Consider the following 113643-nt stretch of genomic DNA (forward strand, 5'->3'; position numbering starts at 1 on the left):
AATTTCGTCTCGCTGTACCAAAACATCTTCCTTAATCTTGAGAACAATGCCCTTTAGCAGGTCTGTTGTGCTGGAGATATTGGTCGTGGTTTTTAGTACGTCAATGTCTGTCGCGACATGTCTGCCTTTAAGCGAAAGACGTTTCTCGGATTTTCCTCTTGCCAAATCACTTTGCAGAAAACGCGGAATGTCTTTTGCTGCTGTGTGGTCAGCCGCCAGCGTATGCAGATAATATTTCATCAGCGTGGGAATAAAATCCGGTTCCCCACCCAATTCGCAACTTGCCAGATTCAGAATGTCTATCATGTGCGCGGGAACCCTGCTTTCCAGCGCTTTACGCTGCACATCCAGTGCTTTCTTAATCATGGGCGTAGACTGATGGGGGATGATGGCAACATTTCCGCAGCGTTCGCAAACGCCAACCAAAACTTGTCTCACCACGCCGCTGTTATCACTGAATGGGACGTCTTTAAGCTGAAACGTCGCAGTTTCAAGTGACTGGCATGTGTTACAGAGAGCGGACTGGGTATCGCCGACTTTAAAAATTTTCATGTCATCGCCTCAATGGTGGACGCTAATAAAGACACAATCCGGCTCGGTAAAATACCATTTGATATACCACGGTATTCCCCGCTGGCGGCAGCGGATGATATGAACACCAATATGCGCTGCAAAATGGTGGGGTGAAGAGGAATAAAACGACCCCGAAGATTGATAAATAATATCAATGAGTTCTGTTATTGATATTTGTCCGGTTGCCAGCAAATTCTTCGTGCTGATATTCCCTCTGGCCTCATGCAGTACATTACCTGACTGCAAACAGACAATAAGCTGCTTTTTGGCATTCTTAAATCCCATCCCTCACCTATATTGTACGAATTTATTCGTACGTTATCCATGTGATTTTACTTTCCTGAACGAAGGGAAGAGATATAACGCAAGGATGGTGGGATCGGGATGTGTTTTGTATGAAAGAGGGAAACGCCTCGCATTTTCCTCTTTGCAAAACCTACTTTTTTTCCTCGCTATGATTCTGTCGATAGCCCTGATATGTCAGGGCGACGTTTTTGAAGTATTCCGTCATGTAGTTAATGCAGACCTGTACTTTTAGCGGCAGGTTGTCTTTGCGGGTGTAGAGCGCGTAGACCGGGCGCGGGTCGGAGTGGTAGCGGTTGAACAGGATCTCAATTTCGCCGCGATTGATTTCGTCCACGATCCACATGAGCGGCACGTACGCGATGCCTGCACCGGCCTTGAGCCAGCGCACCAGCGTTTGCGGGTCGTTAGTGACAAAGCGTCCTTGTGGTGTGACGCGGGTCGAAATGCCTTCTGGGGCGATCAGCTCGAATTCGCTGTCGGGACGTACGCTGTATTCCAGCCAGGAAAAATTCACCATATCTGCCGGTTTATCCGGCGTGCCGTGCTGTGCCAGATAGCTTTTTGCGGCACAGACCACCATCGGCATCGAGCCTAATCGTTTCGAGAACAGGCTGGAATCCTGTAGCGCGCCGACGCGGATAACGATATCCAGCCCGTCGGCAATCAGGTCGGGCGCGGGAATCCCGGTGACCAGATTGACGGATAAACCGGGATATTCCTTCAGCATAGCGGCAGTCATGGTGGACAACACATTCTGCGCCATCGTGGAAGAACTGCCGATGCGCAGCGTGCCGATCGGCGTGTTGTTGAAGGCGTAAAGCTGCTCATGGACCTCATGCGCCTCGTGCAGCATGCGGCGACAGCCGTGGTAGTAAATTTTCCCCGCTTCCGTCAAACCAATGCTGCGCGTACTGCGATTAAGCAGCTTAATCTGTAGCTCATCTTCAAGCTTGGTGACGGTCTGGCTGACGGCGGATACGCTCATCTGCAACTGACGGGCAGCGGCGGTAAAAGAACCAAATTCCACCACGCGGGCAAACACCGACATACTCTTTAGTCTTTCCATTATTCACTCTGGCTTAAAAGTGATTTAGATCACACTATGTAGATAAGGTGATAATAAGCATCCATAATATAGCCTATCCGGTGGTTCTGGGCAGAACAGAGCCATTCAATGATTGTGTTTATTTACCTAATTAGAGTAATACGCTGATTTCCCATCGTTAGTCAGCCCTTGCTGGCATCGCTATTCATCAGTTTAACGTTATCCCATCCGTTGGTTGCCCGCCTGCGGGATGAGGCTCTGTTGTCGGTGCTGAAAGGCCGCGCCAGACGACATAATTTACCACTCGGTAGCACACTTGCTCGCTACCGTTACCTAATAGAAAAAGGAAAAGAGGATGAGTTCACTCCCAGTTATGGTGCTGTTCGGGCTGTCATTTCCCCCCGTATTTTTTGTCTTGCTGGTATCGCTGACTCTGTTTTTTGTCGTGAACCGCCTGCTGCAACCAACGGGGATCTATGACTTCGTCTGGCATCCGGCGCTGTTTAACAGCGCGCTGTTCTGCTGTCTGTTTTATTTACTGTTCCGTTACGGTCTGTGAGGTGTCTGTGAAAGCGTTCTTTTTACCCTTGTTTAGACAGCAGGCCGTGCTGATCAAAAAACTGAGCCGCGTGGTCATCACGCTGGTGATTGTGCTGTGTGCCATTGTGGCAATCTTCCGTGTCTGGGCGTTCTATACCGAATCACCCTGGACGCGTGATGCCAAATTTACCGCAGATGTGGTGGCGATCGCACCAGATGTCAGCGGGTTATTGACCGATGTTCGCGTCACGGACAATCAACTGGTGAACAAAGGTGACGTGCTGTTTGTCATCGATCAGCCGCGCTACCATCAGGCCGTGGCGCAGGCGGAAGCCGATGTTGCCTACTATCAGGCGCTGGTAACGGAAAAACGTCGGGAATCAGGACGTCGGGCGCGACTGGGCATCAGTGCGATGTCACAGGAAAATATCGATCAGTCCAGTAATGCATTGGAAACCGCCACGCATCAGCTTGCTAAAGCACAGGCGGTATTATCGCTGGCGCAACTGGAGCTGGAGCGCACCGTGGTTCGTGCCCCTGCCGACGGCTGGGTCACCAACCTTCATGTGCAAAGTGGGGAATTTATCGAACGCGGTAATACGGCGGTGGCACTGGTGAAAAAGAATTCGTTTTACCTTCTGGCGTACATGGAAGAGACCAAACTTGAAGGCGTGCGTCGTGGCTATCGTGCGGAAATCACCCCGTTGGGTAGCGAAAAGATATTTTACGGCACGGTGGATAGCGTGGCGGCTGGGGTCAATAACAGCAGCAACAGTGCGAACACGAAAGGCCTGGCTAACGTGGATTCCAATCTGGAGTGGGTGCGTTTGGCGCAGCGTGTGCCGGTAAAAATCCGTCTCGATCGACAAATGGGCGATCTCTATCCGGCTGGCACGACGGCGACCGTGGTGATTACCGGCGAGCAGGTTAACAACGACAAAAAACCGTCGCCGCTCATTCGCCTGCTTTATCGCCTGCGTGAGTTTGGCTAAGAGGCGATGATGAAAACCCCGTCGTTGGCAGTATCCAGATTCTATACCACACCAAAGTTTGCGCGTTCTCGCTTTGCCTTCAAGCTGAGCTTTGCGATTGTGCTATCCCTGTTTCTAGGTTTTCACCTCCAGTTGGAAACGCCGCGCTGGTCGGTGCTGACGGCAGCAATTGTCGCCGCTGGCCCGGCGTTCGCTGCGGGTGGTGAACCGTTTTCTGGTGCGATCCGCCATCGTGGTATTCTGCGCATCATCGGCACGTTTATTGGCTGTATCGGTGCACTTATTATCATTATCGCCACCGTTCGTGCACCGGTTGTGATGTTAATGCTGTGCTGTATTTGGGCAGGCCTTTGCACCTGGGTTTCCTCGCTGGTTAAAGTCGAAAACGCCTATATCTTCGGGCTGGCAGGTTATACCGCGCTGATTATTATTGTATCAACACAGGGAACGCCGCTGCTGACACCGCAGTTTGCCGTGGAGCGATGTAGCGAGATTGTACTGGGCATCGTCTGCGCCATTCTGGCGGATTTACTGTTCTCACCGCGCTCGATCAAGCAGGATGTTGACCGCAGTATCGGTGAACTGCTGGTGGATCAGTATCGGCTACTGCAACTCAGCATGAGCGGGGCGGAGAGAGAAGTGATAGATACGGCATGGCATACGCTGGTGCGTAAAACGACCGCGTTAAATGGCATGCGCAGTAGCCTGATGCTGGAGTCTTCACGCTGGCAGAACAGCAATCGCCGCTTAACATCGCTGCATACGCAATCGCTCACGATGATCACACAGGCGTGTGAAACCTATCTGATGTTGCAGGATGTCCCTATCCCTGTAAAAAGCAGCCTGAAATTGGTGTTGGATCAGCCTGTTGAATCGCTCCGCGATGTGCATTGCCGTGTGAAAGCATTACGTCACTTGATTGCGGCTGATAGCCGCGATGTGCCGCCTACGTTGGTCAGTTGGGTTGGAGCGGCAACGCGCTATCTGCTGCTGGCGAAGGGCGTGCAGACCAATGGACGCATTAGTACGATAGAAGCTGACGTGCTGAACAGCGAGGTGGAAATCAAAGCGCCTTCGGCTGAAACCCATCATGCCATGATCAACGGTTTACGCACCGGAGTGGCGACGGCGCTGGGCTGCCTGTTCTGGCTAAGTACCGGCTGGACTTCCGGCAGCGTGTGTATGGTGATGATTGCGGTGGTGACGTCGCTTGCCATGCGTTTGCCGAATCCACAGATGATGGCGAGGGATTTTCTTTTTGGGACGATCTACGCGCTGCCGCTGGGCGCATTGATGTTCATGTTTATTATGCCGTCAACGCAGCAAAGCATGCTGCTGCTGTGCCTGAGTCTGGGGGCGATGGCTTTCTTCCTCGGGCTTGAGGTACAAAAGCGTCGGTTGGGCTCGCTGGGCGCATTAGCCAGTACGATCAATATCCTAGTACTGGATAACCCGATGACGTTCAACATTAGCCAGTTTCTGGACAGCGCGATCGGCCAGATCATCGGCTGTTTTCTGGCGTTGATGGTGATCTTGCTGATCCGAGATAACACCAAGGCACATACGGGGAGAACGCTGTTGAACCGCTTTGTGTATGGTGCAGTCTCGGCACTGACGACCAACACCGTGCGGCGAAAAGAAAATCACCTGCCAGCGCTGTATCAACAGCTGTTCCTGCTGCTGAGCCGCTTCCCTGACGATATTGCCAAGTATCGCCTTGCGCTGTGGCTGATCATCATGCACCAACGTTTGAGAACGCTGAATATTCCGCAAAATGCGGCGCTATCTGCCTTTCATCGTCAGATTCGTGCAACCGCAGAGCAGGTGATTTCAGCTCGGCGCGATACTACGCGCAGCCGCTATTTCACGCAGTTGTTGGACGAGCTTGAACGTTATCAGCAGATGCTGACAGAACAGCAGCTTCCCCCGAGCGTGACGGCACCTGTAGGGCGACTAAGCGGGATTCTGCGTGATTATCAGCATGCGTTAAGCCGCTAATTTTGGTGGACGGTGCGGAGCCGAGCAGGAGATTGTTTACGTGGTGCATGGCTAACCGCTTCAGCAAGGCAAATGTTTCTTGCTGTTTTTCATATTCAGTGATGTCCATAACCACCATTTTGGCTTCACTATCTTGGGTGATAATACACGGGATGAGTGAGATAGACTCCTCACCCCGCTTTTGCCATTAGTCTGTGGTCTCAGCCAGTTCGCGCAGATACTGGAAGATCTGGCGGGCGGATTTCGGCGGCTTATTCGTCGCTTTCTCTTTCTGCGCATTACGCACCAGAGAACGCAACTGCTGACGGTCAGCATGAGGATATAGCGCCAGAATATCGGGGACCACATCGTCACCTTCTTCAATCAGACGGTCACGCAGCTGTTCCAGTTTGTGGAATAACGCCACCTGCTGATTATGGCGGTTGTTCAGCTTATCCAGCGCGGTTTGGATCGGCTCTGGATCGCGGGCGCGCAGCATTTTACCAATCAGCTGTAGCTGACGACGACGGCCTTCTTTCTTGATCCGCTGTGCCAGTTCCACCGCTGCACGCAGATCGTCGTCCAACGGGATCTTTTCCAGAGCGTTCTTGCCCAGATCGACCAGTTCCGCGCCGAGATCTTTCAGCGCTTCGGCATCGCGCTTTATTTCACTTTTGCTGACCCAGATAATTTCATCATCTTCGTCGTCTTCTTGGTTATCGGGGACGTCATTCAGCCAGTCTTCGTACTTTTGCTTCATGGTTGGCTCCTAAAAAGTGTCCAGGAGCAATTCGTAACGCTACGTGTAGCGGCTCCGGGATGGTGAACAGCGCGCCCACCAGAAAAAGAGGCTGATACTAACAGGTTTGGGCTTTGTGCGAAATTGTCCGTAGATCCTGTTAGACTAGAAAGCATTATGCTACACCTTTTTATGCTCGTCATACTTCACGTTGCATGTGCGTTGGCTGCGCGAAGTCTGTAGAGTATACGCCCCTTTTGTGCTCGTTGCGGGGATGATGATGGTGAGCTTTCTTCCACTCATTATGGCAGAACAATGACGATAACTACTCAGGTTGCAGAGCAGCGTAAAGCGCTGGAGCTCGCGGTTGCTCAGGCGCTGGAACTGGCGCGTGCCGGTTCTGATGCAGCAGAAGTCGCGGTGTCAAAAACGACGGGCATTAGCGTCAGTACCCGTTATGGCGAGGTTGAAAATGTTGAATTCAACAGCGATGGCGCGTTAGGCATCACGGTTTATCACCAACAGCGTAAAGGTAGCGCATCGTCTACCGATCTCAGCCCTGATGCGATAGCCCGTACCGTACAGGCCGCGCTAGATATTGCGCGTTATACCTCTGTCGATCCTTTTGCTGGCCCAGCAGATCGAGATCTTCTGGCGTTCGACGCGCCGGATCTGGATCTATTCCATCCAACCGAGCTGGATGCGGATCGCGGTATTGAATTAGCCGCTCGTGCAGAGCAGGCAGCGTTACAGGCTGACAAGCGCATCACTAACACCGAAGGCGGCAGCTTTAACAGCCACTATGGCGTGAAGGTGTTCGGCAATAGCCACGGCCTGCTGAAAAGTTACTGCTCTAGCCGTCATTCCATGTCCAGCTGTGTGATTGCTGAAGTGAATGGCGATATGGAGCGAGATTATGCCTACACCGTTGGCCGTGCGCTGGATGACTTGCGCAGCCCGGAATGGGTGGGCGAAGAGTGCGCGCGCCGCACATTATCCCGCTTGTCACCGCGTAAACTGCCCACCATGCAGGCTCCGGTGATGTTTTCTGCGGAAGTGGCGACGGGTCTGTTTGGCCATTTGGTTGGCGCCATCAGTGGCGGCAGCGTTTATCGTAAATCCACTTTTCTGCTGGATAAGCTGGGTCAGCAGATTCTGCCGGAGTGGCTGACGATTGAGGAACAGCCGCATCTGCTGAGAGGGCTGGCCTCTACGCCGTTCGACAGCGAAGGCGTGCGGACGCAGGCGCGTGACATTGTGAAGGCGGGCGTGTTGCAGACCTGGCTTATGACAAGCTACTCCGCGCGTAAGCTGGGCATGCAGAGCACCGGCCATGCGGGTGGTATTCATAACTGGCGGATTGCCGGACAGGGTCTGGATTTCAACGGTATGTTGAAACAGATGGGCAAAGGCCTGCTGGTGACCGAACTGATGGGGCAAGGCGTGAGCGGTGTGACGGGGGACTATTCCCGTGGCGCATCCGGCTTCTGGGTCGAAAATGGCGAAATTCAATATCCGGTTAGCGAGATTACGATCGCGGGTAACCTGAAAGACATGCTGCGTAATATTGTGACGGTGGGGAATGATATCGAAACCCGAAGCAATATCCAGTGTGGTTCCGTTCTGCTGCCATCAATGAAGATCGCAGGGGAATAAACCTGCTCTGCGTGAGTCACCGTCGCCGTCGGCAGTGTCCGACGGCTGTTACTCTATCCCTGGCTTAGCGGTGGTACTCGCCCGCGGCTTCTGGCTGATAGAGTAGTTCTAGTACTTCAATTCGCGTTTCTTCACCGTTTGGCAATTGCCAGGTGATAGAATTTCCCACATGCATTCCCAATAGTGCCGCACCCAGCGGAGCCATCACCGACAGCGGTTCTTTGCTGTCCTTCACTGCGGCTGGATAAACCAGCGTGCGGATGTGCTCTTCGTTGGTATTCAGATCGCGGAAACGCACCCGACTATTCATGGTGACGACATGTGAGGGAATCGATGCCGAAGGCAGAATGTCCGCCCGATCCAGCTCCTCATTCAACGCCTGTGCGATATCGCTGTCCGCAAAGGCGGGCTGCTCCAATAACATATCCAGACGTTCTGCATCCAATTCACTGATTGTCAGGTTAGGTTTCGTCATACTCCTCTCCAGTTGGTATTTTTCAGATGATATAAAAATAACCCCCGCGCCCAAAGGAGCAGGGGTATAAGAAAATATTATGATTTATAGAGGTAGATAGTAGGAGGTTCGGAAGGGAAAGTGAAGCACTAAGGCTAGCAGATAGCCTGCTAAGGAAATGCTAGTCCTCGTCGAACCCCGCTTCAAACAGCCCGATGACGGCGGCAAGCGCCTGTTCTTCATCTGGGCCTGTCGCTTCTACTTCGATGAGTCGCCCTTTGGCCGAGTCCAGCATTAGCATGGCAATCACGCTGCTGGCTTCGGCTTCGGTGCCGCTGTCATTACGCAGTATCACTTCGGCACCAAAGCTCTGCACCAGCTCGAACAGCTTCATGGCTGGGCGAGCGTGCATGCCTAGCTTGTTTTTGATTTCAACCGTTTGCCGGACTGTCATAGGTTACCTAGTTGTACTGGTTTGCTGACTATTATGAGGGTTTACGTTTTTCCAGCGTACGGTGGCGCGACTGCACGTTCTTACCGCGTGAGCGGAAGTAATCTGCCAGTTGTTCGGCGACATAGACGGAACGGTGTTTACCGCCGGTACAGCCAATCGCGACAGTCAGGTAGCTGCGGTTATTGGTTTCCAGCATTGGCAGCCACAGTTCCAAATAGCTGCGGGTCTGGTAGATGAAGTTGTGAACTTCGGTATGCCTGTCGAGGAAAGACGCAACGGGCTTATCCAGACCGGTCATCGGGCGCAGTTTCGGATCCCAGTGCGGGTTCGGCAGGAAGCGCACGTCAAAGACGTAATCCGCATCGATAGGGATACCGTGCTTGAAGCCGAACGATTCGAACACCATCGTGAGCTCGCGTTCTCGCTTGCCGAGCAGCCGGGTACGCAGCATTTCGGCCAGTTCATGTACCGACATCTCTGAGGTATCGATAATCAGATCGGCACGTGAACGCAGCGGTTCCAGGAGGTCGCTTTCTTCATCAATGGCGCTTTCCAGTGACAGATTTTTGCTGGAGAGCGGGTGAAGGCGGCGGGTATCGCTATAGCGGCGAATCAGCGTATTGCGATCGGCATCCAGAAACAGCAGTTGAGGCGAGAAGCTGGGTGGCAGTTGCTCCATGGCATGCTCGAAGATCTCTGGGGATTCCGGCATATTGCGCACGTCAATGCTGACTGCTGCGGAAATGTTACGTGCCGCAAGCGTATTAGCCAGTTCTGGCAGTAGAACCACTGGTAGGTTATCTACGCAGTAGAACCCCATATCTTCCAGTGCGCGCAGGGCGACAGATTTCCCTGAACCTGAGCGACCACTGACAATCATCAGCACCATCTGACGACTCCCCTCTGGCAACGTGATGGCGAATTTTCATTGCCACTGTTTTTATAAAGTGATGTATAGCTAAAAAAATGACGGCTTAGCGCATGGATTGCAAGCATTCTCTGAATCCATGGCAAATCGCCCGTCATCGTGAACATGACAACCATCCGGCTTAACCAGCTTCCGTCATAATCTGGTACAGCTCTTCATCGCTTTGCGCCGCACGCAGGCGCCGGCAAACCGTTTTATCCGCCAGCCGCTTGGCAACAAGCGACAGGGTATGCAAATGGGTTTTACATTGTTCCGCTGGAACCAGCAAGGCAAAAAGCAGATCAACGGCCTGATTATCAATGGCATCGAAAGCGATCGGTTGCTCTAACTGGATGAAAACACCGATGGCGCCCAGCGCATTATCGTCTTCCAACTTACCGTGAGGAATGGCAATGCCGCCGCCGATTCCCGTGCTGCCCATCCGCTCCCGGGTCAGGATGGCATCAAAGATAATCTGCGAAGGAATGTTAAGCTGCTTGGCAGCGAGCTCACTGATAATTTCCAATGCCCGTTTCTTACTCTGGCAGTGGACGGTGCTTCGGGTGCACTCAGGACGTAATACGGTGCTGAGCTGCAATACGGGATCGTGGTTCATTTTATTTTCACTTAACGACGCTTTCACTTCTGGTGATCCCGACCCACCCGATGGATGGGCCGAGTTTGTTCCTTTGCCAAACGGCAAAGGAGAAAATTAGTGTTGCTTGAGTTTATCTTTATGCTTATTGAGCTGTCTCGCCAGCTTATCAATCAATAAATCTATCGCGGCGTACATATCTGCCGCCTCTGAGGTCGCATGCAGCTCGCCGCCATTAACGTGGAGCGTGGCCTCGGCAATTTGCTGAACTTTTTCCACTCTCAATACCACATTGACCTGATTAATCCGGTCAAAATACTGCTCTAATTTGGCAAACTTGCCATTCACAAAATCACGCAGTGGTTCAGTGATCTCGATGTGGTGGCCGGTAATGTTGAGCTGCATAGTGTCTTCCTTCTCTGTTGAAATCAAATCAGTTGTTTACGCTGATTCGATGGTGGGATAGATAAAGACTCTCGGTATTTTGCAACGGTTCGACGCGCCACGATGATGCCCTGCTCGGAAAGCAGCGCCGTCAGCTTGCTATCGCTCAGTGGCTTCACGGGGTTTTCCGCCGCAATAAGCTTCTTCACCAACGCGCGGATTGCCGTTGATGACGCTTCTCCGCCACTATCCGTATTAACGTGGCTGGAGAAGAAATATTTTAGCTCAAAAATGCCGCGTGGGCTGTGCAGGAACTTCTGTGTCGTCACGCGTGAGATGGTGGATTCATGCATATCCACCGCTTGCGCGATGTCTGCCAGCACCATGGGCTTCATGAATTCTTCACCCTGATCGAAGAAATCCTGCTGCTGTTCGACGATGCAGCGGGTGACCTTCAGCAGCGTGTCATTGCGGCTTTCCAGGCTTTTGATGAGCCAGCGCGCTTCTTGCAGATTGCTGCGGATAAACTGCCCGTCGCTATCGTTGCGCGCGCTGTTACCCAGCGCAGCGTATTGCTGGTTAATTTGCAACCGGGGAACGCTGTCGGTGTTTAGTTCGACGGTCCAGATCCCCTGAACTTTACGTACCAGCACGTCAGGAATCACGTATTCGGATTCACCGGTGTTGATCGATTGTCCTGGACGGGGATCGAGTGATTGGATCAGCGCCAGTGCTTCTTTCAGTACCTCTTCTTTCAGGCGCGTGATGCGGATTAAACTGCGGAAATCATGGTTGGCTAACAGATCGAGATGATCGCTGACGATCAGGCGCGCTTCGGTCAGGCGTGGCGTGTCGTCGGCAAATTGGGAAAGCTGCACCAGCAGGCAATCACGCAGATCGCGAGCGGCAACGCCAACGGGATCGAAGCGCTGCACGCGTTTGAGTACGGCTTCAACTTCTTCCAGCGTCACGTCGTCGTCACCGATGCTCTCAAGAATGTCCTGCAGCGGTACTGTCAGGTAACCGGTGTTGTCCACCGCATCGACGATAGAGGTCGCGATAGCCGCATCGGTGTCGGAAAACGGCGTCAGCTCAACTTGCCACATCAGGTAATCCTGAAGCGTTTGCGTGGTTTCACCTTGATAAATCGGCAGTTCTTCATCGCGATAGTCGGTGCCAGTGCCTGACGGTGTGCCTGCGGAGTAAATTTCATCCCAGGTGGCATCGAGCGGCAATTCTTCTGGCATGTCCCTTTGTTCAAGGGCTTCACCGGTATCCAGTGAATCGCTGTCTGCCTTTTCAAATGACTCGATTTCGTCGTGCTGATCCGTTTGTTCGAGCAACGGATTACTTTCTAACGCCAGTTGAATCTCCTGTTGCAATTCAAGCGTGGACAGTTGCAACAGGCGGATCGCCTGTTGGAGCTGTGGAGTCATGGCCAGTTGCTGGCTAAGCCTGAGTTGCAAACCTTGCTTCATAAATCGCGCTAACGTCCCATAAGTACTGCAAAGAGAAGATATTACCCTATCAGAGTCGGAAGCCTTCGCCCAGATAGACGCGTTTCACTTGTTCATCGGCCAGAATATCGGTCGGTGAACCGTGGGCGATCAGGTTACCCTGACTCACGATGTAGGCTCGTTCACAAACATCAAGCGTTTCGCGGACGTTATGATCGGTAATCAACACGCCAAGCCCGCTGTCACGCAGATGCTCAATGATTTTTTTAATATCCAGTACGGAGATCGGGTCTACGCCTGCAAACGGTTCATCCAGCAGGATGAACTTCGGATTCGCTGCCAGCGCACGCGCAATCTCTACGCGGCGTCTTTCTCCACCGGACAGCGATTGTCCCAGACTATCGCGCAAATGAATAATATGGAATTCTTCCATTAGCTCATTGGCACGATCTTCCTGCTGTTCGGTCGTCAGATCTTTACGGATCTGTAATACCGCCATCAGGTTGTCATAGACGCTTAAGCGCCGAAAAATAGAGGCTTCCTGCGGCAGATAGCCGATGCCGCGCAGGGCGCGTTCGTGCAGGGGAAGCAGGCTGATGTCATTGTCGTCAATGACGATGCGGCCTTCATCACGCGGGACGATGCCTACGACCATGTAGAACGTTGTCGTTTTGCCGGCCCCATTCGGTCCGAGCAGGCCGACGATTTCACCAGAATTAACAGTGAGGCTGACGTTTTCCACGACTTTACGGCCTTTGTACGCCTTGGCTAGATTTTCTGCGGTTAGTGTTGCCATAACTTATTCAGTGACCCGTGGTTGCGATTGCTGAGAACGAGAAGGCTGGTTCTTGTTCTCTTTCTCCTGAAGCTGAGAAGGGACCAACACCGTCGTCACGCGTTTTCCTTTGTCGCTGGTCGCTTCCATCTGCTGCTGTTTCACCAGATAAGTGATGCGATCGCCTTTGACATTGCTGTCCTGCTGTTCCAGATAGGCATTGCCTGTCAGCACCAGAAAGTCGGTGGCCAGCTCGTAGCGGATTTTCTGCGCACGCCCTTTTACCGGTTTGCCGTTGTCCTGCATCTGGTAGAACGTCACGGGGTTGCCGTAACCTTCGACCACTTCGCTGCCTTGCGTGCCCTGTGGACGCGTCACGACGACTTTGTCGGCTTTCACTTCAATCGTCCCTTGCTTCACGACAACATTGCCAGTGAACGTCACCGTGTTGCCCTGCATGTCCAGAGATTGCTGCGCTGAATCAATGTGAATAGGCTGATTGCTATCGCCCGTTACAGCAAAGGTGGAAACGCTGACGGCGAACAGCGAGCTGGCGATCAGGGTGTTACGCATCAGATTATTGGTTTTGGATTTCATAAGAGGTTTTTACCTTTTCGATCAACTCGGCCGTTTTGTTACGCAGATTTCCGCGCATTTTCATTCCGCTTGAGGTAAAGCTGGCACCGTACAGGGTCACTTCATCATCGGAAGCGATGTCCTGCGTGACCAGATTCACCTGGGCATTATTCGTTGTGATGCGCTGAAGCTGTGCGTCTTTCGCCAGGCTATTCACCTCGACGTTGCCGTACAGATAGAGCATCTTGTCTTTTGTCAGCTTGGCGCGATCGGCGCGGACTGACCAAGTTGCCGTGCCTTGCTCATTGAACAGCGTAGCAACAGGCGTGGTAAACCAGCTCAACTGCTCGTCGTTGAAATACTCCGCTTTTTCCGAAACCAGTCTGTAGCTCAGCTTACCCGCAGGGCTGTATACCTGCGTGTTGGTCTTTTCGCTGGTATAAACCGGCACGGCGGGGTCGTTTGCATCCGGTGCTGCTACCGTGTCGTCATCTGCAATATTCCAGCCGATGAGGATAAGCACCAATAGGGCCAGAAAAGCGGTGAGCCAACGCTTGGTTTTGCTCATATTGACAGCCCTCTGGCATGCTCCAGTTTGTCCTGCGAGAACAGAATCAAATCACACAGCTCACGCACTGCGCCACGACCTCCCGCAATGCGGGTGACATAATCTGCGCGTGGTAACAGCAGCGGATGGGCGTCTGCCACGGCAACACTCAGCCCGACCTGCGCCATCACTGGCCAGTCGATCATATCGTCGCCGATATATGCCACCTGATTTGCTGTTACTGACAGTTTATCCAAGAGATCGTTGAAGGCCAAAACCTTATCCGATTGCCCTTGATAAAGATGGTTAATGCCCAGTGTCTTACACCGATCTTCCAGCAGTTTTGCTGAACGACCGGTAATGATGGCAACCTCAATATCGGACGTCAGCAAACAGCGAATACCATAACCGTCGCGGACGTTAAAGGCTTTCAGCTCCTCGCCGTGGTTGCCCATATAAATCAGACCATCGGACATCACGCCGTCAACGTCGCAAATTAACAGGCGAACCTCACGGGCTTTATCCAGTACCTGTTGATCGACAGGCCCATAGCAGGTATCGGTTTGCGCCCTGACTTCACTCATTCACTATTATCCTTTCTTTTTAAACCACGCCAGCCCGCAGCATATCGTGCATATGGACGATCCCGACCAGACGATCGTTTTCTGCCACCAGCACTGAGGTGATGTGGCGCGACTGCATCAGGTTAAGCGCATCCACCGCCAGCGTTTGCGGTGCGACCCGGATGCCGCCCGCGGTCATCACATCAGCAATGCGCGCGCTGTTCAAGTCAATATTCATGTCGAAGATGCGGCGCAGGTCACCATCGGTAAAGATGCCCTGAATTTTCATATCCGCTTCGCAGATTACCGTCATACCCAGATTTTTGCGCGTAATTTCCACCAGCGCATCACGTAATGAGGCATCGTGTGGGACATGGGGAATCTCGTCGCCCGAATGCATGATATCGCTGACGCGCAGTAAAAGTTTGCGGCCGAGTGCGCCACCGGGGTGAGAAAGGGCGAAATCTTCGGCAGTAAAGCCGCGCGCCTGTAACAAGGCTACTGCCAGCGCATCTCCCATGACCAGCGTCGCAGTCGTGCTGGTGGTGGGGGCCAGACCGAGCGGGCAGGCTTCCTGCGGGACGTGAACGCACAGGTGAATATCCGCCGCTTTACCCATCGTACTTTCCGGTGCGCTGGTCATGCAAATCAGGAACACGTTTTGGCGTTTCAGAACGGGAATCAACGACAGAATTTCATGGGACTCGCCCGAGTTGGAAATCGCGATCACGATATCGTGCGGCGTCACCATGCCGAGATCACCGTGGCTGGCTTCGCCCGGATGAACAAAAAAGGCAGGCGTACCGGTGCTGGCGAAGGTCGCAGCAATCTTGCAGCCGATGTGGCCGGATTTGCCCATTCCCATCACCACCACTTTGCCCTGGCAATCGAATATCTTCTTGCAGGCGAGGGTAAAATTGTCATCAATGTACTGGTCTAATTGCGCAAGCCCATCGCGTTCGATACTCAGTACCTGCTTGCCCGCCTGCTGGAAATCGAAATCTGCTGGTAGTTCATGAGCCTTTTGTTGTCGCGTGTGATCGGCTTGTGGTGCATGATCGGATAGTGCACGGTCAGACTGCTGTTTTAGATGAGCATCTTGTTCAAACTGTGACATACCAATAGTCCTGATTATGATGGAAAACAAAACTTCTTATGAAAAGCAAAACTGCTTATGAAAAGCAAAATAGGGCCGCCAGATAGGCGATAAACGCACCGCATAATAATGCGCCTGCGCCCTGTCCTATACGGCGTTTTTTGCTGAGGCACAGCGCGGTTAACAGTACGCTTGCCGCCAGCATGACCCAATAGTCGCGCTGAAAAGCCTGAGGATTCAGTGCGCCCGGCGAGAGCAAAGCAGGTACGCCCATAACAATCGCGATATTAAAAATGTTCGAGCCAATCAGGTTGCCCAGCGCGATATCATCTTCTTTCTTCAACGTCCCGACGATAGCGGTAGCAAGCTCAGGCAGGCTGGTGCCAATCGCCAATATGGTCAGCCCGATGGTCAGTTCGCTGACATCGAAGTAGCGTGCAATGACGGTAGCGTTATCCACCACCATGCGGGCAGCCATGGGTAAAATAATCATGCCGAGAATCAGCCACAGCACGGCGGCCATCTGGCTGCTGTCATCCTGCGGGAGTTCTGCTAGCTGTTCACGTGTCAGGCTATCGCCGCCTTCCCGCTGCGCCTGTTGTGCCATGCGGAGTATCAGCACCAGACACAGAATGGCGGCTACAAGCAACATTGTGCCGTCGGTGCGGCTCAGGTAGCTATCATGCAGTAAAACGCCACACAATAAAGTGACGGACAACATGAGCGGCAATTCCCAGCGTAGGATGGTTGAATGTACCGTTAGCGGGCGAATGAGCGCCGCGCTGCCGAGAATGAGTAAAATATTGGTGATATTGGAACCCAGAACATTACCGACGGCCATGTCGCTCTGATCGTTCAAAGCCGCAGTAACCGAAACGATGAGCTCGGGTAGCGAGGTGCCAAAGCCGACAATGGTGATGCCAATGACGAAAGGCGGTAAGCCAAGAGAACGCGCAAGCACGGCGGCACCATAGACAAGACGATCGGCACCGTAAACCAGTAAGAGCAAACCAACGAACAAGAGTAGTGTTGCAAAAAGCATGCAGCGTCCTTTAATAGGATATATACCCGTCATACTTCAAGCTGCATGTGCGTTGGCTATACTCGCTCACCTCAGTCACTTACTGGTGTAAGCTCCTGAGGATTCACTGCGCCGCCGCCTTCCTGCAACTCGAATTATTTAGTGTATAATCACCGGCCTGTTGTCGAATAAGTCAGTATTTCTGGGCGACTTTCGCACAAAAAGCATTTTCTGTGATGAGTGCTAATTCTGACGGTGCTTGGCGAAAAAGTAAAACCTGTCGCGATAAGTAAAACCCAGTAACGGTTTGTGCCGCCATTTTGGACAAGAACTTACGGTAAGTTTTTGTAAAACTCGCACCTTGATGAAAGCCAGCCGTTAGGCTGGAGTGAAAAGACCTCTTTATGAGCGTACTGATGGGTAAGGAATGGAAATAATGAACCATGAGGCAACTAATCTGGTCGAGATCCGTGGTCTTAGCTTTCGGCGCGGAGAGCGAGAGATTTTTACGGACATCACGCTGAATGTGCCTAAAGGCAAGGTCACCGCGATTATGGGGCCTTCCGGTATCGGTAAAACCACGCTGTTGCGCCTGATTGGCGGACAGCTACCGCCAGACAGCGGCGAAATCTGGTTTGATGGCGAGAATATCCCGACGCTGTCGCGCAGCGAGCTGTACAACGCACGCAAGAAAATGAGCATGTTGTTTCAGTCCGGTGCGTTATTCACCGATTTGAACGTGTTTGATAATGTCGCCTGGCCGCTACGTGAACATACCAAACTGCCGGAAGAACTGTTGCGTAGCATCGTCATGATGAAATTGGAGGCTGTGGGACTACGCGGCGCGGCGAAACTGATGCCAGCGGAGCTTTCCGGCGGCATGGCGCGGCGTGCGGCGTTGGCGAGAGCCATCGCGCTCGACCCACAGCTGATTATGTTTGATGAGCCTTTTGTCGGGCAAGACCCGATTACGCTCGGGACACTGGTGAAGCTTATCGACGAGTTGAATCATGCATTGGGCGTGACCTGCATTGTGGTTTCTCACGATGTACCAGAGGTGATGAGCATTGCCGATTACGCGTATATCGTGGCCGATAAGCGGGTGATCGGAGAAGGGACTGCAGATCAACTGAGGGCAAATAATGACCCGCAGGTTCGTCAGTTCCTGGATGGTATCGCCGACGGGCCAGTGCCTTTCCGTTTTCCGGCTGGTGACTATAAAACGTCGCTGCTAGGTTCAGGGGGTTAACGTAGTCATGTTATTACGGACGTTGGCGTCGTTGGGGCGTCAGGGAATCTCCACCAGCGCCTCGTTTGGGCGTGCCGGGCTGATGCTGTTTAATGCCTTGGTGGGTAAACCCGAATTCAGAAAACAGTGGCCGCTGTTGGTGAAACAGCTTTACAGCGTTGGCGTGCAGTCGCTGCTGATCATCATGGTTTCCGGTCTGTTCATCGGCATGGTGCTGGGGTTACAGGGCTATCTCATCCTGACGACTTACAGCGCTGAGGCCAGCCTAGGCATGATGGTGGCGCTGTCGCTGCTGCGTGAACTTGGTCCGGTGGTGACGGCACTGCTGTTCGCCGGGCGTGCGGGTTCCGCGCTGACGGCGGAAATTGGCCTGATGAAGGCGACAGAACAGCTCTCCAGCATGGAGATGATGGCGGTTGACCCGCTGCGCCGCGTTGTCGCACCGCGCTTCTGGGCGGGGTTAATCAGCATGCCGCTGCTGGCGGTAATTTTTGTCGCGGTGGGCATTTGGGGCGGCGCGCTGGTCGGTGTGGACTGGAAAGGCATCGACAGTGGGTTCTTCTGGTCTGCCATGCAGGGCGCGGTTGACTGGCGTCAGGATGTCTTGAACTGCGTGATTAAAAGTATCGTATTTGCGATTACCGTGACCTGGATTGCACTGTTTAACGGCTATGACGCGATCCCGACCTCTGAAGGGATCAGCCGTGCAACGACCCGAACCGTCGTGCACTCGTCGTTAGCGGTACTGGGATTGGATTTTGTGCTGACAGCACTGATGTTTGGGAACTGAGTCGATGCAAACAAAGAAAACTGAAGTCTGGGTTGGTGTGTTTATGTTGATCGCGCTGGCTGCCATCCTCTTTTTATGCCTGAAAGTCGCCGATCTCAAATCGATCGGTAGCGAGCCGACGTACCGCTTGTATGCGACGTTTGACAACATTGGCGGGTTAAAATCGCGTTCTCCGATCAGAATTGGCGGCGTGGTGGTTGGCCGCGTAGCGGATATTTCGCTGGACGAGAAAACGTACCTGCCACGCGTGGCGATGGATATTCAGCAGCGCTACGATCATATTCCTGATACCAGCTCTCTGGCCATTCGTACCTCCGGCTTGCTGGGCGAACAGTATCTGGCGCTGAACATTGGGTTTGAAGATGAGGAAATGGGCACCGCGATTCTGAAAGACGGAGGTGTGATTCAGGACACCAAGTCTGCAATGGTGCTTGAAGACCTCATCGGCCAATTCCTATATAAGAGCGGTAGCAATAGCGAAGATAATGCCAGTCAATCGGGTACGGAACCGGGTGGCAATCCTGCGGCAACCCCTGAACACAACAACGAACCTGTTCCTTCACATCCATAAGAGGATATCTGCATGTTTAAACGTTTACTGATGGTGGCTTTACTGGTGGTCGCGCCATTAGCCAACGCGGCGGATCAAACGAATCCCTACAGTTTAATGAATGAAGCGGCGGAAAAAACGTTTAACCGCTTGAAGAACGAACAGCCAAAGATCAAACAAAATCCTGACTATCTGCGTACTATCGTACGTGAAGAGCTGCTGCCGTATGTTCAGGTGAGATACGCTGGTGCGCTGGTGTTGGGGCGTTACTACAAAGACTCGACACCGGCACAGCGTGATGCCTATTTCAAAGCGTTTGAAGCCTATTTGGAACAGGCCTACGGGCAGGCTTTGGCGATGTATAACGGGCAAACCTATCAGATTGTGTCGGGACAGCCGCTGGGCAATACTGATATCGTTTCCATTCGGGTGAACATTGTTGATAACAGCGGCCGCCCTCCGGTACGTCTGGATTTCCAATGGCGTAAGAACAGCCAAACTGGCCACTGGCAGGCGTTCGACATGATTGCCGAGGGTGTCAGTATGATCACCACTAAACAGAACGAGTGGGCGGCAGTACTGCGTCAGAACGGCGTGGATGGCCTGACTAAACAGCTGGAATCCTCGGCGAAGCAGACCATCACGTTGGATCAGAAAAAGTAATTTGGGTACGAACATGGCGAACGCATTGAACTGGCAGGCACAGGACTCCACGCTGGCGTTAACGGGCGATCTGGATCGAGAAACGCTGTTACCGTTCTGGCAGCAGCGTGAATCGTTGCTGGCGGGTAAAACGACGCTGGATGTGTCTGGATTAAACCGCGTTGATTCTGCCGGGTTAGCATTGCTGATGCACGTTTATCAGCAGCCGCCTTCAGGCGGAGAGATAACGATTGTCGGTGCCAGCGATCGGCTAAAAACGCTCATTGCGCTCTATAACCTGAATGAAATCATTCCTGTGTCTTAAACGGTAACGCGGGTTACCGGATTCGCCCCTTTAGGCATCGTCTGAAGGGGCGTATTCTTTGTTTAAGATAGCGTCATATTCATCTAAGATACCTCCCTGTAAATCATCTCCCCCTGACATAGAAATCGAGAGCGATGGAAAATAACGAAATTAAAGACGTGCTGATGAACGCATTGGCACTGGAAGAAGCCCATGTTTCTGGTGATGGCAGCCATTTTCAGGTCATCGTAGTGGGCGGACTTTTTGCTGGAATGAGCCGAGTCAAAAAACAGCAGGCTGTTTATGCGCCGCTGATGGAGTACATCGCGGATAACCGTATTCATGCGCTGTCGATCAAGGCTTATACGCCTGAAGAGTGGCAACGCGACCGTAAACTGAACGGCTTCTAAGTATTGTTCCCCGTGCGAGTGGGAATAAACTGCCAGTATCAGTGTGACGACACATTGAATTAAGACATCGAGATACAAAGACTATGGATAAATTTCGTGTTCAGGGCCCAACCCGTTTAGCGGGGGAAGTGACCATTTCCGGCGCCAAGAATGCTGCGTTGCCCATCCTGTTCGCTGCGTTACTCGCAGAAGAGCCGGTAGAAATTCAGAACGTACCGAAACTACGCGATATTGATACCACCATGAAGTTGCTGGGTCAGTTGGGTGCGCGCGTTGAGCGTAACGGTTCCGTCCATGTGGATGCCAGCGAGGTAAACGTGTTCTGCGCGCCGTACGATCTGGTGAAAACCATGCGCGCCTCTATTTGGGCTTTAGGGCCGCTGGTGGCGCGTTTTGGTCAAGGTCAGGTCTCACTGCCCGGCGGCTGTGCGATTGGCGCGCGTCCGGTAGATTTGCACATTTACGGCCTTGAGCAGCTCGGTGCGCAGATCGTACTGGAAGAAGGCTATGTCAAAGCAACGGTTGATGGCCGCCTGAAAGGTGCGCACATCGTGATGGACAAAGTGAGCGTGGGTGCCACGGTCACCATCATGAGTGCGGCGACGCTGGCGGAAGGCACTACGATTATTGAGAACGCCGCGCGTGAACCAGAGATTGTCGATACGGCAAACTTCCTGAATACGCTGGGTGCGAAAATCAGCGGCGCAGGCACGGATAAAATCACCATTGAAGGTGTTGCGCGTCTGGGCGGCGGTGTCTACCGCGTGGTGCCTGACCGTATTGAAACCGGGACATTCCTGGTCGCGGCTGCGGTATCTCGCGGTCAGATTATGTGTCGTAATACCCGTCCTGATACGCTTGATGCGGTATTGGCGAAGCTGCGCGAAGCGGGCGCGGAGATCGAAATTGGCGAAGACTGGATCAGCCTGGATATGCACGGTAAGCGTCCAAAAGCGGTTACCGTTCGTACTTCACCGCATCCGGGGTTCCCGACCGATATGCAGGCGCAGTTCAGCCTGCTGAATCTGGTCGCGGAAGGGACCGGTGTGATTACCGAGACCATCTTCGAAAACCGCTTCATGCATGTACCTGAGCTTATCCGTATGGGCGCGCAGGCGGAAATTGAGAGCAATACGGTGATTTGCCACGGCGTGGATAAGCTGTCTGGTGCGCAGGTGATGGCGACCGACTTACGTGCGTCAGCCAGTCTGGTGTTAGCCGGTTGTATCGCAGAAGGTGTGACGATAGTGGATCGTATTTATCACATCGATCGTGGCTATGACCGCATCGAAGATAAGCTGCGTGCGTTAGGTGCGAATATCGAGCGCGTTAAAGAGCACGAGTAAGTGTTTCAGCTGCTTCATCTTCACAATTAGGTTTGCCAGCCGGGTGGGTTCCCACCCGGTTTCTTGTTTACCTGCTGATGTGACTCTATCGACCGACCTGACATGCCGTTATTGGGTAGGAAATTCCTGAATCGTCATTTGCAGCGTGACTTGATTTTTATCACGCACAATCGTGACTGGAATGACAGTGCCGGGACGTATTTCCGAAACCTGTTCCATCGTTTCAATAATCGAGCGCGCAGGCTTATTGTTCACGCTAACGATGACGTCTTCGACACGAATACCTGCTTTATCCGCCGGTCCACCGGGGTCGATAGTCTGAACGAGAATCCCGCTTAACCGATCCTGCGCATCACGATTGTTGGTCAGCGTGCTGTTCTCAATATTTTCGATCTGTACGCCGTTGACGCCAATATAGCCACGCACCACGCGACCATCGCGGATGAGCTTGCTCATTACCTTGGTCGCCAGCGCGACGGGAATGGCGAAGCTAATGCCTTCCGGCGTTTCGCCATTGCTGCTTTTATCAAACGAAAGAGTATTAATCCCGACCAGCTCACCAAGCGTATTGACCAGCGCACCACCGGAATTCCCGTGGTTAATTGAGGCATCGGTTTGCAGCAAATTTTGGCGTCCTACCTGGCTTCTTTGCTGACCATAGGTGCTAAGGCTGACGCGGCCAGTGGCGCTGATGACGCCCTGTGTGACGGTTTGCCCCAGATTATAAGGGTTGCCGATTGCCATCACGATATCGCCGACGTGCGGTATGCGGTCTGGATTTATCGGAATAACGGGCAGATTGATGCCGTCAATTTGCAACACGGCCAGATCAGTCAGGCTATCGGAACCGATCACGCGGGCTTCGTACAGCCTGCCGTCTGATAGCTCTATCTGGATTTGTTGCACGTTATTAATCACATGCTTATTGGTTAAAATGTACCCTTTTTCATTCATGATGACGCCGGATCCGAGAGGATGAATGGCGACTTCGTTGGGCTTACCCTCTTTGGCAACCCGGTTATAAACGTTCACCACAGCAGGCGCCGCATGGCTGACGCCCTGATGGTAGCTTATGGGTGAACCATCAGTATTTTTGTCATTGCCTTTCAGAAACGACGTGCCGGACCCGATAAAGGGCAGTACGGCCAGAATAATACCGGCGACGAGGGCACCAAAGAGCGCTGAACGTAATAACTTAGCAAGCATGACCGTGATTTACTGTGGAAAAGGGAGGTAAGGGGAGGATATCACGAGAAGTTCGGACACCGCATGACTCGGTGTCCGATTTTTTATGGCGTGCCATCCCTGGCCGCCACCCTTACGAGCCGTTGCTGATGCAACGTTAAAAATTTCTCTCGGAAATTTTTTAACATCGGCGATGTTCTGGCCAGTTAAGCTGCCGAAAAAGACGGCAAGTGATTAACGTAGCAGCAGATAAATTGTTTCTTCGCCCCGGACGATATTCAAAGCCAGAACGGAAGGTTTCGCTTCCAGCAGTTTGCGCAGTTGCGTGATGTTTTCAATGCGCTCGCGGTTTACACCGATGATGATATCGCCTTTTTGCAGACCAACCTGCGCGGCAGGTGTGTCCTTAGCGACGTTATCAATCTGCACGCCTTTGCTGCCGTCTTTCAATTGGCCATTGGTCAGAGAAGCCCCCTGCAATGACGGTGAAAGCGTTTCAGCGCTGGTTGATGCCGATGAGCTGTTATCCAACACGACGGAAACTTCCTGCGGTTTGCCATCACGCAGCAGACCGATTTTCACGGTCTTGCCCGGTGCGGTGGTGCCGACTTTGGCCCGTAGTTCTGCAAAGCTGCTGATCGGTTTACCATCCAGCGTCGTCAATACGTCGCCAGCCTTGATACCGGCTTTGGCTGCGGCCGATTTCGGTAAGACTTCGCTGACGAAGGCGCCGCGCTGTGCGTCGACGTTGAAGGCTTTCGCCATCTCAGACGTCATCTCGCTGCCTTTAATACCCAGCAGCCCACGTTTCACTTCGCCAAATTCAACCAACTGCTGCGCCAGATTCTGGGCCATATTGCTAGGGATAGCGAAACCGATACCGATGTTTCCGCCGCCCGGCGCCAGAATCGCCGTATTGATACCGATCAGCTCACCATTGAGGTTAACCAGCGCACCGCCGGAGTTACCGCGGTTGATGGACGCATCGGTCTGGATGAAGTTTTCCAACCCTTCAAGATTCAGGCCGCTACGTCCCAGGGCGGAGATAATACCGGAGGTCGCGGTCTGGCCAAGGCCGAACGGGTTACCCACGGCAACGGCGAAATCACCGACGCGCAGTTGATCGGAATCCGCCATTTTTACAGAGACCAGATTCTTGGCGTCATTCAGCTGTAGCAGGGCGATATCGGTTTGCTCATCACGACCAATCAATTTCGCCTCATATTCACGTCCATCATTAAGCTGAACGCGGATCTTGTCGGCGTTATTGATCACGTGGTTGTTGGTGAGCACGTAACCTTTTGCAGCATCAATAATGACGCCAGAGCCCAGCCCTTCGAACGGACGAGAATTTTGTTTGTCCGTCGGGAAGTTAGGACCAAAGAAGAATTTGAATTCTTCCGGTACGCGCTGACGCTGTATCTGTGTACCTTCAACGTGCACGCTGACGACGGCTGGCAAGACTTTCTCCAGCATCGGGGCCAGACTCGGCGTCTGTTGACCTTGAACCACGGCAGGCAGCGCAGCATTTGCAGCGGGAAGCGTGGACAGGGCCAAACCTATACTCATTGCCAGTGCACTAAATAGTAATGATGTTTTTTTCATTGTTATTAACTCTCTCACGGCCTGCGGATGAATAAAACGATGATATATAAACTTAAAGACACGGTGAAGAGTCAGACTGGCGATCAATGTGTAAAGTTCACTGCTGTTTCGTCAGCAGATTGTAACTATCGCTATTTTAGTGCGTGATCGGGCGATGACAGCCTGCGGTACGCATCTTAAACGTACAAGCGTTTTAAGCGTAGAACAAGAGAGGGGAAAGCGTGAGACAGAAAGCCCCACGCTTAAGGTAATTGAATGAATTATTTGCGAATCGGGCGTTCGCCCCGCAGCAGGCCTGAGGCACCGTCTGAATAATCGCGCGGCGGCATGTTCACCGGAGCCTGATCGTTATCCGCTTCTGATTTGGTCAGACGATATTTAAACGGATTATCCTGACCGGGAACGTGAGGTAACAGGTTATTGGAGCTTTTCGCCATGTGCTGATAAAGCTGACGATAATCATCCGCCATGTTATCCAACAGCTCTGCACTGCGGGCGAAGTGACCCACCAATTCCTGACGATAATCTTCCAGTTCGGTTTTGCTTTTCTCCAGCTCATTTTGCAATACCTGCTGTTGCCGCAGCTTACGGTTACCAAAGCGCATAGCGACAGCTCCAATAATAATACCGACAACTAAACCTATCAGCGCATACTCCCAAGTCATAATAGCTCCTATTTTGACGTCGTTGTCCCGTAGGGTTTTTCACTTAATAATAGTCACTATAACCGTTAACCTTGCCTGAGTGGAATCCTGATACTCGATGACAGAAAGGAATGTTGACCTACCGCAGACATCAAGGTTGTTAACTGCGACGATTACGGCTTAAATCGACGACAACACACAGCAAAATACGACTAACTTTTTTCTCAGGGATTGCGATGGCTATGGTTATTCCACAGACAACACAGCAGCAAACAACACCCTTAGCGCTTTACCAGCAGGCGCTTTCCGCTGGTGAATATCAGCCGGACGAGGTGCAGCGGCAAACCGTTGTGCATCTGGAAGCGATACATCAGGCGTTATGTGAACGTGCTGCTGATGGCGATGCGGGCGCATCCGAGCGCGTGGGGAAATGGCGTAGCTGGCTGGGGCGGCGTAATAAACGGGAATCTGCGCCGGTTCAAGGGCTGTACATGTGGGGTGGCGTCGGGCGCGGTAAAACCTGGCTGATGGATATGTTTTTCCACAGCTTGCCTGCTGAGCGAAAAATGCGCCTACATTTTCATCGTTTTATGCTGCGCGTGCATGAAGAACTGAATCAGTTTCAGGGTCAGGAAAATCCGCTGGAGAAAGTGGCCGACGGTTTTAAAGCGGAAACGGATGTGCTGTGCTTCGATGAGTTTTTCGTCTCTGATATTACCGATGCGATGCTGCTGGCTGAACTGTTGCGTGCGCTGTTTGCTCGCGGCATTACGCTGGTGGCGACGTCGAATATTCCGCCAGACGATCTCTACCGTAATGGGCTGCAACGCGCGCGTTTTCTGCCTGCGATTGAGCTGATTAAGCAGTATTGTGAAGTGCGTAATGTCGATGCGGGTATCGATTATCGTCTGCGCACGCTGACGCAGGCACACCTTTATCTCTCGCCGCTGAATGAAGAGACGGATGCGGCGATGCAGCAGATGTTTACCCGTCTGACTGGGAAACTGTGGCAGACACCAGGGCCGGTGCTGGAGATCAATCATCGTCCGTTATCGACACTTGGCGTGAGCGACGGCGTATTGGCGGTCGATTTCCACACGCTGTGTACAGAAGCGCGTAGCCAGAATGATTACATCGCACTGTCGCGCCTCTACCACACAATGCTGTTGCACAATGTGACGGTGATGGAAACGAAGGAAGAGAACACCGCCCGCCGTTTTCTGGCGCTGGTGGACGAGTGCTACGATCGCCGTATCAAATTGATTATTTCTGCGCAGGCATCGATGTTTGAAATCTATCAGGGAGAACACCTGAAATTTGAATATCAGCGTTGTTTATCCCGTTTGCAGGAAATGCAAAGCGAAGAGTACTTGCGTCAACCCCATTTGGCGTAACGCAGGCTGCGGTTTTTTAGTCATTTGCGTGTGAAAAAAGGTCGATCTTTGAGAATGACTTCTCTATAATCTTGCGACCCCACGTTACAACAAAGTTTTTTTCCCAAAAACTTTATAGTGCCGGCAATGGCTATTCGAAGGGGTAGGTTTGCTGGACTTGATGGTCGTGTGAGCCTCAACTGTTTTCGAGCGTTCGGGTGTTCACCAACGTGTAACTAATTATTGGGTAAGCTTTTAATGAAAACTTTTACAGCTAAACCAGAGACCGTAAAACGTGACTGGTACGTTGTTGATGCGAACGGTAAAACTTTAGGCCGTCTCGCTACTGAACTGGCTCGTCGTCTGCGCGGCAAGCATAAAGCGGAATACACTCCGCACGTTGATACGGGTGATTACATCATCGTTCTGAACGCTGACAAAGTTGCTGTAACTGGCAACAAGCGTACTGACAAGATTTATTATCATCACACCGGTCACATCGGTGGTATTAAACAAGCGACCTTTGAAGAGATGATTGCCCGCCGTCCTGAGCGTGTGATTGAAATCGCGGTTAAAGGCATGCTGCCGAAGGGCCCGTTGGGTCGTGCTATGTTCCGTAAACTGAAAGTTTACGCGGGCACCGAGCACAATCACGCGGCACAGCAACCGCAAGTTCTGGACATTTAATCGGGATTATAGGCAATGGCTGAAAATCAATACTACGGCACTGGTCGCCGCAAAAGCTCCGCCGCTCGCGTGTTCATCAAACCGGGCAACGGTAACATCGTTATCAACCAGCGTAGTCTGGAACAGTACTTCGGTCGCGAAACTGCCCGCATGGTAGTTCGTCAGCCGCTTGAACTGGTCGACATGGTTGGTAAATTTGATCTGTACATCACTGTTAAAGGTGGTGGTATCTCTGGTCAGGCTGGTGCGATCCGTCACGGTATCACCCGCGCTCTGATGGAGTATGATGAGTCTCTGCGTAGCGAACTGCGTAAAGCTGGTTTCGTTACTCGTGATGCTCGTCAGGTTGAACGTAAGAAAGTCGGTCTGCGTAAAGCACGTCGTCGTCCTCAGTTCTCCAAGCGTTAATTTCTGGCTGCTTTGCAGCGAAATCAATGCAAAAAACCCGGTGCTGGTCACCGGGTTTTTTATGCTTAAAAATAAATTTCCTCGAAATATACGCTTTACTTTCAGTGTGTTATCGATGAAGTTGCGCTTATATCCCCACAAAACGAACAAAATCTGATAAGCTATCTGCCGATTTTATGCCTGTGTGTAAGCTATCGTGTAGCGGTTTAAACCAGCTGGGTTTTATCCGGTGACGTTTACACACATTGGCGAGCAGCATTTCGAATAGCGGTTTGCAGGTTACGGACTGCGCGGTTATTCGCCATATTTTCTCAATAAACTTGGAGGTTTTCATGGCTGTCGCTGCCAACAAACGTTCGGTAATGACGCTGTTTTCTGGTCCATCCGACATTTTTAGCCATCAGGTCCGCATCGTATTGGCGGAAAAGGGTGTGAGTGTCGAGATTGAGCAGGTAGACATGGATAATCTGCCTCAGGATCTTATTGACCTCAATCCTTACGGTTCCGTGCCAACGCTGGTCGATCGTGAACTGACGCTCTATGAATCACGTATTATCATGGAGTATCTGGATGAACGTTTTCCTCATCCGCCGTTAATGCCTGTCTATCCGGTTGCGCGCGGTAACAGCCGCCTGATGATGCACCGCATTGAGAGCGACTGGTATTCTTTGCTGAAGAAAATTACGCACGGCAGCGCTCAGGAAGCGGATGCCGCGCGTAAGCAATTGCGTGAAGAACTGCTGGCCATTGCCCCCGTGTTCAATGAAGCGCCTTATTTCATGAGTGAAGAGTTCAGCCTGGTAGATTGCTATCTGGCTCCGCTGCTGTGGCGTCTGCCGCAGTTAGGCATTGAACTGAGTGGTTCGGGCGCGAAAGAGCTGAAAGGCTACATGACTCGCGTCTTTGAACGTGATGCGTTCCTGGCTTCCCTGACGGAAGTGGAACGTGAAATGCGTTTGCAAACCCGAGGTTAAACCGTATGGCGTTGTCTCAACTGTCTCCGCGTCGTCCGTATTTATTACGGGCTTTTTATGATTGGTTACTGGATAACCAATTAACGCCTCATCTGGTGGTCGATGTGACTCTGCCTGGTGTTATGGTGCCGATGGAGTTCGCCCGTGACGGCCAGATTGTGCTGAATATCGCACCGCGCGCTGTTGGTGGCCTTGAGTTAGCTGATGACAGCGTTCGTTTCAATGCCCGTTTTGGTGGTGTGCCGCGCCAGGTTTATGTGCCGATGGCAGCCGTCATGGCGATCTATGCACGTGAGAATGGGGCTGGAACGATGTTTGAGTCCGAACCTGCTTACGAATCCGCAGGTGAATACGACGACTTTCAGGAAGGTGCACCCGCTTCAGGGACGGTCATGTCGATTGTCGATAACTCACCTGATTCTGAAGCGCCTGACGATGGCTCTGGTTCGGATGATGAACCACCACAGCCGCCTAAAGGTAGCCGACCGTCGCTACGGGTCGTGAAGTAATTTGTTTCTAAGGGCACTTTAACAGTGCCCTTTCTTATCCCAGTTGTTCGCTGAATATATGGTTAACTGAACACCATTCCGCCATCAATCAATAGCGATTGTCCCGTCATATAGTCGGAATCGTGGCTGGCCAGATAGGACACGCAGGCAGCGACATCTTCCGGTTCGGAAAGGCGGCCCAGCGTGATGCGTTTGGCGAATTCTTCCGTCGCATAGCCACGCGGTTTTCCTGCGGATTCAGAGATCTTCCGATCGATTTCATCCCACATTGGCGTTTTTACGATACCCGGACAGTAACCATTGACCGTGATGCCCAGCGGTGCTAAGTCGCGCGCGGCAGTTTGCGTTAAGCCACGAACTGCGAATTTACTTGAGCTGTAGACGGCGAGTTCAGGGTTGCCCACATGCCCAGCCTGAGAACAGGCATTGATGATTTTGCCGCCGTGACCCAGAGATTTGAAGGCATCTAGCGCAGCCTGAATGCCCCAGATAACGCCTTTGACGTTAATGTTATAAACGCGATCGACGATTTCTGGCGTGATGTCTTCAATCAGGGTTGATGGAGCAATGCCAGCGTTATTAACGATGACGTTAAAGTCACCAAAGCGCTCTTTGGTTGCGGCGACAGCAGCAAAAACCGCCTCACGATCTGCGACGTCCGCCTGTAGTGCGATGGCCTGTCCGCCGGATTTTTCGATTTCCTGCGCCACGTTGTGTGCGGTTTCTTGGTTATAGTCCACGATAGCGACGGCAAAACCGTCTGCCGCCAGTCTGAGAGCAATAGCGCGGCCAATACCTTGGCCGGCCCCTGTTACAAGAGCCACTTCGACTGCCATACTTTCCTCCTTAATGAAATCCCATCTCAATAAAGACAAATCAATGTAGTAGGTAAGTGTAGGTCTTTAACGTGATATTGCAGGATTTATTACGAAAGGTTCTTTATAACCCAGTGGAAAGATGAAGTTTTTATTAGTCAATCTGGTGTGATATTCCGCAGAGGGAAATATAGAGCTGATTACTATCGGAACTGCAATTTCAGATCACGACGAAAAAAAGGGCAGCTAGCGCTGCCCTCAAGAGACGAAATGTGTTTCTACACTTCCAGATAGTTCATGATGCCGTCAGCGGCCTTACGACCTTCAGCGATAGCCGTAACTACCAGATCGGAACCGCGAACTGCATCGCCACCCGCAAAAATTTTCGGGTTGCTGGTCTGGAAGGCGTTATCGCAACTTTCTGGTGCGACAATACGACCTTGGTCGTCCAGCTTGACGTCATGTTCTGCCAGCCACGCCATTTTGTGCGGACGGAAACCGAACGCCATGATGACCGCATCGGCTTCCAGAACGTGCTCGGAGCCCTCTACGATTTCAGGACGACGACGGCCGTTTGCATCTGGTGCGCCCAGCGCAGTACGCGCCATTTTCACGCCGCACACTTTGCCCGCGCCATTGATCTCGACGCTTAACGGTTGCAGGTTGAATTTGAACTCGACGCCTTCTTCACGCGCATTTTTCACTTCGCGTTTAGAACCCGGCATGTTCTCTTCATCACGACGATAGGCACAGGTAACGTGCGTTGCGCCTTGACGAATCGAGGTACGCACGCAGTCCATCGCGGTGTCACCACCGCCCAGTACCACAACGCGTTTACCTTGCATGCTGACGTAAGGTTCGTCAACGGCGGCTTCAAAGCCCATCAACTGCTTAGTGTTGGCAATCAGGAACGGCAGAGCGTCGTAGACGCCCTGAGCATCTTCATTGTCCAATCCGCCACGCATAGACTGATAGGTACCGACGCCGAGGAATACCGCATCGTACTCGTCCAGCAGCGCTTTCATCTGCACGTCTTTGCCGACTTCGGTATTCAGACGGAATTCGATGCCCATCTCAGTGAAGATCTCACGACGTTTCACCATCACTTCTTTTTCCAGCTTGAAAGAAGGGATACCGAAGGTCAGCAGGCCACCGATCTCAGGATGACGATCGAAGACGACAGCTTGTACGCCACTGCGTGCCAGCACGTCGGCACACGCTAGTCCTGCTGGGCCCGCGCCAATGATGGCGACGCGTTTGCCGGTCGGTTTGACGTTGGCAACGCTTGGCTTCCAGCCCATCTCTATCGCTTTATCATTGATATAGCGTTCGATGTTGCCGATGGTGACCGCGCCGAATTCATCATTCAGCGTACAAGATCCTTCACACAGACGATCCTGCGGACATACGCGACCGCAGACTTCCGGCAGGCTGTTGGTCTGGTGCGATAACTCAGCCGCTTCGATAATGCGGCCTTCGTTCGCCAGCTTCAGCCAGTTCGGGATGTAGTTATGTACCGGACATTTCCACTCACAGTAAGGGTTGCCGCATGCCAGGCAGCGGTCTGCCTGCGCTTTGGACTGGCTTTCTGAGAACGGCTCGTAGATCTCAACAAATTCAATTTTACGAATCTTCAGCGGTTTCTTGGGCGGATCAACGCGCTGTAAGTCGATAAACTGGTAAACATTCTGACTCATGATGACCTCTTACTGCGCCTGAACCCGCAGCTCGGCTGCGGAACGACTACGGTGACCCAACAATGCCTTCACATCACTTGACTTCGGTTTCACCAGAGCAAATTTCGGTGCCCAGGTCGGCCAGTTAGCGAGGATCTCTTCTCCGCGGTGTGAACCGGTATTTTGTACATGCTCGGTGATCAGGCCACGCAGATGCTCTTCATGAATAGCCAGCTCTTCCACATCCAGCACTTCCACCAGTTCCGGGTTAACGCGTTTGCGGAATTCACCGTCTTCATCCAGCACGTAGGCGAATCCACCGGTCATCCCTGCGCCAAAGTTCACGCCAGTGCGACCCAGCACGCAGACGATACCGCCCGTCATGTATTCACAGCCGTTATCGCCGATGCCTTCTACCACGGTGATACAGCCGGAGTTACGTACGGCGAAACGCTCACCAGCACGGCCTGCGGCAAACAGCTTACCGCCGGTAGCGCCGTAGAGGCAGGTGTTACCGATGATGCTGGCCTCGTGGCTGCGGAAGGCTGAACCCACCGGAGGACGTACGGAGATGCTGCCGCCTGCCATGCCTTTGCCCACGTAGTCGTTGGCATCGCCGATTAATTTCAGTTCTAGGCCGCCTGCGTTCCAGACGCCAAAGCTCTGCCCTGCGGTACCAGAGAAGTGCACTTTAATTGGATCGCCAGCCAGACCTTGATCGCCATGTTTCTCGGCAATTGCGCCAGACAGCGTCGCGCCGACGGAGCGATCGGTGTTGCGGATATCGAAGTAGAGCGCTTTGCCCTGTTTCGCATCAAGGTGCGGCTGTGCCTGTGCCAGAAGCTCTTTGTTCAATAAGCCTTTATCGAACGACAGATTGCTTTCCGTGCAGTACAGCGCTTTGCCCGGCTGAGGCTGTGCGGCGTACAGCAGCGGCGACAGATCCAGCTTGTTCTGTTTCGCAGTGAAACCGTCCAGCTCGACCAGCAAGTCGGTACGGCCAATCAGGTCCACCAGACGGCTGACGCCCAATTCTGCCATCAGCACGCGAGTTTCATGCGCGATGAAGTGGAAGTAGTTAGCTACACGTTCAGGCAGGCCGTGGTAATGATCGCGGCGCAGCTTCTCATCCTGCGTTGCAACGCCTGTTGCACAGTTATTCAGGTGACAAATACGCAGGTATTTACAGCCCAGCGCAACCATCGGTCCGGTGCCGAAACCGAAGCTTTCTGCGCCCAGAATCGCCGCTTTGACTATATCCAGACCGGTTTTCAAGCCACCGTCCACCTGAAGGCGGATTTTGTGGCGTAGGCCGTTGGAGACCAAAGCCTGTTGCGTTTCAACCAGACCCAACTCCCACGGGCAACCCGCGTATTTCACGGAGGACAGCGGGCTAGCGCCAGTACCACCGTCGTAACCGGCGATGGTGATCAGGTCGGCATACGCCTTGGCAACGCCCGTCGCGATAGTGCCAACGCCCGGCTCGGACACCAGTTTTACCGAAATCATCGCTTTCGGGTTGACTTGTTTCAGATCGAAAATCAGCTGTGCCAGATCTTCGATAGAGTAAATATCGTGGTGCGGCGGTGGTGAAATCAGCGTCACGCCAGGGACGGAATAACGCAGACGAGCAATGTACGGCGTGACTTTATCACCCGGTAACTGACCCCCTTCGCCCGGCTTCGCGCCCTGCGCCACTTTAATCTGAATCACATCGGCGTTAACCAGATAGGCTGGTGTCACACCAAAGCGACCAGAAGCAACCTGCTTGATACGGGACACTTTATTGGTACCGTAACGTGCGGGATCTTCGCCGCCTTCACCGGAGTTGGAGAAACCGCCCAGTCCGTTCATCGCCTCAGCCAGCGATTCATGGGCCTCGGGGCTGAGTGCACCGATGGACATGGCTGCGGTATCGAAGCGTTTGAACATTTCAGAGGCCGGTTCAACGCTGTCGATCGCGATAGCCGCGCCCTCTTGTGGTTTCAGTGCCAGCAGGTCGCGTAAGGTTGCTGCTGGGCGCTCGTTAACCAGTTTGGCGTATTGCTCATAATCGCTGTACTCCCCAGTTTTCACTGCGGTTTGCAGCGTAGTGACCACATCTGGGTTGTAGGCATGGTATTCGCCGCCGTGAACAAATTTCAGCAGGCCGCCTTGTTCCAGCGTTTTACGTTTCAGCCAGGCACGCTTGGACAGGTTCAACAGATCCTGTTCGAAGTCGCTGTAGTTTGCCCCGCCGATGCGGCTGACAACGCCTAGGAAGCATTGCGTCGACACATCTTTATGCAGACCCACGGCTTCAAACAGTTTGGAACAACGATAAGACGCAATCGTCGAGATGCCCATTTTGGACATAATCTTGTACAGGCCTTTATTGATGCCGTTACGGTAGTTCAGCATCACGGCACGATAAGGTTTGTCGATGGTGTGGTTATCGACCATCCGTGCCAGCGTTTCGTAGGCAAGGTAAGGGTAGATAGCCGTCGCACCAAAGCCTAACAGTACGGCAAAGTGGTGCGGGTCGCGTGCACTGGCGGTTTCAACAATGATGTTGGCATCACAGCGCAAGCTCTTTTCGACCAGACGGCGCTGAACGGCACCCACGGCCATCGGCGCAGGGACGGGCAAGCGTGACTCGCTAATGCCACGGTCGGACAGCACCAGCAGAACGGCACCGTCTCTGACTTTACTTTCTGCTTCGTCACACAGCTTTTCGATCGTCTGTTGCAGCGTTTGCTGTGACGGATCAAACGTCAGATCCAGCGTGACGGCACGATAGTGCAGCTCATCTTGTGAGGTCAACTGGGTGAAGTCGGAGTAAAGTAGGATCGGTGACTTAAAGCTCAGGCGGTGAGCCTGACCTTCTGCTTCGCAGAAGACGTTCATCTCACGGCCAATGCTGGTCGCCAGCGACATCACATGGGCTTCACGCAGCGGGTCGATCGGCGGGTTGGTTACCTGCGCGAACTGCTGACGGAAGTAGTCATAAATGATGCGTGGACGGCTGGACAGCACGGCGAACGGCGTGTCATCGCCCATCGACCCCGTGGCTTCCTGACCGTTCTCGCCCAGCACGCGGATGACCTGATCCAGCTCTTCGCTGCTGTAACCGTACTGTTTCTGGAAGGTCTCCAGCAGCTCATCGTTGAATTCACGGCTGCCGACCTGATCGTCTGGCAGCTCTTCAAACGGCACCAGACGCTTAACGTTTTTCTCCATCCACTCTTTGTAAGGGTGGCGGCTTTTCAAATCGTCATCGGTTTCGGCTGAGTGCAGGATGCGGCCGCTGCGGGTGTCGATCACCATCAGTTCGCCCGGACCGACGCGGCCTTTTTCAACCACTTCGTCCGGCTGGTAATCCCAGATACCGACTTCAGAAGCACAGGTGATCAGCTTGTCTTTGGTGATGACGTAGCGCGCAGGGCGCAGGCCGTTACGATCCAGGTTACAGGCGGCATAGCGCCCATCGGACATCACGATACCGGCTGGGCCATCCCACGGCTCCATGTGCATGGAGTTAAAGTCGAAGAAGGCGCGCAGTTCAGGATCCATATCTGGGTTGTTCTGCCAAGCTGGCGGAACGAGCAGACGCATAGCACGGATGATATCCATCCCGCCGCTCAGGAACAGTTCCAGCATGTTATCCAGTGAGCTGGAGTCAGAGCCGGTTTCGTTGACGAATGGCGCGGCATCCTGCAAATCTGGGATCAGCGGCGTTTTGAACTTGTAAGCACGCGCGCGAGCCCACTGGCGGTTACCCGCGATGGTGTTGATCTCGCCATTGTGCGCCAGATAGCGGAACGGCTGCGCCAACGGCCAGCGTGGAACGGTGTTGGTTGAGAAGCGCTGGTGGAACAGGCAAATTGCCGACTCCAGACGCAGATCGGCCAGATCGAGGTAGAAGCGCGGCAGATCCGCCGGCATGCACAGACCTTTGTAGATCGTGACCAGATTAGAGAAACTACAAACGTAGAACTCTTTATCTTCAATGCGCTTTTCGATACGGCGACGCGCCATGAACAGGCGACGTTCCATATCACGTTGACGCCAGCCAGCCGGGGCGTTAACGAAAATTTGCTCAATACGCGGCATGGACGACAGGGCAATTTCCCCCAGTACATCCGGGTTGGTTGGAACTTCACGCCAGCCCAGTACGGACAGCGTTTCATTCTGCAACTCTTCTTCTACAATCCGACGCGTGGCGCGAGCCAGCTCTTCGTCTTGATTGAGAAACATCATGCCAACGGCGTAGTTTTTGGCTAAACGCCAGCCGTGCTCTTCCGCCACGAGACGAAAGAAGCGATCGGGCTTCTGAAGTAATAAACCGCAGCCGTCGCCAGTCTTGCCGTCAGCAAGGATTGCGCCACGGTGCTGCATGCGTGCGAGTGCGTGAATGGCAGTACGCACTACTTTATGGCTCGGTTCACCTTCTATATGGGCGATTAATCCGAAACCACAGTTATCTCTCTCTTGGGATGCATCGTACAACATGTTAGTGAACCTCCCCAGGCTCTGTGTGACTCTCACAACCTACTGCGAGAAAGCACCGTGGCGTTGAGCGACTAATATTACGCTCTCTTCTTCGGCCTCTCGTGACGGTCTCACAAGTGGTAAATGACTTGTTTTTAGAGGGAGTCTTCATTTACTGCATAAATATGACGAGTCGTGTGCCCGTCAGGAAAGCTTCCAGCGGATCCCCAAATTAGCGAGAAAGCCTGTTCAGGTCAAATACCAGTGTAAAATGTGCTGATAAGCGATAGTTTTTAATTATACCTATGAAAGATAATGATTTTTTTAGAAAAACTATCTCGATAAATGAATATGGAGTTTAATTGAAGTGTGAGCTGTATCACTATACAAAAGCGTGAGAACCCTTCTCCATGCTATGTTCTTTCTACGTTGCAGCATATTATGCCAAATATGGTCACTTTTAGATTTTATGAAACTATTTTTAAGTGTTGCTTCATCTTTTCATTAAACGAGCATGCGTGATAAGAAAAATTAATTAGCACCGACATGAGTTTATTTTCACTAAAAGCGAATAAAAATTCATTTCATTGGGATGTGTGTGATTGATCGCGGTCATCGCGAAGGGGGCGAGAGAAAGGTAGTCTGCTGTCCCTCAAGGGAGCAGGTTAGAATATGCAATTGCAAAAATTAATCAATATGTTTGGCGGAAATCTTCAACGTCGCTATGGCGAGAAGATCCACAAGCTGACGCTGCACGGCGGGTTTAACTGCCCAAACCGTGATGGCACGCTGGGGCGGGGCGGCTGCACGTTTTGTCATGTGGCCTCGTTTGCCGATGAGCAGATGCAGCAACGCAGCATCGCGCAGCAGTTGGAAGTGCAGGCGGGAAAGGTAAACCGAGCTAAACGTTATCTGGCCTATTTTCAGGCGTATACCAGCACCTATGCCGAGGTTCAGGTTCTGGAAAGCATGTATCAGGAAGCGTTGAAGCAGGCCGAAATGGTGGGGATTTGCGTGGGTACTCGCCCCGATTGCGTGCCCGATGCGGTGCTGGATTTGCTGTCCCGCTATCATGAACAGGGTTACGAGGTCTGGCTGGAACTGGGGCTGCAAAGCGCATGTGACAAAACGCTGCACCGAATTAATCGCGGCCATGATTTCGCCTGCTATCAGGAAACCACCCGCCGTGCGCGTGATCGCGGTCTGAAGGTGTGCAGCCATCTGATTGTGGGTTTACCGGGAGAAGACGCACAGCGCTGTTTATCGACGCTGGAGCAGGTTATCGAGACCGGCGTGGAAGGTATTAAGCTTCATCCTCTCCATATCGTGGAAGGTAGCACGATGGCGAAGGCCTGGCGAGCGGGAAGGCTGCCCGAGCTGGCGCTGGATCGCTACGTGGAGATAGCGGGAGAGATGATTCGCCATACGCCACCGGAGGTGATTTATCACCGCATTTCTGCCAGTGCTCGCCGCCCGACCCTATTGGCACCGCTCTGGTGTGAAAACCGCTGGACGGGCATGGTGGAGCTGGATCGCTATCTGCAAACGCAGGGTGTACAGGGTTCCGCGCTAGGTTCGCCTTACCGTTACGATGGGGCTTGATGTGTCAGAAGACAGGGGCGGTAGACGCCGATATTTCATGCCGTGAATCTGCGTGGCGGCACCGTATACGTCGCCATTTTACGTTATGATGCGCGGGTGGGTGACTAAGGGAAATCGCTATGAAGCAAATTCGTCTGTTGGCGCAGTACTATGTTGATTTAATGGTAAAACTGGGGCTTGTCCGTTTTTCACTGCTGCTGGCCTCGGTATTGGTGCTGCTAGCGATGGTGGTGCAAATGGCCGTCACCCTGTTGCTCAGCGGGGAAGTCGAAAATATCGACGTCGTCCGCTCCATTTTCTTCGGGCTGTTGATTACGCCCTGGGCCGTTTATTTTCTCTCCGTGGTGGTGGAACAGCTTGAAGAGTCGCGTCAGCGGCTGGCGAAGCTGGTGGCGAAGCTGGAAGAAATGCGCCATCGGGATCTGGAGCTGAATGCGCAGCTTCAGGAAAACATCGCGCAGCTCAATCAGGAAATCGCTGACCGTATCAAAGCGGAAGAGGCGCGCGTGCTGGTGATGAGCCGACTCAAAGAAGAGATGTCCCACCGTGAACAGGCGCAGATTGAACTGGAGCAGCAATCTGCGCTGCTGCGTTCGTTCCTCGATGCCTCGCCGGATTTAGTTTACTACCGTAACGAAGAGAAAGAATTCTCCGGCTGTAACCGCGCAATGGAACTGCTGGTGGGTAAAAGCCAGAAGCAGCTTATTGGCTTGACGCCGCAGGATGTTTACGCCCCCGATATTGCCGAGAAAGTGATGGAGACGGACGAAAAAGTGTTCCGCCACAACGTTTCTCTGACCTATGAACAATGGCTGGTGTATCCCGATGGCCGTAAAGCCTGTTTTGAGCTGCGCAAGGTGCCGTTTTATGACCGGATGGGCAAGCGTCACGGGCTGATGGGTTTTGGACGCGATATCACGGAGCGTAAGCGTTACCAGGACGCGTTAGAGAACGCCAGTAGGGAGAAGACCACTTTTATCTCAACAATCAGCCACGAGCTTCGTACGCCGCTTAATGGCATTGTCGGGTTAAGTCGCATCCTGCTGGATACGCAACTCGACCCTGAACAGCAAAAATACCTGAAAACCATCCACGTCAGCGCGATCACGCTGGGCAATATCTTTAACGACGTGATTGAGATGGACAAACAGGAGCGCCGCAAGGTGCAACTGGATAACCAACCGATCGATTTCACCGGTTTTCTGGTGGATCTGGAGAACCTCGGTGGCCTGCTGGCAGAACCGAAAGGCCTGAAGCTGATTATGGACCAACACCAGCCTCTGCCGCAGAAAGTCATGACTGACGGAACGCGCCTGCGGCAGATTCTGTGGAACCTCCTCAGTAACGCGGTGAAATTCACGCCGAAGGGTGAGAACGGTAAAAAAGGCGAAATTGTGGTACGCGTCTGGCATGAAAAGGACGATCGTCTGCGCTTTGAGGTGGAAGATTCCGGAATGGGCATTCCGGCGGATGAGCTGGAAAAAATCTTCGCCATGTATTATCAGGTCAAAGACCAGCACGGCGGGAAGCCCGCAACGGGCACGGGAATTGGTCTGGCGGTGTCGAAGCGTCTGGCACAGAACATGGGGGGCGATATCCAGGTTTCCAGCACGCAAGGCCAGGGTTCCTGCTTCACCCTAACGGTGATTGCACCGAGCGTCGATGAAGTGGGAAGCGGTCTGGAAGACGACGATGATTTGCCGCTACCGGCACTGCATGTCCTGCTGGTGGAGGATATCGAACTGAACGTGGTGGTCGCGCGTTCGGTACTGGAAAAACTGGGGAACAGTGTGGATGTCGCGATGACTGGGCAGGAAGCACTGGACATGTTCGATCCCGATGAATTCGATCTGGTGCTGCTCGATATCCAACTGCCGGATATGACCGGGCTGGATGTCGCGCGTCAGCTGCGTTCACGCTATGGCAAACGTAGCATGCCGCCGCTGGTGGCGCTGACGGCGAACGTACTGAAAGATAAACGCGAATATCTGGATGCGGGTATGGATGACGTGCTCAGCAAGCCGCTGTCGGTGCCAGCGCTGACTGCTGTCATTCAACAATTCTGGGATACGCACTCGGTGTGGACGGAAGAACCGGTGGTTGAGGAGGAGGATGAAATGGCAAACGCAGAAGACGATCTGCTGGATATCCCGATGCTGGAACAGTATCTGGATTTGGTGGGGCCGAAATTGATTCACCAGAGTCTGGAGATGTTTGAACAGATGATGCCAGGCTATCTGGCGATTCTGGATTCCAACATGACGGCGCGCGATGAGAAAGGTATTACGGAAGAAGGGCACAAAATCAAAGGGGCGGCGGGTTCCGTCGGGCTACGACATTTGCAGCAAGTTGCCCAGCAGATTCAGACTTCATCGCTACCGGCATGGTGGGATAACGTGCAGGAATGGGTTGATGAGCTTAAGCACGACTGGCGCCATGACGTTCAGGTACTGCGTGATTGGGTAGCAAAAGCAGAAAAAGAATCCTGATACGGTCTATTGCGGCCACAGGGACGTGGCGAGCAAAACGGTTAGACAATTTTTTTCGTCTTACGCGGTATCATGAAAAAAATGCAAAACGGCGTGAGATTAAGTGGTGTTTACGATTGAATAAGGGTCGGGGATGCGAGGGATTTGCACGTTTTCATTCGGTAGAAAAAAATGACCCCAGCCGAAGCCGGGGTGCGCGAATTATGCGCCAACACCAGGGAAAACATGCACCTGCATTTAGATCTCAGGGTTTGTAAACTCGCAAGTGCGGATATTCGTGTCTTAACTATGTTCTTACTACCAACGTTTTTACTACCAACGTTCTTACTAGTACAACTTACAACAGCGACTACAACCTCGTTACTGTAAATCTTCGTCAAGCAACAAAATAGCAAATGTAGAAATCTTTGTTACAAGAATCATTAAAATGTGTGATGTAGATTAGTGTTTGTCAATTAAAAAATCAATTAGTTGATGTAATGAAATGAAGGAAAAGATGATGAAACGAGTCGGCATTGTCCTTAGTGGCTGTGGTGTTTATGACGGTTCCGAGATTCATGAAGCCGTGTTGACGTTACTTGCGCTGGATCGCGCGGGCGCGCAAGCCGTTTGCTTTGCGCCAGATAAACCACAATTACAGGTGGTTAATCACCTGACGGGTGACATAACTGGTGAGAATCGCAATGTTTTAGCAGAATCAGCACGGATCGCCAGAGGAAAAATCCAGCCGCTTTCTGCAGCAGATGCGCAAGACTTAGATGCGCTGATTGTGCCAGGTGGTTTTGGCGCGGCGAAAAATTTAAGTGACTTCGCAACGCAGGGAACGGCGTGTCAGATTGATGAAACGCTGCAATTGCTCACACAGGAAATTTATAAGCAAAATAAACCAATTGGTTTTATTTGCATCTCACCTGCGCTGCTACCGACGATTTTGGGTATTCCTGTTCGCGTAACCATTGGTAACGATATTGATACCGCTGAAGCCGTCGAAGAGATGGGCGGTATCCACGTGGTTTGTCCGGTCGATGATATCGTGGTCGATGCGGAACATAAAATCGTGACCACACCGGCCTATATGCTGGCTAATTCCATCAGCGAAGCGGCACAAGGCATTGATAAGCTCGTTGCTCGCGTCTTGGATCTCACCGAATGAGGGGGAACCGAGGGCATGGAGGCTTATTCACGTGGCTGAAGCGCCTGATTGTTCGGAGTGTTTTGGTTGTCATCGGAGCGTGGTTGGCTGGCATCATGCTGTTTTCCTTCCTGCCCGTGCCGTTCTCTGCGGTGATGGTCGACAGGCAGATCAGCGCATGGCTGAAAGGCGAATTTTCCTACGTTGCCCATTCTGACTGGGTGGCTATGGAGGCGATTGTCCCTGAAATGGCGCTAGCGGTGATGGCGGCGGAAGATCAAAAATTCCCTCAGCACTGGGGCTTCGATCTTGATGCGATTGGTCAGGCATTGAAGCACAACGAGCGCAACACGCAGCGGATTCGCGGTGCCTCTACGCTGTCACAGCAGATGGTGAAGAACCTGTTCCTGTGGGATGGGCGTAGCTGGGTGCGCAAGGGGCTTGAGGCGGGTATTACCACCGGTGTTGAACTGGTCTGGACGAAACGGCGGATTCTGACCGTGTATCTGAATATCGCCGAATTTGGCCCCGGCATCTTTGGCGTGGAAGCCGCTGCCAGACGTTATTTCAATAAATCGGCCAGCAGGCTGACGGAAAGCGAATCCGCTTTGCTCGCGGCAGTGCTACCGAACCCCATTCGCTTTCGTGCGAATGCGCCCTCCGGCTATGTTATTCAACGCCAGCAGTGGATTTTGCGCCAGATGAGGCAGATGGGCGGCGACGCATTTTTGCGAGATAACGATCTGTTGTGAGGTAACAATCTGAATTAAGTCGCCTTGTTCGTTTACTATACCGAGAAATTTTCGCGTTAACGGTCGTGTTTTCGACATCAGGAGAAAGTATGCGGTTACGTTATTGGTCAGGTTTACTGGTTGCATTGTGTTGTGTGGCTTCCGTTGCCCGTGCGGACGCGGAGCCTAAAGCGTCATCCCCCGATAATCCCTACGCCTTCTTGCAGCAGCCTCAGCTATCCTCGGTGAAACAGCAGCTACAGCAGAAAACGGAAAAGCCGCAGACGCGAATGGCGTACGAGCAGCTTATTTCGCAAGCCGATCGCGCGCTGAAAATAAATAATCCCAGCGTGACGGAAAAGAAATCTACGCCACCCAGTGGTTCAAAGCATGATTATTTGAGCCTCAGCGCCTACTGGTGGCCCGATCCCGACAAAGCTGATGGTTTACCTTGGATTCGTCGTGATGGGCAGGTAAACCCTGCCAGTAAGGATGAGGAGACCGATGGGGTAAGACTGGCAAAATTCACTGCCCAAACGCAGGCGTTGACGCTAGCGTGGTACTTCTCTGGCAAACAGGCTTATGCCGACAAGGCCATGTCGATGATCCGTACCTGGTTTATCGACCCCGCTACGCGCATGAACCCTAACCTCGACTTCGCGCAGGGCGTGCCGGGCATCGCGCCGGGCAGAAGCTCGGGCGTGCTGGACGGGCGTTATTTTTCCACCTGCATCGTCGATTCACTGATTATGCTGCGTCACGCTCCGGGCTGGACGGCGCAGGATGAACAGCAGATGCAGACATGGATGAGCGATTATCTGCACTGGTTACAAACCAGCAAGCTGGGGAAAAAAGAGGCTGCAGCCCAGAACAACCACGGTAGCTGGTATGCCGTACAGGTTGCTGGGATCGCCTGGTATCTGGGAAAAATCGACGTGGTGAAATCCATGGCGCAATTGCAGCGGGAGAAATTAGATCACCAACTGCAACCAGATGGTGCCCAGCCTGAAGAGCTGGCGCGTACCCGCTCTTTCCATTACAGCTACTTCAACCTTCAGGCGATAACGGATATGGCGATGCTAGCTTCCCGCGTCGGCGAAAATATCTGGCAGTACCACACGCCGAAGGGAAGCAGTGTGATAAAGGCGCTGGATTTTATGGCACCGTATCTGGATGAAAACAAGGCGTGGCCGCGCAAAACGATGGACAGGCAAAGCAGCCGCTTGATTCCGCTGCTATTGCAGGCAGAACGTGGTTTGAAAACGCCGCGTTACCAGATGCAAATCAGGCAGGCGGGCTTTGCGGACTTGCTCACCGGGGAGGCGAGTGTGCGCGATAAAGAACCGAGTCATATCAGCGTTGAAACTCGTCGTGAGCTCTGGCTGCTTAATCCAGCTACGTCTTGATCTCAGCGGGTAAGATATGTGTCCCTGAACTGGGATAAAAAGTGCACAGATAAAAAAACCGCTGATGAAGGCATCAGCGGTTTTTTAAAAAGACAAAATATTAAAGAGATAACAGCGTTATTGCAGGTAGGTGAAGGCCGTCGTGACGTGCTTCACGCTGCCAACTTTACTGGCGATTTCTGCGGCGGAGGTGCCTTCACGCTGTGTCACCAGACCTAACAGGAAAACTTCACCGTTTTCCGTTGTGACTTTGACGTTAGAGGATTTAACCGTGTCGCTTGCCAGGATCTGCGAGCGAACTTTAGTGGTGATCCAGGTATCCATGGAGGCGGTTCCCATTGAAACTGGCGTACCTTGGCGTATTTCGTTGTAGACTTCGGCTGCGCCGTCCACGCCGAGGGCGATTTGCTTAGCTCGGCTTGCCATTTCTGTGCTCGGCGCTTGCCCTGTTAACAACACTTTCCCCTGATAAGCCGTTGCAACGATACGGGCATCCTTTTTCAACTGCTCGTCTTTGCTAATGGCATTCATCACTCGGACTTCCAGTGTGCCATCGTCAACCTGCGTGCCTACAGTACGCGGATCAGTGGCCGTTTTGGTTGCCACAGCACTGCCAACAGCAACAACCCCAACACAGCCTTGTAGCAACAGGGCGACAGACAGCACGGCAAATGCAGAACTTATCCTCATGTAGTGCTCCTTCAATCGTTCTGGTGTGGAAAAAGTGTGTTATCAATTAAATCGCACAGGCAATTTACTGTCAGCATGTGCATTTCCTGAATACGAGCGCTGCGGTGTGATGGGATGCGAATCTCCACATCCTGCGGCCCGAGCAGCCCAGCCAGTTCTCCGCCATCGTAGCCTGTCAGGGCGACAATCGTCATGTCGCGGGTAACGGCAGACTCTACAGCTTTAACAATATCGCGGCTGTTGCCACGGGTTGAAATCGCCAGTAGTACGTCGCCAGCCTGACCTAATGCTCTGACTTGTTTGGCATAGACCTCTTCATGCAAACGGTCATTCGCTATCGCAGTTAAGACCACATTATCCGCATTAAGTGCGATAGCCGGTAAGCTGGGGCGCTCTGCTTCAAAGCGGTTAATCATGCTGGCGGCAAAATGCTGCGAATTGGCTGCTGATGTTCCGTTACCGCAGCACAGAATTTTGTTGCCGTTTAGCAGAGACTGAACCATCGCAATCGCGCCACGGGAAATGGCGTCTGGCAAGGCTTCTGCCGCTGCAATCTGCGTTTGAATACTCTCGGTAAAACAAACTTTTATTCTATCCAGCACGTTGAGTTAACCTACGTAAATTGAAATTCATCAAGGATATATTATCCCTGTGCGGCAAAGGCATTGGGGATCCAGTCGAACCGATCGCCCGTAATGGCCAGCACGTCAAAACGGCAATCCACCGTGTCAAAGCTGGCACCTCGCTGTGCCAACCACACGGCGGCGGCGTGCAACAACCGCTGCTGTTTGCGTCGGGTGACGCTGGCTGCGGCATCACCAAAATGGGCGTTGCGTCGATAGCGAACCTCGACAAATACCCAAATATGGCGATCGCGCATGATCAAATCCAGTTCACCGCCGCGTAGCGTAACATTCGCCGCAGTGAAGGTCAGGCCCGCGCGTTCAAGATAACGCCGGGCCTGTTGTTCGTAAACTGCGCCAGCCGCTCGCTGATTCAGAGAACGGGGACCAGTTGGCCCTGACGATATTGCTGCCAGGTTAGCTGCCGATTGATGGTGCAATCCGGCCCTGCGCTTAACATCCCCGTAGCGCCAGGAATCTGGTGGCCCGGAATCTGGCGCATTTCACCAAAGTGGCTGGCGAGCGTCCAGGCATCCATCCCCATCGCATACAGGCGGACTAACGAGTAATCGTTTTTAAACTGGCTGCTGACCTGCTGCATCAGCGCTGGGTTAGCGCCGGCTAACAGTGGGATATCGCTGAACTGCAACCCTTCCATTTCGAGGCGGAAGTCTGGCCCTAATCCAGCCTGGAAGCTACGTGAGCTGGCGTAGAGCGCTGGACGTGCGTGTGACGTGGTGCGCATATCGATCATCGGCTTAATCAGCGCCAACTCATCTGGCGTTGCGATGATATAGACCGCATCAATGTTGCCACTTACGGACGAAGTGGACGTCGGTTGAACCTGAGAAGGAATGGTTAAGCCACCGATGGTGGTGCCCGATGGTGCCTGCTGCTGCGACACGCTAACAGGCTGGCCGCTCAGGCTTAAGCCCGCGCCGCTATTGATGGCCTGTTTTAACTCTGCCGTGTTGCCAAAGCGCTGTTGCAGAGCGCTGGTGCCGCTTTGCTGGTTCCAGGCCTGAGCGAATGCGTTAATGATACGGTCGCCCAGCGCCCCGCGAGGGGCTAAGACCAGCGGCTGCTGTTTACCCTGCTGATGGATAAATTTTGCCGCGTCTCGGGCTTCATCTTCTGGAGAGAGGGCGAAATAGCAGATGTTAGGGCTATTTTCGACGTGTTCCGGCTGGTTCAATGCCAAAATATTCAGCGGTGACTGGCTGTTCGTTAACTGATCCACTTCATTTTTCAGCAGCGGACCGATGACCAGCGAGGCGCCATCCTGCTGAGCCTGATTGAGAATATTCGCCAGCGGCTGTGAAGACGTATCATACACTTTAACTGGGAGCGAACTGGACAGCCCCGCGCTGGTCGCCGGTGCTTGTGGTGCAGGCGTCGGGGAGGCTACCGCCTGATCGCTGTACGGCGCGGGCGATTGGGTACTCTGCCCCCCTGACGGAGGGGTAACCTGTTCGGTTTGTGTGGCATCCGATGGTGGTGCGACAGAGGCAGAGACGGCTGCGATGGCTATCTGACCGTTCTTTGCTGCGTTAAAACCTTGCTGGATGGCATTAGCGAAAACCTGCGCCTGACCATTGAGTGGCAACAGCAAGGCGATGCTGTTCACCGATGACTGCTGGTAGTTAATGACCTGATTCAACTGCGTAGGCAGCGTTTTTGTAGCCGGATGGTGCGGATAGCGGGTTTGCCAATCCTGAATCGCGCTCTTTAACTGATCGGGAGAAGTCCGGTTATCCTGATAGTTATTAAGCAGATCGACCCAGCCTTGCAGCACATTTTCATTCGCATTAATCAGCAGCGAGTTCGACTCCTGTGGCGACATTTGCGTCAATGCCAGCCAGGTTTGATCGAGGTTCATCTGATGCTCGTCGCCTTTCAGCAGCGGCTCTTGGGCGATATAGGCCCGCAGCAGCTCAATGGAAGGGCGCCCTTGTGCTGTTTTGATTTGCGTCTGGTAGTAACGCTGCTTTTGCTGATCGGAAAGCGCGCCCACATCAAGCTGGCTCAGCGCTGCCTTGGCCGCATCCATATTGTTTTGGGTGACGGACAGTTCCGCACTGAGTAACTGCCGTTCTTGCTTTTGCGTCGCACTCAATTTTTCTGGCAGCGTGTTGAACTGCTGGCTTGCCTGAGGGGCTTTCCCTTCCTGTAGCAGGGAACGAATAGCAAGTAATTGCCAGTCAGCCTTGTTATTATCGCTACTTTGCTGCATCTGCTGCAGATAATAATCGGATGATGCGTCAGCTTTGCCCTGAACCTCGGGTGGCGGGCTCTGCGGTGCATGGCTTGGACAGCCTGCGAGAAACAGTGCCGCTAACAAAACAGGGATAACACGCCCTGCCTGGGTACGGACGAAATGAAAGGGAAGCATACTGTATCCAGTGATTTTTTTTAAAGATGCTCAATATTAAATCGGCAACCCGGATGAAACAATGAATCAAGACCAACAAGCAGACATTTCTGCATCTACCCTCTACATTGTCCCCACGCCAATCGGCAATCTGGGCGACATCACGCAGCGTGCGCTGGCGGTATTGGCGAGCGTTGATCTGATCGCCGCAGAGGATACCCGCCATACCGGTCTGCTGTTACAACATTTTGCGATTAATGCGCGACTGTTCGCATTACACGATCATAACGAACAACAAAAAGCGGATGTGTTACTGGCTAAATTACAGTCAGGACAAAGCATCGCGCTGGTTTCCGATGCGGGCACGCCGCTGATTAACGACCCCGGCTACCATTTGGTTCGACGCTGCCGCGAAGCGGGCGTTCGCGTGGTGCCGTTACCGGGGGCTTGCGCAGCGATCACGGCGCTCTCCGCGTCCGGTTTGCCGTCTGACCGTTTTTGCTATGAGGGTTTTCTGCCTGCCAAAACCAAAGGACGCAAAGATAAGCTGCGTGAGCTAGGGGAAGAAACCCGCACCCTGATTTTCTATGAATCCACACATCGTCTTTTGGACAGCCTGCAGGATATCAGCGAAGTGCTGGGAGCCGAGCGCTACGTGGTGTTAGCGCGTGAAATCACCAAAACCTGGGAATCTATCCACGGCGCGCCCGTGGGCGAACTGCTGGCTTGGGTGAAAGAAGATGAGAACCGCCGTAAAGGGGAAATGGTGCTGATTGTGGAAGGGCATCAGGTTGATGACAGCGCGCTGTCGGCGGAAGCGCTGCGCACGCTGACGCTATTGCGTGCTGAGCTGCCGCTGAAGAAAGCGGCTGCGCTGGCGGCTGAAATTCACGGCGTGAAGAAAAACGCGCTTTACCGCTACGGGCTGGAGCAAGAAGGCGATAGCAGTGAATCGGGGGATGACAAGTAGGGTAATTTACCCTATTATCCGCGCCGGAGTTGACCAGACAGTCGCCGCTTCGCTGCCGTCCCTTTCGGGGGAGACAGGTGGAGGGGAGGAAAGTCCGGGCTCCATAGGGCAGGGTGCCAGGTAACGCCTGGGAGGCGCAAGCCTACGACTAGTGCAACAGAGAGCAAACCGCCGATGGCCCACGCAAGTGGGATCAGGTAAGGGTGAAAGGGTGCGGTAAGAGCGCACCGCGCGACTGGCAACAGTTCGTGGCACGGTAAACTCCACCCGGAGCAAGGCCAAATAGGGGTTCACATGGTACGGCCCGTACTGAACCCGGGTAGGCTGCTTGAGCCAGTGAGTGATTGCTGGCCTAGATGAATGACTGTCCACGACAGAACCCGGCTTAACGGTCAACTCCCTTCATCATAAAACCCCGCTTCGGCGGGGTTTTGTTTTTTATGAAAGAAAGCGGCTTAACGGTCAGTGTAAAACGATGCTTAGGAAATACTATAATGAGTGCTTTTAAAAGTGCTATTATTAGTGTGTTTAAGTCACCTTTGACTAACCGAATTGAGTGAATGAAATTATGGCTTTCAACATCCTGACTAACACAGCCGCCAGTATTACTGAGTTGAAACGTGACCCGATGGGGACGGTACGGGCTGCTGAAGGTGAAACTATCGCTATACTGAACCGGAATGAGCCAGCGTTCTACTGTGTGCCTCCTGCCGTATTCGCTTATTTAATGGAACTGGCTGAAGATGCCGAACTGGGGCGTACCGTTGATGACCGGATGTCAGAACTAGCTGACGCGGAAGAGATTTCGCCCGATGACCTATAAGTTAAAATTTGTGCCTTCTGCATTGAAGGAATGGAAAAAATTAGGGCACCCTGTCCGGGAGCAGTTCAAGAAAAAGCTGGTTGAGCGTTTGGAAAATCCTCGTGTTCCTTCAGCCCAACTTCATGGCCGTAAAGACCAGTATAAAATTAAACTGAAGTCCGCTGGCTACAGGCTGGTGTATTTGGTCCAGGATGAGACCATTACTGTGATGGTTATGGGCGTTGGAAAGCGCGAAGGTAGCCAGATTTATTCTGATACTAAAGGTCGCTCTGCTTAATCTGGTCTTTTGCGAGTCCTATCCCTGTCGGTGGTTTTTCTTGCCGCATTATACCTTTCAAATTAATTGATGTTCTCCATCACATAACTCTGACTTTTTCTGTGTCATAAAGCGCGTAAAGTAAGGCCATCGCGTGCGGCTGCACGCTCGCTGACATCTTTCAGAGGATATGACTATGAACAACACTTCCCGGATGCCTGCACTGTTCCTCGGCCACGGTAGCCCGATGAACGTGTTGGAAAACAATGTGTATACGCAGGCATGGCAACGGCTTGGTGAGACGCTGCCGCGTCCGAAGGCGGTTATCGCGGTTTCCGCCCACTGGTATACCCGTGGTACGGCTGTGACGGCGATGGAAAACCCGCGCACCATCCATGATTTTGGCGGTTTCCCGCAGGCGCTGTTCGATACCCAGTATCCGGCACCCGGCTCGCCTGAATTGGCGGCGAGAATTCAGCAGGTGTTGGCGCCGTATCCCGTTACCGCTGATAAAAGCCAATGGGGTTTGGATCACGGCTCTTGGGGCGTACTGATCAAGATGTATCCCGATGCGGATATTCCCGTTGTGCAACTGAGTGTGGACGGTACGCAGCCTGCCGCATATCACTACGAATTAGGGCGCAAGCTGGCGGCACTGCGTGATGAAGGCTTCATGATTGTGGCCAGTGGTAACGTCGTGCATAACCTGCGGATGGTGAAATGGGATGGTGATGCAGAGCCGTATCCGTGGGCTATCTCATTCAATCAATTTGTGCGTGATAACCTGGCTTATCAGGGCGACGACCATCCGCTGGTTAATTTTATGCAGCATGACGGTGCCGCATTATCCAACCCGACGCCCGATCACTATTTCCCGCTGCTCTATGTGCTGGGAGGCTGGGACGGCAAAGAGGCAATCAGTATTCCGGTCGATGGGCTTGAAATGGGATCGCTGAGTATGCTGTCGGTGCAGGTGGGGTAATCCGCTTTTTTGCGGTGGAAATGAGTAAGGCACGGTTCTCACCGTGCCTTATATACTCGTCATACTTCAAGCTGCATGCATGTTGGCTGCGCTTAAATACTCGGCCCGTCGTGGGCCTCGCCCTAAAGGGCCGCTGCTGGCAGCGTTCAAATCTGCTCTCGGCAGATTTGTCACCCGAATCACTTACCTGAGTAAGCTCATCGGGATGTCTTCTCTTGCCGCCGCCATGCAACTCGAATTATTTAGAGTATATTCTGATGCTTAATCCAGAATGGTGTGCGGATAGAAGCGCGAGAGATCCTGTGTGATCAGGGCGCGATCTTCACGTACGCCGATACCACAAGGTTGATCGTTCACCAGCCAGCTACCAATCAGCGTGTAGCTGTCGCCGAATTTTGGCAGTTGATGGTACTGCTGGACGATCATCCCTTCTTCGCCGTAAGGGCCGTCGGCTGACGCAATCTCTTTGCCATTTTCGACGATCTTGATGTTCGCCCCTTCACGTGAAAACAGCGGCTTAATGACGTAGCTGTCTAGTTCTGGGTGTTCATCTTCCGCGAAATAGGCAGGAAGCAGGTTGGGGTGGTTTGGGAACATTTCCCACAGCATTGGCAGCAATGCTTTATTGGAAATGATGCTTTTCCAGGCCGGTTCCAACCAGCGCACGCCGGCATCTTCCAGCTTGGTGGAAAACATCTCGCGCAGCATGAACTCCCACGGATACAGCTTGAACAGATTACCAATTACCTGATTTTCAGGGTCGGTAAACTGGCCTTTCTCACCGAGGCCAATTTCCTCGATGTACAGAAACTCGCTCGGCAGACCGGCTTCCAGCGCGCAATCCTGAAGGTATTGTACCGTACCGCGATCTTCTTCCGTATCCTGACAGCAGGCGAAGTGCAGCAAGCCGAAGCCGTGATTGAGCTTTAGCTCCTCAAAGCGTTCGATCAGCTTTTCCTGAATGCTGTTGTACTGGTCTGAATTCTGCGGCAGGTTTCCGGCGTTGATTTGATCTTCCAGCCAGAGCCATTGGAAAAAGGCCGCTTCGTACAGCGACGTCGGCGTATCCGCATTGTTCTCCAGCAGCTTGGCTGGAGATTTGCCGTCATACGCCAGATCGAGGCGTGAATACAGCGAAGGCTGATTGGTGCGCCATGAATGTCTGACGAATTCCCAAGTGTGTTTGGGAATACGGAATTTGGCGAGTAGCGCGTCGCTGTTGACGACTTTTTCCACCACCTGTAGACACATCTGGTGCAGCTCGGCGGTGGCTTCTTCCAGTTCTTCGATCTGAGCAAGCGTGAACTGGTAGTAAGCCTCTTCGCTCCAGTAGGGCTCGCCATACATAGTGTGGAAACGAAAACCAAACTCGGTGGCTTTTTCCTGCCAGTCAGGGCGCGCTGTAATATTTATCCGCTTCATTCGATACGCCTCAGCCGCCCATGCTACGGGAAGCGCTGGAACTTGAACTGGTGCTGCTGCGTTGCATGCTGTTTTGCTTCGCGACGGTTTCACCAAAGCCACCACGCGTGATGGTTGAGGTGGTTGCAGGCTTTGGCGCCAATGCGGTTTTTGGCACGGTCATTGAGCGGCCTGTGGTGGCGTTGCCGTAGTTTTTACCCGCGGCATCAACGAACTGACCATTGGCCGGGCTGGTTGGCGTTTTTGGACTGAACAGTGGCTGTTGTGCGAAACCAGCACCGCCACCCATCATTCGACCCATCATGTAACCCGCCATCAAGGGCATCCAGGACATACCGCCGCCCTGCTGAGATTCTGCTGCCATACCGGCCTGCGCCGGTGCAGGTGTTTGAGTACACTGCGCTTCACCAAATTCTGCTACACAGTCTTCTTTCGTGGCGTATTTCGGTGCCGTTTTTTCTGCTTCTTTTAACGCATTATTGTATGCAGTGGTGCACTGGGCAGCCATTGACGGGTTAGCGGAAGAACAGTCATCCGCATTCTGGTAGAGGGAGACGGTTTCATCAGTTTGCTCGCAGCCCGCGAGGAAAAATACGGCGCTGACGGCCAAAGCAACAGGTGCCAGACGGTGCGTCCGCCATTCCTTGCGGAACGTTTCCTGATTAATATTTTTTGTACGTTTCATCGTGTTTATCCCAGAGCAAAGCATCACGGCCAATAACCAATAAGTGTGCCTAAGAATAGGGGAACGCTGCTTGAATTTAAAGCGGCAATAGGTGTAACGGGAGGTGCATTTACGTTGCTATACATTCTGTCGTGCAACGTTTCGCTTTATAAAGAAAGAAGACGGTTCCTGTGTTCTGGTGCTGTCGCGTTATTTTGTGGGGAAAGCGCGGGTATAAAAAGGGGGAACCGTGGTTCCCCTCTATTTTATACTTGTAAACGTAGCTACCGATTAACGTTGTGCCGAGGCGGTAGTGGCCTGCGGAGCGCTGTTGTCGGTTACGGCCGGTGTGGTTGACACCGGTTGACCCAGCGACGCATTCAGTGCCTGCAGATCATTTTCATTCAGCGTGCCTTGCGCGGACTTAATGTTTAACTGATTGATCAGGTAATCATAACGTGCGCTGGAGAGCTGTTGTTTGGCGTTATACAGCGTGGTGGTGGCATCCAGCACGTCAACGATGGTGCGCGTTCCTACCTGATAACCGGCTTCCATCGCATCCAGAGAGCTTTGTGCAGACACTTCAGCCTGTTTGTAAGCGTTGATGCTGCTGATGGACGCAGAAATGTTGTTAAACGATGAACGTACTATCTGGATAACAGAACGGTGTGCGCTTTCCAGCAGTTCACTGGAACTGACGTAGCTGTGCTGCGCCTGTTTCACCTGAGAGTTAGTTGCGCCACCGCTGTAAAGTGGCAGAGTGAAGTTGATCCCCACTTTGTGTTGCCCTGCGTCTGAATCGTTAAACGAGTTGCTGTTATTCGTCCGAGAACCGGAATAGCGAGTATCACTCACGCCCGTTGAGGCGGTTAGATCCAACGTTGGCATATAGCCTGTTTCGGCGGAGCGAATCTGCTCGCGCGCCAAATCCTGACTCAAACGTGCGGACAACAGGTTCAGGTTGCGGTTTTCGGCTTCTTTCAGCAGGTTATTAACCGCTTCAGGTTTCTGGGTAGAGAAACGCTCGATGTTGAGCCCAGCCAACTGCGGGTAGAAGTTGCCAGTAATCTGACGCAGTGATTCCAACGCGTTATCCAGCGTATTGCGCGTTAACACTTCATTGGCCAGCACGCTGTCATACTGTGCACGGGCGTTCTGGACATCGGTAATTGCCACCAGACCCACGTTGAAGCGCTGTGTTGTTTGATCTAACTGGCGATAAATCGCCTGTTTCTGTGCACTGATGTAGGACAGGGAGTCAATGGCGCGCAGCACGTTGAAATAGGCTGTTGCCGTGTTCAGCATCAGATTTTGCTGGGCGGTTTGATAGGTGACGTCTTCAATACCCGCTTGTTTTTCCTGCAACGTTAGCGCACGCCATTTGGACATGTCGAACAGCGTCTGGGTTAGCTGCAATGCTGCGCTTTTCTCATTGCTGTTGACGCCATTACTGTCGCGGTAACCTTTGTTGTAGGTATAACCTGCGTTGATTCCCAACTGCGGCAGTAACGGGCTGCGCGCTTGATTAATTTTTTCAAACGCGGCGTCGCGGGTTGCCGCAGAGCTGCGTAAATCAGGGTTGGTGCTTTTTGCCTGCTGGTAGACCTGTAACAGGTTTTCCGCCTGACTCATGGCGCTAAAACCGCCCAGGCTCAGACCAATAAGAAGAGGGAGCAATTTCTTCATTTGCATTCCTTGTTGTGCAGCAATCTCGCTATGGTAGCGCTGTCTGTAGACGAATAATTGTCGATTCTATCAGAATCTGCCAATAGGATAAGGTAGCTGAACGTGCCATCTTTCAGCGGAATATGCCCACAGGGTCAGGTAAATTGACCTGTTGGATGATTCAGTGCGGCGCTTTGCTGTTTAGTAAGGCACCGCAAAGTGATGCGATGGGTGAGAATTCCCCTCACTTGGCTGACGTCACGCCTAATAAACGTTCAAAAACAATGATGAGTATAATGACAGCGGATTCCGCCATACAATACCGGATTCTATTAATACTTGTTACAGGAGTACAGCCATGTCGTCTTCCGCATCCAGTTCGGTTACTTTCACTAAAGATGATGTAGAAATTATTGCACGCGAAACGCTGTACGACGGTTTTTTTTCGCTGGAGCGTTACCGTTTCCGTCATCGCCTGTTTAATGGTGGTATGAGCGGTGAAGTCAGCCGTGAGATTTTAGAGCGCGGTCACGCTGTGGTGCTGTTGCCTTACGATCCGGTGCGTGATGAAGTGGTATTAATAGAACAGATTCGTATCGCTGCCTACGACACCAGCGCGTCTCCCTGGCTGTTTGAGCTGGTGGCTGGCATGATTGAGCCAGGAGAAAGCCACGAAGAGGTGGCGCGGCGCGAAGCAGAGGAAGAAGCGGGGTTAAGGGTTGGCCGTTGCCGACCGATAATCAACTATCTTGCTAGCCCCGGCGGCACCAGTGAGCGTTTGGCGGTGATGGTGGGCGAAGTGGATACGCGTACGGCGAAAGGGATTCACGGCCTGGCGGAAGAAAATGAAGATATCCGCGTACATGTGGTGAGCCGTAAACAAAGTTATCAATGGGTTGAAGAAGGCATCGTTGATAATGCGGCGTCTGTCATTGCCTTGCAATGGTTGGCATTGCACCATGAAGAACTGAAACGTGAGTGGGTGGATTGAATTTATGAAACGTTATACTCCGGATTTCCCAGCCATGATGAGGCTATGTGAAACCAACTTCATGCAATTGCGGCGTTTGCTGCCAAAAAATGATGAAGTCGGCGAAATCGCGGTTTATCACGTCAATAATGCGGTCTATCAACTGACGATTCTTGAGTCTACTCGCTATACCTCATTGGTGGAAATTAAGCAGACAGCGCCCACTGTCAGCTATTGGAGCCTGCCAATGATGAGCGTTAGGTTGTATCATGATGCGTTGGTTGCGGAAGTGTGTGCCAGCCAGCAGATCTTTCGCTTCAAAGCACGTTATGATTATCCGAATAAGAAGTTACATCAACGTGACGAAAAGCACCAAATTAATCAGTTTCTTGCTGATTGGCTAAAGTATTGTTTGGCGTATGGTTCGATGTCGATACCGGTTTTTGATACCCAATAGATTTCAACACGCAGGAAAGTGGCTGGCGAGCCACCAAGGGAAACCAACGTATTCTGCAATTTGAAAGATGACGGGTAGAGACAGATTTACGTAACCAAGGACACCATTTGGAAAGCCTGTTGACACTGCCTGTGGCGAGTGGCGCCAGAGTCAGGATTTTACAAATAACAGATACCCATCTTTTTGCGGGCGAGCATGAAACCTTGCTGGGTATCAACACCTATCGTAGCTATCACGCTGTGCTGAATGCCATCAAGGCTCGGCAGGATGCGTTTGATTTGATCGTCGCGACGGGCGATTTGGCACAGGATCACACGCTGCAAGCCTATCACCATTTCTCACGCGGGATTGCGCATATCCCTGCACCTTGCGTATGGCTTCCGGGTAACCACGATTTCCAACCGGCGATGGTCGATGCGCTGGCTGACGCCGGCATTGCACCGTCCAAGCATGTGCTGCTGGGCGACAAGTGGCAGATCATACTATTGGACAGTCAGGTGTTCGGCGTGCCGCACGGTGAGCTGAGCGAATACCAGCTTGAATGGTTAGAGCGCAGCCTGAAAAGTCAGCCTGACCGCTTTACGCTGCTGTTGCTGCACCATCATCCGCATCCTTCCGGCTGTACCTGGCTCGATCAGCATAGCTTGCGTAACGCGCATAATCTTTCTGCGGTACTGGATCGCTATCCACAGGTGAACACCGTGCTGTGTGGGCATATTCATCAGGAAATGGATTTTGACTGGCATGGTCGCCGCTTACTGGCCACGCCGTCGACCTGCGTACAGTTCAAACCGCACTGCACTAACTTCACGATTGATGATGTGGCGCCGGGCTGGCGCTATCTGGACCTGCTGCCGGATGGCCGTCTGGAAACCGAGGTCTATCGTCTCTCAGGCAGCGAATTTCTGCCTGACATGGATTCGGACGGTTACTAATGCCAACGCTTCTTTATCTGCACGGCTTCAACAGTGCGCCACAGTCGGCGAAAGCGACGGCCCTGAAAACGTGGCTGGCAGAGCGGCACCCTGAAATTGACATGGTGATTCCCCAGCTTCCACCGTATCCGTCGGAAGCAGCTGAGATGATGGAGTCGCTGATTATGGAGCGGGCCGGTCGTCCGGTGGGCATTGTTGGCTCTTCCCTCGGTGGTTATTATGCCACCTGGCTATCCCAATGTTTTATGCTGCCTGCCGTGGTAGTGAATCCTGCGGTGAAGCCGTTTGAACTGTTGCTGGACCATCTCGGCGACTATCAGAACCCCTACACCGGTGAACAATATGTGCTAGAGTCTCGGCACGTTTACGATCTGAAGGTCATGCAGGTTGACCGACTGGAATCGCCGGATTTGCTCTGGCTGCTGTTGCAGACAGGGGATGAGGTTCTGGACTATCGTCAGGCAGTCGCGTATTACACGGCCTGCCGTCAAACTGTGGAGTCAGGGGGCAATCATGCCTTTGTCGGATTTGAGCACTTTTTCACACCGATTGTGAATTTTTTAGGGCTCACGACAGACTGAATCACCACACATAGGCATTGAAAAACGAAGCGCCGAAAGCGGTTCGTTAAACACCATTCACTGAACTCAAAGAATTAACGCAAACTATGGCTCAATCAAGTTATAACGCTGATGCGATTGAAGTACTCAGCGGACTGGAACCGGTGCGCCGTCGTCCGGGAATGTACACCGATACCACGCGTCCTAACCATCTGGGACAAGAGGTCATAGATAACAGCGTTGATGAAGCGCTGGCGGGCCATGCACGCCGTATTGATGTGATTCTGCACGCCGATCAGTCGCTGGAAGTCATTGATGACGGCCGTGGGATGCCGGTGGATATCCACCCGGAAGAAGGCGTACCTGCCGTTGAGCTGATCCTGTGTCGCCTGCACGCGGGCGGCAAATTTTCCGGTAAAAACTACCAGTTCTCGGGCGGTTTGCACGGCGTAGGGATTTCCGTGGTGAACGCCCTGTCTACCCGTGTTGAAGTCACTGTTAAGCGCGACGGTCAGGTTCATGACATCGCGTTTGAAAACGGTGACAAAGTGCAAGAGCTCACCGTCACTGGCACCTGTGGACGTCGCAATACCGGTACGCGCGTGCATTTCTGGCCTGATGAGAAGTTCTTCGACAGCCCCCGTTTTTCCGTATCCCGTTTGACGCACCTGCTGAAGGCCAAAGCGGTCTTATGCCCCGGTGTGGAAATCATCTTCAAAGATAAAGTTAACAACACCGAACAGCGCTGGTGCTATCAGGATGGCCTGAAGGACTACCTGTGCGAAGCGATAAATGGCCTGATCACGCTGCCGGAAAAACCGTTTCTAGGGTCGATTACTGGCGATACTGAAGCCGTGGACTGGGCGCTGCTCTGGCTGCCGGAAGGCGGTGAGCTGCTGACGGAAAGCTACGTTAACCTTATCCCGACGCCAATGGGCGGGACGCACGTTAACGGCCTGCGCCAAGGGTTGCTGGATGCGATGCGTGAGTTCTGCGAATTCCGCAATATTCTGCCGCGCGGCGTGAAGCTGAGTGCAGATGACATCTGGGAACGCTGTGCTTACGTGCTGTCGGTCAAAATGCAGGAACCGCAGTTTGCCGGGCAGACCAAAGAGCGTCTCTCTTCTCGTCAGTGTGCCGCGTTTGTGTCCGGCGTCGTGAAAGACGCTTTCAGCCTGTGGCTGAACCAGAACGTGCAGGCTGCGGAGCAACTGGCTGAGCTGGCGATTTCCAGCGCGCAGCGCCGTATGCGCGCCGCCAAAAAAGTGGTGCGTAAAAAGCTGACCAGCGGGCCGGCGTTGCCAGGCAAACTGGCGGATTGTACCTCGCAGGATCTCAACCGGACGGAGCTGTTCCTGGTGGAAGGGGATTCGGCGGGCGGATCGGCGAAACAGGCGCGCGAGCGTGAATTTCAGGCGATCATGCCGCTGAAAGGTAAGATCCTGAATACCTGGGAAGTCTCCTCCGATGAAGTCTTGGCGTCGCAGGAAGTACATGATATTTCAGTCGCGATCGGTATCGATCCTGACAGTGCCGATCTCAGCCAACTGCGTTACGGGAAGATCTGTATTCTGGCGGATGCGGACTCCGATGGTCTGCACATTGCCACGCTGCTGTGCGCGCTGTTTGTCCGCCATTTCCGGGCGCTGGTTCAGGGCGGACACGTTTATGTCGCCATGCCGCCGTTGTACCGTATCGATCTGGGCAAAGAGGTGTACTACGCGCTGGACGAAGAGGAAAAAGCGGGCGTGCTGGAACAGCTTAAGCGCAAGAAAGGCAAGCCGAACGTACAGCGCTTTAAAGGTCTGGGTGAAATGAATCCGCTACAGCTGCGCGAAACCACGCTGGATCCGAATACTCGCCGTCTGGTGCAGTTGACCATCAGCGAAGAGGATATGGATCAGACGATGGCGATGATGGATATGCTGCTAGCGAAGAAACGTTCGGAAGATCGCCGCAACTGGCTGCAAGAGAAAGGCGATAAGGCGGAGATCGAGGTCTAACGCTTGAGTAAACACCTCATCGAGGCAGGTATATTCGTTTATGAAAGTCACGCGGTGTATTATCGCAATAGTCAGCTAGTGGCGCGCATTACCTGCTTTCTCGATTTTATGAGCGAGGAACTCACAGAAAATCCGCTGTGAGGCGTTGCCCACAGCGGTAGAAAGGTACCTAAAACGTCGATCTGGCAAAGTGTTCGTCCAGGTGCCTGCGTTAATCAGCAAAATGCGCGCTCGCGCATAACACTATTGATTAAAAGTCCACATTCACACCCAGTTGGAAGGAACGACCAGGCTGCACGGAGAGGGCGCGGTCATACTGTCCCTGCCGATCGTTGGTTTCAATCTGACGACTGCTGAGATAATCCCAATACTTACGGTCAGTCAGGTTATACACGCCACCGTTGACTTTCACGTTTTTGGTCACGCGATAGTAGGCGGTCAGGTCAACCATGCCATAGCCGGGAATCCGCATATATTCGGTATTCGAGGTGGCGATCGCGTTGCCAGCATTGGTATAGCTTTCGCGGCTGGTATCCTTCGCCTGCTTACCTTTCTGGAAGGTAGACGTCAGGGCAGCACCGTAGCGTTGGGAAGGATCGTCATAGGCGATACCTACCACGGCTTTCATTGGCGCAACGCTGTCGAGATCGACATAGCGGTCGCCGAGGTAGCGCGATTGCGATTGGCCTTTGGTGTAGCCAAACGCCAGCGTGGTGCTGAGCCCATCAACCGCTGGGAACCAGGTACCTAGCTGTATTTTGCTGCTGACCTCACCACCGTAGATGTAGGCTTTATCGCGGTTTTCCGCCTGATATATCGTGCTGATATTACTTGGCACATTGACGAATTTATCGGGGTTGGCGCTACGACGGTAGCGGGTATTGGCGATAAAGTTCTTATACGTGTTGTAGAACAGCGCGGTACGGAAGGTGATCCCCTCCGTCACTTCCCCTTTTAATCCCCACTCTACGTTGTTGCTGGTTTCCGTCTTGAGGTCGCTATTGCCGATAAAGGCATACTGAACTGGTCCGGCATAGTTGGCATCCAGGTTGGTGCTGCCATAAAGCTGGCTGGCATCCGGGAACTGCGCGCCACGGCGGTACTGCACATAGGTCGTTAGCGTCGGCGTGATGTCATAGAGGAAGCTCAAAGAAGGCAGGACTTGCGTATCGCTGTTGGCTTTGCCGTACAGTCTGTTGACATCGGATTCACTGATGACGCTGCCGTCACCGCTCAAACGAACTGTATTGGTCGGTTTGGTACGCTGATGGATAGTGCGCACGGCAGGGACAACCGAGAAGGCGTGCCCTGCCAGATCCCACGTAGCGGTATCCTGCACAAAGCCGCCGACGGTATAGCTGTTGCTGTCAGCTTCCGGCTGCATGATGTTGTTGGCACCCGTTTGGTTAGGCGACTGCCTGAACGGACGCTCTGTTTTGCTTTGGCTGGCGTTAAGGCCCCAACTGAACTCGTGGCGATCCCAGCTTTTCACCATATGGGTATCGAATCCATAGGTGGTGACATTGTAGTCAGAATAGACGCGGTGGCTATCTGCTGCCGCCATCCCTGTGGTTGCGGGCAGCCAGGTATTGTCGTGTGATTCGCTGTTTTGGAAGTAAATGCGGCTATCAACCAAATCGACCAGCGTGTTGTTGACGGGCGTCCAGCGATCTTTCAGGCTGGCGGTCCAGCGGCGTGTCTGGCTGCTCTGTTGCGCCGTGCCATAAATGGTGTTGTTGCCGCTTGGCAGACTACCCCAGTAGTCATAATGGGTATGATTGGTTTTATGGTAATAATCCAGCGTACCAGTGAGCTGATGCTCGTCGTTGGCCTGCCAAATACCGGACGCCAAAATAGCGTTAGAGTGTCAGTTGGCAGGGTAAGCGGCGATCTCGTCGCTGTTATTACGCGTTTGCTGGCCGTCACGGCGGCTGAGTACGACAACGCCGCGCAATTCGTCATCACCGCCTGCTGCGGTGATGCCATTATGCCAACCATGGTTGGCGGAATCGTAGTCGCTCTGAAAACCGAAGTAGTCCTGCTTGCCTGCTTTCAGATAGTCATCGGCAGATTTTGGCCGAAAGGAGACGCTGCCCCCGAGTGCGTTGACAGTATTTTCTGCGGAGGTGACGCCCGACTCAATATCGACGCTGCTGTACACGTAAGGGTCGATATAGTCCCGTCCCATGCCGAAGGTATTGAATCCGGCACGGCTGGCGTAGCTGCGGCCCGTGGCATTAGGCAGGGCGATGCCATCGGTATCGATCGCTACACGGTTGCTTTCAATGCCGCGAATGTTGTAGCCCGTGTAACCGCCGCGGTCGAAGCCGCTTTTCCCTGTATTGCTGCCGCCGCTGGACCCTGTTGCGCTCACCAAAGGTTGATAACGCATGATCGTGCCAAAATTGTTGCCGCCTTCTCTTTGCATGTCTGCGGCAGTCAGCGTCGTAATTGAACCGGCTTTTTTCTCGACTTTTGGCGAGTGAACCGTCATCACATCGTCAGTCTGTCCCGTTTTCGACGCCGAATCGTCTTGATTCTTCACGTTGAGTGCGTTGTTACCTGTGGTGCTATCCGCTGCCATCCCGTTCAGCGCAACGCCAGTCAAGATGCCGGTGAGAAGAATTTTATTTAAATTCTTGTTAATTAACATAATGATACTCTGCTATAAGGTTGTTCTGGCCAGCGGCGTTGGGGAAACATGGCGTGCTGGTCGCTAACGTCTGCAAGGGAAATGCAAAACGGCAAATAACATTAATTATCATGTGGTAATGATAACTATTATCAATATGCTAAGCATTATCATCTGTTGTTGCAACGATGATGAATAATTCTTAATGAAACGGGATGGTTGCTATCAAAATGGAAGCGACTGGCTATGCCTCAATGAGGCGTAACGAAATGACTGACTTATGAAACCGAACACTACGAGCTGGACGATGATGACGCGCTTAACCGCGAGTACCCGGGCTCATTCTGGATACTGGCTAAAGAAGTACGTGACTCACTCCTGTGGCGCGGTTCCCTGCGAATGGTTCCCTGTGACATCACCTCATTAGATAAGGTACTATTCTCGCCAAATATACCGCCGCTATGGCGTGCCGGAAAGCGTAACCATCGCGCCGCGATGTGAGGGAAGTGAGATAAATGAGTGAGATGACTCATGACGGCGCAGAAAGCCTTGCGCTGCGCACGTTTACCGAAAATGCATACCTAAATTATTCCATGTACGTCATCATGGACAGGGCATTGCCGTTCATTGGCGATGGCCTGAAGCCTGTGCAGCGTCGCATTGTGTATGCGATGTCCGAGCTGGGACTGAATGCCAGCGCCAAGTTTAAAAAATCCGCCCGTACCGTGGGTGACGTGCTGGGTAAATACCACCCGCACGGCGACAGCGCCTGCTATGAAGCGATGGTGCTGATGGCGCAGCCGTTCTCTTACCGCTATCCGCTGGTGGATGGTCAGGGGAACTGGGGGGCACCGGACGATCCGAAATCCTTCGCCGCCATGCGTTATACCGAATCGCGGCTGTCCAAATATGCGGAACTGCTGCTGTCCGAACTCGGGCAGGGTACGGTCGATTACACCCCGAACTTTGATGGCACGATGCAAGAGCCGAAGATGCTGCCTGCGCGTCTGCCTAACATTCTGTTGAACGGCACCACCGGAATCGCCGTTGGGATGGCCACGGACATACCGCCGCACAACGTGCGTGAAGTCGCCGCCGCCGCAGTGATGCTGCTGGAAAACCCAAAGGCCTCGCTGGAAGAGTTATTGCAGCATGTTCAAGGGCCGGATTTCCCAACAGAAGCCGAAATCATCACGCCACGCGATGAAGTGCGCAAACTCTACCAGAATGGCCGTGGTTCCGTACGTATGCGTGCGGTGTGGAAGAAAGAAGACGGTGATGTCGTCATTACCGCGCTGCCACATCAGGTTTCTGGTGCCAAAGTGCTGGAGCAGATTGCCAGCCAGATGCGTGCGAAGAAGCTGCCGATGGTCGAAGACCTGCGTGATGAATCGGATCACGAGAATCCAACCCGTCTGGTATTGGTGCCGCGCTCGAACCGGATCGATATGGATCAGGTGATGAACCACCTGTTCGCCACGACCGATCTGGAAAAAAGCTATCGCGTTAACATGAACATGATCGGTCTGGATGGTCGCCCGAGCGTGAAAGGGCTGGTCGAGATCCTGAGTGAATGGCTGGTCTTCCGTCGCGATACCGTGTGCCGCCGTCTTAACTACCGTCTGGAAAAAGTGCTCAAGCGCCTGCATATCCTTGAAGGCTTGCTGATCGCGTTCCTGAATATTGACGAAGTCATTCATATCATCCGCACGGAAGATGAACCGAAGCCCGTTCTGATGCGCCAATTCAGCCTGAGTGAAACACAGGCTGAAGCAATCCTGGAGTTGAAATTACGTCATTTGGCCAAACTGGAAGAGGTGAAAATCCGCGGTGAGCAGGGCGATTTGGCAAAAGAGCGCGATCAGCTTCAAGCACTGCTGGCGTCAGACCGTAAGCTCAGTAACCTGATTAAGAAAGAAATTCAGTCCGATGCGCAAGTCTATGGTGACGATCGTCGTTCTCCGCTGCATGAACGCAGCGAAGCCAAAGCGATGAACGAGCACGAGTTAACGCCTTCCGAACCGGTCACCATTGTGCTGTCGGAAATGGGCTGGGTACGCAGTGCCAAAGGGCATGATATCGACCCAACTGGGCTGAGTTATAAAGCGGGTGATAGCTTCCGTGATGCAGCGAAAGGGAAAAGCAATCAGCCTGTGGTGTTTATTGACTCTACTGGCCGCAGCTATGCACTGGATCAGAATGAGTTGCCTTCTGCTCGTGGTCAGGGTGAACCGCTAACAAGTAAACGCACGCTGCCGCCGGGTGCGAAGGTGGAACAAGTGCTGATGGCCGCAGACGATCAACTGCTACTGATGGCATCGGATGCAGGCTATGGTTTTGTGTGTACCTTCAGTGATTTGGTTACGCGTAACCGCGCAGGAAAAACGCTGATCACGCTGCCGGATAATGCGAAGGTGCTGGCACCGATCGAGATCAACGGCGACGATAATCTGCTGATGGCGATCACTGCCGCAGGCAGAATGCTGCTGTTCCCTGTATCCGAGCTGCCACAGCTGTCGAAAGGCAAGGGCAACAAGATTGTCTCCATCTCTTCGGCTGATTTTGCGGAAGGCAAAGATCGTCTGGCTCAGTTGCTTCTATTACCGCCGCAGGCTTCTGTCACGCTCTACGTTGGTAAGCGCAAGCAGTTGCTACGCCCCAATGATTTTCAGAATTATCAGGGCAAACGCGGACTGAAAGGCACGTTGCTGCGTGGGTTAAAAGGTATTGACCGGATTGAGGTGGATGCACCCCAGCAGGTTGACACCACCGGCAGCAGTGAAGAATAACGCTTCCGTATTGTCTTGTGCATGTTGAGAAAGGCGGTGTCATATCGCCTTTCTTTAGTTTCTGGTTGCCATCCCGCTGCAAATTGAATCACCGTGTGTTTTAGCGCGGAATCGCTATACTAGCGGCGGCTGTCGGCTCATGAGGTTGCTATGTTATCCATTTTGCGTTTTTTTATTGTCATTATATTTTCGATTTTGATCTGTATTTTTGGCTTGTTTTACTGCCTGTTCAGCCCTCGAAATCCCCGCCATGTCGCGACCTTCGGCCATCTTTTTGGTCGCTTGTCTGTGGTGTTTGGCTTGAAAGTAGAAATGCGGATACCGGAAGAAGCGGCGCATTACGGCAACTGCATCTATATCGCGAACCATCAGAACAACTACGATATGGTCACGGTATCTAGCGCGGTTCAGCCTCGTACCGTTACCGTGGGCAAGAAAAGCCTGTTGTGGATCCCGTTCTTCGGGCCACTTTATTGGCTGACGGGTAACTTGCTGATTGACCGTGAAAACCGCGCCAAAGCGCATGGCACCATTACCCAAGTCGTGAAGCATATTAAAGAGCGCAACACGTCTATCTGGATGTTCCCTGAAGGTACGCGCAGCCGTGGACGCGGCCTGATGCCATTCAAAACCGGTGCCTTTCATGCTGCGATTAGCGCAGACGTGCCAATTGTGCCGATTTGCGTTTCTACGACCAGCAACAAGGTGAAGTTGAACCGCTGGAATAACGGACTCGTTATCGTAGAAATGTTGCCACCCATCGATACCCGCGGATATACCAAAGAGCAGGTTCGCGAACTGGCTGCACACTGCCATGATGTGATGGCTGCTAGGATTGCGGAGCTGGATGCGGAAGTCGCGGCACGCGAAGCAGCAGACAAAAAATAAACTTACCCCATCGAGTTACGCGATTATTGCTTCCGATTGCCTATTCAAGAACGAATCGGAAGATAAACTTTGCTTACGGTTTATTGGAGTTACGGAGTCATTATGTCACTCAGCCGACGTCAGTTTATTCAGGCATCGGGCTTTGCGTTATGCGCGGGTATGACACCACGGGTGGCGAAAGCCAGTGGGAATCCCATCGCATTGCCGATACCGCCATTACTGGAGTCGCGCCGAGGCCAGCCTCTTTTTCTAACCATGCAACGTGCCCATTGGGCATTTTCCGGTGACCGTAAGACCGCCATTTGGGGAATCAATGGCCGCTATTTAGGGCCGACGGTGCGGGTCTATGACGGCGATGACGTTAAGCTGATTTATAGTAACCGCCTGAATGAGCCTGTCGCGATGACGATCGGTGGGTTGCAGGTGCCGGGGCCGTTGATCGGTGGCGCGGCTCGTATCATTTCTCCAGGAAGCGACTGGTCACCGGTGTTGCCCGTTCGTCAGCCAGCAGCGACCTGCTGGTATCATGCGAATACGCCGAACCGCATGGCCCCGCATATCTATAACGGGCTGGCTGGGCTCTGGCTGGTGGAAGACAGCACCAGTAAATCCTTACCGCTTCCCAATCACTACGGTGTTGATGATTTCCCACTGATTATTCAGGATAAACGACTGGATAACTTTGGTGTTCCTCTCTATAACCCGCCTTCTAACGGTGGATTTGTGGGGGACTCGCTGCTCGTCAACGGCGTGCAAAATCCTTTTGTTGAAGTGTCCCGTGGCTGGGTTCGCCTGAGATTGCTGAATGCCTCGAACTCCCGGCGTTACGTGATGCGGTTGAGCGATGGGCGAGCGATGCGTGTGATCGCCAGCGATCAAGGGTTGCTGCCTGCACCGATGGCGGTGAACCAGCTTTCTCTCGCACCCGGCGAACGGCGCGAAATACTGGTCGACATGTCGCAAGGCGAAGACGTCACGCTAACGGCAGGTGAGTCGGCTGGGATTATGGATCGTCTGCGCGGGCTGTTTGAGCCTTCCAGCATGCTGATTTCGACTCAAATACTCACGCTGAAGCCGACGGGGCTGTTGCCATTAGTCACGGATAACCTGCCGATGCGTTTACTGGCCGACAACATCATTGAAGGCAGCATTAGCCGCACGCGCGAATTCCGGCTGGGTGACAGTCTGCCCGGCATCAACGGCGCGATGTGGGACATGACGCGTGCCGATGTACAAACCCTGCTTGGCCGCTGTGAGCGCTGGATAATCCACGCTGACACGCCGCAGGCTTTCCACATTCAGGGCGTCAAGTTCCTAGTGCGCAGTGCGAATGGTAGACCACCGGCGGTGGAAGACAGCGGCTGGAAAGATACGGTGTGGGTGGATAACGATGTCGAGCTGTTAGTTTATTTCACGCAGCCCTCCTCAATGGCGTTCCCTTTCCTGTATTACAGCCAGACGCTGGAACTGGCCGATCGCGGTTCGACGGGACAGCTCATCGTACAGTCTGCGATGTAAACCAACCGATAGCCTGCCGGTTTCTCTGCGTTACCCTCCACCGTGGCAAATGTGACGCCCGCCCCGTCTGACGCACCGCTCGCTTGTCAGACGGCAACGCTTCCGAGACTCATCTGTTTCTTAATGTGATCCACCTCTATTCAGACAAACGAAAATTAAAGATGCGAAGCTGTGCGGACGATACCTTACATATTGATGTTGCTATTAATTAAGGGTGAATAGCGTTTTTGCGTCGTGCGCTGCTTCGGATCGGATTGTGCTAAAAGAACATTTTTTATTACAACAATGCCAGAGCCCGTGCGTTTCGTTTCGTCATGAAATCAGGTCCACTTTCTGTTTTAACCTGTACGTAGCCAGAACGCTGCGTCACTAAAAGGGCTGCACTATGCGGGAATTACTGCTTTGGGTCAGGGATCAACTGGCTGGAGCGCCGTCGGCGCCTCGCTACATGCAGCTCGCGTCGTTGCTTGAATCAGAAATCAGCCGTCGTAAGACGTTATCTGGCCAGTTCTTACCCGCCGAAAGACTGATTGCTCAGCAGTTGGGATTGTCGCGCGTAACGGTTTCCCGTTCCTTGTCGCTGCTGGAAGAAAAAGGGCTGATTGTGCGACAACAAGGGGTGGGAACCCGCGTGGCCCAACGGCTTAACTACACGTTGAGCGCCGAGGATGAAGGTTTCACCGCGCTGATATTGAAACAAGGCGGCGTCGCTGGCAGCCTGTGGTTAGAAAAGACAATACAGATTCCATCCGCCGCCATTGCCGCGAAAATGTCTCTGCCGGAAGGCGAGGCTGTCACCTATCTGCGACGCGTCCGGCTCAGTAATGGCGAGCCCGTTTCACTGGAAACGACCTGGATACCGCAAGAATTCCTACCCGACCCCGAAGCGCTTGAGCAGTCTCTCTATCAGTATTGGATGACGCGTGATATAGCGCCTGACAAAAAACGCTATCGTTTCAAAGCGATTGCCTGTACGGCAGACATTGCCACGCTTCTTGGTATCGTGGCGGAGTCCCCAGCGCTGTATTGCCAACTGCATGTTTATAACGAACAGGGTGAACTGTTGGAATACAGCGAAGCACACTGCCGTAGCGACGTGTATGAGATTCAGTTTGCTGATTAGGATGAGAAGAAAAATGCCAGCTCGGTGAAGGCTGGCATCGAAGGGGGATAGAGTCGATCCCAGTAGCACTAATGGGATGAGTTCTTAGTCGTTTCTGGGTTCATCAGGGTCTGATCCCAGACGTTTCCCACAGTCCAGCTTGGCAATGTCACTAAGCTCGTCTTTATCCAGACGGAAATCAAACACCTCGAAGTTTTCCTTGATACGCGACGGCGTGACCGATTTAGGAATCACCACCAGCCCACTGTCCAGATGCCAGCGGATCACGATCTGTGCTGGCGTTTTGCCGTATTTGCTCGCCAGTTTACGGATAATGGGATGGTCGAAGACGCCTGCGCCACCCTGCGCCAGCGGGCTCCAGGATTCGGTCTGGATATGGTGCGTGGCGTTCCAGGAATGAAGTTGCTTTTGCTGGAGAAGAGGATGCAGCTCGACCTGATCGATGACCGGCAAGACGCCCGTTTCTTCTTTTAACCGCTGTAAGTGGTGAGTATGGAAATTACTGACGCCGATACTTTTCGCCAGACCCTGCTCTTGGAGTTTGATGAGTCCACGCCAGGCATCCACGAAGGTGTTCTGCTGCGGGAGCGGCCAGTGAATCAGGTAGAGATCGATATAATCTAACCGAAGTTTTCTCAGGCTCTCTTCCAGCGCTTTTTGGGGATCGGTGTGATCGCCATTCCAGAGCTTGGTGGTGATGAACACCTCTTCACGCGGCAGGTTCGCGGCACTCAGTGCCTGACCAACGGCCTCCTCGTTCTTATAAATCGCGGCGGTATCGATCGCCCGATAACCGATGGACAATGCTTCAGTCACGGCGATCACTGTGTCCTCACTGCTTGCTCGCCAGACACCAAGGCCCATCTGGGGCATGATATTGCCGTCCGCCAGTTTAACTTTCGGTTGCGTCATCTCACTCTCCTTTTATATCCATTAATCCATGCAAATATCATAGGGTTAACGGGATGGGCGACCTGTTCATATCACGGGCAGAGAGGAACGTAATCCCACGCAGGAACAGGCATATGATTTTAGTTTAGTAGAAAAATTCGCAGGCTATAGATTGCATGATGATAAAGGGAGCCGATTGGCTTAATGCCGATCGTTTAAGCATCGAGATACACGGGGCGACCACAGGGGTGAGGCGTCCCTGCGGGAACCTCCCCCTGTGTTTCCCCTAATAACGGGCTTAAGTGACCACTATTAGCCGAGCGGCTCCCCTTAACAGACACAGCATTGAGGGTATATCGCGTGATATAGGCGTGGTTTAACCGATAGCGTTTTCTCCTGTCACTCGAATGATTGGGATTAGAGGGGCTTAACGTGCCGCCTCGTAAATCTTCTGGCTTTCTTCCAGCGTGATGTCGCGGTGCTCGCCCAGGGCAGTCAGGCCATGTTCGTTGAGCTTGGCGACCAGCGTCGGAATGGCGCTGCCATCCAACTGATAGTCAGACATGCGAGTCGGCACGCCCATTGTCTCGAAGAAGTCACGCGTGGCAGCAATCGCGCCGTCGATGCGCTGATCTTCGCTACCGTCACGCAGGTTCCAGACGCGCTCGGCGTATTGCAGCAGTTTGTCGCGCTTCTGGGATTTTCTTGCCGCCAGCATGGCAGGCAGAACGATAGCCAGCGTCTGGGCATGATCAAGACCGTGCAGCGCCGTTAATTCGTGTCCCAGCATGTGGGTTGACCAGTCCTGCGGCACGCCTGCGCCAATCAAGCCGTTCAACGCCATGGTGGCGCTCCACATCACATTGGCTCTGACCTTGTAGTTTTCCGGTTCAGCCAGTGCGCGCGGGCCTTCTTCAACCAGCGTCAGCAGTAAACCTTCCGCAAAACGGTCCTGTACTTTGGCATCGACGGAATACGTCAGGTACTGCTCAACGGTGTGAACGAAGGCATCGACCACGCCGTTCGCGATCTGACGAGCGGGCAGGGTGTACGTCACGACCGGATCGAGCACGGCGAAAAGCGGCTGCGTGTGACGTGAGCGGAAAGCGAGCTTATCGTTAGTCGATTTGCGCGTGATGACCGCGCCGTTGTTGGATTCCGAACCGGTCGCTGGCAGGGTGAGCACCGCCGCCATTGCGACGCCGCGATCGATTTCCGCGCCGCCGGTTTGCAGAATATGCCAGGGGTCTTGTGCGGCCTGATAGTCTGCGGCGGCAGCGATAAATTTCGTGCCATCAACCACAGAGCCACCGCCAACCGCCAGCAGGAAATCAATCTTCTCCGCCCGGACGACCTCGACGGCTTTCATTAGCGTTTCGTAGGTCGGGTTGGGTTCAATGCCGGAAAACTCACGGACATTACGGCCTTCTAAGGCACGATAGACCTGATCCAGTACGCCATTGTACTTCACGCTGCCGCCGCCGTAGGTGATGAGGATACGGGCGTCGGCAGGGATTTCTTTACCTAATCCAGCAATCTGGCCTTCGCCAAACAAAATCTTGGTAGGGGTATGGAGTGTGAAATTTAGCATAGGTTATTTGTCCAGTTTAAAGCCCTGTTGGAGGATCGTGGGCAAAACTTTCGGGAAGTAGATGTGCTGATAGTAACTGGCGGTGTTATCACCCCAGTTGTCGCCGTCTGCGCGGCCGGTTTGCTGCCAGTGTGCCACCAGCGTGTGGTTATATTGCTCAATCGCCGCAGGCAGAACGTCCTGATGATAGGTTTCATCATGGCGGAAGGAATTCAGTGGCAGGCGCGGTTTCTGATGCGCAGGGGTATCCACGTAGCCAATCGCAACGCCTGCAACGGGGAACGTCAGTTCAGGCAGTCCCAGAAAGTCGATCATCGCCTGTGGTTCGCGACGAATACCGCCAATCGGGACGATGCCCAGCCCAAACGAGCGTGCGGCGGCCATCAGCGTGCCGAGCGCGATGCCGACATCCGTTGTGCCGGAAATCAGGCTTTCGAGGCTTTCATGCGCGTGCTGCTGCTTGTCGCTCATGGCAATCCCAACCTGCGTTTTATGCATGTCCAGTACTACGGTGATGAAGATCGGTGCTTGGGCAATCCACGGCTGGCCGCCAGCCAATTCGGCAATGCGTGCTTTGCGTTCTGGGTCGCGGGTGACGATGAGCGAGACCTGCTGAGAGTTTACGGACGTCGGTGCCAGATGGGCGGACTGAATAATGGCATCCAGCACATCATCGGGAATCGCTTTATCAAGATAGCTACGTTCACTGCGGTGTGAGGTGAACAGCTCAATCGTTTTATTCATATCTTTTCCCGTGGGATGAAAGGATAACGGTATGCTCAATATTGTCATCAACCTACGTAAGACGTTCAATGCACATTTCTGTTTGCTTATTGCCTATTTCTCCAAAATGTAGGAGAAAGTGGTGATAATAGCTCGCTAGTATGTCATTTTATTTCTTCTGTCAGGAGAGAGGCTTCGGGCAGGAAAAACGAACTAGTAGCGAGAGAACACCATTTTGACGCAAACCCCATACATGTTGACGGACAGCCAAAGCATGTCGACGGAAAACCCATGTGGGCAGCTTGTTCAGAAACAAGATGTTCAGAAGCAAGACGTTCAGAATCCAGTAGAACAGCAGCAGACCGTGCGGCAGCGCATCGTGCAGCAGGCAATACGCTGTTCAGCTAAAAGCTGGACCACGCCTTCGCTCGTCCCGCAGGTCAGAATTCTGTATACGGAACAGCACCATCCGCGTGTGCCGGTGATGTATGAACCGACGATCGTCATCATTTTTCAGGGGCAAAAGATTGGTTATCTGGGCGGGAAAACGTTCCAGTATGACCCAGAAAACTACCTGTTGATGACCGTGCCGCTGCCGTTCGAATGTGAAACGATAGCCAGCGTTGAACACCCGCTGGTCGGGATGGCGATTCGTATTGATATCCAGATGCTTCAGGATTTACTGATCGATATCGGTGACGACGACAGCGCGATCCGCCCCTGTTCCTGCACGTGTGGAGTGAACAGCGTGTCGCTGACCGATGAGATTTTGTGTGCCGTTGAACGACTACTGGATGCGATGAATAACCCGCGTGATGCCCGTGTGCTGGGCCCAGCGATTGTGCGCGAGATTATCTATCATATGCTCTGCGGTGAACGCGGTGCGGCGTTACAGGCGTTGGTGAATCGGCACACGCATTTCAGCCAGATAGCAAAATCTCTGCGACGTATTGAAAACCACTATGCCGATAGCCTGAATGTGGAACAATTGGCGGCTGAAGTGAACATGAGCGTCTCGGCGTTTCATCACAACTTTAAGGCCGTCACCAACACATCGCCGTTGCAGTACCTGAAATCCTACCGCTTGCATAAAGCGCGGGTTCTGATGATCAACGAGGGGCTGAGAGCGGGCGTTGCGGCAGCTCGCGTAGGGTATGAGAGCGTGTCGCAGTTTAGCCGGGAATTTAAGCGCTATTTCGGTGCGACGCCAAGCGATGAAGTCACGAGAGTAAAGGCCAGTAACATGGCGGTTGAGGGAAGCTGAAGACGTGAAGAAAACGTGCCGTTGCGCGATTAGGCGACCGCACGTTTTTTGCGCCACACCATAACAGCCATGCCGATCAGGCCGCTAACCAGCAAAATAATCGGGAGCAGGATCAGCGCGGTCATCACCTGATCTTCATAGCGTTTGACTAGCGGAATGTGGCTGAGCGCATAGCCGAGCGTGACAATACCCCCAACCCACAGTAGACCACTGAGCCAGTTGAAAATCTGAAAGCGCGTATTGTTTAACCCAGAAATGCCCGCCATCGTTGGCAGCAGCGTGCGGATAAACGCTAAAAAGCGGCCAACCAGCAGCGCCGCCAGACCGTGCTGGTGGAACAGATGATAGGCGCGCTGGTGGTAATGGGCGGGAAGCTGTAACAGCCAGCCCTTTACCAAGCGCGTATCACTCAGCCAGCGCCCTTGAAGGTAGCTGAGCCAGCAGCCGAGGCTGGCGGCGATGGTGAGCAGAATCATTGTAGGGAAAAAGCTCATCACGCCTTTGGCAATCATGGCGCCCGTGAGCAGCAACAGGCTATCGCCGGGCAGAAAAGAGGCAGGGAGCAGACCGTTTTCCAGAAACAGTGTCGTGAACAGAATGCCGTAAACGACCCAAACAACGTGGGGATCGGCCAGTGCACTAAAATCCTGCTGCCAGAGCGCCTGAATAATGTCGTGAACCACACTCATATGACTTCCCGCAAGTGACGATATTCACTATCTCTCAGGCTGCGGCGTGGAACGCTGGGCTACCTGAAATCTACTGCCTATCAAGCCCTAATGGGCAAAATGCCTTGCCGCATGATGAGAATGCGACAGGGCTTAATGCTTAATTTTGGTTAAGGTAACGCAGTTTTTTGGTAAGCGTTGACTCACGGTTATCATAACGCATTACCCACCGCGCCGCAGGGGAAATCAAGACGCGTCGGTTTTATGGCCGTCACACTTTCTCTATTTTGTTTCCTGCAGGTCGTTTGGCTGCGTTGATTCTGCTGACGACTTGCTAGGTTCTCAGTCTGCTGAAACCCGCAGCCAGATCGTCAATCAGATCGTCACTGTCTTCAAGTCCAATATGTAACCGAATAAGAGTACCAGTAAAATCCACGCCGCCAGCAGGGCGGATGGCGGCCAGATCTTCCGGCTGATTCGCCAGAATTAGCGACTCAAAGCCGCCCCAAGAGTACGCCATGCTAAAGTGCTCAAAGTTATCCAGATAATGCGCCAACGCTTCTTTGCTTAATTTCTCTTTCAACACAAAAGAGAACAAGCCGTTGCAGCCCTTAAAGTCGCGTACGTAGAATTCATGCCCTTTGCACTCTGGTAAGGCTGGGTGGTTAACCACTGCGACGTCGGGTTGTTCCGCTAGCCATTTCGCAATGCGGATGCTGCTTTCCTGATGCTGTTTGAGTCTAACGCCCAATGTGCGCAGGCCACGGCTGGCGACATAGGCGGTATCGGCATCGACCATTTGTCCCATCAGGTAAGAGTGTTCACGTAGTTGCGCCCAGCAGCGTTCGTTAGCGACTGCCGTGCCTATCATGGCATCGGAATGGCCGACAATATATTTGGTGGCGGACTGAATGGAGATATCAATATCAAAGTCGAATGCCTTGAACAAAATGCCTGCCGCCCAGGTGTTATCAATCATGACAATAATGTCGGGATTGATGCGGCGCACGGCTTGTACGATGGCGGGCACATCGTGGACTTCCATCGTGATGGAGCCGGGCGATTCGAGAAAGACCACTTTGGTATTGGGCTGTATCAGCTCGGCAATATCGGCACCGATCAGCGGGTTAAAGTAGGTGGTGCTGACGTTCATCTTGCTGAGAACTTTATTACAGAAATCCTGCGTGGGTTCATAGGCCGAACCGGTCACCAGCACATGATCGCCTGCTGAGACGAAAGAAAGAATGGCGTTAGAGATAGCCGCTGCACCGCACGGGTACAACACACAGCCCGCGCCGCCTTCCAGCTCAACCATTGCTTCCTGAAACGAAAAGTGTGTCAGCGTACCGCGGCGACCATAGAACAGCGCCCCCTTTGCTCGGTTAATCGTGGCGTTTTTTTTGTCCTGCACGGTATCGAATACCAGAGAGGACGCGCGCTGAATCACGGGGTTGACGGAGCCGTGGGTGAATTTCTTGCTGCGTCCTGCGGCGACTAATACTGTTGCCGTTTTTTTGCTTGTCATAACCACTATCACCTTTTCTGTTCAGTTCTGCCGGATGACTCACTACACCGACGATTACCAACGGCGAATGCAGAGGGAATCGTGGGGCGGGGCATGATTGGATGTATAAGCGTTCGATTGATGAGGTCTACGTTATCACGGCTTGGACGGCGTGTGGGCGGGTTTTGTCACGGCGGGAAAATGCGCCGCACCGCTGGCATACCCGTGGAGAACGGGCTTTCTGCCCGTTCTGCGGTGAGAAGGTCGGAAGTAGGTGAAAATATTTCAGGTCAGAAAATGTCGGGAAAGCGCCATGTTGTTTGCATTGCTGCGAACAACATGGCGCAATGGGGCGTGCGTTAACCCGTATGGACGCCAAAGAGCTTAGGCAGCCAGAGCGAGATGGCCGGAATATAGGTGACCAGCATCAGCACAAAGAAGAGCCCGCAGTAGAAGGGCAGCATCGCTTTAACGACCTGTTCTATTTTCTGCTTACTGACTGCACTGGCGACGAATAATACTGAGCCAACTGGCGGTGTGATTAGGCCAACGCCCAAATTCACCATCATGATCATACCGAAGTGAACAGGGTCAATGCCGAGTGATACCGCTACCGGTAAAAGTACTGGAGTGAGGATTAAGATTAACGGCGCCATGTCCATCAGCGTGCCAAGTATCAGCAGCATGATGTTAATGTACATCAGGATGACGTACTTGTTATCCGAAATGGAGGTGAAAAACGCGGTAATGCGGCTCGGTAGCTGCATGTAAGTCATAACGGCCCCGAATGCGGCGGCAAAACCGATCAGGATCATCACGATCGTAACGGTTTTAACTGTGCGGTACATTAGCGTAGGCAGTTCAGACCACTTATAGTCCTTGTAGATAAACATGGTCACGAAGAAGGACCACAGACAGGCGATGGCTGCTGACTCGGTTGCGGTAAAAATGCCTGACAGAATTCCGCCCATAATGATGACAACCGTCATCAAGCCCCACAGGGTATCAACAAAGATTTTCAGCGCTTCACGAAAGGGAACCACTTCGCCTTTTGGATAACCCCGTTTATGCGCAAAACCTACACACATGACCATGAGTGTTAAACCCAGTAGAATACCCGGTAGAATGCCTGCGATAAATAAAGCAGCGATAGACACTGAACCGCCAGCAGCCAGTGAATAAATAACGGAGTTATGGCTGGGAGGGATCAATATTGCCTGAACGGAACCGCTGGCAGTAACGGCGGCAGCGAAATCACGTGGGTAGCCTTTTTTCTCCATCTCAGGGATCATCACTGAACCAATCGAGGCTGTATCTGCTACCGAAGAACCGGATATGGCACCGAAAAACGTGGAAGCGACAATATTAACCAGCGACAGGCCGCCGCGAATAAAGCCAACGAAGATATAGGCAAAATTAACCAGACGGCGGGCGATGCCGCCTTCGGCCATAATGGCTCCAGCCAGAATAAAGAACGGGATAGCCAGTAATGAGAACTTATTGACTCCACTGGTGATTTGAATCATCACCGCTTCCAGCGGAATGTCGATCCAAAAGGCACCGATAATGGCACTCAAGCCAACGGAATAGGCGACGGGCACACCAACGGCGAGCAATATCGCTAATGATGCAAGTAAAACAAAGGCATCCATAATACTCGCTCCAGATTAGGCATTGCCCATTATGACCACAGGGCGTTTATCCTGTGGGCCAAAGCAAATGCGTTCGATGATGAATAAAAAAGTGATAAATGAACCGATCGGAAGAGGTAAATAAGTTTGCCCAGCACTTAATAACGGAAATTCGGCAACCTGTTGTTCCCAAAGTTCAAGGCAAAGCTGAATGCCGTAATAAAGAATAAATAGTGTAATTAACATCATTAAAAGATCGGCTAGAAAAGCACAGCCTTTTTTCATCGTTTCTGGTAAACGATCGGTTAACATCGTGACAGCAATATGCGTACAGGCTCGGTAACTGACGGCAGCACCAACAAAGGTGAACGTCACCATACAAAGAATTGATATGGGTTCTGGCCAGGATATCCCCTCATTCATGATGTAACGAGAGAATATGCCTATTGGAATAATTATAGTCATGATGAGTAAAGCAAGGCCAGATACCCACATAGCAATTTTATAGAGGATATCCATGGCTAAAATATATTTATTTGCCATCTTATTTACCTGATGAAGATAAGAACGGGTAAATGCATCGTGATTTACCCGTATTTTTAGCGGTTATTTCACGTCGGCGACGGCTTTAATCAGATCCTGATATTTGGCACCAAACTGATCGCGTACGGGCTGAGTGGCTTTGAAATAATACTCGGTATCAATGTCATGGAATTGAACGCCGCCGGCTTTCATTTTATCCAGAGATTGTTGCGTATATTCCTTCCACAGTACACGCTGTTCCTGCTGCGCTTCTTTCGCCAGCTTCAGGATAAGATCCTGATCTTCTTTGGAGAGCTTGTCCCATTTGGCTTTGGAATACAGGAACAGCTCAGGAATAATGAAGTGACGGCTCCAGGTATAATTTTTCGCTACTGGCAGGTAGTTGTGTGCGACAAACGTTGGTGGGTTATTTTCGGTGCCGTCAATCACGCCGGTTTGCATGCCGCTGAAGACTTCACTGACGCCCATGGCGATTGAGTTAGCCCCCATCGCTTTGAGTGTGGCCAGCGCAACTGGGCTACCCTGTACGCGAATTTTCATGCCTTTGAGGTCTTCTGGTTTCACCACCGGATCTTTGGTGATTAAGTTACGCGTTCCCGCGTCCATCCAGCCCAGGAAAACCAATTTTGATTTACTGCTCTGGGTAATCTTGTCACCAATTTCCTGTCCGATTTGGCCATCCAGCACTTTATGCAGATGATCTTCATCACGGAAAATATAGGGCAGTGTGAAGACTTCTATTTCCGGTAAAATCGCCGCAACAGGCGTCATTGATACGCGAATAATATCAATGGCACCGAGCTGCGCCTGCTCAATCATTTGTTTCTCATCACCCAATACTCCGCCGGGGAAGGTTTTAATTTCCAGTCTGCCATTTGTGGCAGCTTTTAATTTCTCTCCCATTTTCTGAACGGCGACGACATTCGGATAACCTTCAGGGTGGACATCAGAGGCTTTAATTTGTTGTGCCTGAATCGCGTGGCTCATCAGGAGTGCAGTAGAACCCAGACAAACGCCGATCAATGTTTTCGACAGCTTCATTGAATTATCTCCAGAGGTGGGGTGATATTATCGATAATCAAATAGTGATTTAAAAATATAAACCCATGAAAAATAGAGTAATGAGCAGCGGGTTTAATGATGAGAACACGGAAATCTATTACGTATTATTGTGGCACACGTCAGCATTCTCTGCGAGTTAAGCTAACCTATTATACAACTTCGTAGAATGACTCGCGTCACAAAAGAAAAAGCTAATATGAAATACTGTTTTATATGGACTTAATTCCTATTTGACTTATAGGAGTATACGTAAATTGTTGTTTTTGTTTTCTTTATTATGCGCTTGTGTATCTGTTTATTTCAGTAAACTTATCGCCAGTCATCATGAAATGGTGTGATAACTTAATGTTGATCACAAAAAGCCGATCGTAAAAATCTTTGCTATCACACCGTGTTTTAGGGGGATCTCCCGCCGGATATATTCCTGAATGCTCTTCTTCTTGTCGTTCTTATGCTTTTCCTGCTGATGTGCGAGCAATACCCTCTGAAATCCTGTCAAAACGCAAGGAAAGTGTGTTATCTGGTGTAAATAATAATGAGAACGACTATCAATTCGTTCAGGGTTTGGTATCATTTCAGGCTGCGTTATTGCGGCATTATACCTGCGGGTATGTGCAGGTATTGTACAGAACAGATGATTGTACAGAACGAACGGTGGAGGCACAGCGTGAAGACGGCTGTCAGTAATACAACTCAACAGGTGTTATCAACCTGGCAAAAAAAACGTGGCGCGTTCAGCGCATTTTCCCGTAGCGTGCTGGTTATCCTGCTGTGTACGGCAGGACTAAGTGGAAATGCGTTTGCGGCTCCGGCAACGGCACCGTTATCGACAGAGAATGCAGCACCAGCCGTTCAACCTGCTGCTGCGTCCCCTTCTGCTCCTGTGACGACCAACGCACAGGCTCCGGCATCAGCACTTGCGCTGCCTGCTAGTGCGGCACCGGGCACCAATAACCTGATGAAAACCGATTTGTCCGTCTGGGGTATGTACCAGCACGCCGATGTCGTGGTGAAGACGGTGATGATCGGTTTGCTGCTGGCCTCAGTGATTACCTGGGCGATCTTCTTCAGTAAAAGCGTTGAGATGGCTGGCGCGAAACGCCGCCTGCGCCGTGAGTATCTGGCGTTGGAAGAGGCGAAAACACTGGACGACGCGCTGGAAACCGCGGACGCGTTCAAAGCTGGCAGCGTCGCACAGCAACTGCTGGTTGAGGCTCAGAACGAACTGGAGCTTTCCGCACGTTCTGATGACAACAACGGAATTAAAGAGCGCACCGCGTTTCGTCTGGAACGTCGCGTGGCGGCTACAGGGCGTTACATGGGGCGCGGTAACGGCTATCTGGCGACGGTCGGCGCGGTTGCCCCGTTCGTGGGGCTGTTCGGTACGGTATGGGGCATCATGAACAGCTTCATCGGTATCGCACAGACGCAAACCACCAATCTGGCGGTAGTGGCGCCGGGGATCGCAGAAGCTCTGCTGGCAACGGCGATCGGTCTGGTTGCTGCGATTCCTGCGGTGGTCATCTATAACGTCTTTGCTCGCTCGATTGCTGGCTACAAAGCGATGGTCGGCGATGTGGCTGCACAAGTGCTGCTGCTGCAAAGTCGCGATCTCGACGTGGCTGCCAGCAACGATAACCGAGCGTCTTCAGTTACGCATAAACTGCGGGTGGGCTAAGTCATGGCGATGCATTTGAAGGAGGACGTGAGTGATGACGGTGAAATGCATGACATTAACGTCACGCCGTTCATTGACGTCATGCTGGTTCTGCTGATTATCTTCATGGTGGCTGCGCCGTTGGCGACGGTCGACATTCGTGTCGATCTGCCTGCTTCATCGGCAGCACCCCAGCCGCGACCGGAAAAACCGCTCTATCTTACGGTAAAAGCGGATAAGCAAATGTTCCTGGGGGAAGAAGTGGTTAGCGAGCCGTCGCTGGCGCAGGTGCTGGATGCGAAAACCAGTGCTAACAAAGAAACGACCATCTTCTTTCAGGCGGATAAAAGCGTCGATTATGAAACCATCATGAGCGTAATGGATTCACTGCGTAAAGCGGGCTACCTCAAGGTCGGCCTGGTCGGTGCGGAAACCGCTGCCGCTAAATAACGGCAGCGGGTTGTGTTTCAAGAAGGAATGCGGGGTGAACGTTCAAACCGCGTTCCTTTTTTTACGTCTGTAGGTTTACGTCTAGATGATTTGGGCGTTAGCCTACGCTCGCGAATCAGGATGACGCCAGTGAATACGCGTCGGGATATAGCGTCGATCTTCTTCAAGCGGCTGTTGTGCAATCAGGCTGGTCACCATCTCAAAGCTGTTGCGCGCCAGATTTTCACAATCCTGTGCCACGGTATCGATCTTCAGCGGTAAGCAATCAAACAGATAGTGATCGTCAAAGCAGCACAGCCGTATGCCGCTTTCCATCAGGTTATGCTGGTTCATATAGCGTAGGACACCTTCCATCAGGCCACAGGCGGCAACAAACAGCGCTTTGGGTGGACGACCCAGCGTTGCACACAGCTGAGCAAACATTTCATAACCCGCGCTGGGGTGGTAGCTGCCGTGAATAATCCACTCCGGCTTGCAGTCGATGCCCGCGCGCGTCAGGCCAAGCTGGAAGCCTTCCAGACGGTGGCGAGTTGGGGAGATTCGCGGCTGGCCGCCAAGGAAATAGAATTCATCACGATGCTGACGGGCGATACGCTCGACCATTTCCGCCGTGGATTCTACCGCTTCGGAAATCACCATTGGCAGCGTGGAATCACCAATCACTCGGTCAAACTGTATGACGGGCAACTGCTGATTAATTTTCTGATATTCGACATCGCTTAACAGGCTGGAAGCGACAATCAGGCCATCGACCTGACGCTGTACCAGACTGTTGACCGCCATCATCTCTTGGCTGGCGTTTTCGTCGGTGCAGGCAATCAGCAACTGTAGCCCCGCTTCACGGCACAGCATTTCCAACTCGCGCGAAATCACGGCAAAGCCGTAGTTGGTCATTTCTGGCACCACCAGCCCCAGCGTGTTGCTGCGTGAGGAACGCAGCGAACGGGCGTGAATACTGGGCTGATAACGTTGTTCATGCGCGACGGCTAAAATGCGGTCGCGGGTTTCATCAGAAACGCGAAACTCTTTGCTGCGCCCGTTAAGTACCAGACTGGCGGTAGATTTTGATACACCAGCCAGCGCGGCGATATCACTGATTGTTATGCGTTTAGTCGGTTTCACCGCGAGGTCTGCTATCAGAAAAAAGGGACGTTATTCTATCACGCATGGCGCTAACAGCCAGTGCTGTAGCGTTAATTGCCCCGAGCCGCTGAACGTCATGATCGCCTCGCTTTCCGGGAAATAGCGTGCAGACATCACGGTTTCACCGTCGTTGATAAAAATTTCAACGCTGGAGCAATCGCACAAGATCTGCAATTGGTTCAGAACGCCGCGCCAGTAACGATGCTCGGGCTCGCCTGTACGACGGTTACGTCGGCTTAGCGTGACGCGTTCACCGTCCCAACAGAGAACCAACTGGGAAGTGAGGCTGAGCTGGAATTCTCCCTGCACGGTGATGAGAATTTCTGCGCTGCTAGCGTCTAGCGGAGACGCGTAGTCTGCGGCGCCCTGCCAGGCGCAATGCTGTCTGCGCAGCAATTGCAACTCGCGCGCAGGACGTTGATAAACGCGATCGTCATGCAGCGTGAGCTCACGCGGACAGGTCATGGTATGGAGCCAGCCATGTTCGATTGTCGGTTCAAAAAATTCATTGTCGTCAGGAATCGACATCCAACCGAACAGCAGGCGTCGCCCGTCTTCACTCAGCGTGGTTTGTGGCGCATAAAACTCGAAGCCGAGATCCAGTTCGTGGAAATCCTGATGCGGGTAAGCGCCGTTTTCGTAATTGAGTGAGCCGATGAAATAGCCAGCCTGAAAGGTATTCAGGTAGCGTTCCTCTTCGGCGGGAACGCCCTGTGGACAGCAAATCAGTATGTCTTTGCCATCCAACGGGAACAGATCTGGGCATTCCCACATATAGCCAAAATCACCGAGCCCGCCCAAACGGGAACCGGCGATCTCGCCGATCTTTTCCCACGCCAGCAGATCGGCAGAACGATAGAGCAGCACTTTACCTTGTCGATCGAGATCCTGTGCACCGAGCACCATGTACCAGTGGTCGTCATGACGCCACACTTTGGGATCGCGAACGTGGCCGGTGTAGCCGTCGGGGAGCGTCAGAACCGCGCCCAGCTTGTCATATTCACCGTTAGGGTTCTCACGGGCGAGGCACTGAAACGCGGTACGTGAACCGTCATCATATTTGACGTTACCGGTGTAAATCAGCGTGATCGCGCCCTGATCCACCACGGCAGAACCGGAGTAGCAGCCGTGGCTTTCATAGCTTTCGCTCGGTACCAGCGCGACGGGTTCATGCGTCCAGTTCACCAGATCGGCGGAACTCCAGTGCCCCCAAAATTTCGCTCCGTGGGCACAGGCTAAAGGATTCCACTGATAAAACAGATGGTAACGCCCATTGTGATGAATAAATCCATTCGGATCGTTGAGCAGACCAACGTTCGGAGACAGATGCCATTCCGGGCGATACGGATCTTCCTGTTTCCGTGAATGGCCTGACATCAGGGCCTGCGCCATGCGCTTTAGTAAGTGGACTTCCTTCATTATTCGCTATCCGTTTTATATTTCAGCAGTAAGGAAAGGATAAAGGCAGCCCCGAACGCAATTAACATCCCAATCAGGTAGTTAAGCATTGAGCCCCCTTGCACAATCGCCAGTCCCGGAAAACCGGTCAGCCCGACGGCCGTCATATTGACGTGATTGAAAACCACCCATGCGCCACCGAGTGCACCGCCTGCCAGCGCCGCCAGGAACGGTTTAATGAAGCGCAGGTTGATACCAAATATCGCGGCTTCCGTGATGCCTAGCAGACAAGATAGCCCAGCGGGAACGGCAATCGCTCGGGTTTTGGCATCACGCGTTTTGAAGTATACCGCCAGACACGCGCCGCCCTGCGCCACGTTCGCCATCGCCCAAATCGGCAGCAGGAAGTTGACGCCGATATTCGGGTTGCCAAGCAGTCCAGCTTCAATGGCATGGAAGCTGTGATGGACGCCAGTGATCACGATAACTGAATAGAGGCCGCCGAACAGTAAACCGGCCAGCCAGCCAGCGTGAGCAATCAATGTGCTGAGAACCAAAGAAATGCCATCGCCCAGCGCCCGTCCAGCGGGACCGATGAGCAACATGGCGACAAAGCCGGAAATGATGACGGTCAAGAACGGTGTGACGATGATATCCAGCGCGTCTGGTACGACTTTACGCAGGCGCTTTTCCACGATGCTCATGAACCAGACGGCCAGCAGGACCGGAAACACGGTGCCCTGATAGCCGATCATGGCGATGTCCATGCCGAAGAAATGCATGGTCTGGAAGCCCCCGGCGACGCCCCAAGCGTTGGTCAGCGCCGGATGGGTCAGGATACCGCCCAGCGTCGCGCCCAGATAAGGGTTGCCGCCGAATTCCCGTGCGGCGGTAAAGCCGATTAGAACAGGCAGGATAATAAATGCCGCGGAGCTGAACATATCCAGCATGACGAAGATCGCGCTGCTGGAATCGACCCAGCCGTAGGTCTTGATCATGCCGAGCAGTCCCATCAACAGACCAGACGCGATAATCGCTGGCATGATGGGGACGAAGATGTTCGACAGCAGGCGCGCCAGACGTTGCAGCGGATTCAGCTTTTTCGCGGCAATCGAGGCGGCTTCGGATTTGCTCGATTCACTGATGCCTGCCACTTTGATGAACTCGGCATACACCTTGTTGACTAGCCCGGTGCCGAAAATGATCTGCATTTGTCCGGCATTCTGGAAACAGCCTTTCACGCCGTCAACGTTCTCGATCGCTTTCTTGTCAGCCAAATTGTCGTCATTCAGTACCAGACGCAGACGAGTCGCACAGTGAGCCGCGCTGGCGATATTCTCTTTCCCGCCGAGAAGGGGGATGAGCGCGGCGGCGGTTTTGTTGATATCCATATTATTCCTCTTGTTCAATCGGATATGCAGTTTCTTTGGCGTCGATTAGCGTGTAATCGACGCCAAGGCTGGGCAAGGGTTAGAACCAGGTTTCCATCTGGATACCGAAGTTCCATTCGCCGCCTGCTTTAAAGCCGGTGGAGCCAAACGTATCTTCACTGGAGTAGTTATCCAGCCGTTTATCCCAGTCCATGTAGCTGGCAAACACGCGCAGCTCAGGGCGGCTAAAGAAGTTACCGATATCGCCGACCTTGAACGTTGGTGCAAAGGTCAGCTTGTAGAAGCCGCCGCTAACCTGATTCAGGCTCCGATAACCGCGCGGATCGAGGTCCATGTATTGATAGCTGCCTTCATAGGCCAGTGCAAAGTTTTCGGTGATTTCCTGAATCAGGCGCGCATTAAACGTCACCCATTCGTAGCTATCCCCGCTGACGTAACGGTCTTTGCTGGTTTGCGCCAGAATGGACGGCGCGAAGCTCCAGGTCTTGTTCAGCGCCGTTGTGCCGTAGGTCGCAAAGCGCCAGGTGTTGGCATCGTTAGTCAGGTTGCCATCGGAGCCGATGTTCTTCACTTCGCCGCCCAGCCCGTGGCCGTAAAGGATCGCGGTTTTCGATGTCCCGTCGCGCAAGCCGTAGAAGCTGTCGCCGTGGTAAGCCACCATTGCGTGATAGCCTTTGTCGCCCGCATTGGTGTTAGTAATCCAAGTTGATGTATTTAGGGCCTTGGCGTTTTGGATGTCGTTTGCTCTGGCTTGCTCTACGCTGTTATTTTTAGCGCTTAACCCGCTCAGCATGAACTGGAATGGCCCGACGTAGTTATTAGCGGTAAAGACGTAGTTTTTGATGTCGTTATCCAGCGAGGTAATTTCGCCGAGGCTGCGGCCATACAGTGAGAAGTTACTCTTGGCGCTATCTGCCCATTTCACGTCATAGATTCCGCCGCCGGTGCCCGCGAGGAAGACCACGTCGCTGTCCAGCCAGTGAATATCGAAGTTATCGCGATCGAAGCGTTTACCCGCCCACAGCGTGGTGTCCTTAAAGGCACCAGTGAAGGTTGGCAGTGAACCCAGCTCGACGAAGGCTTCACGGATGTTCAGGTCGCTGGTGGCCGCCGTCCAGTCGTTATAGCTGCGTTGGCCATCCGCCATCATCACCTTGAAGCGGGTGGTTGCGCCGTTATCCAGCTTCTGTTTGTGCTCCAGTTTGAGCTCGACGTAGGTGTCATCTTCATTGCCTAAACGGCCAATATGTCCGCCAGTCTGACCCGCAGGGGACATCCCCGGCCCGATATCGGTTTTAGCACTGGTGGCAGAATCATTCATCGACAGGCCAGAACGTGCGTAGCCGTGGAATTCAAATCCATCAGCGAACGACTTCTGCTTGGCCAGCGCTGTTGTACGCTGTTCCACCTGCTGGGTTTTTTGTTCGGTTTGCGTAGTGCGGGTGGTGAGCTGTTGGGTTTGCTTTTCAGCGGCGTCAGCTCTGGCTTCGGCGGCCTGAGCGCGGGCTTCAGCCTGTTGCAGACGCTGCTCCATGGCGTTCAGACGGGCTTCAATACTGTCGGGGTTGGCAGCGGAAACATAAAACGGGGAGGAAAGTAATAATCCTATCGTCACAGCAAGGTGGCTTGGTTTCATTTTTTCGTTCTCGTCGTGAAGGCGATTTATTGTTTTTGGATTTCTCGTGTTTAGCTAAATTGCTAAACCGGTTTTTCAAGAGGAAAATAAAAGCCAGCAGAAGGGTTAGCAAGAAATTTCATTCGCCCGATTCTGTAACTGTGATCCTGACTACAAAACCGGGCGGTAACCGTATCAAACGAGGGGATTAGGGCTTGGCTAGGGGCGTGCGTGCAACTGCTGAGCGTGGGGGAGTGCGGTCATTGCGCCTTTTGCCGTGGTAGCCAGTGCACCGCACCGCTGCGCCTGCTCGATAATGGGATCCCAGCTAAGTGGCTGCGACAGGTCATCATACTGCGCCAGACCGTGCAGCAAACCGGCGACGAAAGCATCGCCCGCGCCAGTGGTATCGACGGGCGTTACCGACGGCGCGGCAAAGTGTTGTAGCCGATGGCGATCGTGCAGCCAGACACCTTCGCCGCCCAGCGTCACTAGCAAGAGTTGGGTGGGGTAGCGCTGCATAAACTGCTGAATTCCCGCTTCAACATCCGGTGTCGAGCAGAGAAAGGCCAGTTCTTCACGCGATAGCTTCACCACGTCGGCCAGCATCAGCGCCTGTGCCAGACAGTCGCGCAGTTCCTGCTCGCTTTGCCAGAGGTCGTCACGAATATTCGGGTCGAAGCTGATCCATCCCTGTGCGGCTTTCACCTGCTGCATCGCCGCAAATGCGGTGCTGCGCGAGGGCTCCTGCGAGAGTGCAATCGAGCAGAGGTGCAGCCATTCTCTCTGGCTGAACACCGGCAGGTCTTCCGGTTGTAAAAACAGATCGGCACTCGGGCGCACCATAAACGTGAAGGTGCGTTCCCCTGTTTCATCGAGGCTCACGACCACGGTTGAAGTTCGATGGAACCTGTCGTGTGCCATGTAGCGGGTATCAACGCTTTCCCGTTCCAGCACCGTTTTTAGAAAATGGCCAAAAACATCGTCACCGACGCGACCAACAAAGGCGCTGTTTCCCCCCAGTCTGGCAATGCCGACCGCCACATTGGCGGGTGCACCGCCTGGGCATTTCAGATAGCGTTCCGTATCTTCCGGGATGAGATCGACAACCGCGTCGCCCATGACCCAAACTCTGTTTGCCATAACGTTACTCTTATCAAGGATAATTAGACTGTTTGCTAAAATAGAAGAATCGGTTTAGCTAAGCAATATCATTATGAGAATGTCTACAGGATAAAATAGCAGGGAGGAAATAAACTGGGGAAGAGATTGTGAGTTACAGGAATATTTTAAGTGTATGGGTAATCATGTTTTTTTGACATAAAGGCGTAGAAAAAGGAAAGTGAACGCGATCGAGTTTTCGAACACGTGGGCTAAATAAAATACCTTTTTGCCCGATACTCTTTATGTCATTTGGCGGTACTGCGCGGCTGTCATAAGAAGGAAGATACCAAGAAGGAGAGAATGGCATGGCTCATAAAATCTTGGATAACATGTTGGATGAATTAAAAACGGTAGTGAAACAGCACGTCGGTGAGAGTGCTGATGTTCAGATTGACATACGCTATCTGGAAGGTGGACGTAAAGCGCTTCGTATTACCATTCCTGATATTTCCACCCTGGAAATTGAATTTAATCGGCGTTCCGATCGTGCGTAGTTACAACCTGCTTTGGGGAATATGGGCGATATGGGCTTTATTGGTTATCGCTTGGCTTATTGATATTTATAGCGAATTTCCCCTTCACTATTACGGTCAGGGAGTGGCCGTTGTACTCGCCACAAGTGCCACGATCGCATTTTTCTATACTGTTAAAAGGAATAACACGATGTTTTCATTCGATAAAAACAAAAAAGACGCCAAAGAATCGCAAGAGCGCAGTGAAATAAACAGCTCTCCCGCTATCAGCCCATCGAACGAGTTGATTAATTCAGTGAACCCTGTGCGCGTGAAAAAAGACACCTTCATTTCTCAGGGCGCGCGTATGACGGGCTCTCTGGCCGTGGATGGCAACATTACCGTAGAAGGCCGAGTAGAAGGTGATGTGCAGTGTGATAACACGATTAAAGTGGAGCACACCGGTCAGGTCAACGGCGAAATGAAATCGCAGCAGATCGTCATCAACGGTCGTGTTGAAGGACGCATAGCCGCAAGCGTCGTCGCCATTCTGGCACAGGGAACAGTCTTCGGCGATATTTTCACCGATGAACTCTCTATCGAAAAAGGCGGCGTCTTCACCGGCCAATCCCACCCGCTTACCCCGCCAGCGCAGAATCAGGAAAAACTGACCTACGTGGAAAAGAAAAAAGAGAAATCCAGCAAAGCACCCGCAGAGCAAGAGAACGTCGTCGCGCTAGCGAGCAATGCGCCAACGGCGTGATATTGTCGGAAAAGCTCACTCTGACAGGTAAAACCTATGGACAAGGAAGACATCATCGGCCGGCGCTATTTCCAGTATTGGGGAAAAGCAAAAAGATCGACAGATGCGCTGGAGGGGGATGATTATCATCTGCTGCCTTATCACGGTTTGGATGTGGCAGCCTGTGGCTATTTCCTATTAAAGGGAAACTATTTTCAGGCTAACCATGTGCTGCGTGAACTGGCAGCGGGCGATGATGATGTCGCTGCATGGTTTGCGTATTTTTTGGCCTGGCACGATATCGGAAAATTTGCCCGTGGTTTTCAGGGCAAATATGCCAACCCTGATTCCCCGTTAGTCCAGTATTCGGGGCAGTCAGGGAGAGACAGGCATGACGATCTGGGCTTCTGGCTATGGACGATGCGTGATGACATTCCCACTTTATTTCCTTTAGGGACGAAAAAGCCCACTTCGGTGGTGAAAAATACGCTGGAGATCTGGCTGAACATTGTTACCGGGCACCACGGCAAACCGGCGGCGGAATGCAAAGGCAGTTTGGCTTTTCATCGTGATGACTATCTGGCGGTAGAGCATTACCTGCATGATCTGGAAACGTGTTTTCCCGATGCGTCTACGCTCCCTGCCTGTTTCGCTGATAAAGGCTGGCGAAACCGGCTGAAGCAGCAAAGTTGGGCGCTGGCTGGCTTGACGGTGCTGGCAGATTGGCTGGGCTCGCGCCAGCAGGATTTCTGCTATTGCAGTACGCCGATGCCACTCGAAACCTATTGGCGTGAACACGCGCTGCCGACGGCAGAAAGGGTCATCTCGCGTTTGCCACGATCCCCGTCTCCTGCCCCTTTTCATTCTATCCCACAGCTCTTTCCGTTTATCCAGCGGCCAACGCCGCTGCAACAGCACGCGTTGGAGGCTGATATCTCCGCTGACGGGCCGCAGCTTTTCATTCTGGAAGACGTGACTGGCGCGGGGAAAACGGAAGCGGCAATGATACTGGCGCATCGGCTGATGGCGCAGCAAAAAGCGAGCGGTATTTATGTCGGCCTGCCGACAATGGCGACGGCGAATGCCATGTATCTGCGGCTTGCCAAGGCCTACCGTGCATTATATTCACCAGAGCACAACCCTTCTCTGATGCTGGCGCACGGGGCGCGGCATATGTCATCAGCGTTTATGCAATCGCTGTGGGAAGGTGACAGTCAGGGGCAGGCGCAGTATGACAAGGAAGAAAATGCCGCCAGCAAAGACTGCAACATCTGGTTTGCGGACTCGCGCAAGAAAGCGCTGCTGGCGGATATCGGCGTGGGTACGCTCGATCAGGCGTTGATGGCAGTGATGCCGTTTCGCCACCAGTCGCTACGGGTGTTGGGGCTCCAGAACAAGTTGCTGATTCTGGATGAAGTACATGCGTATGATGCCTACATGAGCAAGCTGATCGAGCTGTTGATTGGCTTCCATGCGCAGCAGGGTGGTAGCGTGATTATCCTCACCGCGACGTTGCCGCTTAATCTGCGGGAAAAGCTGACGTGGGCGTTTTCGCAGGGGATCGCGTGTGAGGCTGTGCAGCCTGACCCCGACGCGGCTTATCCGTGGTTGACGCAGCTAACGCGTGAGGGACTACGGGAAACGCTGTTGGATACGCGGGCGGAAGTGAGACGCGAGGTCAAGATTGGCTGGTTGACGGAACGGTTGCAGGGCATTGAACGCGTGAAGGCTGCCGTGGCGGCAGGGCAATCGATCTGTTGGATCAGGAATACGGTGGATGACGCCATCGCCGTGTATCGCCAGCTCATTGAAGCGGGGATTGCAGAGGAAAATACGTTGCTGTTCCACAGCCGCTTTGCCTTTTGCGATCGTATGGCGATTGAGGAACAGGCGCTGACGTGGTTTGGCAAAGACAGCACGCCGGAACAACGTGCTGGCAAGGTGCTGATTGCCACGCAGGTTGTCGAGCAGTCGCTGGATATTGATGTTGATAACATGATTAGCGATCTTGCGCCGATCGATCTGCTGATTCAGCGTGCAGGGAGGCTACAGCGGCATATCCGGTTGCCCGACGGGCGTCGTAAAACTGAAATGGACACTGCACCGCTGAAGGATGAGCGCCCGGCGGCGGTGCTGCACATTATGGCACCGGTCTGGCAGCCGGAAGCAGGAGCCGACTGGCTGGGTGATGAACTGCGCAACAGCGGCTACGTTTACTCCGATCATGCTGCACTGTGGCGCACGCAGGCGATATTACGCGAACACGGTGCGATAAAAATGCCGGAAGCGGCGCGGCTGCTGATCAACAGCGTGTATGAAGAACAGATCGCGGTGCCTCCGGCTCTGGAAGCGATAGCCTGCACGGTTTTGGGGAAAAACTACGGTCAGCGTTCTTTCGCACTACAGTCTGCGCTGGCGTTGGTACACGGTTACTGTGCTCAATCCAGCGAAGCAGGCTGGAGCGATGCGGTGGATATCTCCACCCGTATGGGAGAGGAAACGCTGGATCTGTATCTGGCATGGAAAGCGGAAAATGACGGTGAACTTCCACAGCCTTACGCCACATCGGACACCTTCGCCTGGGAGCAAAGCCGCGTGCAGGTGCGCTTAAGTTGGTGGCAGAAATGTAAAACTGGATTACCAATATTGGAAGGTGACGCATTGGAGCGGTTTCGGCAGCAATTACACCGTCCACAGGCCGAAGTGCTGCTGCTGAATCGGGGTGAAACCCACGCGTTTTATAGCGAGCGAGTGGGGTTGATGCTCAGTCAATAAATGTCTCAACAGGCACATTAAAGTAGCGAGAAAAATCCTTAACTTGCTGTAATGTCATGGTTCGCTTACCGTTAATAATGTCAGAGATGACGCTTTGCGTTGCAATTTGCTTTAAATCTGACTGTTTCAGCCCTCTTTCTTCAATAAAAAAAGCTAAGGCTTCAGCCTGACTGACGTGGGGCACATCTCGGTGTTTCTTTTCATATTCATAGACTCTGTGCGCGATGAGCTCTGCAAAAGTGGCTGGAATATCATTGACATCAGAAGAATAGAGGTAAAGTTGATTGATGCACTCCATTCTTTCCTGAAGATCATTATCGTCTTCAATAGGTTCCATACAGGCAGAGAGTAAAACAGACAAGCTGTTAAGCTGCTCAGAGGCTTCCTGAAGCAGAAGCGGTAAATTTTCGATGAGCTCACTGATTCCTACAGAATGGTTAGAACCCAGAGATGTATTTCGCATAATTCACCTTTTTGTCTTCGTTTGAGCTTTCCACCACTTATCGTACTCGGCGTGAGAGCACACGTCTTTTACATACAAAGAACCTGTATTTTTGCTAATTACATAACGATTGATGAGCGAACCTGACAAACGTTAAGCGATTGTGTGACGCCCCGGCGTGACGCTTTGAAGTCATTCGGATTCTCACGTCCGGTATAGCAAGATTAAACGAGACCGAAGCCTATTTTTATGCGGTAAATGACATCACTAATAGAGCCACGTATACCCAAATTTCTTAAATTAACGTTTTCGTTGGGTAGAGCAGCTAAAAATATCTCCATGTGGATTCGAATGTCATCGGGTATTTCTATTGCGTTTTCAGTTAGTTGACCAGAAAGTCGAATGACATCGTTGCGATGTTTATTTATGGTTTTGGTATCGATGGTTTCACCTGCTTTTTTACGATTTGAAAGATCGAGCCAAGCATGCATTTTGAAGGGAATTAGTCGGTCTGCACCGATGTACGATAAGCGTTCAGTTTGTTGAAGACCATTCTTCAGAAAAGCGTAGTAATTGTCGTCGAGCAGAATAGCCGAAAGGCTAGAAATATCCTCTCCCGTTGGTATGGGAATGATAGATGCATCTTTAGGTGGAGTTATACCTTCTGGTGAACGTGAAAAAATCTCTATTTGTACTGGATAAGTGCTGTCTTCAGGGTTCTTAAAACGATAGAAGATTGATTTTTCGCCACCGCTTTGGCGATGTTCATAGCCTCCTGCTTTGATGAACTCCCAGAATTTATTCAAAAACTCAGGGGTCAAGGTTTCAATGATCAAAACGATGTCTAAATCTTTAGTCGATCGGAATGGCTCCCCGACCTCATCGAGAGTAATCCAGGAGGCTACTCCGCCGATCAACACATATTGATCTTGATAATCCTTGAAATATTCACCAAAAAGGCCTAGTCCGCGAATTTCATCCATGGGTAATTTTCCTTAATTTCATCGAGCGATAGTTGAATTCTTTCATCAGGATTATCCTTAAAAGCCAGATAAAGGGATACTTCATCAACGACATTAGTTGAAGATTTAGGGCTACGATAGCGCCAGATCTCGATAGTGGCTTTTGCACTGTCAATATCCGTCACCTCTTTAAACTGGCCGCTCTCCAAAAATGTTGTGTAGATTTTCTGCGTCATCGCGAATACAGGGTGTCGGCCTGATGAAAGTAGGGTGTATTTCGCCAGAGCAGTATCACCGCTATAACATACGTCTTTACCTAATTTTGGGATTTTGTTCACCATAACCGTTTTCTTAACAGGGCTACGCATCATCGGCAGGGCTTTTTTAAAGGTATCTTTTTGCGAATGGGTAAAAGTATAACGTTTGGTTGTAAATGCCTCTTCAGTATCAGGAATGAGTATATCTGCGTTGATTAGTTCTGTAGTGACTTTGGAAAGCGTTACCCTGCTGTACTTATAAGGTGCCATGAGTTCATAAGCGTTGTAGGCTAAACCAGATTGGTTCCATCCGTCATAAAGTAACCGGATTAGTATGGCTTGGGTTGCGGGAGAAAATTCAGTGCCCCTTTCCTTATTCTGTTTCCTCATTCTGAATGCTTCGCGCAAATCCATAGCTAATTCAGGAATAAAGAATTGCCGGTCAATGGAGATGAAGTTAATTTGTTGTTCAATAAGGCTTTTCCGTTCTACAAAGGAGAGCGTATTAGTAACGTAAACGACAACCCTTTCCGTTTTTTTCTCGATAACAGCGAGGCGTTTTTTTAGGGCAACAATACCTGGGTATTCTCCATCGTGCTGGATGATGGCCAACAGAGGTATGAGTGCACCGTTTGGCAGGTAGATGTCTAATTCGAAGAACTGGAAAGCATCCTGGATGCTGAATGGGACATTGAGCTTTGTTTTAGCAGCCTTAATTTTAAATCCTAATGCAGATTGAATATAGTTTTTTAACCCGGTTATTTTCATTGTCATTTTTGCTCTCCGTGTAAACTTACTTTTTGTAATGTATATCAGGTAACTTTCAACGGCAAAAAATTACTTTACACGAAAAGATATCACAGGTGTTTTGTCTGTTATTGCTGCTTTGGCAAAGGAAAGATATAAAGGGGGTTTTGCAAGTGCCGCCACACCCCGCCTGCACTATCCTAGTGCTGAGCCACAAACGTGAGCCATCTCTCTGGCGTCGCGGGCTGAATGCGTTAAAAAAGAGACTGTAGAACCAGCCGTAATCGGCTTGCCGCAGGGATGCGGCGTACACAGGAGGTACGATGTTTTCATTGATTGAAGAACCCTGGTTACCCGCTGTATTCGCGGATGGCAGGATGGGTAACATTTCCCCGCAGCAACTCCCCGACGACACGATTATCGATCTCGCCTGGCCGCGTGCCGATTTGCAGGGGGCGGGTTATCAGCTTCTTATCGGTCTGCTGCAAACTGCCTATGCGCCCGTCGATGACGATGACTGGAGTGAAATCTGGGAAGAAGGACTTGGCTCCGATTTTCCGCAAGCGTTAGCCACGCTGGCATCGGCGATGCAGTTTGGCGCACAGAAGCCTGCTTTTATGCAGGATTTCACCACGCTCGACAGCGACCCGACGCCAATTTCCGGCCTGCTGATCGATGCCCCCGGCGGCAATACGCTCAAGCTGAATAAAGATCACTTCATCAAGCGCGGTACGGTAAACGCAGTTTGCCCACACTGTGCGGCAATGGCGCTGTTCACACTGCAAACCAATGCGCCATCCGGTGGGCAGGGGCATCGCACCGGGATGCGCGGCGGCGGGCCTATTACGACGCTGCTTATGCCGGAAGATACCAGTCTGCCGCTGTGGAAAAAACTCTGGATGAACGTGGTGACGCAAGAGGTGATGCCCAAGGGTAAACCCGATGCCACGGTGTTCCCGTGGTTAGCGGATACGCAGACCAGCGATGGCGCTCACCCACCCGTGACGCCGGAAAATGCGCATCGGCTGCAAGCCTATTGGGGCATGCCTCGCCGCATCGAGCTGGATTTCACCACGCTACAGACGGGTGAATGCGACCTGTGTGGCACGGAATCGGCTGTATTGCTCACGCAGTATCGCACCAAAAACTACGGTATTCAGTACGACAGTTGGCGGCACCCGCTCACTCCCTATCGTCATGCTCTGAAAGGCGATGCCCCTTTTCTTTCGGTGAAAGGGCAACCGGGCGGGCTGGCGTACCGTGACTGGCTGGGGCTGCTGGTTCAAGGGGAAGATAAGCTTAATAGCACCTTTCCCGCGACGGTCGTGCACCACAATACCCGGCGGGATGAGCTGCGTAGAGACTCTGGGCTGTGGTGTTTTGGTTACGATATGGACAACATGAAGGCGCGCTGCTGGTATGAGCACCATGTTCCGCAGTTGTTTGCTTCTGCCCGTTTTCGTGATGATCCCCTAGCGTTACGTGAATATAAAGATCATTTGCAACTGGCGGTAGAACTGGCACGGGACAGTGCCACGCTGCTGCGTCAGATGATTAAGGAAGCCTGGTTTTCGCGCCCGAAGGACGCAAAAGGGGATTTCAGCGCCATTGATATTGCGTTCTGGCAGGAAACGCAGCCCGGTTTTATGCGGCTCTGTCGGTCTCTGGCTCAGGGCGATGCCCCCGCCACTGCGCTGAAAACGTGGCAAAAGGCACTCTATCGCTACCTGTTGGAGAACTACGATGCCCGCGTGTTTAGCAACCCAGACGAACACCGCGATCTGGTTAAGGCGGCGGGAACGCGGAAAAAGCTGAGTGCGTTTTTCTATAAGCAAAAAGCGGCAGAATCCATTAAACAAATGCAGGAGGCAGTGGATGGCAAACACGGCTGATTTTTTGGTCATCAACAAGGATGACGCAAAAAAGATTAGTGACTGGTTCGAGGCGCTACAAAATCGCCACAGCGCTGCGGGCAATGGTCGTGCGCGTCGGGCAGAGTTGCGCCGCGCTGCACCGCCTTTTGGCGTGTTGACCTGTCCGGGGTATCACGCTTTGGCGGGAAAGCTCACCGCGCGGCTGGAAAAGGAACACCACATCGTGGCGCTGGCGATTTTTGTTTCTGTCGCGGCACATGCGGAGAAAAACACGTTGAAGACCAGCTTCGCTGCCCAGCTAGGTGAAAAGCAGGGCGGCGACCGTCCTTTTCTTTCCCCTTTGCGTTTTGAACGGCTCCAGCGGGCGCAAACGCCGGAAGAACTGCATCGCCAGCTTTTTCGCGCTGTACAAATACGCGGTGAGGCAGGTGTAAACCTCCCTTCACTGGCGGACGGTATTTTCCTGTGGGTGGATGAGTGGCAGGCACGGCAGGAAAACCGTGCGCCGACGCTTCATCCTTTACGACGCAACGCCGTGCGCTGGGCGTGCGAGTATGCGCAGGCGTCACAAAATATCACCGCCGATGAGCCAGACACGACAGCAATGTTAACGACAGAAACGTCAACGACCGCTTCAGACAAGGAATAACTGATGACCACTTTTATCCAGCTTCATTTTTTAACCGCCTATCCGTCTTCTAACCTGAACCGTGATGACGCGGGACGTCCGAAAACTGCCATCGTTGGCGGCGTCGAGCGTTTGCGGGTGTCCTCGCAAAGCCTGAAACGTGCATGGCGTACCTCTGAGGTGTTTGAATCTGCGATGGACGGCCATATCGGCACCCGCAGCCGTCGCATAGGGCGTGATATTTATGCTGCGCTGATTGCCGGAGGCATGAGTGAAAAGCTGGCCGATGAAGCGGCGAAAAACATTGCTGAGCAGTTCGGTAAACCGAAAAAAGAAGAAAAAGGCAGTAAAGACCCACTGGAAAAATACGATATCGAACAGCTTGCTCACTTCAGCGTGCAGGAAAGGGCATTGATCGACCAACTGGTTGCGCGTCTGGTCGCAGAATCCCGTAAGCCGAATAGCGAAGAGCTAAAACTTTTGCGTAAGGATGCCACCAGTGTTGATATCGCGCTGTTTGGTCGGATGCTGGCCTCCAGCCCTGAATTCGATATCGAAGCAGCCTGTCAGGTGGCACATGCGCTGGGCGTGAGTGCTGTCACCATCGAAGATGACTTTTTCACGGCGGTGGATGACCTAAATACGGCAACTGACAGCGGATCGGCGCATATGGGCGAACAGAGCTTTGCTTCGGCGCTGTTCTATCACTATGTCTGCATTAACCGCGATCTGCTGCTGGAAAATCTGAATAATGATGAAGCGCTGGTGGTGCGTACCCTGCGTGCGCTGACGGAAACGGTGCTGACCGTATCGCCGGGCGGCAAGCAGAACAGCTTTGCCAGTCGGGCGCTGGCAACCTATGCGTTGGCAGAAAAGAGCACCGATCAGCCGCGTACCTTGTCGGTCGCGTTTTTCAAACCCATCCGCAGTGACGATCAGGTCAATGACGCCATCGATCTGTTGCGTAAACAAAAAAACAAATTTGACCGGGTGTACGCCTCTGCGGGCAGCGTTCCTTCCTATGAGCTGAACGTGGAAGCCGACAGCGAGGGCGGTTCGCTGCAAGGGTTACTGGATTTCATCAGCCAGTAGGAGCGCGCTATGGATAACTATTTGGTCTTCCAGGTCTACGCCCCGCTAGTGTCGTGGGGGGAAGTGGCGGTCGGTGAGGTGCGCCACACCTCGACGGTACCCAGCCGTTCGGCGCTGCTGGGGCTGTTGGCGGCGGCGCTAGGGATCCGGCGTGACGATCGAGCCGCGCTGACGGTTTTCAACCAGCATTACCATGTGGCGGTGCGACCGCTTTCCGATCGTGAAACCTGGCTGAATGACTACCACACGGTGCAGATGCCGAAAGAAAACCGCAAGGTGCCGCGCTACACAAGGCGTGATGAATTGCGGCCGGAGGCAGGGCAATCGCTCGAAACCATGCTGACCTCACGCGAATACCGCTGTGATGCCTATTACCATATCGCCATTAGCGCCACGCCGGATGCACCTTACTCGTTAAGTGCGCTGCGGGATGCACTGTTATCACCGGTGTTTACGCTTTATTTCGGGCGTAAAAGCTGTCCGCCTGCGCTGCCGCTGGCACCGCACCTGTTTGCTGGCACGTTGGCCGAGGTGTGGCAGTTAGCAAAGCAGACGCCTGCGCTGAACGATCTCGCGTTAGAGATGATCGGCCGTGCCGAGGGCGTGTGCTACTGGGAGCAGGAAACCGACACGGGGCTAACAGAGCAATATCGGGTCTCACGAAACGATCAGCCCGCCGATCGACGGCGCTGGCAGTTCACCTCCCGCGTGCAATATGTCGGCAGTGAAAAGGGAGATGAATGATGTATTTTTCCAGAATAACGCTGAAAACCAATGTGTTGCCGCGCGTGATGGCGGAAAAGCGGCTGCACGCGGGGGGCTATGCCAGCCACCAGTGGCTCTGGCAGCTTTTCCCTGACCAGCCGCAGCGGTCGTTCTTGTTCCGCGAGGAAGCGCATGAAACCAAAAGCCTGTTTTACCTGCTTTCTGAACAGGCTCCACAGGCGGGTCATAACCTGTTTCAGGTGGAAACCAAACCCTATCAACCTCAGTGGCGTGACGGTATGACGCTGGCGTTTTCGCTACGAGCTAATCCGGTGGTCACGCGGGACGGCAAGCGTAGCGATGTGTTGATGGATGCACGTCATCAGGCGAGAGCTGCCGGGCTATCTGGCGTGGAACTGTGGCAGCACCAGCAACGACGCGCCCATGACTGGCTGGTGCGCCAAGGGGAAAACGCAGGCTTTGCGGTGTCGTCGTGTCGGGTCGATGGGTATCAACGCCATCGCCTGAATAAGCCCGGCCAGTCGGCGGCGATTATGTTCAGCAGCGTGGATTATGACGGCGTGCTTCACATTACGGATGCTGAACGCTTTGCGACGGCTGCCCGACAAGGGTTAGGAAAAAGCAAAGCATTGGGGTGCGGCCTGCTGCTGCTGAAACGGGCGTAGCCTGCCCCGTTACAGGGAGAGTTGACGATGTATGTTCCGCTTAACCCGATCCCGCTTAAGGATCGGGTTTCACTCATCTTTCTGCAATACGGGCAGATTGATGTCATTGACGGTGCGTTTGTGCTGGTGGATAAAACCGGCGTGCGCACGCATATTCCCGTGGGGTCGGTGGCCTGCATCATGTTGGAGCCGGGAACGCGGGTTTCTCATGCTGCCGTGCGACTGGCGGCAACGGTCGGGACGCTGCTGGTGTGGGTCGGCGAAGCCGGTGTACGGCTGTATGCGTCTGGCCAGCCCGGCGGCGCGCGGTCGGACAAGTTGCTCTATCAGGCTAAACTGGCGTTGGATGAGGAACTGCGCCTTAAAGTGGTGCGCAAAATGTTTGAGCTGCGCTTTGGTGAACCTGCGCCGAGCCGTCGTTCGGTCGATCAGCTCAGGGGGATTGAAGGTGCCCGCGTGCGCCAAACGTATACGCTATTGGCGCAACAATATGGCGTGAAATGGAATGGCCGACGTTACGATCCGAAAGATTGGGAACGAGGCGATAAGGTTAACCAATGCATTAGCGCGGCGACGTCCTGCCTGTATGGCATTACTGAAGCCGCTGTGTTGGCGGCGGGCTACGCGCCAGCGATCGGGTTTGTTCACAGTGGTAAACCGCTCTCTTTTGTTTATGACATTGCCGATATCATCAAATTTGAGGGCGTGGTGGCGAAAGCCTTTGAAATTGCAGCCCGCAACCCTGCCGAGCCGGATCGTGAAGTACGGCTTGCCTGTCGTGATATTTTCCGCAGCCAGAAAACGCTGAGCAAACTGATTCCCTTGATTGAGGAAGTCTTGTCTGCGGGTGGCATTACGCCGCCGCTCCCGCCGGACGATGCACAGCCGCCTGCAATTCCAGAACCGAAACCGTTTGGTGATAGCGGCCACCGGGGGCAGGGTTAAATGAGCATGCTGGTGGTTGTGACGGAAAATGTCCCGCCGCGTTTGCGCGGCAGGCTGGCGGTGTGGCTACTGGAAGTTCGCGCAGGCGTGTATGTCGGCGATACCTCACAGCGAGTGAGGGAAATGATCTGGCAGCAGATTATCGAACTGGCAGAGCAGGGCAACGTGGTCATGGCGTGGGCAACGAATACGGAATCCGGTTTTGAGTTCCAAACCTGGGGCGAAAACCGCCGAATGCCGGTAGATCTGGATGGTCTGCGGTTAGTCTCTTTTTCACCTATTGAAAATCAATAAGTTAGCGATCTTTAACAATATGGAAAAATCGGTGGGATTTTTTATGCCGAAAAAAGTATTATAAAACAATGCTCTACTTTTAGAGTGTTCCCCGCGCCAGCGGGGATAAACCGCCAGTTTTAACGCGGCACATACCGAGCGTGCATGTGTTCCCCGCGCCAGCGGGGATAAACCGCGTTGCATTCTTAACGTTTTTTACTGGTACCAGTGTTCCCCGCGCCAGCGGGGATAAACCGTGCTAGTTATATGTATAACATTGTGCATGCACGTGTTCCCCGCGCCAGCGGGGATAAACCGCTGTGTGTGCAGCAGGGAGGGATGAGCCATGAGTGTTCCCCGCGCCAGCGGGGATAAACCGCATTGATTCATCGACTAGTGTTGACATCTTAGGTGTTCCCCGCGCCAGCGGGGATAAACCGGAATCATAAATCGTGGCCACAGAATTTTCCATGTGTTCCCCGCGCCAGCGGGGATAAACCGATGCGGATCTGTCAAATAGTTGGTATATCGGTGTGTTCCCCGCGCCAGCGGGGATAAACCGCAAGTTGTTAACGGCATCCACTAAACCGCCTGGTGTTCCCCGCGCCAGCGGGGATAAACCGCTACGCATGTGCTTCTGGGCTTCTCCTAATCCGTGTTCCCCGCGCCAGCGGGGATAAACCGTATTGGAGAAAAACCCAAGCAAGCTATTACAAGTGTTCCCCGCGCCAGCGGGGATAAACCGTAGGCGTTGGATGGCATAGCCAAACGCATTGAGTGTTCCCCGCGCCAGCGGGGATAAACCGTCCAACCAGATGTTCTCCCGCTGCCAGAAATAGTGTTCCCCGCGCCAGCGGGGATAAACCGCCGATAATCATCTACTCCCCCTTATGCTGCGGGTGTTCCCCGCGCCAGCGGGGATAAACCGAAACGCGCACGTCTGTATTTAAGTCTGTTAAAGTGTTCCCCGCGCCAGCGGGGATAAACCGTCAATGCAGGTGTAGATGATACTGTTATAGTAGTGTTCCCCGCGCCAGCGGGGATAAACCGATCGAAATCGCGGTTACTTGTTCACAGCGTATGTGTTCCCCGCGCCAGCGGGAATAAACCGCAATTGCGCTAACTTCTGTGCGTAATTTTTCCGTGTTCCCCGCGCCAGCGGGGATAAACCGTTAGATCCTCGCGCAGTTGAACTTGTCAGAGAGTGTTCCCCGCGCCAGCGGGGATAAACCGATCTTAACAACACTCCACCATCACCATTAAGAGTGTTCCCCGCGCCAGCGGGGATAAACCGTCTGATGGTGGTGTTAGTTCAAGTGTAGTTCAGTGTTCCCCGCGCCAGCGGGGATAAACCGTAAAATAATGGAATCATCCGAATTTAAAGAATGTGTTCCCCGCGCCAGCGGGGATAAACCGCAGCGGCCAGCCGTTAACCCAACGCGCCCCGCGTGTTCCCCGCGCCAGCGGGGATAAACCGCACGTCCCGTACAATTTCGCGCCGATGCTGGCGTGTTCCCCGCGCCAGCGGGGATAAACCGCTGCCGACCGATGTCCGTTCTCACATCGAGCGGTGTTCCCCGCGCCAGCGGGGATAAACCGAATACTACTAGCTCTAAAATCAGCAGCATCATGTGTTCCCCGCGCCAGCGGGGATAAACCGCAGTTGGCCTTCATCATCAGGATCGCCGGCATGTGTTCCCCGCGCCAGCGGGGATAAACCGCTGAACAAACATGGCAACCTGACTCGTAACAAGGTGTTCCCCGCGCCAGCGGGGATAAACCGTCTGCATCAAATCGCAGGCTATCTGCTGAAATGTGTTCCCCGCGCCAGCGGGGATAAACCGCAGACAGAACGGGTTATGACCGGTGACGTTCGGTGTTCCCCGCGCCAGCGGGGATAAACCGGGGTATGATGGCTTTCTCACGGCTCTCTCTGTGTGTTCCCCGCGCCAGCGGGGATAAACCGCCTGTCGATTAATGGCAAGTCATTCACCACTGGTGTTCCCCGCGCCAGCGGGGATAAACCGGCTCTGGCAGCTTCTCAGGAATTTTCCAGCGAGTGTTCCCCGCGCCAGCGGGGATAAACCGAATGGCCTTTCGCTCTGCCTTTCCATTCTCAGGTGTTCCCCGCGCCAGCGGGGATAAACCGAGTAGTAGAGATGTAAATTACACATGTTTCCATATTGTCAACTCGTTCCGTTTACGGCATAGTGTTTCCAATTTGGAAACAACAGGGAAGGCGTCAGAATGCATGTTATTTCGCGGGCACCTTTCGACACTGCAACCACTCAGTTTCCGAATCAGGCGGCAGTACTTGATGACCTATATCGGGTTATCAAACGCGAAATGTATGCAACGCCGGACGATATGAAAAAACGCTTCCCCAGTCTGGATAGGATGAAATACCGGGAAAAATGGTGGGTTATTGATATTGGTGGCGGGCATCTTCGAGTGATGTTTTTTGCTGATTTTGAGCGAGGGAAAATCTTCATCAAGCACATCACATCCCATGCAGAGTACGACAGGCTGACAGAGTATTACCGGAGGAATAAAGAATGATGTACGCAGACGCCATCAAGGCAGCTAACAACCTGACGAGTATCGTACCATTCCTTGGAGGCAGCACCTCTCGTAAGGATTATGAGGATGCGCTGAAACTAACCGAATACCTGATCGAGAGTGAACCTGACAGTCCGCTAATCGATATGCTGACTGCCAAAATTGACAAATACGAAGATGATGCACCGGAGTTTGCAGCCTTCAACGAACGTGTTAAAGCACTCCCAGCCGGTATCGCTTTACTGCGCGTCCTTATGGATCAGCATCAGCTAACGCAGAGTGATTTTGAAGCTGAGATTGGTAAAAAGTCTCTGGTATCCCGCATTCTAAATGGTGAGCGCACTCTAACGCTTGATCACATGAGAGCGCTTGCTAAACGATTCGATATTCCTGTGAGTGCTTTTGTTGATTGACACGACTCACTGATACGTGTTCCCCGCGCCAGCGGGGATAAACTGGGCTTATACCCCTTGTTGCATGTTGGTCTAAATATTCTCCGCACGGAACCAAATCTCGCTTCTGGCTGGCGCGATGGGGGATTGCGTGTCAGTATTAGAGTACGCCATTTTTTTGCCCACCGTCACGGTGATGTGCTATGCCCATAATTTTGTCTTCCATACGTTACCGTAAGGAGGTGATATGAAAGTTGAAGCCGCAGAGTCGTCCGTTTTTGCCAGCCAGCAGGTGATGGCGAAGCGTTCTACCGAGCATGCAGAGAAAGCGGCGCTGTCCGAACAACTTCAGTCTTATCAGGCGGGCAGCGGTGCCGTTCCTGCTGGTCAGACGACGCGGTATGATTTCACCCGCATTAGCCCTGCCGATTTGTATGAAACAGTAGAAGGCCTTGTCAGCAGTGGGCGGTTGGGGCGTGAAGAAGGGTCCGCGCTGTTGGGTTTTGTCTCATCGCCGAGAGCCGAAGGGGGAAGTATTCCGCCTTCCAACGTGTTCCAGCCGATTAATGTTTTCGACACCATTCAGCAAGGTGTCGCGGGCGCATCATCCCGTAGTGAAGTGCAAAATACCGAAAGCCTGCAGCGTGCCGCCGAGGCGTTAAACCGCTTTCAGGGGCAGGTCTCCAGTATTAGCGTTTACGTCTAGCGCATGTCGGCACGCATAATTTGATGAAGTCCCTTTTTCTATCCCCGCGCTTGCGGGGATAGCCGTTTTATAGCACCTCATCGTTTTAGGCTTCGTTCAGCGCATCGAGCCCCAGCGGCTGGCGAGGCGTTCCAGCGCGCTGGATGAAGTTGGCGATCGCTGGGGGTTGCCAAAAGTATGCCATGTTGCCGCACTCCGCGGCAGAGCAGTTAGTGGTCGGGCAGGATACGTTCGTTCAGAAAGTGGATTGAGGCAGCGTAATGCAGAAAGAACCGAGAGAAAAAAGCAGCGATCTTGAGGCAATCTCCCGCTATTTGAAGAAGTTGCACGTACTGACGTTATGCGTGGGTGAAAATTCGGAATTATGGTGTGCGAGTTGCTTCTATACTTATGACGATCAACAAATAGCCTTCTATCTCATGACAGAGTTGCAGACGCGCCACGGTGAAATAATGGCAAGGTTGCCGCAGGTGGCCGGCACGGTCAGCGGCCAGCCGAAGAGTGTGATGCTGATTAAAGGCGTGCAGTTTCGGGCACAGGCGGTGCAGTTGGAGGGGGATGACGCGCAGCAGGCCAGAGCGCGATACAACGCGCGTTTCCCTATTGCCCGAGCATCGCAAGCGCCGATCTGGCGGCTCGATCTGACAGAAATCAAAATGACGGACAATACGCTGGGCTTTGGTAAGAAACGCCACTGGCAGCGCTAACGTTTGTCATAACTAACATTTTCCATACATAACAATTTTCCATACATAACAACAGCAACGTAAAAGATGGGATAGTGAAAGACGCTGAGTAAGAGGGAAAACCGATGAGCCGAGTACTGTTGTTAGGTGCAACGGGGTTAGTGGGGCACGAGTTATTACAACTGTTGAAAGCCAATAATCGGGTTGAGACGATCTATGCGCCGACCCGTAAGCCGCTGGCACCGTCGGAGAACGTGGTCAATCCACATGATCCCGATCTGTCTGCCGTGCTGGCGCAATTGACCGATCCTGTCGATATCGCCTTTTGCTGTCTGGGATCGACGCTCAAGACGGCAGGCAGTAAGCAGGCGTTCCGCTATGTGGATTACACGCTGGTGGTGGAAGGCGCAAAAGTGGCGTTGGCGCTGGGTGCGACACACCTGTTGGTCGTCAGTTCGCTGAGCGCGAGTGCGACGTCGCCTTTCTTCTATTCGCGCGTGAAGGGAGAAGCGGAAAAATCGCTGCGTCAGCAAGGCTGGCAGCATCTGACATTGGCGCAGCCGTCGATGCTGCTAGGAGAAAGAGAGGACAGCCGTCCGCTAGAAAGTCTGGCCGCCCCGCTGTTCCGCCTGTTCCCAGCAAAGTGGCGAGCCATTGAGGGGAAAACGGTCGCGCAGGCGTTGCTGAATCAGGCGTTCTCACCCGAGCCCAAAGCGCGGGTTACCGTGCTGGAGTCCGATCAATTACGCTCACTGGGTAAACAGCAGGCGCTTCAGTAGCTTCCTGTCGATCAACGCAGGCGGTGGACAACCTGATTGCTGCTGCCGCGCCAGATCAGTGCGGGATCTTTCAGGTCTTGCACAAATTTTCCATCGACTAACACGTTGATGAGATCGACCACCCGCTGCTGCTCCGGCGTGAGTTCCGCCAGCACGTAGCCCGTCCAGACCCAGATATCTTTGCCGGGGCATTCCGCGCGTATCCGTTCGACCAGCCGCAGGATGTCAGGCACGTTCTGTGGGTGAAGCGGATCGCCACCAGACAGCGAAATGCCCTGCCGTGGGATCGTCGTATCCTGGAGATCGGCGATGATCCGATCTTCCTGTTCCTGCGTAAACGGTTGACCGGAGTTGAGTCGCCAGGTGCTTTTGTTGTAGCACCCCACACACTCATGCACGCAGCCAGCGACAAACAGCGTGCAGCGGGTGCCGGGGCCGTTGACGACATCAACGGGATAATACTGGTGGTAATTCATACGGTAGAGCCCATGTTATGACGCGGGCGCGTGTTGACGGTGCCGCGGAAGGTGGGCCGCATTGCGGCGGCCCGGAAGGGATCACCCCAGTTGACCGTTGCCTAAGTGCTTGATTCGACGCTTCACTTCTTCCTGCTTACCGGCGTTGAACGGGCGTGCATCCGGGCTGCCGAGGTAGCCGCACACGCGGCGCGTGACGGAAACGCGGGCCGAATCGTGGTTGCCGCATTTCGGGCAGGTGAAGCCTTTGCTGGTGCACTCGAATTCACCGGTAAAGCCACACTCATAGCATTCGTCGATCGGCGTGTTGGTGCCGTAGTAAGGCACGCGGCTGTAGCTGTAATCCCACACGTCTTCCAGCGCTTTGAGGTTGTGTTGCAGGTTCGGGTATTCGCCGTAGCAAATGAACCCACCGTTAGCCAGCGGCGGATAGGGCAGCTCGAAGTCGATTTTCTGGTAAGGGTTCACCTTCTTCTCCACATCAAGATGGAAGCTGTTGGTGTAATACCCTTTGTCCGTCACGCCCTGCACGACGCCAAACTCGGCGGTATCCAGACGGCAGAAGCGGTCGCACAGGTTTTCACTCGGCGTGCTGTACAGGCTGAAGCCATAGCCCGTTTCGTCTTTCCACTGTTCGGTGGCGGCTTTCAGGCGAGTGATAACGGCCACGGCTTTGGCACGCAGCGCTTCGTTATCAAACACGTGCGTTTGGCTACCGAAGAGGGCGTTAATCGTTTCATGCAGGCCGATGTAACCCAGTGAAATCGAGGCGCGCCCATTCTTGAAGATGTCCGCAATGCAGTCGTCCGCTTTTAAACGCACGCCGCACGCGCCTTCCATATACAGGATGGGTGCGACGCGGGCTTTCACGTTTTCCAGCCGCGCAATGCGCGTCATCAGTGCTTTCTTCGCCAGCGTCAGACGCTGATCGAGCAGCGTCCAGAAGCGGGTTTCGCTGCCTTCTGCCTCCAGCGCGATGCGCGGCAGGTTCAGGCTGATCACACCTAAGTTATTGCGGCCGTCGTGAATCTGCTGGCCGTTCTCTTCATAAACGCCGAGGAAGCTGCGGCAGCCCATTGGCGTTTTAAACGAACCGGTGACGTTCACGACCTGATCGTAATTCAGAATATCCGGGTACATGCGCTTGCTGGCGCACTCCAGCGCGAGCTGTTTGATATCGTAATTTGGATCGCCCGCTTTGTGGTTCAGACCGTCGCGAATCGCAAAGACCAGTTTCGGGAATACCGCCGTTTTGTGGTTTTTACCCAGCCCGGCAATGCGGTTGCGTAGGATCGATTCCTGAATCAGACGCGATTCCCAACTGACGCCGAGCCCGAAACCAAAGGTCACGAACGGCGTCTGGCCATTAGCGGTGTGCAGCGTGTTGACTTCGTATTCCAGTGACTGGAAGGCGTCGTAGCACTCTTTTTCCGTGCGGGTTAAGGCATAGTTTTCCGCATCGGGAATCTGCCACTCTTCTGCCACCGCTTTGTGTTTCGCATGGCTGGCGGTGACGAACGGCGCCAGAATTTCATCAATACGGTTAATCGTGGTACCGCCATAAATGTGGCTGGCGACCTGCGCGATAATCTGCGCGGTGACGGCGGTCGCGGTTGAGATTGACTTCGGTGGCTCAATCTCCGCATTACCCATTTTGAAGCCGTTGGTCAGCATGCCATCCAGGTCGATCAGCATGCAGTTAAACATCGGGAAAAAAGGCGAGTAGTCGAGGTCGTGATAGTGAATCTCACCGCGCTCGTGCGCCAATACCACATCACGCGGCAGGATGTACTGTTTGGCGTAATGCTTGGCGACAATGCCGGCCAGCAGGTCGCGCTGGGTGGGAATCACTTTACTGTCTTTGTTGGCGTTTTCGTTCAGCAGCGCCATGTTGCTCTGCTCAACCAGACCGCGAATTTCCTGATTCAGACGACCGTGGCGTTCACGCGCAATATCGCGGTCATGGCGATATTCGATGTAGGTACGCGCCAGTTTTTTGTAATTGCCGGACATCAACAGGTTTTCGACCGCGTCCTGAATATCGCGGATATCTACGCGCGATTTATCCTGCATTTGTTGAGCGACCGCACAGGCCACCGTTGCGCAGTAGTCTGCATCGTTGATACCCGCCGCATGTGCCGCGCGTTCGACTGCCTCTTTGATACGCACTTCATCAAAAGGCACCTGGCAACCGTCCCGTTTAATCACGACTGGTTTCACGTTTTCTTCCTCTGGAAAGGTTATCCACAGGCGAAAACCGTAACTGGCAAGGGTTACAGGGGGCTGTGGATGACATTGTGGATAAACACTATATGTAGTTCATGTTTACAGGATAGGCACTATATATTGAAATTGCGTCGGGGTGTTTGCGCTTTTATCGCTGTAAAATTGATGTAGAGCAAAGAAACCCTCATGTCGCGGGGAATTTGAGCCTGAACAAAAAATAGTCAAAAAAGGCGATGAGACTGGGAAGGCTTGCTACACGCGGCCTGGCGGAAATTCGTTGTTTTTTTGACCGTGATGTGCGCTGGGAATGTCAATAATGTTGTTGTGGTGAAAGAAAGAACTGAAAAAAAGCGCATCGGTTACCGTGCGCTTTGTAGGGATATTGCGGTGATATTTAGCGACGAACGGCGATCGCTTCGATTTCAATCTTCACGTCTTTTGGCAGGCGTGCAACTTCAACGCAAGAGCGAGCCGGGAACGGCGCGCTATGTTCGTTGAAGAAGGCTTCATACGCGGTGTTCACGAGAGCGAAATCGTGCAGGTCTTTCACGAACACGGTCATTTTCACGATATCGGAAACTTTCAGGCCAGCGGCTTCCACAATCGCCTGAACGTTTTCCAGTGACTGACGCGTCTGAGCGGTGATGTTATCTGCCACCAGGCCGCTTTTCGGGTTCACGGGGATCTGGCCGGACGTGAAGATCATGCTGCCAAGGTCGACGCCCTGAACATAAGGGCCGATGGCGGCTGGGGCGTGCTCAGTGCTGATAATGCGTGACATGGTATCTCCTTGATGGGGGCGTAAAAGAAACGCGGACGCCGCCATTATTCAAAAAAGCCCCGCCACAGGCAATGTTCATCGCGGGGCAATGCAGAAAACTAGCGATCTTGCAGCACTGCCTGACGCTCAAACTCTTTCTCGCAGTACTTACACTTCAGGTGAACGTCGCCGTCGCGCTGCTTCACGCTGAATGACGACGACACCGGCTCGCTGCGGCTGATGCAGTTGCTGTTCGGGCAAGTGAGCACGCCAATAATGTGGTCTGGCAGCGTCGGCACCAGCTTGCGTACCACGTCATACTCATCAATCTGATTGACGGTAGCCTGCGGTGCGTAGATTGCCAACTGGTTCGCCTGCTGTTCAGTCAGGAAGATGTTCTCGATCTTGATCAGATCTTTGCGCCCAAGGTGGTTGGACGGCAAGTTCAGGCCGATAGTGATGCGCTGGTCTGTCGCGGTCAGTTTAAACAGCGTCAGCAGCTTAAAACCCACCTGTGCGGGAATGTGGTCGATCACCGTGCCACGTTTGATCGCTTCAACCTGTAATTTATTATCGTGTGTCATGATGGTTTCTTCCTCTTACAGAACCAGTTCGCGATTCAGGACCAGCGCCAGCAGCGCCTGACGGGCGTAGATTCCGTTGCCTGCCTGTTGGAAATAATAGGCGTAAGGCGTGGCATCCACATCAATGGTGATCTCATCAACGCGCGGCAGCGGGTGCAGCACTTTCAAATTCGGGCGGGCGCTGTGCAGGTCGGCGGCGCGCAGGACAAACTGGGATTTGATGTTGATGTATTCAGACGGATCCAGACGCTCTTTCTGCACGCGCGTCATGTACAGAATATCCAGCTCGCCGACGACATCGTCGATGCTGTTGTGCAGACTGTAAGCAATATTCTTCTCTTTCAGCATGCTCAGAATGTAGTCCGGCATCGCCAGCGCGTCCGGGGCGATGAAGTAGAAGCGATTGCCTTCAAACTTCGCCAGCGCCTGCGTGAGTGAATGTACGGTGCGGCCATATTTCAAATCACCGACCATCGCGATATTGATGTTATTCAGCCGGCCCTGCGTTTCCTGAATGGTGAACAAATCGAGCAGCGTCTGCGTCGGGTGCTGGTTCGCGCCGTCGCCAGCGTTCAGAATCGGAATACCGCCGGAGAACTCGGTCGCCAGGCGGGAAGCGCCTTCCTGTGGGTGACGCATCACGATGGCATCCACGTATTGGCTGATGACGGAAATGGTGTCGGCCAGCGTTTCGCCTTTTTTCCCCAACGACGTGTTGTTGCTGTCAGCGAAACCGACGACGGAGGCGCCGAGGCGATGCATCGCGGTTTCAAAGGATAAACGCGTCCGGGTTGAGGCCTCGAAGAAGCAACTGGCAATCACTTTATGTTTCAACAACTCAGGCTGAGGCTTGGCTTTCAGGCTGGCGGCGACACGCAACGCCAGTTCCAAATCTTCCCGACTGAGGTCGTTAATCGAAATAATATGTTTTTGATAGAGCGGATTGACCATGTTGCCTTTCTCCTAACGAGTAAACAGGAAATGTCGTATCTGGCTGCCCAGATTGTGGGCCAAAAAAAAGCCCCTCATTGAGGGGCTTTCTTCATTGAATCATTGAGCAACGGAAAGGAAAACGCTAGCTGGCTGCCGGATGGCAGTTGTGGTTGAGAACCAACATAAGCAGCGGATTTTTTGGTGTAACGGCGCATGACCCCTCCCAGCAAACTGTCGGGAATTATACGCGCCGACTAGGCTATTTCAAGCAGAAAACGTGGTTTTTTACGTATCGCAATCGGTTGCGGGTCGCGTGCTGTGTGCATAACGTTCGTCAGTGAAAGAAGGCCGATGGGGAAGAGTGACGCGCAGTTCACTTTTTCGTATTAACACGCTGGCGGGCGTCACATTTGGAGAGTATAAGGTTTGTAAAACAGGGTTTCATTTTTATATCAACGAGGTTTTTTATGATTACTGGCAACGTCCACCACCTTGAACTGGTTCCTTATCTGCCTGCCAAACTGCGCGAAGCGATTGAATACGTGAAGCAAAACATTACGGCAGACACGCCGCTGGGCAAACATGATATCGAGGGCAACAGCGTGTTCGTCCTGATCTCCAACGATAGCACCGACCTGCTGGAAAAACGCCGCGCCGAGTATCATGCCAAATATCTGGACATTCAGATCGTGCTGTCTGGTGTGGAAGGGATGACGTTCAGTAACCTGCCAGCAGGCAAGCCGGATACCGATTGGCTGGCGGATAAAGACATCGCTTTCCTGCCTGCGGGCGAACAGGAAAAACAGTTTGTGATGCAGGAAGGGGATTTTGTCGTCTTCTTCCCAGGGGAAGTGCACAAACCGCTGTGTGCCGTTGGTGAACCTGCGCACGTGCGCAAAGCCGTAGTGAAAATCGACGCGTCGCTGGTGTAGGATTGCTGTGAACAAGGACGTTCAATCATAAAATGGAGAAAATAATGGCAATAATTCCTCAGATGCCCGCTGGTGGTTTTCCTCTTCTGCTTAAAAATCTCTATGAGGCTCGCAGAAATGGTATGCCACGGAGTATGGCTGTTCCGCAGACCTACTATTGGTTTTATCAGCAGGTTCGTAATGGTGGCCCGTGGGATTACAAGCAGCGTGATCGTTCGCTGGCTAACTTCGGTAATTTTAATTACGGTGCGGCGGGTACGGCTGCGGGAATTATGCCAAATATATTGTTGATGGGAGCTGGCTGGGCCCAGAGTCGGGCAGGCACTTCTCGACCTGACTGGGGATATTGGTATCATCGGCTACCCTATGGTGATGATCCACGCGATCAGTTCTGGATTCAACAAGGAATAGACTATGCACGCCAGCACGGCTATTAAGTGGGGGCATCGTTTATTGACAGCGGTACTGCTCGTTGCTGTCGTCGGTTTCTGTATGATTCAGTTCTTATCATCTGGCCGCTATAATGATCGGCTTTACAGCCAAAAACCGCTTACTGATAAAATCTGGCTCTATGTGACCCAGTACCAGAATGCTGGCGCGACGGATTCTGACGTTTATCGCTACTATCTTTACCGTCATATTGATGGCGATCCAATGAACGTACTTGGCGATTCTGCGCCATTTCTGACGGCAGACCGTAGCGACGTGTCAGTTTCCGGAGTGGGGAGCCGTATTACGGTCAAAATGACAGGCAAAATTTATTCATTTAGCAATTCATCATTTTTTTATGACGGTAAAATGCCAGTCATGCCTACGATTGATATTGATGCAAAAGGGATCAATGCTTGGAGAGAGTAGCGGCTTGTTTCAATATGCAGAATTAAGGCAAGAATCGTGTTTTCTGTGGTTCAGCAACAAAAACTATTACTGTTTTGAGCGATGAAACAGTCTGCCTCTGATCTGTTTTTAAAACATCTCAGAGGCAGGTTAAACCTTAATCCTGTACCAGCGTAGCGACCATCACCGCTTTGATGGTGTGCATGCGGTTTTCCGCCTGATCGAACACGATGCTGTGCGCGGATTCAAAGACCTCATCCGTGACTTCCATTCCACCGTGCAGACCATATTGCTCCGCCATTTGTTGGCCCATCGTCGTCTGATCGTCGTGGAACGCAGGCAGGCAGTGCAGGAACTTCACCTGCGGATTGCCCGTCTCGGCGATCATTGCCATGTTCACCTGATACGGTTTCAGCAGCGCGATACGCTCTTTCCAGGTCTCTTTCGGTTCCCCCATAGAAACCCAGACATCGGTATAAATGAAATCTGCGCCCGCGACGCCCGCAGCGATATCTTCCGTCAGCGTGATGCTGCCACCAGTTTGTTCTGCCGCCGCCTGACACTCAGCCACCAGACCAGCATCCGGCCAGCAGGCTTTTGGTGCCACAAGACGTAAATCCAGCCCAGTTAATGCCGCTGCTTCCAGCATGGTATTACCCATATTGTTGCGTGCATCACCGACATAGACGAGCGTCATCTCTGACAGCGATTTACTCGGCAAATGTTCCTGCATCGTCAGCAGATCTGCCAGCAGTTGCGTAGGGTGGAATTCGTTCGTCAGCCCGTTCCAGACCGGCACGCCCGCGTATTGCGCCAGCGTTTCGACAATTTGCTGGCCGTAGCCGCGATATTGAATACCGTCGTACATTCTTCCCAGTACGCGTGCAGTATCCTTGATGGATTCTTTATGGCCGATTTGGCTGCCGCTTGGGCCGAGGTAGGTCACTTGCGCGCCCTGATCGTATGCAGCAACTTCGAAAGAGCAGCGAGTACGAGTCGAATCTTTTTCGAAGATGAGTGCGATGTTTTTACCTTGTAGGCGGCGGGCTTCTGTCCCGTTTTTTTTGTCGGCTTTCAGTTTCGTTGACAGGGCTAAAAGATTGGCAATTTCTGCGGGTGTAAAATCCATTAACCTTAAAAAGTGACGCTTATAGAACGGTTGCATGATGTACCTCTCCATGTGGCTCAACACTATCCCCGTCATACTTCAAGCTGCATGTGCGTTGGCTTCTCTTACTCACCCCAGTCACTTACTTGAGTAAGCTCCTGAGGATTCGTGCGATTGCCGCCTTCCTGCAACTCGAATTATCTAGGGTATATCTATCGGATTAAAAGCTATTCATTGAATTAAAATTCACTTTATATGTGTAATTATTCAAATTCAAGTGGTGATATCAAACTTTGTGGTGGAGCAAGCCGCAGGGCTGTGGGACAATAAGTAATATTACGTCGTTTAATGAGGACTGAGGCATGGCAAACCGCGAATTACTGGAAGAGCAACGGGAAGAGACACGCCTGATCATTGAAGAACTGCTGGATGATGGCAGCGATCCTGACGCGCTCTATACCATTGAACACCATTTCTCTGCTGAGAAGTTTGAAGTGTTGGAAAAAGTCGCTGTAGAAGCCTTCAAGTTGGGTTATGAAGTGACGGATGCGGAAGAACTCGAAGTGGAAGATGGCGTCTTGCTGATGTGCTGCGATGCCATCAGTGAAGTTGCGCTGAAGGCGGAGCTGATCGACGCACAGGTAGAACAGCTGCTGGCGTTGGCAGAACGCCACGGCGTGAATTACGACGGATGGGGCACCTACTTCGAAGATCCTGATGGTGAAGGCGAAGAAGACGGGGATGATGAAGATTTCTATGACGAAGATGATGACGGCAAACGCCATTAATCCTTCGTCGAGCCGTTTGCTGAAAACGCCGCAGGAAGACACTGCGGCGTTTTTTATTCGGTATGACAACGCGTGATTACTGCATCTTAAGCCGATTACAGTACTTTCAACATCGTCACTTCACAGTCGGTGTGGCCCGTGTTACCCATTGAGTGGGGAATCAGCTCGAAGCCCAGTGACTCATACAGCCGAATTGCGCTGGTCAGGTGCCCGGTTGTTTCCAGATAGCAGCGGCGAAAGCCGTGCTGACGCGCAAAATCAAGCGCCTGTATCGCCAACTGACGTGCCAGCCCTTTGCCCCGTACGACGGGTAAGAAATACATTTTCTGTAATTCACACACATCTTCTTCGCCTGCGACCAGCGGGGCAATGCCGCCACCGCCAACCACGCGGCCTTCATATTCAACCACCCAGTAGGCGCTTTTCGGCTGGTTATACAGGGCAAACAGCGCGTCCAGATTAGGGTCGGAAACGGTATAGCCTTTATCGGCTGTCAAACCAAATTCAGCAGAAACCTGGCGGATGACCTGAGCGATAGCGGCATCGTCCTGCGCAGTGATTGGGCGTACCTGAAGATTGGCGGAGGTCGCGGTTGTCATAATACGTA

General features: G+C 52.8%; 109 protein-coding genes, 1 other RNA gene, 1 pseudogene and 1 CRISPR repeat array (1 of these 112 only partly in view). Of the genes and pseudogenes, 57 read left to right on the forward strand and 54 right to left on the reverse strand.

Annotated elements, in window-relative coordinates:
- The 3 genes from DMB82_RS01305 to aaeR form a co-directional block, all read right to left on the reverse strand.
- Nucleotides 1-552, reverse strand: partial view of a hypothetical protein gene (locus tag DMB82_RS01305; protein WP_116156359.1) — the 5' portion only. The gene continues 42 nt to the left of window position 1, outside the view; the window shows 552 of its 594 coding nt (coding positions 1-552); it begins with the start codon at nt 550-552; its stop codon lies off the left edge, out of view.
- A gap of 9 nt (nt 553-561) precedes the next feature.
- Nucleotides 562-858 (reverse strand): hypothetical protein, encoded by a 297-nt coding sequence (locus DMB82_RS01310; protein WP_116156360.1) that lies wholly within the window; start codon nt 856-858, stop codon nt 562-564.
- A gap of 151 nt (nt 859-1009) precedes the next feature.
- Nucleotides 1010-1945, reverse strand: coding sequence for an HTH-type transcriptional activator AaeR (aaeR, locus tag DMB82_RS01315; protein WP_039493083.1), 936 nt, complete (start codon nt 1943-1945; stop codon nt 1010-1012).
- Nucleotides 1946-2279: 334 nt separating this feature from the next.
- Between aaeR and aaeX the strand changes: the two genes are divergently transcribed.
- From aaeX to aaeB, 3 genes are read left to right on the forward strand one after another with little or no spacing between them, the layout of a single operon-like run.
- Nucleotides 2280-2483 (forward strand): p-hydroxybenzoic acid efflux pump operon protein AaeX, encoded by a 204-nt coding sequence (aaeX, locus tag DMB82_RS01320; protein WP_005975424.1) that lies wholly within the window; start codon nt 2280-2282, stop codon nt 2481-2483.
- A gap of 7 nt (nt 2484-2490) precedes the next feature.
- A complete protein-coding gene (gene aaeA, locus DMB82_RS01325) occupies nt 2491-3456 on the forward strand; it encodes a p-hydroxybenzoic acid efflux pump subunit AaeA (RefSeq protein WP_102117076.1) in 966 nt (321 codons plus the stop codon).
- A gap of 9 nt (nt 3457-3465) precedes the next feature.
- Entirely contained in the window at nt 3466-5454 is a 1989-nt protein-coding gene (gene aaeB, locus DMB82_RS01330; protein ID WP_116163548.1) for a p-hydroxybenzoic acid efflux pump subunit AaeB, read from the forward strand.
- 187 nt (nt 5455-5641) lie between these two features.
- On the opposite strand, the gene yjgA is transcribed toward aaeB, so the two are convergent.
- On the reverse strand, nt 5642-6193 hold the full coding sequence (gene yjgA, locus DMB82_RS01335) for a ribosome biogenesis factor YjgA (protein ID WP_010681569.1): 552 nt from the start codon (nt 6191-6193) through the stop codon (nt 5642-5644).
- 294 nt (nt 6194-6487) lie between these two features.
- On the opposite strand from yjgA, the gene pmbA reads away from it, so the two are divergent.
- Nucleotides 6488-7828 (forward strand): metalloprotease PmbA, encoded by a 1341-nt coding sequence (gene pmbA / locus DMB82_RS01340; RefSeq protein WP_102117078.1) that lies wholly within the window; start codon nt 6488-6490, stop codon nt 7826-7828.
- Between the two features lie 64 nt (nt 7829-7892).
- On the opposite strand, the gene rnk is transcribed toward pmbA, so the two are convergent.
- The 12 genes from rnk to DMB82_RS01400 all read right to left on the reverse strand — a co-directional run bounded on the left by rnk (nt 7893) and on the right by DMB82_RS01400 (nt 16678).
- Nucleotides 7893-8303 (reverse strand): nucleoside diphosphate kinase regulator, encoded by a 411-nt coding sequence (rnk, locus tag DMB82_RS01345; protein WP_010296624.1) that lies wholly within the window; start codon nt 8301-8303, stop codon nt 7893-7895.
- A gap of 160 nt (nt 8304-8463) precedes the next feature.
- Nucleotides 8464-8736, reverse strand: a complete 273-nt coding sequence (gene npr / locus DMB82_RS01350) for a PTS phosphocarrier protein NPr (RefSeq protein WP_102117079.1) — start codon at nt 8734-8736, stop codon at nt 8464-8466.
- Nucleotides 8737-8767: 31 nt separating this feature from the next.
- A complete protein-coding gene (gene rapZ, locus DMB82_RS01355; RefSeq protein WP_010296630.1) occupies nt 8768-9625 on the reverse strand; it encodes an RNase adapter RapZ in 858 nt (285 codons plus the stop codon).
- 160 nt (nt 9626-9785) lie between these two features.
- Nucleotides 9786-10259, reverse strand: a complete 474-nt coding sequence (ptsN, locus tag DMB82_RS01360) for a PTS IIA-like nitrogen regulatory protein PtsN (protein WP_029367653.1) — start codon at nt 10257-10259, stop codon at nt 9786-9788.
- A gap of 96 nt (nt 10260-10355) precedes the next feature.
- Nucleotides 10356-10643, reverse strand: a complete 288-nt coding sequence (gene hpf, locus DMB82_RS01365; RefSeq protein WP_005975449.1) for a ribosome hibernation promoting factor — start codon at nt 10641-10643, stop codon at nt 10356-10358.
- Nucleotides 10644-10666: 23 nt separating this feature from the next.
- Entirely contained in the window at nt 10667-12100 is a 1434-nt protein-coding gene (gene rpoN / locus DMB82_RS01370) for an RNA polymerase factor sigma-54 (RefSeq protein ID WP_102117080.1), read from the reverse strand.
- A gap of 49 nt (nt 12101-12149) precedes the next feature.
- Nucleotides 12150-12875, reverse strand: coding sequence for an LPS export ABC transporter ATP-binding protein (lptB, locus tag DMB82_RS01375; protein ID WP_102117081.1), 726 nt, complete (start codon nt 12873-12875; stop codon nt 12150-12152).
- Between the two features lie 3 nt (nt 12876-12878).
- Nucleotides 12879-13451, reverse strand: a complete 573-nt coding sequence (gene lptA / locus DMB82_RS01380; RefSeq protein ID WP_102117082.1) for a lipopolysaccharide ABC transporter substrate-binding protein LptA — start codon at nt 13449-13451, stop codon at nt 12879-12881.
- Nucleotides 13432-13998 (reverse strand): LPS export ABC transporter periplasmic protein LptC, encoded by a 567-nt coding sequence (gene lptC / locus DMB82_RS01385; RefSeq protein WP_102117083.1) that lies wholly within the window; start codon nt 13996-13998, stop codon nt 13432-13434. Before lptC ends, lptA begins: the two co-directional genes overlap by 20 nt.
- Nucleotides 13995-14561, reverse strand: a complete 567-nt coding sequence (gene kdsC, locus DMB82_RS01390) for a 3-deoxy-manno-octulosonate-8-phosphatase KdsC (RefSeq protein ID WP_102117084.1) — start codon at nt 14559-14561, stop codon at nt 13995-13997. The genes lptC and kdsC overlap by 4 nt, the downstream gene beginning before the upstream one ends.
- Before the next feature lie 19 nt (nt 14562-14580).
- A complete protein-coding gene (gene kdsD / locus DMB82_RS01395) occupies nt 14581-15657 on the reverse strand; it encodes an arabinose-5-phosphate isomerase KdsD (RefSeq protein WP_102117085.1) in 1077 nt (358 codons plus the stop codon).
- Between the two features lie 55 nt (nt 15658-15712).
- Nucleotides 15713-16678 carry a calcium/sodium antiporter gene (locus DMB82_RS01400; protein ID WP_102117086.1) on the reverse strand — a complete coding sequence of 322 codons (966 nt, stop codon included), beginning with the start codon at nt 16676-16678 and terminating at the stop codon, nt 15713-15715.
- A gap of 415 nt (nt 16679-17093) precedes the next feature.
- Here DMB82_RS01400 and mlaF point away from each other — a divergent pair, with 415 nt between their 5' ends.
- The 7 genes from mlaF to murA all read left to right on the forward strand — a co-directional run bounded on the left by mlaF (nt 17094) and on the right by murA (nt 21948).
- Nucleotides 17094-17906, forward strand: coding sequence for a phospholipid ABC transporter ATP-binding protein MlaF (gene mlaF, locus DMB82_RS01405; protein WP_039279090.1), 813 nt, complete (start codon nt 17094-17096; stop codon nt 17904-17906).
- Nucleotides 17907-17913: 7 nt separating this feature from the next.
- Nucleotides 17914-18696 (forward strand): lipid asymmetry maintenance ABC transporter permease subunit MlaE, encoded by a 783-nt coding sequence (mlaE, locus tag DMB82_RS01410; protein WP_010296655.1) that lies wholly within the window; start codon nt 17914-17916, stop codon nt 18694-18696.
- A gap of 4 nt (nt 18697-18700) precedes the next feature.
- Nucleotides 18701-19267 (forward strand): outer membrane lipid asymmetry maintenance protein MlaD, encoded by a 567-nt coding sequence (gene mlaD, locus DMB82_RS01415; RefSeq protein WP_116163550.1) that lies wholly within the window; start codon nt 18701-18703, stop codon nt 19265-19267.
- Nucleotides 19268-19279: 12 nt separating this feature from the next.
- Nucleotides 19280-19909 (forward strand): phospholipid-binding protein MlaC, encoded by a 630-nt coding sequence (gene mlaC / locus DMB82_RS01420; RefSeq protein WP_102117090.1) that lies wholly within the window; start codon nt 19280-19282, stop codon nt 19907-19909.
- Nucleotides 19910-19922: 13 nt separating this feature from the next.
- Complete coding sequence (gene mlaB / locus DMB82_RS01425) at nt 19923-20213, forward strand: lipid asymmetry maintenance protein MlaB (RefSeq protein WP_102117091.1); 291 nt, start codon at nt 19923-19925, stop codon at nt 20211-20213.
- A 134-nt stretch (nt 20214-20347) separates the two neighbouring features.
- Nucleotides 20348-20602, forward strand: a complete 255-nt coding sequence (ibaG, locus tag DMB82_RS01430) for a BolA family iron metabolism protein IbaG (RefSeq protein ID WP_010280170.1) — start codon at nt 20348-20350, stop codon at nt 20600-20602.
- 83 nt (nt 20603-20685) lie between these two features.
- The gene (murA, locus tag DMB82_RS01435) at nt 20686-21948 is read left to right on the forward strand and encodes a UDP-N-acetylglucosamine 1-carboxyvinyltransferase (RefSeq protein ID WP_014913862.1); all 1263 of its coding nucleotides are present in this window, start codon (nt 20686-20688) and stop codon (nt 21946-21948) included.
- A 108-nt stretch (nt 21949-22056) separates the two neighbouring features.
- On the opposite strand, the gene degS is transcribed toward murA, so the two are convergent.
- The 3 genes from degS to zapG all read right to left on the reverse strand — a co-directional run bounded on the left by degS (nt 22057) and on the right by zapG (nt 25403).
- Nucleotides 22057-23154 (reverse strand): outer membrane-stress sensor serine endopeptidase DegS, encoded by a 1098-nt coding sequence (degS, locus tag DMB82_RS01440; RefSeq protein ID WP_102117092.1) that lies wholly within the window; start codon nt 23152-23154, stop codon nt 22057-22059.
- A gap of 213 nt (nt 23155-23367) precedes the next feature.
- Nucleotides 23368-24738: a serine endoprotease DegQ gene (degQ, locus tag DMB82_RS01445; RefSeq protein ID WP_102117093.1), complete on the reverse strand. Its 1371-nt coding sequence runs from the start codon at nt 24736-24738 to the stop codon at nt 23368-23370.
- 260 nt (nt 24739-24998) lie between these two features.
- Complete coding sequence (zapG, locus tag DMB82_RS01450) at nt 24999-25403, reverse strand: Z-ring associated protein ZapG (RefSeq protein WP_102117094.1); 405 nt, start codon at nt 25401-25403, stop codon at nt 24999-25001.
- 221 nt (nt 25404-25624) lie between these two features.
- Here zapG and zapE point away from each other — a divergent pair, with 221 nt between their 5' ends.
- From zapE to sspB, 5 genes are all read left to right on the forward strand, one after another.
- On the forward strand, nt 25625-26776 hold the full coding sequence (zapE, locus tag DMB82_RS01455) for a cell division protein ZapE (RefSeq protein ID WP_102117262.1): 1152 nt from the start codon (nt 25625-25627) through the stop codon (nt 26774-26776).
- Between the two features lie 237 nt (nt 26777-27013).
- Nucleotides 27014-27442, forward strand: coding sequence for a 50S ribosomal protein L13 (rplM, locus tag DMB82_RS01460; protein ID WP_005975488.1), 429 nt, complete (start codon nt 27014-27016; stop codon nt 27440-27442).
- 15 nt (nt 27443-27457) lie between these two features.
- Nucleotides 27458-27850, forward strand: a complete 393-nt coding sequence (gene rpsI / locus DMB82_RS01465; protein WP_010280182.1) for a 30S ribosomal protein S9 — start codon at nt 27458-27460, stop codon at nt 27848-27850.
- 332 nt (nt 27851-28182) lie between these two features.
- A complete protein-coding gene (sspA, locus tag DMB82_RS01470) occupies nt 28183-28824 on the forward strand; it encodes a stringent starvation protein SspA (protein ID WP_005975503.1) in 642 nt (213 codons plus the stop codon).
- Between the two features lie 5 nt (nt 28825-28829).
- Nucleotides 28830-29333 (forward strand): ClpXP protease specificity-enhancing factor, encoded by a 504-nt coding sequence (gene sspB / locus DMB82_RS01475; RefSeq protein ID WP_102117096.1) that lies wholly within the window; start codon nt 28830-28832, stop codon nt 29331-29333.
- A 62-nt stretch (nt 29334-29395) separates the two neighbouring features.
- On the opposite strand, the gene DMB82_RS01480 is transcribed toward sspB, so the two are convergent.
- The 3 genes from DMB82_RS01480 to gltB form a co-directional block, all read right to left on the reverse strand.
- Entirely contained in the window at nt 29396-30169 is a 774-nt protein-coding gene (locus tag DMB82_RS01480; RefSeq protein WP_102117097.1) for a (S)-acetoin forming diacetyl reductase, read from the reverse strand.
- Nucleotides 30170-30426: 257 nt separating this feature from the next.
- On the reverse strand, nt 30427-31845 hold the full coding sequence (locus tag DMB82_RS01485; protein WP_039507277.1) for a glutamate synthase small subunit: 1419 nt from the start codon (nt 31843-31845) through the stop codon (nt 30427-30429).
- Nucleotides 31846-31854: 9 nt separating this feature from the next.
- Entirely contained in the window at nt 31855-36315 is a 4461-nt protein-coding gene (gene gltB / locus DMB82_RS01490) for a glutamate synthase large subunit (protein ID WP_116163552.1), read from the reverse strand.
- Between the two features lie 651 nt (nt 36316-36966).
- Here gltB and mnmL point away from each other — a divergent pair.
- From mnmL to DMB82_RS01515, 5 genes are all read left to right on the forward strand, one after another.
- A complete protein-coding gene (mnmL, locus tag DMB82_RS01495) occupies nt 36967-37896 on the forward strand; it encodes a tRNA modification radical SAM protein MnmL/YtqA (RefSeq protein WP_102117099.1) in 930 nt (309 codons plus the stop codon).
- 119 nt (nt 37897-38015) lie between these two features.
- Complete coding sequence (gene arcB, locus DMB82_RS01500; protein WP_102117100.1) at nt 38016-40385, forward strand: aerobic respiration two-component sensor histidine kinase ArcB; 2370 nt, start codon at nt 38016-38018, stop codon at nt 40383-40385.
- Between the two features lie 499 nt (nt 40386-40884).
- Nucleotides 40885-41538, forward strand: coding sequence for an isoprenoid biosynthesis glyoxalase ElbB (gene elbB / locus DMB82_RS01505; RefSeq protein ID WP_116156368.1), 654 nt, complete (start codon nt 40885-40887; stop codon nt 41536-41538).
- A complete protein-coding gene (mtgA, locus tag DMB82_RS01510; RefSeq protein WP_102117102.1) occupies nt 41535-42269 on the forward strand; it encodes a monofunctional biosynthetic peptidoglycan transglycosylase in 735 nt (244 codons plus the stop codon). Before elbB ends, mtgA begins: the two co-directional genes overlap by 4 nt.
- A gap of 89 nt (nt 42270-42358) precedes the next feature.
- Nucleotides 42359-43654 (forward strand): alginate lyase family protein, encoded by a 1296-nt coding sequence (locus tag DMB82_RS01515; RefSeq protein WP_102117103.1) that lies wholly within the window; start codon nt 42359-42361, stop codon nt 43652-43654.
- A gap of 117 nt (nt 43655-43771) precedes the next feature.
- Here DMB82_RS01515 and dolP read toward each other — a convergent pair whose 3' ends face one another.
- From dolP to DMB82_RS01535, 4 genes are read right to left on the reverse strand one after another with little or no spacing between them, the layout of a single operon-like run.
- Nucleotides 43772-44344, reverse strand: a complete 573-nt coding sequence (gene dolP / locus DMB82_RS01520) for a division/outer membrane stress-associated lipid-binding lipoprotein (RefSeq protein WP_102117104.1) — start codon at nt 44342-44344, stop codon at nt 43772-43774.
- An 11-nt stretch (nt 44345-44355) separates the two neighbouring features.
- Complete coding sequence (gene diaA / locus DMB82_RS01525; protein ID WP_005975525.1) at nt 44356-44946, reverse strand: DnaA initiator-associating protein DiaA; 591 nt, start codon at nt 44944-44946, stop codon at nt 44356-44358.
- 41 nt (nt 44947-44987) lie between these two features.
- Complete coding sequence (locus DMB82_RS01530; protein ID WP_116156379.1) at nt 44988-45344, reverse strand: YraN family protein; 357 nt, start codon at nt 45342-45344, stop codon at nt 44988-44990.
- On the reverse strand, nt 45341-47359 hold the full coding sequence (locus tag DMB82_RS01535) for a penicillin-binding protein activator (protein ID WP_116163554.1): 2019 nt from the start codon (nt 47357-47359) through the stop codon (nt 45341-45343). Before DMB82_RS01535 ends, DMB82_RS01530 begins: the two co-directional genes overlap by 4 nt.
- Nucleotides 47360-47420: 61 nt before the next feature.
- On the opposite strand from DMB82_RS01535, the gene rsmI reads away from it, so the two are divergent.
- The 5 genes from rsmI to ygiD all read left to right on the forward strand — a co-directional run bounded on the left by rsmI (nt 47421) and on the right by ygiD (nt 50369).
- The gene (gene rsmI, locus DMB82_RS01540; protein ID WP_116163556.1) at nt 47421-48308 is read left to right on the forward strand and encodes a 16S rRNA (cytidine(1402)-2'-O)-methyltransferase; all 888 of its coding nucleotides are present in this window, start codon (nt 47421-47423) and stop codon (nt 48306-48308) included.
- Between the two features lie 25 nt (nt 48309-48333).
- Nucleotides 48334-48712: RNase P RNA component class A (gene rnpB, locus DMB82_RS01545), an RNA gene on the forward strand.
- A 164-nt stretch (nt 48713-48876) separates the two neighbouring features.
- Entirely contained in the window at nt 48877-49131 is a 255-nt protein-coding gene (locus tag DMB82_RS01550; protein WP_039470361.1) for a type II toxin-antitoxin system Phd/YefM family antitoxin, read from the forward strand.
- Nucleotides 49121-49408: a type II toxin-antitoxin system RelE family toxin gene (locus DMB82_RS01555; RefSeq protein ID WP_039493031.1), complete on the forward strand. Its 288-nt coding sequence runs from the start codon at nt 49121-49123 to the stop codon at nt 49406-49408. Before DMB82_RS01550 ends, DMB82_RS01555 begins: the two co-directional genes overlap by 11 nt.
- A 175-nt stretch (nt 49409-49583) precedes the next feature.
- On the forward strand, nt 49584-50369 hold the full coding sequence (ygiD, locus tag DMB82_RS01560) for a 4,5-DOPA-extradiol-dioxygenase (protein WP_102117107.1): 786 nt from the start codon (nt 49584-49586) through the stop codon (nt 50367-50369).
- A gap of 261 nt (nt 50370-50630) precedes the next feature.
- Here ygiD and DMB82_RS01565 read toward each other — a convergent pair whose 3' ends face one another.
- The 3 genes from DMB82_RS01565 to tolC all read right to left on the reverse strand — a co-directional run bounded on the left by DMB82_RS01565 (nt 50631) and on the right by tolC (nt 54141).
- The gene (locus tag DMB82_RS01565; RefSeq protein ID WP_102117109.1) at nt 50631-51791 is read right to left on the reverse strand and encodes a glutathionylspermidine synthase family protein; all 1161 of its coding nucleotides are present in this window, start codon (nt 51789-51791) and stop codon (nt 50631-50633) included.
- Nucleotides 51792-51801: 10 nt separating this feature from the next.
- Nucleotides 51802-52476, reverse strand: coding sequence for a DUF1190 family protein (locus tag DMB82_RS01570; protein WP_102117110.1), 675 nt, complete (start codon nt 52474-52476; stop codon nt 51802-51804).
- Nucleotides 52477-52746: 270 nt separating this feature from the next.
- The gene (gene tolC, locus DMB82_RS01575) at nt 52747-54141 is read right to left on the reverse strand and encodes an outer membrane channel protein TolC (RefSeq protein ID WP_116163558.1); all 1395 of its coding nucleotides are present in this window, start codon (nt 54139-54141) and stop codon (nt 52747-52749) included.
- A 337-nt stretch (nt 54142-54478) separates the two neighbouring features.
- Here tolC and nudF point away from each other — a divergent pair, with 337 nt between their 5' ends.
- The 5 genes from nudF to parE all read left to right on the forward strand — a co-directional run bounded on the left by nudF (nt 54479) and on the right by parE (nt 59045).
- On the forward strand, nt 54479-55111 hold the full coding sequence (nudF, locus tag DMB82_RS01580; RefSeq protein WP_102117112.1) for an ADP-ribose diphosphatase: 633 nt from the start codon (nt 54479-54481) through the stop codon (nt 55109-55111).
- Nucleotides 55112-55115: 4 nt separating this feature from the next.
- Nucleotides 55116-55547 carry a DUF1249 family protein gene (locus DMB82_RS01585; RefSeq protein WP_039482244.1) on the forward strand — a complete coding sequence of 144 codons (432 nt, stop codon included), beginning with the start codon at nt 55116-55118 and terminating at the stop codon, nt 55545-55547.
- Between the two features lie 107 nt (nt 55548-55654).
- Complete coding sequence (gene cpdA, locus DMB82_RS01590) at nt 55655-56482, forward strand: 3',5'-cyclic-AMP phosphodiesterase (RefSeq protein WP_109224898.1); 828 nt, start codon at nt 55655-55657, stop codon at nt 56480-56482.
- Nucleotides 56482-57063, forward strand: coding sequence for an esterase YqiA (yqiA, locus tag DMB82_RS01595; protein WP_116163560.1), 582 nt, complete (start codon nt 56482-56484; stop codon nt 57061-57063). The genes cpdA and yqiA overlap by 1 nt, the downstream gene beginning before the upstream one ends.
- Before the next feature lie 86 nt (nt 57064-57149).
- Nucleotides 57150-59045 carry a DNA topoisomerase IV subunit B gene (gene parE / locus DMB82_RS01600; RefSeq protein WP_116163562.1) on the forward strand — a complete coding sequence of 632 codons (1896 nt, stop codon included), beginning with the start codon at nt 57150-57152 and terminating at the stop codon, nt 59043-59045.
- A gap of 250 nt (nt 59046-59295) precedes the next feature.
- On the opposite strand, the pseudogene DMB82_RS01605 reads toward parE, so the two are convergent.
- Nucleotides 59296-61629 (reverse strand): annotated as a pseudogene (locus DMB82_RS01605) (TonB-dependent receptor domain-containing protein).
- A gap of 563 nt (nt 61630-62192) precedes the next feature.
- On the opposite strand from DMB82_RS01605, the gene parC reads away from it, so the two are divergent.
- The 4 genes from parC to DMB82_RS01625 all read left to right on the forward strand — a co-directional run bounded on the left by parC (nt 62193) and on the right by DMB82_RS01625 (nt 67995).
- Nucleotides 62193-64466, forward strand: coding sequence for a DNA topoisomerase IV subunit A (gene parC, locus DMB82_RS01610; RefSeq protein ID WP_102117117.1), 2274 nt, complete (start codon nt 62193-62195; stop codon nt 64464-64466).
- A gap of 150 nt (nt 64467-64616) precedes the next feature.
- Nucleotides 64617-65354 carry a 1-acylglycerol-3-phosphate O-acyltransferase gene (locus DMB82_RS01615; protein ID WP_116163564.1) on the forward strand — a complete coding sequence of 246 codons (738 nt, stop codon included), beginning with the start codon at nt 64617-64619 and terminating at the stop codon, nt 65352-65354.
- 102 nt (nt 65355-65456) lie between these two features.
- Nucleotides 65457-66872 (forward strand): cell division protein FtsP, encoded by a 1416-nt coding sequence (gene ftsP, locus DMB82_RS01620; protein ID WP_116163566.1) that lies wholly within the window; start codon nt 65457-65459, stop codon nt 66870-66872.
- 385 nt (nt 66873-67257) lie between these two features.
- Complete coding sequence (locus DMB82_RS01625; RefSeq protein ID WP_102117120.1) at nt 67258-67995, forward strand: GntR family transcriptional regulator; 738 nt, start codon at nt 67258-67260, stop codon at nt 67993-67995.
- 84 nt (nt 67996-68079) lie between these two features.
- Here the strand turns inward: DMB82_RS01625 and dkgA are convergent, their stop codons facing one another.
- The 3 genes from dkgA to DMB82_RS01640 form a co-directional block, all read right to left on the reverse strand.
- Nucleotides 68080-68907, reverse strand: a complete 828-nt coding sequence (gene dkgA, locus DMB82_RS01630; protein WP_102117121.1) for a 2,5-didehydrogluconate reductase DkgA — start codon at nt 68905-68907, stop codon at nt 68080-68082.
- A gap of 406 nt (nt 68908-69313) precedes the next feature.
- Nucleotides 69314-70477, reverse strand: coding sequence for an alcohol dehydrogenase (gene yqhD, locus DMB82_RS01635; protein ID WP_116163568.1), 1164 nt, complete (start codon nt 70475-70477; stop codon nt 69314-69316).
- A gap of 3 nt (nt 70478-70480) precedes the next feature.
- Nucleotides 70481-71221, reverse strand: a complete 741-nt coding sequence (locus DMB82_RS01640; RefSeq protein ID WP_116163570.1) for an NADPH-dependent oxidoreductase — start codon at nt 71219-71221, stop codon at nt 70481-70483.
- Nucleotides 71222-71453: 232 nt separating this feature from the next.
- Between DMB82_RS01640 and DMB82_RS01645 the strand changes: the two genes are divergently transcribed.
- Nucleotides 71454-72464: an AraC family transcriptional regulator gene (locus DMB82_RS01645; RefSeq protein ID WP_116163571.1), complete on the forward strand. Its 1011-nt coding sequence runs from the start codon at nt 71454-71456 to the stop codon at nt 72462-72464.
- A gap of 29 nt (nt 72465-72493) precedes the next feature.
- On the opposite strand, the gene DMB82_RS01650 is transcribed toward DMB82_RS01645, so the two are convergent.
- The 5 genes from DMB82_RS01650 to DMB82_RS01670 form a co-directional block, all read right to left on the reverse strand.
- A complete protein-coding gene (locus DMB82_RS01650; RefSeq protein WP_010297510.1) occupies nt 72494-73153 on the reverse strand; it encodes a DedA family protein in 660 nt (219 codons plus the stop codon).
- Nucleotides 73154-73466: 313 nt separating this feature from the next.
- Nucleotides 73467-74657: a cystathionine beta-lyase gene (metC, locus tag DMB82_RS01655; protein WP_116163573.1), complete on the reverse strand. Its 1191-nt coding sequence runs from the start codon at nt 74655-74657 to the stop codon at nt 73467-73469.
- Nucleotides 74658-74995: 338 nt separating this feature from the next.
- Nucleotides 74996-76288 carry a TRAP transporter large permease gene (locus DMB82_RS01660; protein WP_116163574.1) on the reverse strand — a complete coding sequence of 431 codons (1293 nt, stop codon included), beginning with the start codon at nt 76286-76288 and terminating at the stop codon, nt 74996-74998.
- Between the two features lie 15 nt (nt 76289-76303).
- On the reverse strand, nt 76304-76810 hold the full coding sequence (locus tag DMB82_RS01665; protein WP_116155963.1) for a TRAP transporter small permease: 507 nt from the start codon (nt 76808-76810) through the stop codon (nt 76304-76306).
- Between the two features lie 63 nt (nt 76811-76873).
- Entirely contained in the window at nt 76874-77851 is a 978-nt protein-coding gene (locus tag DMB82_RS01670) for a TRAP transporter substrate-binding protein (RefSeq protein WP_116163576.1), read from the reverse strand.
- 688 nt (nt 77852-78539) lie between these two features.
- Here DMB82_RS01670 and exbB point away from each other — a divergent pair.
- Nucleotides 78540-79550, forward strand: a complete 1011-nt coding sequence (gene exbB / locus DMB82_RS01675) for a tol-pal system-associated acyl-CoA thioesterase (RefSeq protein ID WP_102117130.1) — start codon at nt 78540-78542, stop codon at nt 79548-79550.
- Nucleotides 79551-79553: 3 nt separating this feature from the next.
- Nucleotides 79554-79979: a TonB system transport protein ExbD gene (exbD, locus tag DMB82_RS01680; protein WP_102117131.1), complete on the forward strand. Its 426-nt coding sequence runs from the start codon at nt 79554-79556 to the stop codon at nt 79977-79979.
- Between the two features lie 102 nt (nt 79980-80081).
- Here exbD and DMB82_RS01685 read toward each other — a convergent pair whose 3' ends face one another.
- The 5 genes from DMB82_RS01685 to DMB82_RS01705 all read right to left on the reverse strand — a co-directional run bounded on the left by DMB82_RS01685 (nt 80082) and on the right by DMB82_RS01705 (nt 86669).
- Complete coding sequence (locus DMB82_RS01685) at nt 80082-81101, reverse strand: LacI family DNA-binding transcriptional regulator (protein WP_102117132.1); 1020 nt, start codon at nt 81099-81101, stop codon at nt 80082-80084.
- Nucleotides 81102-81131: 30 nt separating this feature from the next.
- Nucleotides 81132-82541 carry a sucrose-6-phosphate hydrolase gene (locus tag DMB82_RS01690; RefSeq protein WP_116155965.1) on the reverse strand — a complete coding sequence of 470 codons (1410 nt, stop codon included), beginning with the start codon at nt 82539-82541 and terminating at the stop codon, nt 81132-81134.
- Nucleotides 82541-83911 (reverse strand): sucrose-specific PTS transporter subunit IIBC, encoded by a 1371-nt coding sequence (locus DMB82_RS01695; RefSeq protein ID WP_107332206.1) that lies wholly within the window; start codon nt 83909-83911, stop codon nt 82541-82543. The genes DMB82_RS01690 and DMB82_RS01695 overlap by 1 nt, the downstream gene beginning before the upstream one ends.
- Nucleotides 83912-83990: 79 nt before the next feature.
- On the reverse strand, nt 83991-85547 hold the full coding sequence (locus DMB82_RS01700) for a carbohydrate porin (RefSeq protein ID WP_116163578.1): 1557 nt from the start codon (nt 85545-85547) through the stop codon (nt 83991-83993).
- A 198-nt stretch (nt 85548-85745) separates the two neighbouring features.
- Entirely contained in the window at nt 85746-86669 is a 924-nt protein-coding gene (locus DMB82_RS01705) for an aminoimidazole riboside kinase (RefSeq protein WP_102117136.1), read from the reverse strand.
- Nucleotides 86670-86995: 326 nt separating this feature from the next.
- Here DMB82_RS01705 and DMB82_RS01710 point away from each other — a divergent pair, with 326 nt between their 5' ends.
- From DMB82_RS01710 to cas3, 3 genes are all read left to right on the forward strand, one after another.
- A complete protein-coding gene (locus DMB82_RS01710) occupies nt 86996-87184 on the forward strand; it encodes a hypothetical protein (protein WP_102117137.1) in 189 nt (62 codons plus the stop codon).
- Between the two features lie 169 nt (nt 87185-87353).
- The gene (locus DMB82_RS01715) at nt 87354-87905 is read left to right on the forward strand and encodes a bactofilin family protein (protein WP_102117138.1); all 552 of its coding nucleotides are present in this window, start codon (nt 87354-87356) and stop codon (nt 87903-87905) included.
- 36 nt (nt 87906-87941) lie between these two features.
- Entirely contained in the window at nt 87942-90659 is a 2718-nt protein-coding gene (gene cas3 / locus DMB82_RS01720; RefSeq protein WP_116163579.1) for a CRISPR-associated helicase Cas3', read from the forward strand.
- On the opposite strand, the gene DMB82_RS01725 is transcribed toward cas3, so the two are convergent.
- From DMB82_RS01725 to DMB82_RS01735, 3 genes are all read right to left on the reverse strand, one after another.
- Complete coding sequence (locus tag DMB82_RS01725) at nt 90649-91122, reverse strand: helix-turn-helix domain-containing protein (RefSeq protein WP_116155969.1); 474 nt, start codon at nt 91120-91122, stop codon at nt 90649-90651. The genes cas3 and DMB82_RS01725 overlap by 11 nt on opposite strands.
- 203 nt (nt 91123-91325) lie before the next feature.
- Nucleotides 91326-92084: a hypothetical protein gene (locus tag DMB82_RS01730; RefSeq protein WP_103861703.1), complete on the reverse strand. Its 759-nt coding sequence runs from the start codon at nt 92082-92084 to the stop codon at nt 91326-91328.
- Nucleotides 92063-93094 carry a hypothetical protein gene (locus DMB82_RS01735; RefSeq protein ID WP_103861599.1) on the reverse strand — a complete coding sequence of 344 codons (1032 nt, stop codon included), beginning with the start codon at nt 93092-93094 and terminating at the stop codon, nt 92063-92065. The genes DMB82_RS01730 and DMB82_RS01735 overlap by 22 nt, the downstream gene beginning before the upstream one ends.
- A 296-nt stretch (nt 93095-93390) precedes the next feature.
- On the opposite strand from DMB82_RS01735, the gene casA reads away from it, so the two are divergent.
- The 12 genes from casA to DMB82_RS01795 all read left to right on the forward strand — a co-directional run bounded on the left by casA (nt 93391) and on the right by DMB82_RS01795 (nt 104392).
- Nucleotides 93391-94959 (forward strand): type I-E CRISPR-associated protein Cse1/CasA, encoded by a 1569-nt coding sequence (gene casA, locus DMB82_RS01740; protein WP_116163580.1) that lies wholly within the window; start codon nt 93391-93393, stop codon nt 94957-94959.
- Nucleotides 94943-95590, forward strand: a complete 648-nt coding sequence (gene casB / locus DMB82_RS01745; protein ID WP_116163582.1) for a type I-E CRISPR-associated protein Cse2/CasB — start codon at nt 94943-94945, stop codon at nt 95588-95590. Before casA ends, casB begins: the two co-directional genes overlap by 17 nt.
- A gap of 3 nt (nt 95591-95593) precedes the next feature.
- Nucleotides 95594-96661: a type I-E CRISPR-associated protein Cas7/Cse4/CasC gene (gene cas7e / locus DMB82_RS01750; RefSeq protein WP_116163584.1), complete on the forward strand. Its 1068-nt coding sequence runs from the start codon at nt 95594-95596 to the stop codon at nt 96659-96661.
- Between the two features lie 9 nt (nt 96662-96670).
- On the forward strand, nt 96671-97405 hold the full coding sequence (gene cas5e / locus DMB82_RS01755) for a type I-E CRISPR-associated protein Cas5/CasD (protein ID WP_116163586.1): 735 nt from the start codon (nt 96671-96673) through the stop codon (nt 97403-97405).
- Complete coding sequence (cas6e, locus tag DMB82_RS01760) at nt 97405-98052, forward strand: type I-E CRISPR-associated protein Cas6/Cse3/CasE (RefSeq protein ID WP_116163587.1); 648 nt, start codon at nt 97405-97407, stop codon at nt 98050-98052. The genes cas5e and cas6e overlap by 1 nt, the downstream gene beginning before the upstream one ends.
- Before the next feature lie 27 nt (nt 98053-98079).
- Nucleotides 98080-98997 (forward strand): type I-E CRISPR-associated endonuclease Cas1e, encoded by a 918-nt coding sequence (gene cas1e / locus DMB82_RS01765; protein ID WP_012822191.1) that lies wholly within the window; start codon nt 98080-98082, stop codon nt 98995-98997.
- Nucleotides 98998-99291, forward strand: coding sequence for a type I-E CRISPR-associated endoribonuclease Cas2e (cas2e, locus tag DMB82_RS01770; RefSeq protein WP_102117148.1), 294 nt, complete (start codon nt 98998-99000; stop codon nt 99289-99291).
- A gap of 84 nt (nt 99292-99375) precedes the next feature.
- Nucleotides 99376-101419: direct repeats of the CRISPR family, unit length 29 nt; unit sequence GTGTTCCCCGCGCCAGCGGGGATAAACCG.
- Between the two features lie 98 nt (nt 101420-101517).
- A complete protein-coding gene (locus DMB82_RS01775; RefSeq protein ID WP_102117149.1) occupies nt 101518-101829 on the forward strand; it encodes a type II toxin-antitoxin system HigB family toxin in 312 nt (103 codons plus the stop codon).
- A complete protein-coding gene (locus DMB82_RS01780) occupies nt 101826-102242 on the forward strand; it encodes a helix-turn-helix domain-containing protein (protein ID WP_039539501.1) in 417 nt (138 codons plus the stop codon). Before DMB82_RS01775 ends, DMB82_RS01780 begins: the two co-directional genes overlap by 4 nt.
- Before the next feature lie 226 nt (nt 102243-102468).
- The gene (locus DMB82_RS01785; RefSeq protein ID WP_102117151.1) at nt 102469-102927 is read left to right on the forward strand and encodes a hypothetical protein; all 459 of its coding nucleotides are present in this window, start codon (nt 102469-102471) and stop codon (nt 102925-102927) included.
- Nucleotides 102928-103187: 260 nt separating this feature from the next.
- Nucleotides 103188-103634, forward strand: a complete 447-nt coding sequence (locus tag DMB82_RS01790; protein ID WP_102117152.1) for a YhbP family protein — start codon at nt 103188-103190, stop codon at nt 103632-103634.
- A gap of 104 nt (nt 103635-103738) precedes the next feature.
- Entirely contained in the window at nt 103739-104392 is a 654-nt protein-coding gene (locus DMB82_RS01795) for a Rossmann-fold NAD(P)-binding domain-containing protein (RefSeq protein ID WP_102117153.1), read from the forward strand.
- A gap of 11 nt (nt 104393-104403) precedes the next feature.
- On the opposite strand, the gene nrdG is transcribed toward DMB82_RS01795, so the two are convergent.
- The 6 genes from nrdG to DMB82_RS20665 form a co-directional block, all read right to left on the reverse strand.
- Entirely contained in the window at nt 104404-104868 is a 465-nt protein-coding gene (nrdG, locus tag DMB82_RS01800; protein WP_102117154.1) for an anaerobic ribonucleoside-triphosphate reductase-activating protein, read from the reverse strand.
- A gap of 81 nt (nt 104869-104949) precedes the next feature.
- Entirely contained in the window at nt 104950-107088 is a 2139-nt protein-coding gene (gene nrdD, locus DMB82_RS01805; protein ID WP_102117155.1) for an anaerobic ribonucleoside-triphosphate reductase, read from the reverse strand.
- A gap of 400 nt (nt 107089-107488) precedes the next feature.
- Nucleotides 107489-107875 carry a 2-iminobutanoate/2-iminopropanoate deaminase gene (gene ridA / locus DMB82_RS01810; RefSeq protein WP_039354809.1) on the reverse strand — a complete coding sequence of 129 codons (387 nt, stop codon included), beginning with the start codon at nt 107873-107875 and terminating at the stop codon, nt 107489-107491.
- A gap of 98 nt (nt 107876-107973) precedes the next feature.
- Complete coding sequence (gene pyrI, locus DMB82_RS01815) at nt 107974-108438, reverse strand: aspartate carbamoyltransferase regulatory subunit (RefSeq protein WP_116164328.1); 465 nt, start codon at nt 108436-108438, stop codon at nt 107974-107976.
- 15 nt (nt 108439-108453) lie between these two features.
- Nucleotides 108454-109389, reverse strand: coding sequence for an aspartate carbamoyltransferase (gene pyrB / locus DMB82_RS01820; protein WP_102117156.1), 936 nt, complete (start codon nt 109387-109389; stop codon nt 108454-108456).
- Nucleotides 109390-109463: 74 nt separating this feature from the next.
- A complete protein-coding gene (locus DMB82_RS20665) occupies nt 109464-109586 on the reverse strand; it encodes a hypothetical protein (protein WP_262253834.1) in 123 nt (40 codons plus the stop codon).
- Between the two features lie 252 nt (nt 109587-109838).
- Between DMB82_RS20665 and DMB82_RS01825 the strand changes: the two genes are divergently transcribed.
- Genes DMB82_RS01825 through DMB82_RS01835 form a run of 3 tightly spaced genes read left to right on the forward strand, consistent with a single transcriptional unit; the run spans nt 109839 to nt 111161 of the window.
- Nucleotides 109839-110303 (forward strand): NanQ anomerase/TabA/YiaL family protein, encoded by a 465-nt coding sequence (locus DMB82_RS01825; protein WP_039279253.1) that lies wholly within the window; start codon nt 109839-109841, stop codon nt 110301-110303.
- Between the two features lie 44 nt (nt 110304-110347).
- Nucleotides 110348-110740, forward strand: a complete 393-nt coding sequence (locus DMB82_RS01830; RefSeq protein ID WP_116164330.1) for a polymorphic toxin type 44 domain-containing protein — start codon at nt 110348-110350, stop codon at nt 110738-110740.
- A complete protein-coding gene (locus DMB82_RS01835) occupies nt 110718-111161 on the forward strand; it encodes a hypothetical protein (RefSeq protein ID WP_102117158.1) in 444 nt (147 codons plus the stop codon). The genes DMB82_RS01830 and DMB82_RS01835 overlap by 23 nt, the downstream gene beginning before the upstream one ends.
- A gap of 136 nt (nt 111162-111297) precedes the next feature.
- Here the strand turns inward: DMB82_RS01835 and argF are convergent, their stop codons facing one another.
- The gene (gene argF, locus DMB82_RS01840) at nt 111298-112305 is read right to left on the reverse strand and encodes an ornithine carbamoyltransferase (protein ID WP_116164332.1); all 1008 of its coding nucleotides are present in this window, start codon (nt 112303-112305) and stop codon (nt 111298-111300) included.
- 305 nt (nt 112306-112610) lie between these two features.
- On the opposite strand from argF, the gene rraB reads away from it, so the two are divergent.
- Nucleotides 112611-113036 (forward strand): ribonuclease E inhibitor RraB, encoded by a 426-nt coding sequence (rraB, locus tag DMB82_RS01845; RefSeq protein WP_010298271.1) that lies wholly within the window; start codon nt 112611-112613, stop codon nt 113034-113036.
- A 95-nt stretch (nt 113037-113131) separates the two neighbouring features.
- Here the strand turns inward: rraB and DMB82_RS01850 are convergent, their stop codons facing one another.
- Nucleotides 113132-113635 (reverse strand): GNAT family N-acetyltransferase, encoded by a 504-nt coding sequence (locus tag DMB82_RS01850; RefSeq protein ID WP_116164334.1) that lies wholly within the window; start codon nt 113633-113635, stop codon nt 113132-113134.
- Nucleotides 113636-113643: the final 8 nt, after the last annotated feature.

This window comes from Pectobacterium aquaticum, from assembly GCF_003382565.3.
GTDB classification, from domain to species: domain Bacteria; phylum Pseudomonadota; class Gammaproteobacteria; order Enterobacterales; family Enterobacteriaceae; genus Pectobacterium; species Pectobacterium aquaticum.

What these genes read in the sequence shown, in the direction of transcription:
- DMB82_RS01690 (WP_116155965.1), bottom strand. Translation starts at nt 82,541, where the DNA reads ATGAAGGAAGTCCACTTACTAAAGCGCATGGCGCAGGCCCTGATGTCA.
- degS (WP_102117092.1), bottom strand. Translation starts at nt 23,154, where the DNA reads ATGCTTGCTAAGTTATTACGTTCAGCGCTCTTTGGTGCCCTCGTCGCC.
- cas3 (WP_116163579.1), top strand. Translation starts at nt 87,942, where the DNA reads ATGGACAAGGAAGACATCATCGGCCGGCGCTATTTCCAGTATTGGGGA.
- DMB82_RS01565 (WP_102117109.1), bottom strand. Translation starts at nt 51,791, where the DNA reads ATGAAGCGGATAAATATTACAGCGCGCCCTGACTGGCAGGAAAAAGCC.
- DMB82_RS01650 (WP_010297510.1), bottom strand. Translation starts at nt 73,153, where the DNA reads ATGAGTGTGGTTCACGACATTATTCAGGCGCTCTGGCAGCAGGATTTT.
- ibaG (WP_010280170.1), top strand. Translation starts at nt 20,348, where the DNA reads ATGGAAAATAACGAAATTAAAGACGTGCTGATGAACGCATTGGCACTG.
- ridA (WP_039354809.1), bottom strand. Translation starts at nt 107,875, where the DNA reads ATGTCACGCATTATCAGCACTGAGCACGCCCCAGCCGCCATCGGCCCT.
- sspB (WP_102117096.1), top strand. Translation starts at nt 28,830, where the DNA reads ATGGCGTTGTCTCAACTGTCTCCGCGTCGTCCGTATTTATTACGGGCT.
- DMB82_RS01725 (WP_116155969.1), bottom strand. Translation starts at nt 91,122, where the DNA reads ATGCGAAATACATCTCTGGGTTCTAACCATTCTGTAGGAATCAGTGAG.
- aaeR (WP_039493083.1), bottom strand. Translation starts at nt 1,945, where the DNA reads ATGGAAAGACTAAAGAGTATGTCGGTGTTTGCCCGCGTGGTGGAATTT.
- DMB82_RS01775 (WP_102117149.1), top strand. Translation starts at nt 101,518, where the DNA reads ATGCATGTTATTTCGCGGGCACCTTTCGACACTGCAACCACTCAGTTT.
- sspA (WP_005975503.1), top strand. Translation starts at nt 28,183, where the DNA reads ATGGCTGTCGCTGCCAACAAACGTTCGGTAATGACGCTGTTTTCTGGT.
- DMB82_RS01730 (WP_103861703.1), bottom strand. Translation starts at nt 92,084, where the DNA reads ATGGATGAAATTCGCGGACTAGGCCTTTTTGGTGAATATTTCAAGGAT.
- degQ (WP_102117093.1), bottom strand. Translation starts at nt 24,738, where the DNA reads ATGAAAAAAACATCATTACTATTTAGTGCACTGGCAATGAGTATAGGT.
- lptC (WP_102117083.1), bottom strand. Translation starts at nt 13,998, where the DNA reads ATGAGCAAAACCAAGCGTTGGCTCACCGCTTTTCTGGCCCTATTGGTG.
- ptsN (WP_029367653.1), bottom strand. Translation starts at nt 10,259, where the DNA reads ATGAACCACGATCCCGTATTGCAGCTCAGCACCGTATTACGTCCTGAG.
- tolC (WP_116163558.1), bottom strand. Translation starts at nt 54,141, where the DNA reads ATGAAGAAATTGCTCCCTCTTCTTATTGGTCTGAGCCTGGGCGGTTTT.
- DMB82_RS01705 (WP_102117136.1), bottom strand. Translation starts at nt 86,669, where the DNA reads ATGGCAAACAGAGTTTGGGTCATGGGCGACGCGGTTGTCGATCTCATC.
- aaeX (WP_005975424.1), top strand. Translation starts at nt 2,280, where the DNA reads ATGAGTTCACTCCCAGTTATGGTGCTGTTCGGGCTGTCATTTCCCCCC.
- DMB82_RS01780 (WP_039539501.1), top strand. Translation starts at nt 101,826, where the DNA reads ATGATGTACGCAGACGCCATCAAGGCAGCTAACAACCTGACGAGTATC.
- rraB (WP_010298271.1), top strand. Translation starts at nt 112,611, where the DNA reads ATGGCAAACCGCGAATTACTGGAAGAGCAACGGGAAGAGACACGCCTG.
- mnmL (WP_102117099.1), top strand. Translation starts at nt 36,967, where the DNA reads ATGCAATTGCAAAAATTAATCAATATGTTTGGCGGAAATCTTCAACGT.
- npr (WP_102117079.1), bottom strand. Translation starts at nt 8,736, where the DNA reads ATGACAGTCCGGCAAACGGTTGAAATCAAAAACAAGCTAGGCATGCAC.
- rpoN (WP_102117080.1), bottom strand. Translation starts at nt 12,100, where the DNA reads ATGAAGCAAGGTTTGCAACTCAGGCTTAGCCAGCAACTGGCCATGACT.
- elbB (WP_116156368.1), top strand. Translation starts at nt 40,885, where the DNA reads ATGAAACGAGTCGGCATTGTCCTTAGTGGCTGTGGTGTTTATGACGGT.
- DMB82_RS01550 (WP_039470361.1), top strand. Translation starts at nt 48,877, where the DNA reads ATGGCTTTCAACATCCTGACTAACACAGCCGCCAGTATTACTGAGTTG.
- DMB82_RS01850 (WP_116164334.1), bottom strand. Translation starts at nt 113,635, where the DNA reads ATGACAACCGCGACCTCCGCCAATCTTCAGGTACGCCCAATCACTGCG.
- cas7e (WP_116163584.1), top strand. Translation starts at nt 95,594, where the DNA reads ATGACCACTTTTATCCAGCTTCATTTTTTAACCGCCTATCCGTCTTCT.
- zapE (WP_102117262.1), top strand. Translation starts at nt 25,625, where the DNA reads ATGGTTATTCCACAGACAACACAGCAGCAAACAACACCCTTAGCGCTT.
- murA (WP_014913862.1), top strand. Translation starts at nt 20,686, where the DNA reads ATGGATAAATTTCGTGTTCAGGGCCCAACCCGTTTAGCGGGGGAAGTG.
- casA (WP_116163580.1), top strand. Translation starts at nt 93,391, where the DNA reads ATGTTTTCATTGATTGAAGAACCCTGGTTACCCGCTGTATTCGCGGAT.
- casB (WP_116163582.1), top strand. Translation starts at nt 94,943, where the DNA reads ATGGCAAACACGGCTGATTTTTTGGTCATCAACAAGGATGACGCAAAA.
- DMB82_RS01535 (WP_116163554.1), bottom strand. Translation starts at nt 47,359, where the DNA reads ATGCTTCCCTTTCATTTCGTCCGTACCCAGGCAGGGCGTGTTATCCCT.
- mlaB (WP_102117091.1), top strand. Translation starts at nt 19,923, where the DNA reads ATGGCGAACGCATTGAACTGGCAGGCACAGGACTCCACGCTGGCGTTA.
- lptA (WP_102117082.1), bottom strand. Translation starts at nt 13,451, where the DNA reads ATGAAATCCAAAACCAATAATCTGATGCGTAACACCCTGATCGCCAGC.
- DMB82_RS01660 (WP_116163574.1), bottom strand. Translation starts at nt 76,288, where the DNA reads ATGGATGCCTTTGTTTTACTTGCATCATTAGCGATATTGCTCGCCGTT.
- aaeB (WP_116163548.1), top strand. Translation starts at nt 3,466, where the DNA reads ATGAAAACCCCGTCGTTGGCAGTATCCAGATTCTATACCACACCAAAG.
- zapG (WP_102117094.1), bottom strand. Translation starts at nt 25,403, where the DNA reads ATGACTTGGGAGTATGCGCTGATAGGTTTAGTTGTCGGTATTATTATT.
- metC (WP_116163573.1), bottom strand. Translation starts at nt 74,657, where the DNA reads ATGACAAGCAAAAAAACGGCAACAGTATTAGTCGCCGCAGGACGCAGC.
- arcB (WP_102117100.1), top strand. Translation starts at nt 38,016, where the DNA reads ATGAAGCAAATTCGTCTGTTGGCGCAGTACTATGTTGATTTAATGGTA.
- DMB82_RS01700 (WP_116163578.1), bottom strand. Translation starts at nt 85,547, where the DNA reads ATGAAACCAAGCCACCTTGCTGTGACGATAGGATTATTACTTTCCTCC.
- yqiA (WP_116163560.1), top strand. Translation starts at nt 56,482, where the DNA reads ATGCCAACGCTTCTTTATCTGCACGGCTTCAACAGTGCGCCACAGTCG.
- DMB82_RS01830 (WP_116164330.1), top strand. Translation starts at nt 110,348, where the DNA reads ATGGCAATAATTCCTCAGATGCCCGCTGGTGGTTTTCCTCTTCTGCTT.
- nrdG (WP_102117154.1), bottom strand. Translation starts at nt 104,868, where the DNA reads ATGAATTACCACCAGTATTATCCCGTTGATGTCGTCAACGGCCCCGGC.
- yjgA (WP_010681569.1), bottom strand. Translation starts at nt 6,193, where the DNA reads ATGAAGCAAAAGTACGAAGACTGGCTGAATGACGTCCCCGATAACCAA.
- dolP (WP_102117104.1), bottom strand. Translation starts at nt 44,344, where the DNA reads ATGAGGATAAGTTCTGCATTTGCCGTGCTGTCTGTCGCCCTGTTGCTA.
- DMB82_RS01400 (WP_102117086.1), bottom strand. Translation starts at nt 16,678, where the DNA reads ATGCTTTTTGCAACACTACTCTTGTTCGTTGGTTTGCTCTTACTGGTT.
- DMB82_RS01790 (WP_102117152.1), top strand. Translation starts at nt 103,188, where the DNA reads ATGCAGAAAGAACCGAGAGAAAAAAGCAGCGATCTTGAGGCAATCTCC.
- DMB82_RS01665 (WP_116155963.1), bottom strand. Translation starts at nt 76,810, where the DNA reads ATGGCAAATAAATATATTTTAGCCATGGATATCCTCTATAAAATTGCT.
- cas5e (WP_116163586.1), top strand. Translation starts at nt 96,671, where the DNA reads ATGGATAACTATTTGGTCTTCCAGGTCTACGCCCCGCTAGTGTCGTGG.
- DMB82_RS01485 (WP_039507277.1), bottom strand. Translation starts at nt 31,845, where the DNA reads ATGAGTCAGAATGTTTACCAGTTTATCGACTTACAGCGCGTTGATCCG.
- rsmI (WP_116163556.1), top strand. Translation starts at nt 47,421, where the DNA reads ATGAATCAAGACCAACAAGCAGACATTTCTGCATCTACCCTCTACATT.
- pyrI (WP_116164328.1), bottom strand. Translation starts at nt 108,438, where the DNA reads ATGACACACGATAATAAATTACAGGTTGAAGCGATCAAACGTGGCACG.
- DMB82_RS01615 (WP_116163564.1), top strand. Translation starts at nt 64,617, where the DNA reads ATGTTATCCATTTTGCGTTTTTTTATTGTCATTATATTTTCGATTTTG.
- DMB82_RS01515 (WP_102117103.1), top strand. Translation starts at nt 42,359, where the DNA reads ATGCGGTTACGTTATTGGTCAGGTTTACTGGTTGCATTGTGTTGTGTG.
- cas2e (WP_102117148.1), top strand. Translation starts at nt 98,998, where the DNA reads ATGAGCATGCTGGTGGTTGTGACGGAAAATGTCCCGCCGCGTTTGCGC.
- kdsD (WP_102117085.1), bottom strand. Translation starts at nt 15,657, where the DNA reads ATGTCACAGTTTGAACAAGATGCTCATCTAAAACAGCAGTCTGACCGT.
- DMB82_RS01480 (WP_102117097.1), bottom strand. Translation starts at nt 30,169, where the DNA reads ATGGCAGTCGAAGTGGCTCTTGTAACAGGGGCCGGCCAAGGTATTGGC.
- DMB82_RS01670 (WP_116163576.1), bottom strand. Translation starts at nt 77,851, where the DNA reads ATGAAGCTGTCGAAAACATTGATCGGCGTTTGTCTGGGTTCTACTGCA.
- DMB82_RS01555 (WP_039493031.1), top strand. Translation starts at nt 49,121, where the DNA reads ATGACCTATAAGTTAAAATTTGTGCCTTCTGCATTGAAGGAATGGAAA.
- yqhD (WP_116163568.1), bottom strand. Translation starts at nt 70,477, where the DNA reads ATGCTAAATTTCACACTCCATACCCCTACCAAGATTTTGTTTGGCGAA.
- lptB (WP_102117081.1), bottom strand. Translation starts at nt 12,875, where the DNA reads ATGGCAACACTAACCGCAGAAAATCTAGCCAAGGCGTACAAAGGCCGT.
- DMB82_RS01640 (WP_116163570.1), bottom strand. Translation starts at nt 71,221, where the DNA reads ATGAATAAAACGATTGAGCTGTTCACCTCACACCGCAGTGAACGTAGC.
- cas6e (WP_116163587.1), top strand. Translation starts at nt 97,405, where the DNA reads ATGTATTTTTCCAGAATAACGCTGAAAACCAATGTGTTGCCGCGCGTG.
- rapZ (WP_010296630.1), bottom strand. Translation starts at nt 9,625, where the DNA reads ATGGTGCTGATGATTGTCAGTGGTCGCTCAGGTTCAGGGAAATCTGTC.
- mtgA (WP_102117102.1), top strand. Translation starts at nt 41,535, where the DNA reads ATGAGGGGGAACCGAGGGCATGGAGGCTTATTCACGTGGCTGAAGCGC.
- rpsI (WP_010280182.1), top strand. Translation starts at nt 27,458, where the DNA reads ATGGCTGAAAATCAATACTACGGCACTGGTCGCCGCAAAAGCTCCGCC.
- DMB82_RS01835 (WP_102117158.1), top strand. Translation starts at nt 110,718, where the DNA reads ATGCACGCCAGCACGGCTATTAAGTGGGGGCATCGTTTATTGACAGCG.
- DMB82_RS01715 (WP_102117138.1), top strand. Translation starts at nt 87,354, where the DNA reads ATGTTTTCATTCGATAAAAACAAAAAAGACGCCAAAGAATCGCAAGAG.
- ftsP (WP_116163566.1), top strand. Translation starts at nt 65,457, where the DNA reads ATGTCACTCAGCCGACGTCAGTTTATTCAGGCATCGGGCTTTGCGTTA.
- nudF (WP_102117112.1), top strand. Translation starts at nt 54,479, where the DNA reads ATGTCGTCTTCCGCATCCAGTTCGGTTACTTTCACTAAAGATGATGTA.
- parE (WP_116163562.1), top strand. Translation starts at nt 57,150, where the DNA reads ATGGCTCAATCAAGTTATAACGCTGATGCGATTGAAGTACTCAGCGGA.
- DMB82_RS01695 (WP_107332206.1), bottom strand. Translation starts at nt 83,911, where the DNA reads ATGGATATCAACAAAACCGCCGCCGCGCTCATCCCCCTTCTCGGCGGG.
- cas1e (WP_012822191.1), top strand. Translation starts at nt 98,080, where the DNA reads ATGTATGTTCCGCTTAACCCGATCCCGCTTAAGGATCGGGTTTCACTC.
- kdsC (WP_102117084.1), bottom strand. Translation starts at nt 14,561, where the DNA reads ATGAGTGAAGTCAGGGCGCAAACCGATACCTGCTATGGGCCTGTCGAT.
- DMB82_RS01645 (WP_116163571.1), top strand. Translation starts at nt 71,454, where the DNA reads ATGTTGACGGACAGCCAAAGCATGTCGACGGAAAACCCATGTGGGCAG.
- DMB82_RS01710 (WP_102117137.1), top strand. Translation starts at nt 86,996, where the DNA reads ATGGCTCATAAAATCTTGGATAACATGTTGGATGAATTAAAAACGGTA.
- mlaC (WP_102117090.1), top strand. Translation starts at nt 19,280, where the DNA reads ATGTTTAAACGTTTACTGATGGTGGCTTTACTGGTGGTCGCGCCATTA.
- DMB82_RS01310 (WP_116156360.1), bottom strand. Translation starts at nt 858, where the DNA reads ATGGGATTTAAGAATGCCAAAAAGCAGCTTATTGTCTGTTTGCAGTCA.
- DMB82_RS01785 (WP_102117151.1), top strand. Translation starts at nt 102,469, where the DNA reads ATGAAAGTTGAAGCCGCAGAGTCGTCCGTTTTTGCCAGCCAGCAGGTG.
- parC (WP_102117117.1), top strand. Translation starts at nt 62,193, where the DNA reads ATGAGTGAGATGACTCATGACGGCGCAGAAAGCCTTGCGCTGCGCACG.
- DMB82_RS01825 (WP_039279253.1), top strand. Translation starts at nt 109,839, where the DNA reads ATGATTACTGGCAACGTCCACCACCTTGAACTGGTTCCTTATCTGCCT.
- argF (WP_116164332.1), bottom strand. Translation starts at nt 112,305, where the DNA reads ATGCAACCGTTCTATAAGCGTCACTTTTTAAGGTTAATGGATTTTACA.
- pyrB (WP_102117156.1), bottom strand. Translation starts at nt 109,389, where the DNA reads ATGGTCAATCCGCTCTATCAAAAACATATTATTTCGATTAACGACCTC.
- pmbA (WP_102117078.1), top strand. Translation starts at nt 6,488, where the DNA reads ATGACGATAACTACTCAGGTTGCAGAGCAGCGTAAAGCGCTGGAGCTC.
- DMB82_RS01625 (WP_102117120.1), top strand. Translation starts at nt 67,258, where the DNA reads ATGCGGGAATTACTGCTTTGGGTCAGGGATCAACTGGCTGGAGCGCCG.
- rnk (WP_010296624.1), bottom strand. Translation starts at nt 8,303, where the DNA reads ATGACGAAACCTAACCTGACAATCAGTGAATTGGATGCAGAACGTCTG.
- DMB82_RS01570 (WP_102117110.1), bottom strand. Translation starts at nt 52,476, where the DNA reads ATGAAACGTACAAAAAATATTAATCAGGAAACGTTCCGCAAGGAATGG.
- hpf (WP_005975449.1), bottom strand. Translation starts at nt 10,643, where the DNA reads ATGCAGCTCAACATTACCGGCCACCACATCGAGATCACTGAACCACTG.
- dkgA (WP_102117121.1), bottom strand. Translation starts at nt 68,907, where the DNA reads ATGACGCAACCGAAAGTTAAACTGGCGGACGGCAATATCATGCCCCAG.
- mlaD (WP_116163550.1), top strand. Translation starts at nt 18,701, where the DNA reads ATGCAAACAAAGAAAACTGAAGTCTGGGTTGGTGTGTTTATGTTGATC.
- mlaE (WP_010296655.1), top strand. Translation starts at nt 17,914, where the DNA reads ATGTTATTACGGACGTTGGCGTCGTTGGGGCGTCAGGGAATCTCCACC.
- DMB82_RS01795 (WP_102117153.1), top strand. Translation starts at nt 103,739, where the DNA reads ATGAGCCGAGTACTGTTGTTAGGTGCAACGGGGTTAGTGGGGCACGAG.
- DMB82_RS01735 (WP_103861599.1), bottom strand. Translation starts at nt 93,094, where the DNA reads ATGACAATGAAAATAACCGGGTTAAAAAACTATATTCAATCTGCATTA.
- exbD (WP_102117131.1), top strand. Translation starts at nt 79,554, where the DNA reads ATGGCGATGCATTTGAAGGAGGACGTGAGTGATGACGGTGAAATGCAT.
- DMB82_RS20665 (WP_262253834.1), bottom strand. Translation starts at nt 109,586, where the DNA reads ATGCGCCGTTACACCAAAAAATCCGCTGCTTATGTTGGTTCTCAACCA.
- rplM (WP_005975488.1), top strand. Translation starts at nt 27,014, where the DNA reads ATGAAAACTTTTACAGCTAAACCAGAGACCGTAAAACGTGACTGGTAC.
- DMB82_RS01585 (WP_039482244.1), top strand. Translation starts at nt 55,116, where the DNA reads ATGAAACGTTATACTCCGGATTTCCCAGCCATGATGAGGCTATGTGAA.
- mlaF (WP_039279090.1), top strand. Translation starts at nt 17,094, where the DNA reads ATGAACCATGAGGCAACTAATCTGGTCGAGATCCGTGGTCTTAGCTTT.
- gltB (WP_116163552.1), bottom strand. Translation starts at nt 36,315, where the DNA reads ATGTTGTACGATGCATCCCAAGAGAGAGATAACTGTGGTTTCGGATTA.
- ygiD (WP_102117107.1), top strand. Translation starts at nt 49,584, where the DNA reads ATGAACAACACTTCCCGGATGCCTGCACTGTTCCTCGGCCACGGTAGC.